The following is a 115,343-nucleotide window of genomic DNA, read 5'->3' on the forward strand; positions in this document are numbered from 1 at the left end:
AGGCTTAGTGCAGCGTGGTGGAAAAACTGGCCCACATCGTGATGGCTGGGGGATCACTTTTTATGAAGGCAAAGGTTGTCGTACTTTTAAAGATCCGCAACCGAGCTGCCAATCCAAAATTGCCGAGTTAGTTTTGCAGTATCCGATCAAAAGTTGTGCGGTGATCAGCCATATTCGTCAGGCCAACCGTGGGGGCGTGAGTCTTGAAAATACTCATCCATTTACCCGTGAGTTATGGGGACAATACTGGACATTTGCCCACAATGGCCAGCTCACTGATCACCAAGCGTTACTGACTGGTCGGCATCGTGCGGTTGGTCAAACCGACAGTGAATGGGCGTTTTGTTGGTTGCTCAATCAGATGGAACAACAATTCCCAGCCGGTCCTACGAATTGGTTAGAGATGTGGCGCTATGTGGCGCAGTGCTGTGATTCACTGCGTTCGCTAGGCGTGTTCAATATGCTGTTGTCTAATGGTGAATATGTGATGGCGTATTGTAGCAATCATCTGTACTGGATCACGCGCCGAGCGCCATTTGGCCGAGCCACATTGCTCGATGAACAGGTCGAAATCAATTTCCAAGAGGAAACTACACCGAATGATGTGGTGTCAGTGATTGCCACTCAGCCGTTAACCGGCAATGAGAGCTGGCAGCGTATGAAACCGGGGCAATTTGCGCTATTTCATTTGGGAGAGCGAATCGCCGACAATACGGATTGACTGGCCGAAGTCGCCTTAGTCGATCTGCATGCTAGGTCGATCCGCATGGCTGATGGGTGGTCAAAGCATTTGCCGTGCTAGATAAAACAAGGGTTGCACGATGGCAACCCTTGTTTGGTTTTTACTTGGCGATTATTCGCTGGCGTAGCCATGCATGCCAAGCACTTCACCATCGAGATAGGCTTTGCCTTGTTGCATGGTTAAGCGACCTTCGACAAACCATTTCACCACGAGAGGGTAGATGCGGTGCTCTTGATCTTGCACCCGAGCCGTCAGCTCTTCGACACTATCTTGCTCGAAAATCGGTACCTTGGCTTGCAAAATCACTGGGCCACCATCAAGCTGCTCAGTTACAAAATGCACACTGGTGCCATGTTCTTCATCACCGGCATGAATCGCTCGTTGATACGTATTCAAACCCGGATATTTAGGCAAAAGTGAAGGATGAATATTGATCATTCGGCCTTGGTAGTGGCGAACAAATTCACCACTTAGGATGCGCATATAACCCGCCAACACCACTAAATCAGGCGCAAACAGGTCGATTTGCGCCATCAATGTGTCATCAAAGGCATCGCGGGTTGGATAAGCTTGAGGATCAATAAAACAGGCGGCAGCGCCAGCCTGTTTGGCGCGTTCTAAACCGTAAGCTGTTGCTTTATTGGAAAACACAGCCGTTACTTTGCCACCTTGAATACTGGTTTCACAAGCATCCATGATCGCCTGTAGATTGGTTCCGTTTCCCGAAATTAAAACAACAATGCTTTTCATGATTAGTTGATCTCTACCTGCGCTTGATCGCCATGTGCGGCTGCGATTTCACCGATCACCCAAGCGTTTTCGCCTTCGGCTTGCAGTAGAGCGACGGCCGCTTGTGCTTGCGCTTTAGGCAGCGCAATGATAAGGCCAACCCCACAGTTGAAAGTGCGGTACATTTCGTGAGTGGTCACGTTACCTTTTTGTTGTAGCCATTGGAAAATCACTGGCCATTCCCAACTGTTACCATCGATCACCGCTTTGGTGCCTTCCGGCAGCACGCGAGGAATATTTTCCCAGAAGCCGCCACCAGTAATGTGTGAGATGGCGTGAATATCGTGCTCGGCGATCAGTTTGAGGCCTGATTTGATATAAATCTTAGTAGGTGCGAGTAAGTGCTCACCAATGGTTTTACCGGCGAGTAGTTCATTTTTGTCCGCTTTAGAGACTTCAAGGATCTTACGTACCAGTGAGTAGCCGTTAGAGTGTGGGCCGCTTGAGCCAACCGCGATCAATGCATCACCGATTTGTACTTTACTGCCATCGATGATCGCTTCTTTTTCCACCACGCCGACGCAAAAGCCAGCTACATCGTAATCTTCGCCTTCATACATGCCCGGCATTTCTGCGGTTTCGCCACCAATCAGGGCACAACCTGCTTGTAAACAGCCATCGGCAATCCCAGTAATCACTTCTGCGGCAGTATCGACATCCAGCTTGCCGGTCGCATAATAATCGAGGAAGAACAGCGGCTCTGCGCCTTGTACGATTAAGTCATTGACACACATGGCGACCAGATCGACACCGATGGTGTCATGTTTTTTCATATCCAGTGCGAGACGCAATTTGGTGCCTACGCCGTCTGTACCAGAGACTAAAACTGGATGTTTATATTTGGTTGGTAGCTCACATAGTGCGCCAAAACCGCCTAGGCCACCCATAACTTCAGGGCGACGGGTACGCTTCACTGCACCTTTAATTCGTTCAACGAGTGCATTACCTGCATCAATATCGACACCTGCATCTTTATAGCTGAGAGATGGATTATTACCGTTCACGGGGAAGTTCCTCGGTCTAGTTGGATATGAAAACGGCGCTATTCTACAGGGCTTAAAACAAAAAGGAAAACGTTTGCGTAAGGTTTTTATCCGGTTTTAGCATCGAAAAAAATCCATAAATCAGTGTATAATCCGCAGGTTTAAATTAATGAAGCCGGAGTTGGACATGAAAATTGTTGAAGTTAAGCACCCTCTTGTAAAACACAAACTTGGCCTGATGCGTGAAGGCGACATTAGCACTAAGCGTTTTCGCGAGCTGGCGACCGAGGTTGGCAGCCTGCTGACTTATGAAGCAACGTCTGACTTTGAAACTGAAAAAGTGACGATCGAGGGCTGGAATGGTCCCGTTGAAGTGGATCAAATCAAAGGCAAGAAAGTCACCGTAGTGCCGATTTTGCGTGCGGGCCTTGGCATGATGGATGGTGTTTTAGAACACATTCCTAGCGCGCGGATCAGCGTAGTTGGGATCTATCGTGATGAAGAGACTCTTGAGCCAGTTCCTTACTTTAATAAACTGGCTTCGAACATTGAAGAGCGTATTGCACTGGTGGTTGACCCGATGCTGGCTACTGGTGGTTCGATGATTGCCACCATTGATCTACTAAAAGAGAAAGGTTGCCAGCAGATCAAAGTGCTGGTGCTGGTCGCGGCACCAGAAGGGATTGCTGCATTAGAAAAAGCTCACCCGGATGTTGAACTGTATACCGCAGCGATTGATGAAAAGCTCAATGATAAGGGTTATATCGTACCGGGACTCGGTGACGCAGGCGATAAGATTTTTGGAACCAAGTAATCCTATCAACGGGTTGAGTTAACAATGCGCTACTGAAGCTTGGATAAGTATCGAATACAAACCAAGGGAAGCCATGGCTTCCCTTGGTTGTGTTCGTGGTGCATGACGAGTTATTTGGACTTTCTTAGGCTCAACGTGCCCCCGGTACGTGGTGCGGGTTTGGCAGGCGTGGAACTGTTGCCGCTGGCATGCGTCGTCGTTGCGCGCTCTGGACGGTGCTGCGCTTTTTTCGAGTTTGGCGCATGGCGAAATTGTTGGGCATTGTTACCGTGATAGGTTTTTGGATTGCGGCGTGCTTTTGATTCACGATTGGCATCTCGACTATCAAACAGTTTGGCGTCGGTGGCGCGTTTAATCACCTCACCATTTGAGGCGACTTGAGATGCTTCTTCAGTACCACTGGAGCCTTCACACATTGCCAGAATTTCGCTCACTTCCGTTTCGGTTAAATAGCGCCATTTTCCGTTCGGGATCCCATCTAAAGTGATGTTCATGATCCGTACCCGCCGTAGTTTAAACACCTCATAGCCTAACGCTTCACACATACGGCGAATTTGGCGGTTAAGCCCTTGGGTCAGCACGATCCGAAACGAATAAGGTGTTTCTTGGGTGACTTTACACGGCAGGGTAATGGTATCGAGGATGTTGACGCCTGCCGACATCTGCTGGATAAATTCAGCGGTGATCATCTTATCTACGCGTACCACGTACTCTTTCTCGTGGTGATTACCGGCGCGTAGAATTTTATTGACGATATCGCCATCATTGGTCAGGAAAATTAATCCATCAGAAGGTTTATCTAAGCGACCAATTGGGAAAATACGCTTACGGTGGCCAATGAAATCAACAATATTACCAGCAATATCACGCTCGGTAGTACAAGTGATCCCGGTTGGTTTATTTAATGCGATATAGATTGGGCGCTCTTTGGCTCGTAGCGGTTTGCCATCAATACAGATCTCATCTTGCTCCGTGACTTTACTGCCCACTTGTGGGGGTAAGCCATTTAGCGTCACTCGGCCTTGTTCAATCAGTTTGTCTGCTTCTCGGCGTGAGCAGTAGCCCGTTTCACTAATGAATTTGTTCAGGCGTTTTTCGGTGGGTTGCGACATACAATTTCCTCACGTTTCACAACGGATGGTGGCGCAGCATCTGCTGCACAAAATCCGCGCATTCTAGCAGCTTTAGTCGTGTAGCCAAGACGTTTCTGCTTAAGTTTAGTGTGTTATTCATGGTGGGGGCTTTTTCGGTGCGCAGTACCAGCTTGTAGCTAAATGGTGATCTGTAAGATGATTGTCCAATCCTTTGCTATTATTATGGGCTGAAAATTAAGTCGCAACCCACTAGCTTGCGCTGTAGTGCTGAACTTTTGAGCAAACGCGCTGACTTGCACAGAAAGTATAGCCATAAGGGTTGCGCTTCCAATCATAACGAGTAATATACCCAACGTTCCGGTGAATAGCGCAGCTTGGTAGCGCATCTGGTTTGGGACCAGAGGGTCGGGGGTTCGAATCCCTCTTCACCGACCATATTTAAGGCCTCAGCATTTATGCTGGGGCCTTTTTGCTTTTTGCTTTTTGCTTTTTGCTTTCCTGTATCCTGCCTGTTACCTAGAATGGTCCGTTCCTTCATCGGCACCCCCCGCTATGCATTAGAGCTATCCCATGAGATCTGTTGAGTTGGTTATTTTGCTAGTGGTGATTTTCATTTAGCCATTGCTGCTTGGCCGATACGCTCATCTGTCTAGTTATCATCATTCGCTGACGAGTAAATCAATCGCTCAATCCGGTATATCACTATATCAAATGGTGGTTCTCGCTGTGGTTGTGGAGTGAATGATGGTATTTGCATCGTGGTATCCCCATTCTTGCGTTGCGACAAAAACGTCATTTTTGCTCCAAATTAACGTTTTTGACGGAGTGCGAATGATGATAATGATCACGTTTTACTGATTTGTTCGAGCGATTTCACGCATTGTTCGGATTACTCAGTGTGATTTGGCTCACTATTTTGCGTAGGGATGAGATTTTAAAGTGTGATCTAGCTTGAGTAAAACTCGTCAAAAATGAAGTTCCGTTTTTGACGAGAATCGTATCTTATTGACAATGTTGATTTTTATTTTAATGTCAATTTGTAAAGTTTGAACAAGATCACTGGCGTAAAGGATTAATTTTGCGCTTAGAAAAAAGTACCGCTAAATATCCCTGAATTTAAGGTAAAGCCATTGGCTGATGTCGTTTTGAGATTGGGTGCAGGCAGAGCACTCATCATCATTCACTAATTTAGGGTAACTATTATGTTGAACAAGAGTCTTATCTCTCTCGCAGTTCTCGCCTCATTAAGTGGCTGTGCGCTGACTACCTCTTCACCACAAGATGTGGTCAATGCACTGGCCAACAATCTCGATGTTCGTTATCAGGTGATGGACAATCATGGCGCGGATAATGGCCTTGCTTGTCAAACTCTGGAAGCGGAGTGGGCCTCTTGTAACCAAGTTAATATGACTTTGGTCAATCGCGGTGAAGCAGTTAACTCAAAAGATTGGGCGATTTATTTCCATAGCATTCGTCTTATCCTCGATGTGGGCAACGATCAGTTCAAAATTACTCGTGTCACCGGCGACCTGCACAAACTGGAGCCGACCGAAAAATTTGCTGGCTTTGCTGCTGGTGAAACAGTGACGTTACCGCTGATTGGCGAATACTGGACACTGTTTGATACCGACTTTATGCCAGGTGCTTTTGTGACCGCACCTGATGCTGAACCAAAAGTGATTGCTTCGCTGAATACTGAAGATGTGGCGAGCTTTGTCTCTGGGCTTGAGGGCGACAATCTTAAGCGTACGCCAAGTGATAACAACGTGTTTGCTCAAGCGGCATCTCGCTTTGAAAAGAACAGTGATGTAGCGATGCAAGATGTTGCGAGCGCGCTGATCCCAACTCCACTACAAGTCAAAACCCAATCCGGCTCAGTATCGATTGCCAAAGGGATTGCGCTGCCAAGCAAAGCGTTTGATGCCGAGCAAACTAAGGCGCTCAATGCACGTGCCGAGCTGCTGGGTGTCAACCTAAAAGGAGTCTTACCGACTCAAATCGCGATCAGCCCGAAAACATTCAAAGGTGATCTGGCCAAGTCTGGTTCTTACCGTTTAGCGATCACCGACAAGCAAATTAAAGTCACCGCCTTTGACCAAGCTGGCGCGTTTTATGCCATGCAATCACTGCTTGGTTTAGTCGATATGGCCAATGCGAGCCAACTGCCTAAAGTTGAAATTGTCGATGCGCCACGCTTTGCTTACCGTGGTGTGATGGTCGATGTAGCGCGTAACTTCCATTCTAAACAAGCGATTCTTGCGACCTTAGAGCAGATGGCGGCTTACAAAATGAACAAGCTGCATCTGCATTTAACCGATGATGAAGGTTGGCGTCTTGAAATCCCTGGCTTGCCAGAGTTAACCGATATTGGTGCGCAGCGCTGTTTCGACCTGAGTGAAACCGAATGCGTGTTGCCACAGCTCGGCTCTGGTCCAACAAGCGATAACTTTGGTTCTGGCTATTTCACCAAGCAAGATTATGTGGAGATCCTGCAGTACGCTAAAGCGCGCCATATTGAAGTGATCCCAGAAATTGATATGCCAGCCCACGCTCGCGCAGCATTAGTCTCGATGGAGGCTCGCTACCAACGTTTGATGCAACAAGGCGATGAAGCGGCAGCCAATGAGTTCCGCCTGCTTGATCCGCAAGATACTTCGAATGTCACCACGGTCCAGTTTTACGATCGCATGAGCTTTATCAACCCATGTTTGGATTCATCAAAACGCTTTGTTGATAAAGTGATCACAGAAGTCGCGGCGATGCACCAAGAAGCAGGTATGCCATTGACTACTTGGCACTTCGGTGGCGATGAAGCGAAAAACATCAAACTCGGTGCCGGTTTCCAAGATTTGAATAGCCAAGAGCCAGTCAGTTGGAAAGGTAACTTGGATCTGAGCAAGCAAGATAAGCCATTTGCTCGATCACCACAGTGTCAAAACTTGATTGCCAATGGCACTGTGAGCGATTTTGGTCACTTACCAAGCTACTTTGGTGAGCAAGTGTCTAAGTTGGTGGCCGAGAAAGGCATTCCTAACTTCCAAGCTTGGCAAGATGGCTTGAAGTACAGTGAGGGTGAACAAGCGTTCGCAACGGAAACGACCCGCGTTAACTTCTGGGATGTCTTGTACTGGGGCGGCTCTGCCTCTGCGTATGAGTGGGCAGAGAAAGGTTACGATGTGATCATCTCTAACCCAGATTATGTCTACATGGATATGCCTTATGAAGTGGATCCGAAAGAGCGTGGTTACTACTGGGCAACTCGTGCGACTGATACACGTAAGATGTTTAGCTTCGCACCAGAAAACTTACCACAAAATGCAGAGACCTCACTGGATCGTGATGGCAATGGTTTCAGTGGCAAAGGCGAAGTGAAAGGTAAGCCTTTCTACGGCTTGTCAGCTCAGCTTTGGTCAGAGACGGTACGTACCGATGAGCAATATGAGTACATGGTGTTCCCACGTGTTCTTGCTGCCGCTGAGCGTGCATGGCACCGTGCTGAGTGGGAAAACAGCTATAAAGTAGGGGTTGAATACTCACAACAGACCCAACGTGTCAACCATAAAGCACTCAATGCGGATTGGAACCGTTTTGCTAACGTGATCGGTCAACGTGAGTTGGCTAAACTTGAGAAAGCAGGCATTGATTACCGCCTCCCTGTTCCGGGTGCGAAGATCGAGAACGGTCATTTGGCCATGAACGTTCAGTTCCCTGGTGTCGCGCTGCAATACTCATTGGATGGTCAAACTTGGTTGAATTATGACGCACAACAAGCGCCAGCTGTAGCGGGAGAAGTTTGGATCCGCTCGGTATCGGCAACCGGTGAGCGTACCAGCCGAGTGACTTCGCTGAAATAAGCTCAGCGAGATCGACATTTCACTTAATGGATAGTCAAAGCCTCCGCATGCGGAGGCTTTGTTTTATCGTCCAATCAAACCCTATTCTCAGCGTTGATTAATTACCTTGATGGAAGCGGTACTCAAATACTTGGCCGTGTTCATTAAAAGCGTAAACCGCATAGCTGTCTTTCTTATCACCATATTCCATGCCCGGTGAGCCCATCGGCATACCCGGTACCGCTAGCCCTTTGGCATTTTTCGGTGGGTTAGCCAAAAAGTCTTGAATATCTTGCGCCGAAATATGGCCTTCAAATACATAGCCACCGATTTCCGCGGTGTGGCAAGAAGCCAACTTGGGGGCTAAGCCAAGTTGTTGTTTGATGCCATCCATATCTTCATGGATAACTTCCTTTACGCTAAAGCCATGTTGCTGCATATGTTTCGTCCACTCGCTACAGCAGCCACAGTAAGCGGATTTATGGTTGATGACCTCGACAGCCAGCACTTGCCCTGCAAAGGTGGTAAGCAGAGCAAAGGTCAATAGTGATCGTTTCATGGGTTTCCTCATTGAGAGTGTTGATTGAAAGAGATGTGGCACCAGCGCAGGCGATTGGCATTACTGACCACGGTGATCGAGGAGAGCGCCATTGCCGCACCGGCAATCACTGGGCTCAGCAAAAATCCAAAAGTCGGGTACAGTACACCTGCCGCAATCGGAATGCCAAGCGTGTTATAAATAAAAGCACCAAATAGGTTCTGTTTCATGTTGCGCACCGTTGCCTGTGATAGCTCGATTGCACTGACCACGCTGGTGGGGGCTGAGTTGAGCAGGGTGATTTGTGCACTTTCAATCGCGACATCACTGCCACTGCCCATCGCCATGCCAATATCTGCTTGAGCGAGTGCTGGCGCATCGTTAATGCCATCACCAATCATTGCAACTTGATGCCCTTGCTGCTGCAACGCTTGAATATGCTGCGCTTTTTGGTCGGGCAGCACTTGCGCAATCACTTGAGTGATGCCGAGTTGCTGCGCGATAGCGTTGGCGACCGAGGCATGATCGCCAGTCAACATCACGGTATGGATCCCAAGTTGATTGAGCTTTTGTACCGCAAGGGCTGAGCTCGGTTTAATTGGATCGGCAATTGCCAATACGCCTTGCAATTGCCCCGCATACGCGATGGCAACCGGAGTCCAAGCTTGGGTGGCAAACTGGTGCAAATATGGTTCAGCTACCGATAAATCAATGCCTTGTTCTTGCATCAATGCTAAAGAGCCGATGAAAACGCTGTGCTGCTGGTAGATGGCGGATAGACCACGTCCACGTCGGTTGGTAAATTCCGTGACCTCAAGCGGAGCAATCTCACGCTGCTTGGCATAATCACACATTGCTTTGGCAAGAGGGTGCTCCGATTGCTGCTCAAGCGCATAGAGTAAACCAAGCAACTGCGCTTCATCCCCTTGCAGCACATGCAGTGCTTGCACGGTTGGTTTGCCTAAGGTGAGCGTGCCAGTTTTATCAAATACTACGCAATTGATGTGACTGGCGGTTTGCAGCACATTGGCATCGCGGATCAAAATCCCCATTTCGGCCGCTTTGCCGATGCCAACGGTAATCGACAGTGGCGTGGCTAAACCTAAAGCGCACGGGCAAGCGATGATCAGCACCGTGGTGGCGACCACCAGCATGTAACTGGCTTTGGGATCGGGGCCATACCAGTACCATAGCGCAGCAGACAGCAGTGCGATACACAGCACCACGGGAACAAACACCGCGGAAATTTGATCGGCCAAGCGAGCCATGGCGGGTTTGCTACTTTGGGCTTGGCGTACCATTTGAATAATCCGCGCGAGCATGGTTTGTGAGCCAATTCCGGTGGCGTGAATCACTAAGCTACCGTCTTGATTGAGCGTTCCGGCCGCGACTTGCGCGCCGATTTCTTTGAGCACTGGGATCGGCTCGCCGGTTAGCATCGATTCATCCAGATAAGAGTGGCCTGAGTAGACAACACCATCAACCGGGATTTGCTCTCCCGGTTTGATACGCAGTGCCATACCTAACTGAATATCCGCGACGGTAATTAACCGATCGCCTTGCTCGGTTACTTGTGTCGCGTGCTGAGGTTGTAAATTAAGCAAAGCTTGCAACGAGCGGTTAGTGCGGCTTTTGGCTTTGGTTTCAATGTGATGGCCCAGTGAAATTAAGCCAATGATCATGGCCGTCGCTTCAAAGTACACATGCCGTGCTGCTTCAGGAAAAACATGCGGCCAAATCACCACCAGCATGGAGTAAACCCACGCTGCACCGGTACCTAGTGCAACTAGAGTGTCCATAGTGGCTCGGCGGTGAGTGAGTGCTCGCCATGCATTGACAAAAAAGTGACGCCCAGCCGTGACTAATAGGGCGAAGCAGAGCATACCGATTCCGCCCCAAAGCCACTGATCATGGCTGTTGCGGATCATCATATTACCGCCCAAGATGCCCCACAGCATTAAAGGTGTACCCAGCGCCATACCGAGTAAGGCACTCTGCTGATGCTCTTTTTGTAACGCATCCAGTTGTGCTTGCTGCTTGGCTTGCTGTTGTGCGGGGTCATCTAAGATCTCTGCTTGGTAGCCAGCACTTTGAATGGCGTTAAGCAGTGATTGTGGATCGGACAAACTGGCTTTAACCAACGCGCTTTGCTCGGCTAGGTTAACTTGTGCACTGTGTACCCCCTTAATCGAGAGCAGCGCTTTTTCCACCGATGCGACACAACTGGCGCAGGTCATGCCTTTAATAACAAGAGAGAATGTTTGGCTGGAGGCCTCGCTTTGTTGTGTGTTCGAGGAGTTCTCAGCATCAGGCGTGTCAGTTTTTTTCTCATCAATCGAGGCTGCTGGTGCTAGTGTGGATTCTTGTTCTGCTGCTATAGCTAGATAACCCACTTCGGCCACCAGCGCTGTTAGCTGTTCTGTGGTTAAGGTGGTGACCAAAGCAAGCTGATCTTTACTGATTTGTAGCTTGGCAATGTCTGGTCGTGCGCTGAGGTGCGTGGTGAGTTTATTGACACAGCGCGCGCAGTTTAAGCCCTGTAGGCGATAAGTTTGCTCGCAGCCGGCTTGATAACCCAGTGCTTCAATGTGAGTGAGCACTTCACTTAAGCTGGTATCAGTATACAGCTCAATCGAGGTTGGGCTCAGCGCGGTGATCTCGATAGTGAGATGCTGAGCGAGGTGGCGCTGCAGTTTTTGTGCACAGCTCATGCAATGCAGGCCACGCAGTGGTAAAGCAAAGTGGTTCATAATCGCTCCTCCTAGCGGAATGTCATCAAGCATAAACCTTGCCCTTAAGGTAAGGTCAAGCCTTCCTTACCACACTTATATTGCTCAGTATGAATTTGCAAAAAATCGTGCGTAGCATCGTGTCAGCTCGGATGTTAGAATACCGCCCAAAATTTCGCAGGCTGAGCACTCAGCAAAAGAATCTCATAAAGGTAATTGAAATGACGGTTAAAACTCGTTTTGCGCCTAGTCCAACTGGGTATCTGCACGTAGGTGGTGCGCGTACAGCACTCTATTCTTGGTTGTATGCAAAAAGCCAAGGCGGCGAATTTGTGCTACGTATTGAAGATACGGACTTAGAGCGCTCAACTCAGGCGGCAGTAGATGCCATTATTGAAGGCATGACGTGGTTAGGCTTGGAATGGGATGAAGGCCCATACTACCAAACCAAACGTTTTGACCGTTACAATCAAGTGATCGATCAACTATTGGCGGAAGACAAAGCCTATCAATGCTATGCCTCAAAAGAGCTGCTGGATGAAATTCGCGCCGAGCAAGAAGCCAATAAAGAGATGCCGCGTTACGATGCGAACCATCCCAAAATCCAAGCGGTCAATGCAGCGGCTAAGCAAGGCGATCCTTGCTGTATTCGTTTCCGTAACCCGAAAGAGGGTAGCGTAGTTTTTGATGACCAAATCCGTGGCCGGATCGAAATCCGTAATGACCAACTCGATGATCTGATCATTCGTCGTACTGATGGCACGCCAACCTACAATTTCTGTGTTGTTGTAGATGATGTCGATATGGGGATCAGTCATGTAATTCGTGGTGAAGACCACATCAACAACACGCCGCGCCAAATCAATATTTACAAAGCCATGGGCGCTACCATCCCAACCTTTGCCCATTGTGCAATGATCTTGGGTGACGATGGTGCCAAATTGTCTAAGCGTCATGGCGCGGTTTCTGTCATGCAATATCGTGATGAAGGCTACCTGCCTGAAGCGCTGCTGAACTACTTAGTGCGTTTAGGGTGGGGACATGGCGACCAAGAGATTTTCTCACGTGAAGAGATGATCAACCTATTCAGCCTTGGTGCGATTTCAAAATCTGCATCAGCGTTTAACACTGACAAACTGCTGTGGTTGAATAATCACTACATCAAAACGTCAGAGCCGGAGTATGTGGCGAAACACCTTGAGTGGCATTTTGATCATCAAGGCATTAACAAGACGACTGGGCCAGCATTGGCTGAGGTGGTTAAGTTAGTGGGTGAGCGTTGCAATACCCTAGTCGAACTGGCTCAGCAATCGCGTTACTTCTACCAAGATTTTACTGAGTTTGATGCGGATGCAGCGAAGAAACATTTGCGTGGTGTCGCGAAAGAGCCATTGATGCTGGCACTGAGTAAGATTGAAGCGCTGAGCGACTGGAATACCGAAGTTCTGCACCAAGTCATTGCACAAGTGTGTGAAGAACTTGAGATTGGTATGGGTAAAATCGGTATGCCACTGCGTGTGGCAGTGACGGGCGGCGGTCAGTCACCATCGGTAGATGCCGTGATGAACCTGATCGGTCAATCGCGGGTGATTAGTCGTATCAAAATGGCGTTAGCGTATATTGAAAATCGTGAAGTAAACGCACAGTAACCATTAATCTTCTTCATAACCAGAAAGTCGCAGCATAAACTGCGGCTTTTTTGCATCTCATTATTTCGATTTAGTGTTATACACTAAAGTTAATTTGTTGTGCTTTTGTTTTTCAAAAAGATAGCAAAAACGTGACAAATTATTAACTTAATCACCTTTTGCTTTTTGTTTTATCCACTATAGTTACTTTAACAAAAAGGTTGGCTCTCAGCAGAACTAAGCTTTTTGAATGGTCGTAGCGCGGTGAATCGCGAGCGACGATAAGCATAAAGATAAAAGGGAATACTATGAAAAAGCTAGCGGCAATTATTTCAGCGACGTTATTTCTGGCCTCTTCTGCAGCAGTAGCAGAATTATATGTTGGGGGTAAAGTCGGTCAAACTTGGCTAAATGATGCATGTCTGACTGGTCAGCCTTGTGATGATGATAGTCAGATGCTAGGTGCGATTATGGGCTATCAAGCCAATCAATGGCTATCTTTAGAAGGTGGATTTGATTACTTAGGTAAATTCACTGGTGCAGGATTGAATGATAGAAAAACCAAAGCGATCACTTTGGCACCCAAATTGAGCATCCCTCTTTCAGAAAAATTTGCATTATACGGTAAACTGGGTGGTGCTTTTGTCGATTACGGCAGTAAGGATGATTACTCATACCTTGGTGCGGCAGGTTTGGAATTTAATGCCAACCACAATGTGACTTTACGTCTGGAATATCAAAATATCACCGATATCAACAATGATATAATCCGTGCGAGTGCGGAGAGTGCCACTCTTGGTATGGTGTATAAATTTGGTGCTGTTGAGCAACCTGCACCGGTGATTGAGGCGCGTCCGGCCGAACCGGCTCCTGTGGAAAAAGTTGCGGTGACCAAAACCTTTACTTTCCAACGCCTTGATAGTAGTAGTACCTTCGCCAGCGATAGCGCCGAGTTAAAACCGGATGTGATGCCAAAACTGGATAAAGTGGTTGGTTATCTCAACCAATACCCACAAGCGAAAGTTGAAGTGGTTGGTCATACTGACTCCACCGCTTCCGAAGCTTATAACCAAAAACTCTCTGAGCGTCGCGCGCAATCAGTTGCTAAGGCATTAGAAACAAAAGGGATTGAGCAATCACGGATTACCGCAAAAGGTGAAGGTGAGCTAAAACCGATCGCGACTAACAAAACCGCTGAAGGTCGTCAGCAAAACCGTCGGGTTGAGTTGGTGATCCCTGAGTTTGAATATCAAGTGACTGAATAACGTTTCACTTCATCACTGATGTTGAATCAACAAAGGCCCGAATGGGCCTTTGTTTTTCTGGCTCGGCTAGCTTCGGTTTGGCTAACCTTTGTAAGGTAACCTGTTTATTTGAGGTCAATACTGTTTAGGCGCCCCATAAACACTAACAGTTCTAAGCAGTCTTGGTGTGCTGCCAGTAGTGCTTTTTTGGTTTTGGCATAAGCGGCGAGTTTGCCATGCTTGTTGATGGAACACACTACGCTGCGAAAAACGCATCTATCTTGGTTGTCATACTCACGCCACGCTGCAATATAGCAGGCATCTCTTGCCTTTGGATCTTCAAGAGTGGGTCTGGGCTTATAGATAATTTTTGGCTCTAAGCTATGGGGTAAACGCGTCATTAAATAAGGATCTTTGAGAATTTGCCGCCAAAACTTGCCCCACATTGCTAAGCCGAGTTGATTACGCAGCACAATGGCTTTTTTCAGCCCTTTTTGTTCACCCAGCCGTATAAAACCGACCGAACGGTGTAGCACAGTGTCGTCCGGTGTATGAATATGAATTTTATAGGCAGTGTTGGCTTTGGAAATGAAACGATGACCCGTATTGGTCGATAAGTTACTTTTCGGCATGATCAATCAATATCAATGAAACTATTGATAGTAATAATAGAATCTTTTCGCTAGCACGAGAAGAAATGTGCAGCAGGAATGACCAAAGCTTGACATCCAAGCTTGTTTGTTCGGCTGCATCGCAATTAGCCATCCAGTAAAAAGTCCAGTCAGTTATGATTATCACTGGATGAGCTCGGCCGGATTAATTTGCGTGCGGCGGGTGATTAAGCATGAAGTGCCAGTTCGACACTTCATCAAATCGCTTATAGCTGTTTATGCATCACATCGCCAATTTGAATGCTGTAAGCAAGTTCAGGCTGATCAATAGTCACTTCCGCTTCATGCTCATAGACGCGAGAGACGGTTAAGCTAATCTCACTTTGAGTCACTTTATTACGCGGTAATCCTTGCTGATCAATAAAGGCACCAGTATGCCACAGGCTAAGTTTATCTCCGGTCTGCACCCCGTGGATCCGTCCGAGATCAATAGTGGCAGTGCTACCAAACTTAGCAATAATTTGCGGTAAGGTTATTTTGCAGGAAATTTCAGATTCCAGATCAAGCATGATATTGCGGCTAACACGCAGCATCATTTCACCATAGGTCGATGCCCAGAAGCGCGCACTGCGCGTATCAATTTGGCTGGTTTTAGGAAATGGCCAGCGCGCTACCTCACGGTAAGTACGGCTCATCACTTCATTACCGGTTTTGCCATCAAATACACTCAGTTGCATGGCAAACTGGCGATTGATGATGTCATCTTGCAAGGTTTTCTGCTCGATGGTGGCGGTTAAATCATTGATCACTCCACCAATAATGTATTGTGCACCGGCATCTTGAGCGATCATCTTGATCCGATCTGGCGCTTTAGGGTCAATATCGTATTGGGTGGTGCCAACGGAAACAAAACTGCGAGACTCTTGTTCTAAGCGGCGATTGATCACTTGCGCAAAATCATCGCCGACTTGATAAATTTGTCCCATTACCGCTTGTTGGGGTGAGGCGAGATCAATATTGCCGATCAGCATGGTTTTTTTGTATTGCTCAATATGGCAAGCGTTTGCCGATGGGTAAATATCAATTCGAGCACGGACATACATCACGTTTTTGATGGTTTTGCGCTCTTCTATCTGGATATAGCGCACTTCATGATTGGAGAATAAATACTCTTTACGTTCTGATTCTAAAAGCGGCATTAAATTGCTGATACTGCCAATATCTGCCCCGGCAAAATTTACCGCCTTATACAGTGCATCTTCTAATGCGTGTAAACGCGCCACCTCTTTGGAAGAGACGATGGCGGCAGAGCCTGTCACCTCATACCATGCAGCATAGGCAGGTTGTAGATAAAGGCTTAGCCAAAGCATTGAAATTATGCATAAAATATTTTTTTTCATCGTAACTTCCCAAGTGGGTATAAATTTTGCTTTTCAAATCCTAACTGATGTAGGCATTGCTGTTCTGAATAATACCGATTGAGAAAAGCAAGGAGCGTTCCAGTTTAATCGAGTGAGAGGCTGAAATGCGCGCCATAGTATATCTGGAGATGAATAAAATGAAAAAATGGCTTTCCTTAGTACCGGTAGTTTTATTAACTTCGTGTGCCTATGCCCCAGTTTATAACGGCAAAGAGCCATACAATGGTTCACAGTTTATGTTGATGGAGAGTCCACGCCATACCTTGGATTTCTTTGTTGAGAGCTTGACCGAAGATTTGATGCTCTCCAATACCAGCATCACCGCTCGTACCCCGATTGCCGTAACTTCATTTGTCGATTTACAAAATATGGATACCACCAACTGGTTGGGTAATTCGGTTTCTGAAGGGTTTATTCATCAATTTCAGCGACGTGGATTTAAAGTGGTTGATTTTAAAACCACCGGCTCGATCCAAGTGACCCAGCAAGGTGATTTTGCCTTTAGCCGCGATTGGAAAGATCTGTCCCAAGAGCAAGAAGTGCAATATGTGCTCACCGGAACCATGCTCCGACAAGAAGGAGGGGTAATGGTTAATGCGCGTGTAGTCGGGATGCAATCGCGAATTGTGGTGGCAACAGCACAAGGCTTTTTGCCGGCAGATCGGATTGGGCGAGACTTAGATACTCTCAATAGTATTCGCACTCAAGATGGTGTGTTGATCCGCTCTGATCCCACCATTACTCAACCTTATACGGTTATTCTGCGTCCATAGGAGCTGAGCAATGAAATCGAGTCTATTTCTGCTGATCGCAGTGGTGATGATGGTGGGATGCCAACCGTTGCAAACCATGCGTCCTGACGATTGGTTAAGTGCGGTTGGCTATGCCAGCATTAGTGAGCAAAAAGGTCGCAATGATGAAGAGAAACAAGTGCGAGCGATGCGTGCTTCAAAAATCGATGCATACCGTGAACTGGCAGAACAAGTATATGGCATGCGAGTCAGTGGCCGTGCTGAGTTACAAGATCAGCGGCTCGGCACTGAATTGACTGCTGGAGCAGTGGATGGGGTGATCCGTGGGGCGGAAGTGATCCGCAGTTATAAAGTCGGTGACAGCTATGTGACTGAACTGCGTCTCGACATCCGTAAGATGGATAAGATGCGCAATTATGGTGAAGTCCAACAGGTTCCAGAAAAGCGTCAAATGACCTTGTTTTAAACGGCACTCTTGCGTTAATCCCATCAAAAAAGCGGCAATGATTGCCGCTTTTGCTTTATCTGTTCTCTTGACTTACCACGCTGGATTGATCACTTTGTGGCGAGGGATATTAGGCTTTGATATTGGTGCCTAATGTTGAAATCGTGTGGGTTTTACCGGTAGCACTATAAGTCATCCCGATTTTGCCATGGCTTTGCTGCATCATATTATTCAGCTTATTAAAGCTCAGCTGTGCGCGAGCCAAAGCATCACCATTAATTTGGTTCGCTTGTTGGCAATCAAGAATAATACGGCGGATTTCACTGACCAAGTCGCTGAGATAAACATCTTCAGTCAGGCTCACGACATGTGGATGCTTAGCAATGCGTTGATCAGTTTGTTGTAATTGATTGATCAAGGTGAGTTTGTGTTTCGCGATCGATTCGATATCAGTAGAAATTCGACGGGTAATCGCAATCTTTTCCGTTTCGAGAACCACTACTAATTGCTGGGCATTTTTCAGTTGAAACTCGATTAAGTCTTTTAATACCGCCATTACCAGATTGCCTGTGAGTTACATCATCGATCATATCGTGGATCAGAAAAACGTTTATTAAAGCGTAAGGCTAAACTTTTAGGCTTAAAAATGATGCCATTTTTTAAAAGCCATTAAATGGTTTTAAAAACTGCCGAGCTCTTTTTCAAATTTGATCATGTTATCTGCCAGTTTATCTGGATCCACTACATAGGAACCATTGGCGATCGCTTCTTTGATGGCGGCAACTTTAGCGCTATCAAAACTGGGTCTAGATGCCATCTCATGGTGCATTTCACCAATCGCTTTGCTTTGTAAGCTAAGCGATACCGCATCTTGCCCACTGGCCGATGAGCGCAAGGTTGCACCGGATTGTGATGACGAGCTGCTGGCATCTGAAGAGCGCAGATTGGTACGGTTGGTCGTATTTAACGACTGTCCTGCGCGAATGTTATCAATACCTGCCATAGATGAGCCTTTTCCATAAACTTTAATATGTACCATCAGTATCGACCATAGCGGTCAGAACTTTAGCGTTTTTTCACTCAATCAGCGCCTCAATGATATGGTGCTTGTTGGTTAACGGATGTGATCCATCAAAATACCACGCTAACTTCGCCCACTGCGCTGACTTGGGCATCGATTATACGGTTAGATTTGTCGTTTTTCACTTTTATCTGTTCGCCGACCACCCCATCTGCTAGCGCCGTGCCTTTAGTTGTGATCGACATACCAGATTTTCCTGCTCGAATCACAACGCTTTCATTACGACACACAATACAAACATCATTTTGTTCAATCACATCGCCTAGGCGAATATTTTTTTTGATTTTTGCACCAATCACGTTTTCTGGATTGGAAAAACCTTGCCGCCGGAAACGCAGCAGATCTACCATACTGACAGTGACATCGGAGGCGGCAATCATTTGTCCGCGGGTCAGTGGAGTGGCGGCGATGACCAATGGAATGGTCATAGTTAAACGGACGGGCACATAAATGCGCCAATTATCGCTTTTGCATTCAACCAATACGGTGATATTAGCCGACGATCCCTTGCTTGAAGAGGCATGGGTAGTGAGTGGTTCAGCACAATCGGTTGCGAATAAGCGATCATCTAAGTTGGCAGCATTTACCACTAACTCCCCGTTAGAGGGCATATCAACGGTGTTCAACACATGATTTTCCGCCGCTTGCCTGATGGCTAACAGTTGTTCAATGGTTGCAGAATTGGCCGCTAGACTAAAGAAAAACAGTAGCAAGCCGATACAGCTATAAAATATTGCATAGAAAGCTCTACACTTAGTTATGAAATGTGAATGGATATCGATCTTCGGCAGCATTTTTGTTTCTCTAGATTCTTCATAGCTTGTAGTAGACTATCACTTTTTTTGGGTAAAGGTTTAAGATGGAGATGAGCTCATGACGGGTATTCTGGATTCTGTGAATCAGCGTACACAACTGGTCGGGCAAAACCGATTAGAACTATTAACTTTCCGTCTGAACGGTCGTCAACGTTATGGCATTAACGTTTTCAAAGTAAAAGAAGTCTTGCAATGCCCTCGATTGACCGTGATGCCTAATTTACACCGTTTGGTGAAAGGGGTGGCGCATATCCGTGGTCAAACGGTTTCGGTGATTGATCTGAGTTTGGCGATCGGTGGTCGTCCAACGGTCGATGTGGCGAAAAGTTTTGTGGTGATTGCGGAATTTAACCGTACCATCCAAGCATTCTTGGTTAGCTCAGTTGAGCGTATTATCAATATGCGTTGGGAAGCGATTTTGCCTCCGCCGGATGGTTCGGGTAAAGCTAACTATCTTACCGCGGTCACTAATATCGATAATGAGCTGGTGGAAATTATTGATGTAGAAAAGATCTTGGCGGAAATCGCGCCGGTTAATGAAGCGATGACCCAAGATATTGGCCAAGAAATCGCTGAAGTGGAACAGGAAAAACCGATCGTACGCCGGATCTTGATTGCGGATGATTCGAGTGTGGCACGTAAGCAGGTTCAGCGCGCGATAGAATCGATCGGCTTTGAAGTGATCTCCACCAAAGATGGTAAAGATGCTTACGAAAAACTGTTGGAAATGAGCAGTAATGGTCCGATCCTCAGTCAAATCTCGCTGGTCATTTCAGATATTGAAATGCCGGAAATGGATGGCTATACCTTGACCGCTGAAATTCGTCGTCATAATGAGCTGAAAGATCTCTATGTCATTTTGCACTCTTCATTGAGTGGGGTGTTCAACCAAGCTATGGTTGAGAGAGTCGGGGCTAATGCATTTATTGCGAAATTTAATCCTGATGAGCTTGGTAATGCAGTGAAAGCTGCGCTAGTTAAATAATAAAGAGAAATGAATGACCGCCATAACGATTAGCGACCAAGAGTATCGCGACTTTTGCCGATTTTTAGAATCTCAGTGCGGGATCGTGCTGGGTGACAGTAAGCAATATTTGGTACGAAGTCGTCTTAGTCCACTGGTCACCAAATTCAAGTTAGCTTCATTGTCTGATTTGCTGCGCGATGTGGTGAGTGGACGCAACCGCGACCTGCGAGTCGCGGCGGTCGATGCGATGACCACTAATGAGACCTTATGGTTTCGAGATGGCTACCCATTTACGGTATTAGCCGATAAATTGCTGCCGGAAATGGCGGCCAATAAACGACCGATCAAAATCTGGTCTGCAGCCAGTTCATCTGGCCAAGAGCCGTATTCGATGGCGATGACCATTTTGGAAGTGCAGCAAAAACGGCCGGGCTTGCTACCGAGCGTATCGATTACCGCGACCGATATTTCGACCAATATGCTGGATATGTGCCGCGCGGGTATTTATGACAATTTAGCGCTAGGGCGTGGTTTATCACCAGAGCGGCGGCGAGTCTTTTTCGAAGATACCAACGATGGCCGTATGAAGGTCAAAGATAACGTAAAACGATTGGTGAATTTCCGAGCGCAAAATTTAATGGAAAGTTATGCACTGTTGGGTAAATTTGACATTATTTTTTGCCGTAACGTACTGATTTATTTCTCGCCAGAGATGAAGTCAAAAGTACTCAATCAGATGGCGGCGAGCTTAAATCCTGGCGGTTATTTGCTACTGGGCGCTTCGGAGTCTCTGACTGGTTTGACGGATAAATTTGAGATGGTGCGCTGTAACCCCGGAATTATCTACAAGCTCAAATAATCAATCGTTAATCGCTCATTTGGCCCAGCATGCGCTGGGCTTTTTTGTATTTAAAGCCAAGCGATGAGTACGATGATCAGCAATATGACTTGGCGTTCACGGCGCGCGACTGAATGGTTCTCGCTGAGTTTGGCCTAGAGTTTGCTTGCTCATCGGAAATTATGTGGTTGGTCGGTCACCACTGATGGACATCGGTGAGCGGTTTTCCGTGAATGCTTTAAAGTTGGTACGCTAATTGCAGATAATCTGATTCATAACGGTCAGTTCTTATCGAAGAGGCAATATGGCTATTTCTTTTGGCAATGCTCTAGGCATTCACCAGCATACGGTGGGCGTGCGTGAGCGCAATTCTGAGCTAATGGCCACCAATATTGCGCAGGCCAATACGCCGGGCTTTAAAGCTAAGGGAATGGATTTCAAAAAAGCGTTGCAGGCGGCAAGCTCGGGGGCAAGTATCAACCTTAGCCGTACCGATGGTCGGCATATTCCTGCCTCTTCGACGATGAGTGGGGAAATTCTTTACCGCTTACCGACACAACCTGATACCGGTGATGGCAATACGGTCGATGTCGATTTAGAGCGTAATTTATTTATGCAAAACCAAATTCGTCATCAAGCATCATTGGATTTTCTTGGTAATAAATTCAAGAATTTAACCAAATCGATTAAGGGGGAGTAGTGAGATGAGCTTATTTAGCGTGTTTAACGTCACAGGATCTGCGATGAGTGCCGAAGCGGTACGTCTCAATACTACCTCTAGCAACCTGGCCAATGCCGATAGTATTAGCAGCTCTGCCAAAGAGACTTATAAAGCTCGCCATGCGGTATTTGGTGCCGAGCTAAGTAAAGCGGGTTTCAAGCGTGATCCTAACGTGCCGGTTAAGGTGCTGGGGATCATCGAGAGTGATAAACCGCTGGTGGCTGAATTCAATCCTGAGCATCCGTTAGCCAATGATGAAGGGTATATCTACAAGCCTAACGTCAATGTCATGGAGGAGATGGCAAACATGATTTCAGCGTCTCGCTCTTATCAAACTAACGTGCAGGTGGCCGATGCCAGTAAACAAATGCTGCTGCGTACGCTGCAGATGGGTCAATAAGGGTAAGGAGTTAACGTATGGCCGGAATCAATAATGTTGGTCAAAGCGGCTTGTCCTATATTGATCAGCTAAAAGCTCTACAAGAGCAGAAAAAATCTGATGAAACGACTGGGCAGAAAGCCCTCAAGCAAGAAGATTTTCTTTCTCTGCTAACCAAGCAGTTAGCTCAGCAAGATCCGTTTAAACCGGTTGGCAATGATCAAATGATTGCTCAGATGGCTTCGTTTGCCACGGTAGATGGGATTGGCAAGATGAACACTCAGTTTGAGAGTCTCAACTCGTCACTGACCTCTAACCAAGCGTTGCAAGCGTCATCACTGGTTGGACGTGATGTACTAGTGCCCGGTGCGGCAGGTATGAAAAGTGCTGAGGGTGGCATGGCGGCAATGGTTAAGTTGCCGCAATCTCTCGATAACTTGTTCATCCGGATTGAGAATGAAGCGGGTCAATTAGTACGCACCTTTGATGTCGGAGCCAAATCAGCTGGTGATAACCGGGTTGAATGGGATGGCAAAGATCAGAGCGGTAATCCATTGCCAAGCGGCAAATATAAAGTTAAAGCGTCGGGTTTGCTGGATGGAGCGAGTAAAGAGTTTGGTGTCTCCACCTATGCGAACGTCAACAGCGTGTTATTAGGTAAAGGCGATGGCAACGTTCTACTCAACCTCGCCGGTTTTGATGGCCCAGTTCGACTGGCTGAAGTCCTCGAAGTAGGCAAAGCGTGATAGCGCTAGCTAGATAGATAGGAGAATTACTTATGTCATATATCTCTCTTAGTGGTTTATCCGCCGCGCAGATGGATCTCAATACCACCAGTAATAACATCGCCAACGCCAACACCTTTGGTTTTAAAGAGTCGCGTGCCGAATTTGGTGATGTCTATTCCACCTCGCTGTTTACCAATGCCAAGACTACCCCTGGACAAGGTGTGCAAGCCTCCAAAGTGGCACAACAGTTTCACGAAGGCTCGAGTATTTACACCAATAATCCAATGGATTTGCGTATCTCTGGTACCGGTTTTTTTGCGGTCGCGAAAGATCGTCTAGTGCCACAGCAAAATGAATTGACCCGTAATGGCGCATTTCATCTAGACAAAAACAGTTACATGGTTACCGCCAATGATCAGTTTTTGCTCGGTTATGAAGTGAATCCAGATACTGGTGATGTGCTCTCTTATGAGACTAAACCGATCAATATTCCGCCTCAGTTTGGTAAACCCAAACAGACCTCGAATATCGAATTAGGGGCTAACTTACCGGCTAACGGCGATCTTAAAGATCCCACCCTGTTTGATCCCACCGATCCAGAAACCTATAACCGGACCACTTCATCGACGATTTATGATTCAATGGGGCAACCCTATAAGCTGACCACTTATTACTTGAAAGATATGAATCAAGCTAATACGTGGCAAACGTACTACACGGTGACCGATAAAAGCGGTGAAAAACCGATTAATATCGTCGGTGGTGATGCGACAAGCCCTAGCGGCCATGTTGGGCACACCATGCGTTTTAACAATGATGGTACGTTGGCGAGCTTAAATAATGGTCAGCCGATTGTGAGTGAACCTCTAGGCAGTGGTGAAAATCCAGTTGACTTAAATGGTGCCGATCCAACGCAAGTCTTATCGTTCAAATTGGATACCGCAACGCAATTTGCCGCGCCCTTTGAGTTGACTAAATTTGATCAAGATGGCGCAACGACTGGCTTTCTGACCAAAATTGATTTTGACGAAAATGGTAGCGTACTGGCCACCTACTCAAATGGTGTGAATACCACTTTAGGCCGTGTCGCCTTGGTGCGGGTGGCCAATGAGCAAGGACTGGACAAAAAAGGTGGCACCCAGTGGGATGCGACGCAGTTCTCTGGTGCTAAAATTTGGGGTGAATCCAACAAAGGTTCGTTTGGATCGATCAGTAATGGCTCATTAGAGCAGTCCAACATTGATATGACTCAAGAGCTGGTTGATTTGATTTCTGCCCAGCGTAACTTCCAAGCCAACTCACGCGCATTGGAAGTACATAACGGGCTACAGCAAAATATCCTACAGATCCGCTAATCGTTCTCAACCCCATTTTGCCGCGGCAAAGTGGGGTTGCCTCTTTGCCCTTATCGGGCGGCAATCGCCGCGATTGCTCTGCTCCAAACCGCTATCTTCCTGATCTATAAATTATAAATAATTGGCATGTTATTTGCTTTGTATGCTCTAACTTACGATTTGGGAGCAGATTATGGACCGCGCATTGTTTTTAGCCATGAGTGGCGCAAAGCAAAATATGCAGGCGATGCAGTTACGAGCCAACAACCTTGCTAACGTTAGCACCACCGGTTTTCGTGCCGATTTAGCACAAGCTCGCTCAATGCAAGCTTACGGTGATGGGCTCCCAACTCGTGTATTTAGCATGACAGAGCGCCCTGGGCATAACTTTGCCCAAGGCAGTGTGATCACCACTGGGCGTGATTTAGATGTGACCATTCAAGGGCAAGGCTGGATTTCAGTGCTGGATAAAACCGGTAAAGAAGGACTGACTCGCAACGGTAATTTGCGCATCGATGAAACCGGCTTATTGCTCAATGGCAATGGACATCCGGTATTAGGCGAAACTGGTGCCCCGATTTCATTACCCGTACCGCTCAACAAAGTACAAATTGGTAGCGATGGTACGATTTCAGTCCGTCCACAAGGTGCGCCAGCAGATGCAATGGAAGTGGTGGATCGGATCAAACTGGTGCGCATCAATGATCAGGCACTGTTTAAAGATATCAATGGTTTGTTTCGTGCCACCGATCCCAATACTCAATTTGAAGCCGATGCCAGCGTGAAAATTCTGACCGGTGCGCTCGAAGGTAGCAATGTCAATGCGATCGGTGAAATGACCAGCCTGATCGATTTGCAGCGTCAGTTTGAAATGCAGGTCAAGATGATGAGCACCGCAGAAGAGATGGATAAATCTTCTGATTCACTGCTTCGTACCAGCTAATTTAAGTTAGGAGCCAAAGTATGCAACCTGCACTGTGGGTCAGTAAGACCGGCTTAGATGCCCAACAAACCAATATTGCCACGATCTCCAATAACCTCGCCAACGCCTCGACCGTAGGCTTTAAAAAAGGGCGTGCGGTATTTGAAGATCTGTTTTACCAAAACATTAACCAGCCAGGCGCACAATCTTCGCAAAACACTCGTTTGCCGAGTGGTTTGATGCTTGGGGCGGGTTCTAAGGTGGTGGCAACCCAAAAGGTGCACACCCATGGTAATGCGCAAACCACATCCAACAGTTTGGACATGATGATTGAGGGCGATGGCTTTTTCCAAATCTTGATGCCGGATGGCAACATCGCTTATAGCCGCAATGGTCAGTTCACACTGGATGATGAAGGCGCGATCGTCACCTCCGGTGCCGGTTATCGTTTACAACCGGAAATCGTCATCCCAGAAGAGGCGATTTCGATCACCATTGGTAACGATGGTGAAGTTTCGGTCCGCGTACGTGGGCAGCAAGATAACCAAGTGCTTGGCCAAATTACCACGGTGGATTTTATTAACCCCGGTGGCTTAGAGCCGATTGGACAAAACCTTTATTTACCAACCGGCGCCAGTGGTGAGCCACAAGAAGGCGTGCCGGGATTAGATGGTTTGGGCGATATTCGTCAATCAATGTTGGAAACCTCCAATGTCAACGTCACCGAAGAGTTGGTCAACATGATTGAAGCGCAGCGAGTGTACGAGATGAACTCAAAAGTGATCTCAGCCGTCGATAAGATGATGAGTTTTGTTAACCAACAACTGTAATAGCTGATTGAAAGAGGCCCGCGATGAAACGTCTACTCGCTGTAAGCTTATTGATTTTGCTTTCTGGCTGCAGCTTAATTCAAGCGCCGATTGAGTCGTCTGAAACCATTCAAGGCACCACCACGGTGGATGCAGTGGAAGGCGATAAATCCGAAAGCAGCTCAGGCTTAACCGATGCACTGCGTAACCGCACCGATCCTGTCGCGGGCGATCCTGCATGGGCACCGATTTATCCCAAAGCGAAACCGGAGCACTATGCAGCCGAAACCGGATCTTTGTTTAATTTAGCCCGATCCAACAGTTTGTACGATGATTCAAAACCGCGCGGGATTGGTGACATTATTACCGTTAATTTGAATGAAAGTACCAAAGCGGCGAAAAGTGCTGATGCGGATCTGAAAAAGAAAAATGATGCATCAATGGATCCACTTGCCGTCGGTGGCAGAGATTTAACCATTGGTGATTACAATTTTTCTTATGCGCTGAAAAATGATAATAAATTTTCAGGTAGTGCAGCGGCCAATCAAAGTAACAGCATGTCTGGTTCGATTACCGTTGAAGTGATTGAAGTGCTTGCTAACGGTAACCTAGTGATCCGTGGGGAAAAATGGCTCACGTTGAACACCGGCGATGAATATATCCGCTTAAGTGGCACCATTCGTCCGGACGATATTGAATTTGATAATACGATTGCCTCTAACCGAATTTCTAACGCGCGGATCCAATATTCGGGTACCGGAACCAATCAAGATATGCAAGAACCTGGATTCTTGGCACGATTTTTTAATGTGTCTTTATAAGTCGCGCCGCTGGACGAGTTTTTTGACAGCATAATGCACGGTGAGGCCTTAGGGCCTCATTGTTGTTTTTAAGAGTAAGGTTATCCGCCATGAAAAAATATACGATTTTATTGATGTTGCTGCTGGCTACCAGCGTACAAGCGGCACGGATCAAGGATGTCGCACAGGTTGCCGGGGTACGTAACAACCAACTGGTCGGATACGGCTTGGTCACCGGTTTGCCGGGCACGGGAGAGTCCACACCCTTTACCGATCAAAGCTTTAACGCGATGCTGCAAAATTTCGGCATTCAATTGCCACCCGGTACTAAGCCTAAAACCAAAAATGTTGCCGCGGTGATTGTGACGGCCGATTTGCCAGCTTTTTCCAAACAAGGGCAAACCATTGATATCACCGTCTCCTCGATTGGCTCCGCCAAGAGTTTACGCGGTGGTACCTTGATGCAAACCTTCCTCAAAGGTTTGGATGGGCAAGTATACGCCGTGGCGCAAGGTAATTTAGTGGTCAGTGGTTTTAGTGCCTCAGGTGCGGATGGCTCTAAAATCGTCGGTAATAACCCAACCGTGGGCATGATTTCCAGTGGTGCGATTGTTGAGCGTGAAATCCCTAATCCATTTGGCCGCGGCGATTACATCACCTTTAACCTATTTGAGTCCGATTTCACAACGGCGCAGCGGTTAGCGGATGCCGTGAACCAATTTTTGGGGCCACAGATGGCTTCAGCGGTGGATGCCGCTTCGATCAAAGTGCGCGCGCCGCGTGATTTGAGCCAACGGGTGGCGTTTCTCTCCGCGATTGAGAATTTGGAATTTAATCCCGCCGAGAGTGCGGCGAAAATTATCGTTAACTCACGCACCGGCACCATAGTGGTTGGGCAAAATGTGCGCCTTAAGTCGGCTGCGGTGACCCACGGTGGTATGACCGTGGCGATTAAAGAAAATCTTAATGTGAGTCAGCCCAATGCCTTGGCAGGTGGCCAGACGGTAGTGGTGCCAAATACTGAAATCGAAGTCACCGAAAAACAAGGTAAAATGTTTAAGCTTGAGCCGGGACTGACACTGGATGATCTAGTCCGTGCAGTCAATGAAGTCGGCGCAGCTCCTTCCGATTTAATGGCGATTTTACAAGCGTTAAAGCAAGCCGGTGCGATTGAAGGTCAGTTGATCATTATTTAAGGATCCCATCATGATTAATAATTCCAATGATATTGGCTTTATTCACGATATCGCGAGTCTGGATAAATTACGCCAACAGGCGGTGAATGGCGATCAAGCCGCTGAGCAATCGGCGTTAACGGCGGCAGCTCGCCAGTTTGAATCCATTTTCACTTCGATGATGCTGAAATCAATGCGTGAAGCGAACAGCGATTTTAAATCGGATCTGTTCGGTAGCCAGAATGAAGATTTGTATCAGCAAATGCTTGATGAGCAGATGGCAAGCGAGCTGAGTTCATCTGGCTCACTGGGCTTGGCTGATATGATTGTCGCTCAGCTCTCGGCAGGGCAAAGCGCGAGCGCTCAACGCGGTGAAGATGGCTTTCAGCAAGCCATGCGTCGTGTGGAGCACGCCCGGCAAACCGCCAGTGCCGCGCGTGATGAGCTGCAGGTGGCGCAGGTTGATCGATTGGATAAAACGCAAGTTGCCGAATTAAGCCCCAGCGATAGTCGCCAGTCATTTGTGACTAAACTGAAACCTTATGCCGATAAAGCGGCTCGGGTGCTTGGGGTGGATTCTTCGCTACTGATTGCGCAAGCGGCATTAGAAACCGGCTGGGGGCAAAAAATGGTCAAAAACGCCCGCGGTAATAGCAATAATCTGTTTAACATCAAGGCCGATCGTAGTTGGCAAGGTGATAAAGTCGCTACGCAAACCTTGGAATATCACAATCAGATCCCAGTGATGGAGAAAGCGGCTTTTCGCTCTTATCCCAGTTTGGATGCCAGCTTTAATGACTATGTGCGTTTTCTGGAAAGTAACCCACGTTACAGCCAAGCGCTGGCTCATGGCGGCAATAATGAGCGTTTTATTCACGGTATTCATCGTGCAGGCTATGCGACCGATCCTCAATATGCCGATAAAGTACTGCGTGTTAAAGCTCAAATCGATGATATGGATTTGCTATAACTCGCCGGTCGGAACGGTTTCGGCGGCGCTGCTTTATTATCCTTCCCTTCTCAATCACCACTAGTGGTGGTGATTGTTCCCCAGCTTTAAAACATTTCCATGCTGTGCTGATGCCCATCGCTTATTTAGGGTTGATTTTAAACATAAGCTACTATTTTTATTAGATTAAATCCCACGTTGTTAAACTGGCATACATATTGCTAATACTGTTTAGATTCAGTGATTTTTACTGATTAATATCGGTTTTCGGGGGCAGTATGGCGTCTGATCTTCTGAATGTGGGTACGCAAAGCGTACTGACCGCTCAGAGACAACTCAATACCACAGGTCATAACATTTCTAATGTTAATACAGAGGGTTACAGCCGTCAGTCTGTACTCCAAGGGACCAATATGCCCCGCCAATATGGCGGTGAAACTTATGGTATGGGCGTACATGTGGAAAATGTTCGCCGCTCATGGGATCAGTTTGCCGTTAAAGAGCTGAACATGGCCTCGACCAACCATGCCTTCAAAAGCGATACTCAGCAAAACTTAGATATGTTATCGAATTTGTTATCATCGGTGGCATCGAAAAAAATTCCTGAAAACCTCAATGAATGGTTTGATTCGGTAAAAAGCTTGGCCGATTCCCCGAATGATTTGGGCAGCCGTAAAGTGGTATTGGAAAAAGCGCGGCTGATTTCGCAAAACCTGAATGACTTTCATGAAACGGTTCGTCAGCAAAAAGACATCACCAACAAAGGATTAGAAGTGGGCGTTGAGCGGATCAACCAGCTTGCTCTCGAAATTCGTGATTTACAGCGTTTAATGATGCGTGTTCCCGGTCCACATAACGATCTGATGGATAAGCATGAAAAAATGGTCGCCGAGTTGTCGCAATACACCAAAGTGACCGTGACGCCAAGAAAACAGGGTGAAGGTTTTAATATTCATATCGGCAATGGGCATACCCTAGTTTCTGGTACTGAAGCGAGCCAACTGAAAGTCATTGATGGTTTTCCGGACACTCAACAGCATCGTTTAGCCATGGTGGAAGGGCAGGCGCTCAAACCGATTTCAGCGCGTGATATCGGCGGCAAAATGGAAGCCATTTTGGAGATGCGTGATGAGCACATTCCTTATCTGATGGACGAAATCGGTCGATTAGCACTCTCATTTTCCTATGAAGTGAACAGCATACAAGCTCAAGGCTTGGATTTGCGCGGCAACATTGGTGAGCCTCTATTTAGTGGAGTTAACTCAGAGATCAGTGCTCGAGCTCGGGTGGTGACCAGCAGTGACTCGCGTGCCGACATGGCGGTGTTTATCGAGGATGTTAGCCAACTGAAAGGCGGCGAATACTCAATGCAATATAACGGTAGCGACTTTGTCGTGACCTTGCCTTCCGGTGAACAAACGGTATTGCCGCTGGTCAAAGACAGCCTATATCTTGATGGCTTGCGGGTTGAAGTGCGTAATCCTCCGCAAATTGGCGAGCGAATTTTAGTGCGTCCAACCCGCGATGGCGCGGCGGCCATTCGCTTAGCGACCGAAGATGCGACAAAAATTGCCGCCCAAAGCTTTGCGGCATCGACCACCTTTGCCCACGGCAAAGCACAGTTTAATATTCTGCAGAGCGGTGAGATGCGCGAATTTGAGGTAATTGTTTCACCGACCGGTGATCAGTTTGCGGTTACCGACACCAAAGGCAATCTTTTATTGCAGCCACAACCTTATCCACCGACTGAGCCAGTAACGCTGCTGGGTACTACCTTTGAGTTGACCGCAGGCGCTTTGCCCAATGATAAATTCACTGCCAACCTAGTTCCATCGGAAGGTGATAACGGCAACTTGCGCAAAATGTACAATATTCAAACCGCGAAGCGGATGAATGATCACGAATCGACCATTATCGATCTGTACCATAACCTCAATACGGATGTGGGGCTAAAATTGGCTACCATGACCCGTTTAACCGATGTGGCAAATTTAGAAAAAGAGGCGGCACAATCGCGTATCGCTTCTATTTCCGGGGTTAATCTTGATGAAGAAGCGGCCAATATGATGAAGTTTCAGCAAGCCTATATGGCGTCATCACGCATCATTCAGGCTTCCAATGACACCTTTAACACCATTTTGGCATTGCGATAGGGGGCTAGGTACATGTTGAATCGGATCTCTAGCTTTCACAACTATCAAGCGGTTCAGAACGATATTCGTCGTCAGGAATCGAAAGTTTTCAATAATCAGGCGCAATTGGCCTCGGGCAAGAAACTGCTTTCAGCCAGTGATAATCCGCTGGCAACCCATTACATCCAAAATGTCGGTCAGCAAGAAGAGCAGTTACGTCAGTATCTAGATGCTATCGTGCTAGTGCGTAACCGCTTAGAGCATCAAGAGGTGATTATCTCCAATACTGAAGAGTTTACCGACTCGGCTAAGCGTAACGTGATGGAGATGATTAATGGTTCATTATCACCCGAAGATCGTGTGGCACGCGCGCGAGTGTTACAGGAAATGGCCAATAATTTTCTAAACTTAGCCAATGTACAGGATGAATCGGGTAACTATATTTTTGCCGGAACCAAACCGAAAAATCAGCCCTTTTTCCGTGATAATCAAGGTAACGTCAGTTACACCGGTGATGATTATCAGCGCAAAATGAAGATCTCCAATAGCTTGGAAATTCCGTTTAACAATCCAGGCAGTCACGTATTTATGGAGATCCCCAATCCCTTTGGCAGCTATCAACCCAATTATGCTTTGCAAGAGGGATCCGAGCTGCTGTTAGAGCGTGCGATTAACCGTGATCCTGCTGACAGCTCAGTGTACCAAGTCACTTTCGTCGAGATGGCGCAAGGTCAACACGGTTATCAATTAGAGCGTGATGGCAGCGTGGTGCAAGCGGGTGAATTTGATCCGCAACATGGTATTCAGTTTGAAGATCTCCATATTCAGTTTAAAGGGCAGATCACCAAAGGCGACAGCATTGCGCTGAATCCGCGCAGCACTTTTAGCGTGTTTGATACGTTTCGTGATGCAATCCGTTATGCCAAGGGTTCGGTTTCGGATGCCTCCAATACCGCTCAATTGCATCAAGTAGTTGAAGAGTTTCATACCGCGTTTATTCATCTGAATAAAACCAGAACCGATCTCGGCGCTCGACTCAGTACGCTGGATATTCAGGCTGAGCAACATGAAGATTTTAAAATTAGCCTCGCTAAATCGAAAAGCGCATTTGAAGATTTAGATTATGCCCATGCCGTGATTGACTTTAATCAGAATTCACGAGCGTTGGAGGCTTCGCAAAAAGCATTTGGTAAAACCAAAGATCTCACCTTGTTTAATTATATCTAACACCGTTTAACGGTCGCTAACCTTCAATGCCTTATGTGCTTTAGCCATATGTGCGAAGTGAGTGAAGTTAAAGCAGTGCAGTAAAAAAACAGTGAAGTGAAAAAGTGGCGCGAAAACGGCTTTGTCATCAGCCTGATGAAAAGTTGCTTGGGCCAATCAAAGCGGCAAGTGAGCGGCAAAAAAGTGTTTCCAGAAGGATAAGTGGCTGATTTAAGGTGGTTGCTTAAATCGGTGCTTATGTTTAACTAATTGAAATTTAATTATTTTTGTCTGAAATATTGATTGGTTAAAAAGTTGGCACACTAATTGAATAAGATACAGCAGTTGTTGTAACCGGTTTTTAAATCCGCCGTTAGGCAGATTTGGCAAGTTATTTACGGTCAGTGCTTCCAAGAGAGACCCAAGCTGACCGCTTCGCAAATGAGCTTGCGAACTCGATAGGAGAGCAAACTATGACCATTAACGTAAATACCAACGTGTCGGCAATGACCGCACAACGTTACCTGACGAAAGCGACTGGAGATCTCAATACCTCCATGGAACGTCTATCATCCGGTAATCGTATTAACAGTGCCAAAGATGACGCGGCAGGCTTACAGATTTCAAACCGTTTAACGGCGCAATCTCGTGGCTTGGATGTGGCAATGCGTAACGCCAACGATGGTATTTCGATTGCTCAAACCGCAGAAGGTGCGATGAATGAATCGACCAGTATTTTGCAACGTATTCGTGACTTAGCATTGCAGTCAGCCAATGGCACCAACTCCGCTTCTGAGCGTCAAGCGCTCAATGAGGAGTCGACTGCACTGCAGGATGAGTTAAACCGTATCGCTGAAACGACCTCATTCGGTGGTCGTAAATTGCTGAATGGCTCGTTTGGCGAGGCTTCTTTCCAAATCGGTTCTAGCTCAGGTGAAGCGATCATTATGGGACTGAGCAGTGTACGTGCGGATGATTTCCGCATGGGCGGCCAGACCTTTATCGCCGAGCAAGCTAAAACCAAAGAGTGGGGCGTGCCGACCGATCTTTTCGATCTCAAGTTTGAGTTTACCAAGAAAGATGGTGAGGTCGTGGCGTTGGACATCATCGCCAAAGAGGGCGATGACATTGAAGAATTGGCGACGTATATCAATGGCCAAACAGATTTGATCAAAGCCTCGGTTGATCAAGATGGCAAATTACAACTTTTTGTGGCCGAGCCCAATATTGAAGGTGATTTGACCATTTCTGGTGGTTTAGCCACTGAACTCGGTCTCAATGGTGGCCCTGGTACTAATGTTACCGTGCAAAATATTGATATTACTACCGTCGGTGGTTCACAAAATGCGGTGGGCATTATCGATGCAGCGCTGAAATATGTCGATTCACAGCGTGCGGATCTCGGTGCCAAGCAGAACCGACTCAGTCACAGTATCAGTAACTTATCCAATATTCAGGAGAATGTGGAAGCTTCGAAAAGTCGGATTAAAGATACCGATTTTGCTAAGGAGACCACGCAACTGACTAAATCTCAAATTCTGCAACAGGCGGGAACCTCGATTCTGGCCCAAGCAAAACAGTTGCCAAACTCTGCCATTTCGTTATTGCAGTAGTTTTGAGGACCTTCATTAATCAGCTCAGACGTGGGTATATAATGAAGGGACTTTGGCAAGGCATGGTTATGCGACGTTAGCTGAGCTCTCTCACTTACTGCTCAATTCGCGTAACATAATTATGTCCCCTTAATGGTTAGCCTAGATGTGTTCATTTCTCTTGATCTCCACATTGGCGATGGCGACCAGCAAATAGCCCCCGTTCTCTCAAAGGAAAGGGGCTTTTTCTTTTCGGTTTTTCACGCACTGCCCACCACTGATCTTACTCTGTCCCCTGATTTTCCTTACCCTCGGCCATTTGGTGTAAAACTTGAGCTTTTTTGGATGAGATCTATCCAATTTGAGGCTTGCCTCTCAGATTGAATGAATATCAACTGATTTACGCTCAAAATTTATCTTTTTACTAAAGGATTGATTTCGCTAGTCGCTAATAGAAGTAACTTTGAGAGAACTGCTTGGTTTACCGAGACGTCGGAAACCGTTTGGGAGTTCCGCTATGCCGGAAAATCAACAGGAGATATTACTATGGCTGTGAATGTAAACACCAATGTGTCAGCGATGACAGCTCAACGCTACTTGAGCAGTGCAACTAACGCACAACAGGCGTCGATGGAACGTCTATCATCAGGATACAAAATTAACAGCGCCAAAGATGATGCTGCTGGGATGCAGATCTCTAACCGTTTGAATGTACAAAGCCGAGGCTTAGATGTTGCTGTGCGTAACGCCAACGATGGTATTTCGATGGCGCAAACCGCAGAAGGTGCGATGAATGAGACCACCAATATTCTGCAACGTATGCGTGATCTCTCTTTGCAATCAGCCAATGGTTCGAACTCAAAATCAGAGCGTGTCGCGATTCAAGAAGAAGTGACTGCACTGAATGATGAGCTGAACCGGATTGCGGAAACCACCTCTTTTGGCGGTAATAAACTGCTCAATGGCTCTTTTGCTACTAAATCTTTCCAGATTGGTGCGGATAGCGGCGAAGCGGTAATGCTCAATATCAAAGATATGCGCAGCGATAACACCTTGATGGGTGGTAAAGCTTATGAAGCAGCCAATGGCAAAGAGAAAAGCTGGGGAGTTGAAGAGGGTAAAAATGAGCTTGCCATTACTCTGACCGATAAACGTGAAGGTGAGAAGACTATCACTATCACCGCTAAACAAGGCGATGATATTGAAGAGCTGGCGACGTATATCAACGGTCAAACTGATATGATCAAAGCATCAGTGGATGAAGCGGGTAAATTACAATTATTCACTGATAACAACAAAATTGACGGTGAGGTCACCTTTGGCGGTACCCTAGCCGCTGAATTAGAGATTGGTGCAGCGAAAGATTTGACTGTCAATACGCTTGATGTGACCACTGTCGGTGGTGCGCAAGAGAGTGTGGCGGTGGTTGATGCGGCGTTGAAATACGTTGATAGCCATCGAGCGGAATTGGGTGCTTTCCAAAACCGTTTCGGACATGCGATCAATAACTTAGATAACATTAACGAAAATGTGAATGCTTCTAAGAGCCGGATCAAAGATACCGATTTTGCCAAAGAAACGACAGCACTGACGAAATCACAAATTCTTTCTCAAGCATCCAGTTCAGTACTGGCTCAAGCGAAGCAAGCACCCAACTCAGCACTAGCACTGTTAGGCTAATTTGAGTGGTGGTAACTTTGATAGCAAAAAACCCAGCATTGGCTGGGTTTTTTATTGGCATAATCTTTGTAATCTATCTTTTTACTCTTTACTGCGATTGATGCTAAGCCAATAATCTGCAGCCAAGAGAGCTAGCAAAGAGGGAGCTACTCAGACGCCATTAATCAAGCGCTATCAACCCTCAAGGCGCAAGCACTAAAGAATATAAAGTGCAGATAAAACAAAACCTAGCCGAAGCTAGGTTTTGTTTATATGGTGCGGAAGAAGAGACTTGAACTCTTACACCTTGCGGCGCCAGAACCTAAATCTGGTGCGTCTACCAATTTCGCCACTTCCGCAAATTTTAGTGATAATCCGATTGCTCGTATCATCGAAATAATGGCAGGTCTACCTGGATTCGAACCAGGGGATGGCGGCATCAAAAGCCGCTGCCTTACCGCTTGGCGATAGACCTGCAGAGTTGAATACATTTGGTGCGGAAGGAGGGACTTGAACCCTCACGTCCTAGGGACACTAACACCTGAAGCTAGCGCGTCTACCAATTCCGCCACCACCGCGTTAAATGCATCAAATTTTAAATGGTGGCTACGACGGGATTTGAACCTGTGACCCCATCATTATGAGTGATGTGCTCTAACCAGCTGAGCTACGTAGCCACTCTTAATCTTTTCAGATTGTTATATGGTGCGGAAGAAGAGACTTGAACTCTTACACCTTGCGGCGCCAGAACCTAAATCTGGTGCGTCTACCAATTTCGCCACTTCCGCAAATTTTTAGTGATAACCCGATTGCTCGTATTATCGAAATAATGGCAGGTCTACCTGGATTCGAACCAGGGAATGGCGGCATCAAAAGCCGCTGCCTTACCGCTTGGCGATAGACCTGCAGTGATGATTCACATCATCGTAATATGGTGCGGAAGAAGAGACTTGAACTCTTACACCTTGCGGCGCCAGAACCTAAATCTGGTGCGTCTACCAATTTCGCCACTTCCGCAAATTTTAGTGATAATCCGATTGCTCGCATCATCGAAATAATGGCAGGTCTACCTGGATTCGAACCAGGGAATGGCGGCATCAAAAGCCGCTGCCTTACCGCTTGGCGATAGACCTGCAGAGTTGAATACATTTGGTGCGGAAGGAGGGACTTGAACCCTCACGTCCTAGGGACACTAACACCTGAAGCTAGCGCGTCTACCAATTCCGCCACCACCGCGTTAAATGCATCAAATTTTAAATGGTGGCTACGACGGGATTTGAACCTGTGACCCCATCATTATGAGTGATGTGCTCTAACCAGCTGAGCTACGTAGCCATCTTTTCGAGCGAGAGACTATAATACAATCCCGCTCTGACTTCCAATGGTTTTTACCAACTTGAAAGTTAAATAAAAATGGCAGGTCTACCTGGATTCGAACCAGGGAATGGCGGCATCAAAAGCCGCTGCCTTACCGCTTGGCGATAGACCTGCAGTGATGATTAATATCATCAAATATGGTGCGGAAGAAGAGACTTGAACTCTTACACCTTGCGGCGCCAGAACCTAAATCTGGTGCGTCTACCAATTTCGCCACTTCCGCAAACTTGTTTCAACTTGATGCCTTTGGTGCGGAAGGAGGGACTTGAACCCTCACGTCCTAAGGACACTAACACCTGAAGCTAGCGCGTCTACCAATTCCGCCACCACCGCGTGTTCAAAGCATCAAATTGTCAAAATTTGGTGGCTACGACGGGATTCGAACCTGTGACCCCATCATTATGAGTGATGTGCTCTAACCAGCTGAGCTACGTAGCCTAATTTTCTCTCGCTGAGAAGGTTTTGCCTTATCGCTGAGAACGGAGCGCATTATGCGGATCTGACCTCGGAGCGTCAACAGTTTTTTTGAATAAATTCTTTGAAATTAACCGTTCGAGTTTTTTTTAAACAAAGAGGCGTGTTTATGATCAAAAACCATCAGCAAAACAACCAATTCATTACGCTGGATAGATCACAAAGATCATTTTTTATAGCGTATAAACAGCAAAAGCCAACACTTAGGTTGGCTTTTGCTTGAGCATTGCGTGAAATTTAAACGTTGAAGCGGAAGTGGATTACATCGCCATCTTTGACAATGTACTCTTTACCTTCCAAACGCCATTTCCCAGCCTCTTTGGCACCCGACTCACCGCTAAATTGGATGTAGTCATCATAACCAATCACTTCGGCACGGATAAAGCCACGCTCAAAATCGGTGTGGATTTTTCCTGCCGCTTGTGGCGCGGTCGCTCCAACCGGGATGGTCCATGCGCGTACTTCTTTAACACCCGCGGTGAAGTAGGTTTGCAGATTCAGTAAATCATAACCAGAGCGGATCACGCGGTTTAAGCCCGGCTCTTCAATGCCAAGATCGGCCAAAAACTCATCGCGTTCTTCTTCTTCCAGCTCAGACAGCTCAGCTTCGATAGCCGCGCACACCGCCACCACCGAAGAACCTTCTTGGGTGGCAAACTCGACCACGGCATCTAAGTAAGGGTTATTCTCAAAGCCATCTTCATTGACGTTAGCAATGTACATGGTTGGTTTGAGGGTGAGCAGATTGAGGTAACCGATCGCTTGCAGCTCTTCTTTGCTCAGTGCCACTGAGCGAGCCGATTCGCCTTCGCTGAGAACCGGTTGCAGTTTTTCTAATACGGTGAGTTCAAATTTGGCCTCTTTGTCGCCACCTTTTGCGCGTTTCGCTTGACGTAAAATCGCGCGATCACAGCTATCTAAGTCGGCCAATGCCAGTTCAAGATTGATCACGGCAATGTCTTCCAGTGGTGATACTTTACCAGCCACATGGATGATGTTTTCGTTTTCAAAGCAGCGTACAACGTGACCAATCGCATCGGTTTCGCGGATGTTTGCCAAAAATTTGTTGCCTAAGCCTTCCCCTTTTGATGCGCCCGCAACCAGACCGGCGATGTCAACAAACTCCATGGTTGTTGGCAAAATGCGTTCTGGTTTAACGATTGTGGCTAATGCATCTAGGCGAAGATCCGGCACCGGAACAACACCGGTGTTTGGTTCGATAGTACAAAACGGAAAGTTAGCCGCTTCGATGCCCGCTTTGGTCAGCGCATTAAAAAGAGTTGATTTACCTACGTTTGGCAAACCGACGATGCCACATTTAAAACCCATGACTGTAACCTTATTCAGCTTTGAAAGTGTGTAAACGATTTTGTGCTTTGGTGATGCCATCCTTCAATAGGATTTCGAGGCAGCGAACCGATTCGTCGACCGCCGCTTCAAGGCACTCCTGCTCTTTGGCGGGGGCTTTGCCTAACACATAACCTGCTACTTTATCTTTGTGTCCCGGATGACCAATGCCAAGCCGCAGACGATAGAATTCTTTGTTGTTGCCTAATTTGCTTATGGTGTCTTTGAGCCCGTTATGGCCACCATGTCCACCACCTTGCTTAAATTTAGCCACTCCTGGTGGCAAATCGAGCTCATCGTGGGCAACCATGATCTCTTCTGGTTTAATTTGATAAAAATTGGCCAGTGCCGCAATCGCTTTACCGGAGAGATTCATAAAGGTGGTCGGAATTAATACTCGTAATTCTTGCCCATTAATCAACATCCGCCCGGTCAGGCCAAAAAATTTCGCCTCATGCTTTAGGGTGACGTGATGAGCACGAGTGAGTTGTTCAACAACCCAAGCCCCCGCATTATGACGCGTTTTGGCGTATTCCGGCCCAGGATTGGCTAGTCCGACAAGCAGTTTGATTGGTTGACTCAAGGCTAAGATCTCTTCGGAAACTCAAAAGCGCAGTATGATAGCACACATCTTATTCAAGGTGCGAGTGAGCGTCTGTGGCAATAAAAAAGCGCTTCATCATCGATGAAACGCTTTCAGAGATTCAATCAATCGAATATAGACTATCAACGACCAGGCTTACCGAGCGTGGCTTAGCTAAACATGGCTGAGATAGACTCTTCGTTGCTGATGCGACGAATCGCTTCAGCCAGCATGCTTGATAGAGTCAGTTGCGTGACTTTACCGGTTGCTGCCATCTCTTTCGAGAGGGTGATAGAGTCGGTGACAATCACTTGATCCAATACTGAGTTTTTGATGTTTTTCGCAGCGTTACCTGAGAATACGGCGTGAGTTGCGTAAGCAAATACGCGTTTAGCACCACGCTCTTTCAGCGCTTCAGCGGCTTTACACAATGTGCCGCCAGTGTCGATCATGTCATCGACAATCACACAGTCACGGCCTTCAACATCACCGATAAGGTTCATCACTTCAGAAACGTTGGCACGTGGACGACGCTTATCAACGATCGCAATATCGATATCACCCAACGCTTTGGCCGTTGCACGCGCACGCACGACGCCACCTAAATCAGGTGAGACCACCACGGGATCTTCTAGATTACGTGCTTTCATATCTTCTAGCAGCACAGGTGTTCCGAAGATGTTATCAACCGGAACATCGAAGAAACCTTGGATCTGTTCAGCGTGAAGGTCAATGGTCAGCACGCGGTCAACACCAACGTTAGACAGAAAATCAGCCACGACTTTAGCGGTGATAGGCACACGCGCCGAGCGCACTCGACGGTCTTGGCGAGCATAACCAAAGTAAGGAATAACTGCCGTAATACGGCCTGCAGAAGCACGGCGCATTGCGTCAATCATAACCACCAGTTCCATTAGGTTGTCATTGGTTGGGGCACAGGTGGATTGAATGATAAATACATCGCTACCACGCACATTTTCATTGATTTGTACTGCCACTTCACCATCCGAGAAGCGGGAAACAGTAGCATCACCAAGCGAAATGTACAGACGATCTGCAATACGTTGGGCTAGTTCGGGTATAGCGTTACCAGCAAATAGCTTCATATCAGGCACGGTGGAAACCTCAGGGTTGCGTCCAGTTTTTAGTAAGGTCGGATTTTGGCTGATTGGTAATCAGCCAACGTCTTTATCAGCGGTGAAACATTGCGCCCTTCGGCGACAAACGCTAAGACGTGGTCAGATAATTGAGCGAAGACGGCCTGCGCATCTTTCCTGCTCGAAAACTCAGCAAAAACGCAAGATCCCGTCCCAGTCAATCTTGACGGCGCGTATTGTAGCAGCCATGAAAGTTGCTGATCAACCTCGGGGTACAGTGATCGGACAATTTTTTCGCAATCGTTTTCGTAAGGGGTGGTAAGAAGGCTTGCCAGATCACGCTTTGGGGTATCTCTCGTCAGCTGTGGATGGCTAAAAATATCTTTGGTCGCGATGCTGACTGGCGGGCGTACCACTAAATACCATTGCTCTGCTGGTGTGGCCGGGGTTAATTGTTCGCCCACGCCTTCGGCAAAAGCGGCAAATCCACGGGTAAAGACTGGCACATCCGCGCCTAAGGTTAAACCGATCTCGGCCAGTTGTTGGTCGCTAAGTCCGGTTTGCCACAGGTAGTTAAGCGCAACTAAAGTGGTCGCTGCGTTGGAAGATCCGCCACCGATCCCGCCGCCCATGGGTAACACTTTATGCAGTTTAATCTCTGCGCCGTAAGCGGATTGGCTATAGTCTTTGAGCGCGATTGCCGCTTGATAAATCAGATTATCTTGTAACGCGACGTCGGCGAGAGCCGGCGAGAGGGTGATATTCCCGCTGCGGTTGGCGGTAATGGTCAGCTCATCACCGTAATCGAGAAACTGAAACAAGGTCTGCAGATCGTGGTAGCCATTAGCACGGCGACCGGTGATATACAAAAACAGATTAAGTTTAGCCGGCGAAGGCCACACAGTGGTACCGTGGATCATGGGTGCAGTGTCCATTGTGAAATTGCGAGTTGAATCGAAGTGTTGTTTTGCTGGAGTTTGAGCCGATCAGGCAGTAACAACTGCTGATTTTGCCATTCAATCGTCTGATAACGTTGATATTCGACTTGCCATTGTGCAGTGGCGGTAAACTTACTCAACTGGGCAAGGGTGTTATGTGAATTAAGCTGATAAGCGCTGGCTTGGGTTGGCAAACCTAACAGCCAATCTTCCAACTGCGCCACTGGAATATCCAACCCGGTTAAACGTTGGATCAGGCTTTGCGCATCTTGGTCGCGGTAGGTTTGATCATCATAGGTATCGACTTGTGCGCCTTGCTCATTAACGTGTAAATTCAGCACGGTTTGACCAAGGAAATTGGTTAAACGTAGTGAAAGTTGCTGTGGGCTTTTTTGCCATTGAAAATTGAATGACTGGCGCTGATCTGGGGCGATATAACCGAGTTTTCCGGTCAGTTGATAGGCTTGAATGTCCTGTAAGACTAATTGGTGGGTCTGCCATTCAACATTAACGGGCTGCGATGGGGAAGTGGCACAACCGGCCAAAACCAGCAGACTGACCCATCCGAGAATCATATGGCGTATGAGAGAATGCATAGGGCGTTTTTTATCCCAAAAGACAATGAAAACGCGCTCACTATAGCATTGTTCTCGCCAACTGCGGAAAACAAATCCGGTCTGCCCTTTCAATCAAAGAGGGCATCAAGTAAAATTCGCTGTCTAAACCTTCACCCTATCTCGGAACACGCTATAGATGTCTTTGCTTGCCATTGGAATCAATCACAATACGGCGTCGGTAGAATTGCGAGAAAAAGTGGCATTCGGGCCAGAAAAACTCTGTTTGGCGCTGCAGCAACTCGCCAGCTATTCCTACGTAACCGGAGCGGTGATCCTCTCGACCTGTAATCGTACTGAAATTTATTGTGATGTGCGGGCGACAGGTAAACAGAAAGTGATTGAGTGGTTATCTCACTTCCACCAAATCAGTCTGGATGAGTTTAAACCGAGTCTGTATATCCATGAAGAACAAGCAGCAATTCGCCATTTGATGCGCGTGGCGTGTGGGCTGGATTCATTGGTGCTCGGTGAGCCGCAAATATTAGGCCAAGTAAAGCAAGCCTATGCGCAAGCCAGAGACGAACATGCGGTGAGCCCGGCTATCGAAAAGCTGTTCCAAAAAACCTTTTCCGTGGCCAAACGGGTACGTACAGAAACCGAAATTGGTGGCAGTGCGGTATCGGTGGCTTACGCCGCATGTACCTTGGCAAAACACATTTTTGAATCGCTGGCACAGGCTACTGTATTGTTGGTTGGTGCGGGCGAAACCATTGAGTTGGTAGCCAAACATTTGGCGAGTCACCATTGCAAACGGATGATCGTCGCCAACCGTACTCGTGAGCGAGCGATGAGTTTCGCTCAGCAGTTTGACGCTCAAGTCATCGCACTCAATGAGATCCCTGCTTATCTTGCGCAAGCCGATATTGTGATCAGTTCCACCGCAAGCCCACTGCCGATTATTGGTAAAGGTATGGTGGAAAGCGCGCTCAAAGCGCGCCGCTATCAGCCCATGCTATTGGTGGATATCGCCGTCCCGCGTGATATTGAACCGCAGGTTGGTCAGCTTAATGATGCTTATCTCTATTCAGTCGATGATCTGCAATCGATTGTTGAGAGCAACATCGAGCAGCGCAAGGTGGAAGCCATTGCTGCCGAGGCGATGGTTAGTCAAGAAAGTGCGACCTTTATGGGTTGGATGCGCTCATTACAGGCGGTGGATAGTATCCGAGATTACCGTCAGCAGGCTAATCAAGCGCGTGAAGAGCTGGTGAGTAAAAGCCTACAAGCGCTGGCGGCGGGAGGCGATCCCGAAAAATTGCTTATAGAATTAAGCAACAAACTGACCAACAAACTAATTCACACCCCGACCCGCGCCTTACAACTGGCGGCGGAGCAAGGGGAACCGGCTAAATTGGCCGTGATCAGACAAAGTTTAGGTCTTGACGATCTAAATTAAATCTCAACTTAGAGTTTAAAGAAGCAATTATGAAAGCGTCGATTTTAAGCAAGCTGGAATCCCTTGTTGAACGCTACGAAGAGGTGCAACACCTCCTCGGCGACCCAGCAGTTATTGGTGATCAAAATAAATTCCGTGCTCTTTCCAAAGAGTATTCACAACTGGAAGAGATCACCCAGTGTTTCCAAGCTTACCAACAAGCGAAAGATGACTTGCTGGCGGCCGAAGAGATGGCACAGGAAGATGACGCCGAAATGCGTGAAATGGCGCAAGAGGAAATCAAAGCGGCTAAAGCAGCCATTGAACGCCTCACTGATGAGCTGCAAATTTTGCTGTTGCCGAAAGATCCAAACGATGATCGCAACTGTTTCTTGGAAATCCGCGCTGGGGCCGGTGGTGATGAAGCGGGTATTTTTGCTGGCGATCTATTCCGCATGTACAGCCGTTTTGCCGAGAAAAAAGGCTGGCGTATCGAAGTGATGTCATCCAGTGAGGCTGAGCACGGTGGTTATAAAGAGATGATTGCCAAGGTCAATGGTGATGGTGCATACGGTACGCTGAAGTTTGAATCTGGCGGTCATCGTGTGCAACGGGTACCGGCCACCGAAGCGCAAGGGCGTATTCACACATCGGCTTGTACGGTCGCGATCATGCCTGAAATTCCTGAAGCAGAAATTCCAGAAATCAAAGCCAGCGATCTGAAAATCGATACATTCCGCTCCTCGGGCGCGGGTGGTCAGCACGTTAACACCACCGATTCGGCTATCCGTATCACTCACTTACCGACTGGTATTGTGGTTGAGTGTCAGGATGAGCGTTCGCAGCATAAGAACAAAGCTAAAGCGATGTCAGTGTTGGCGGCGCGGATTGCCCAAGCGGAAGAGTCGAAACGTGCGGCGCAAATTTCAGATACGCGACGTAACCTGCTCGGCTCTGGTGATCGCAGTGACCGGATCCGCACCTATAACTACCCACAAGGCCGGGTTTCTGATCACCGGATTAACTTGACCGTGTATCGCTTAACCGAAGTGATGGAAGGCGATCTGCAATCACTGATTGAACCGGTGATCCATGAACATCAAGCCGATCAGCTCGCGGCACTGGCGGATCAAAACTAATCCATGTCAGTCACGATTGAAGCGGCATTAAAAGCGGCCAGCGAGCAACTGCAACACAGCGGCAGTGATTCGCCAGCGCTTGATGCCGCGGTGTTACTTTGCCATGTATTGGCTAAGCCGCGCTCTTATTTGCTGACTTGGCCAGATAAACTGTTGGATCAAGCCACGCTGGCCGCTTGGCAAAATCTGCTCGCGCGTCGGATAGCTGGCGAGCCGGTGGCTTATATTCTTGGTGAGCGCGAGTTTTGGTCGCTGCCATTCAAAGTCTCTCCCGCCACGCTGATCCCACGTCCTGATACTGAACGCTTGGTCGAATTAGCGCTGGAGAAAGCGGCGTTAATTGACGGAGAACTGCTTGATTTAGGTACAGGAACTGGCGCGATTGCGCTGGCCTTGGCATCCGAATTACCAACGCGGCGAGTCACGGGCATCGATTTACGTCCGGAAGCGGCGGAGTTAGCTCAGGAGAACGCGACTCGCTTGGCGCTCGGCAATACGCAGTTTTTGCAAGGCAGTTGGTTTAGTCCGCTAGTTTATGGTACGAAGTTTGCTTTAATTGTTTCCAACCCGCCCTATATTGACCCACACGATCCACATTTAGATCAGGGGGATGTCCGGTTTGAGCCGAAAAGCGCGTTAGTCGCGGCTGAAAATGGTTTGGCGGATATTCGCTATATCAGTACCCATGCGCCTGATTTTTTACTCGATGGTGGCTGGTTGCTGTTTGAGCATGGCTATGATCAAGGGGCGGCAGTACGCACTATGTTGCATCAGTTGGGTTATCAAAACATTACCACTGAGCAAGATTATGCGGGTAATGATCGAGTGACACTCGGGCAATTCATCACGGGATGTGCATCATGTACGAAGGATTAAAACATTTTCATCTATTGACGATTGGCGTGAGCGCCATGCTGTTATCGATTCGCTATGTGTTGATGATGCTCGACTCAGTGCATCTTGAGCGTAAGTTTTTCAAAATTTTTCCCCATGTCAACGATACGTTATTGCTGTTATCGGGGATTGCTCTGGTCATGATCACTGGCTTTATTCCTTTTACCGATGCTGCGCCGTGGATGACCGAGAAATTCACCTGTGTATTGGCTTATATCGCGTTAGGCTTCTTTGCGCTTAAGCTCGGTCGCAACAAACTGCTGCGCAGTTTTGCCTTTTTTGGCGCATTAGGTTGGTTGGCGATGGCTGGTAAAATTGCGGTCGCCAAAGCTCCTCTTCTGTTTAGTTAAGGTAAGGGCTGGCTCATGCAGAACTGGTGTGATGAAGATTTTGATGCGCTGGAATTAGTTGAGGGTGCATTGGTACTTAATCAAGCAATTAATCCTGATACCCAAGTGGCATGGGCGCAGGGCGAGTTAACTCGCTTATTAAAGGAAGCGCAATTAGCGCTGAGCGATGAACATGATCCGCAAGCGCGTTTTACACGCTTTCTACACCTGTTCTACCATCAGTGGGGTTTTAGCGGTGATAGTGAAGCGTATTTTGATTCACGTAATGCTTTTATCGATCAGGTTCTAAAGCGTCGCAAAGGGATTCCGGTCAGTCTTGGCGCATTGCTACTCTATATCGGGCGTAAACTTGGCTTTCCACTGCACAGCATTAATTTTCCGACCCAATTTCTGTTGGCGCTGGATTGGCCGGGAGAAGCGCCGATCTATCTCAATCCGTTTAATGGTGAACGGGTCAGTCAACATACTTTGCAAGCTTGGCTGGTTGGTCAGCAAGGCCCGCTGGCCAAGCTCAACTCATCCCATCTACCGCGGGTGGATAACCCGAGTATTATTGGCCGCTGGTTGGCGCTGATCAAAAGTGCTTTACTGCGCGAAGAACACTATACTCTGGCGTTAAGATGCACCAATTTGGCGCTTACTTTTGTGCCCGATGACCCTTATGAAATCCGTGATCGTGGTTTTATCTATCAACAGTTAGCTTGTCACCAAATTGCGATGGCGGATTACCAATATTTTATTGAACATTGCCCGCACGATCCGGCGAGTGAACTGTTAAAAAAACAAGTCAATTTGCTCAGTCACGGCAGACCAGTGACGCTGCATTAACCTAATAAGAGAGATTAAGATGGAACACAAAATTGTCCATGTCGGTGATATTCCGGTAGCGAATAATCTGCCATTTACCCTATTTGCGGGCATGAACGTATTGGAATCGCGTGATTTGGCGATGCAAATTTGTGAATACTACGTAAAAGTGACTGAAAAACTCGGCATTCCTTACGTGTTCAAAGCCTCATTTGATAAAGCCAACCGCAGCTCAGTGCACTCATATCGTGGTCCGGGTCTTGAGCAAGGCATGAAAATTTTCCAAGAGTTGAAGCAAACTTTTGGGGTGAAAATCATTACCGATGTGCATACCGCAGAACAAGCTCAACCGGTTTCCAAAGTGGTGGATGTGATCCAATTGCCGGCATTTCTGGCGCGTCAAACCGATCTGGTGGAAGCGATGGCTAAAACCGGTGCCGTGATCAATGTTAAAAAACCACAATTTATGAGCCCAGGTCAAGTCGGCAATATCGTTGAGAAATTTGCCGAATGTGGCAATGACAAGGTGATTTTGTGTGAACGCGGCTCTTGCCATGGTTACGACAATCTGGTGGTGGACATGCTCGGGTTTGGCGTGATGAAGCAAGCATCTAACGGTAGCCCGATTATTTTCGATGTCACTCACTCACTGCAAATGCGTGATCCTTCAGGAGCGGCATCCGGTGGCCGTCGTCAGCAAACTGTCGAACTAGCCAAAGCGGGTTTAGCAACGGGCATTGCCGGTCTGTTTATTGAAGCGCATCCGAACCCAGACCAAGCGAGATGTGATGGTCCATCAGCGCTGCCACTGGATAAGCTTGAACCGTTCTTAGCGCAAATGAAAGCACTGGATGATCTGATCAAAAGCTTCGGGAACATCGATATCCGCTAAGCGGACGTTTTTCGCTCTAGCATCGATTTAAGGCCACCGACAGGTGGCCTTTTTCATTGTGCTGTTCGTCGGTCGTGTTTTGAACCGATGCTAGTCTGAGCCGATTGCTGGCCGCTATTGGGGCTTTTAAGTGATCTGAGCGACATAAATATGCAATTAAGCTGTCGCATTACTTATGTTATTTTAGACTCAAACGAGTTTTAATCGTGTGATCCGCCGCGTGTAGGATGTTAGCTCGCGGCGATACGATTGCTCATCTGCACTTTTTAGCCGTGGTTTTTTCCGATCAAAGGTATGACAATGCAATTAAAGCCTATTCTAAAATCTTTACTCAGCGTCGCGATCGTCGCCTCTTTGGCCGGGTGTGTCACTCAGCCAACACATCAGTGGCAAGCCGACCAAACTTACCGATTGACCATTTTACACACCAACGATCACCATGGCCGTTTTTGGCAGAATCAATATGGTGAATATGGCATGGCGGCTCGTAAAACACTGATTGATCAGTTACGGGCCGAGATTGAAGCGCAGGGCGGTAGTGTGTTGTTGCTCTCGGGGGGCGATATCAATACTGGCGTGCCAGAGTCTGATCTGCAAGATGCAGAGCCTGATTTCAAAGGCATGAGCAAAATTGGTTACGATGCGATGGCGCTCGGCAATCATGAGTTTGATAACCCACTCGAAGTGCTGTTTAAGCAGCAACAATGGGCCAATTTCCCGATGCTGTCAGCCAATATTTATGATAAAGCCTCCGGCAAGCGCCTGTTTGAACCGTACCATATCTTTGATAAGCAAGGGATCAAGATTGCTGTTATCGGGCTGACCACCGAAGATACGGCAAAAATTGGCAATCCTGAATTTATCGCTGGTATTGATTTTCGCGATCCCAAACCAGAAGCGAAACAAGTGATCGCTGAGCTAAAGAAAAAAGAGAAGCCGGATCTGATCATAGCGGTTACCCATATGGGGCACTACCAAAATGGCGAGCATGGAGTGAATGCGCCGGGTGATGTGGCTTTAGCCCGTTATCTGCCTGCAGGTGAGCTTGATATGATTGTCGGTGGCCACTCACAAGAACCGGTGTGTATGGAAGGGCCGAATCTGATCACCAAGAACTTTAAGCCGGGCGATCAATGTAAGCCGGATTTCCAAAATGGCACGTACATCGTACAAGCTTACGAATGGGGTAAATACGTGGGCCGTGCCGATTATGAGTTCCGTAATGGTGAGCTGAACATGGTCAGCTATGATCTGATCCCTGTGAACTTAAAAAATAAAGTTGACGTTAATGGTCAAACACAGCACGTATTTGCCACTACGGAAATTCAGCAAGATGCCGAGCTATTGGAATTTCTGCGCCCTTATCAGGAAAAAGGTCAACAGCAACTGGGGGTAAAAATTGCCGACAGCAATGGTAAGTTGGAAGGTGATCGACATGTCGTGCGCTTTCAGCAAACCAATTTAGGGCGAATGATTGCGCTTGCCCATATGCAGCGTGCCAAAGCGGATTTCGGTATTATGAACTCGGGTGGTGTGCGTGATTCGATCCCCGCCGGTGATATCACTTATAAAGATGTGTTGAAAGTGCAGCCGTTTGGCAACATCGTGAGCTATGTGGATATGAATGGTCAGGAAGTGCTGGATTATCTGAACGTGGTGGCGACTAAGCCGGTTGATTCGGGAGCCTATGCTCAGTTTGCTGGGATCGCGTTGACAGTGGCCGATGGTAAAGTCACCAATGTGCAAATCGCTGGTAAACCGCTGCGCCTAGATCAAACTTACCGTTTCACGCTACCCAGTTTTAATGCGGCAGGCGGTGATGGTTATCCAAAAATTTCCGATCATCCCGGGTATGTGAATACTGGGTTTGTCGATGCGGAAGTCTTGAAAGATTTCCTTGAAGCCCAGAGCCCGATTGACATCAAACGTTTCGCTCCAGCCGGTGAAATTGTTTATCGTTAATAAGATTTGACTGTGTGGGTTGAATTGCGTTTACTGACAAGCGGTGTAAAACACCGCTTTTTTGTTTTCCATTTCAATATGGAAGCGAGCTTTATCTGCCCAACCAGTAGGGTGAGTCAATGAGGATACGCGATTTATGACGCCTGCGATTAATCTTGCCAAGAAAAATAAAATCTCTCATATCATTCATCAATATCAACATGATCCGAACCACACCAGTTATGGCTTAGAGGCTGCGCAGGCACTTGGTCAAGATCCTAAACAAGTGTTTAAAACCTTACTGTTTTGCCTTAATGGTGAAGAGAAAAATCTCGCGGTGGCGATTATTCCAGTTGATTTAAAACTGAATTTAAAATTAGCCGCCAAAGCGGCACACGCCAAAAAAGCGGAGATGGCCAAGCCGGAGATTGCAGAGAAAACCACCGGTTATGTGGTGGGTGGGATCAGTCCACTTGGTCAAAAAAAATTATTGCCAACGTTTATTCACCAGAGCGCAGCATGCCAAGCGACCATTTGTGTCAGTGCCGGTAAACGCGGCTTAGAAATTGAGTTATCTCCCCAAGATTTGGCACGTTTAACGCGTGGTCAGTTTGCCGAATTGTGCCAAGCGGATATTTAGCCGCGCTAAATAAAAACGGCCTTGATCAAGGCCGTTGCTTTACTATCGCGAGATGAATGATGCTGCGAGATTATCATGTCGTTGAGAGATTAATCTCGCGCTTCTTGTTCCATTTGCGCATTGTCCACGACGTGGTTTTCACCTAAGTCTTTTGGCAGAATGAGGTTGAGCGCAATCGCAACGATACCGCACAAGCTCACCCCTTGTAGGCTGAAATCACCAACACCAAATGCCATGCCGCCGATACCAAACACTAAGGTTACCGCGACAATCACTAAATTGCGTGATTTGTGCAGATCTACTTGATTTTTGATCAGCGTATTCAAACCTACCGTGGCAATCGAACCAAACAGCAAGATCATAATACCGCCCATCACCGGCACTGGAATGGTTTGCAGCAATGCGCCGAGTTTACCCACCAACGCGAGGATAATGGCGGTGATGGCTGCCCAAGTCATGATCGCCGGATTAAATGCGCGGGTTAGCATAACGGCACCAGTCACCTCACTGTAGGTGGTGTTTGGTGGCGCGCCAAGCATAGTCGCGGCCATGGTGGCTACTCCGTCACCAGCAATCGTGCGGTGTAAGCCTGGCTTTTTCAGATAATCTTTGTTGGTCACGTTAGAAATAGCCAACATATCGCCCACATGTTCAACCGCAGGAGCAATCGCGACTGGGATCATAAATAGAATGGCGTTGATGTTAAATTCAGGAAAGGTAAAGTTTGGTAACGCCAGCCAAGCTGCTTGTTCGACCGCTGTAAAATCGACCACGCCCATCACCAGTGACAACGCATAGCCGCTAATAATGCCCGCCAAGATTGGCACCAGCTTGAAAAAGCCCTTGGCGAACACGCTAAAGACAACCGTGACTAACAGCGAGAGACACGAGATCCACAGTGCCGCTTGTGGGTCGATGAGTTGTAGAGCGCCATCCCCTGTTTTACCAAGCGCCATATTGACCGCTGCCGGCGCTAGCCCTAAACCAATCACCATTATGACTGGGCCAACCACCACTGGTGGTAGCAGTTTATGGATGATGGCAACGCCACGTAATTTGATGACACAACCGAGGAAGATATATACCGCACCGGCTGCCATCAAACCCCCCATGGTTGCTGGGATCCCCCAAGTTTGGATACCGAACATGATTGGGGCAATAAAAGCAAATGAGGAGGCGAGGAAGATAGGAACTGAGCGGCGGGTAATGAATTGGAAAAGCAGTGTTCCGAAACCAGCACCGAACAGTGCGACATTGGGATCTAATCCCGTCAGCAATGGAACCAGAACCAACGCTCCAAATGCAACAAACAGCATTTGCGCGCCTTGGATGGCATTTTTCATCGTATTTTCCCTGATGCAAATAAAAATTCGCGCGATCTTACCATTTCTGCAATCGATTGCGAGCGCGGTGAGATCAAAAAATGCCAGAATTATTGGTTGCTATTGGATAATGACCTAGATCGCGTCGCACCAATTCAAATACGGAACGCTAGTCTGTCTGCCTTGCTGAACGAGGGATAGTTGCTTATCATCGTCATTCAGTAAACAGAATGTAGGTATAGTATGCGCTATTTAGTTGTGTTGATGCTGGGATTGCTGACCTTTCCCGCCCTCGCACTCACTCAAGTCAACTTGTATCAAACCGAAGTAGTGCTGGATCCGCAACAAAGCGATGCTGATGCTGCCGCACGTGTCCGTGCCATGCAAGAGGTGATTGTGCGCGCGACCGGTAGTCAAGCGGCTCTCACCAATGAGGCGGTGCAAAAAGCACTGCGCCAAAGCAATCAGTACATTACCCAGTTCAGCACTCTGCAGCAGGGCTCACAGCCTGTGATGCGCTTACAATTCAGTGCGCCACATATTCGTGCCTTGCTCACCCAAGCGCAACTGCCTTTTTGGCCCGAAAATCGCAGTAACTTGTTAGTTTGGCTGGTTGAAGAGGCAAACTATGATCGCACGATTGCTTGGGAGCACTCTGATACTCAATGGCTAAACCAGATCAAAGCACGTGCGCGGGCGCGTGGCTTACCTTTGACCGTTCCGGTCGGTGATTTTGATGATGTGACTGGGGTACAAGTGGCGGATTTGTGGGGCGGTTTTGTCAATCCAATCAGTGTCGCCAGTCAGCGCTACCCAACCGATGCGGTATTGGTCATACGTGCTCAAGGTGCGGATTTACGTTGGAGTTTGTTTGATCAATCAGCCCGTTCGATGCTGCAGCAACCGACCTCCCCTTTGACTGGTCAGGCATCCGGCGCGCAAGCTGCCAGTGATATGATTGATCAAATCAGTGATTACTACGCGCGTAAAAGTGCTGTCGTGGTGAGCAGTGAATCTTCTCAGTTTGTGCTTGCGCAGTTTAGCCCGCTCAATAGTGGGGTGGATTTCTTTACGGTCGAGAATAAACTTAAGCGGTTAAGTTCGGTCGCGTCATTAGAGATTTTAAATATTCAGGGCGCTCAAGTGACGTTTAAAGTGCATTTGCTAACCAGTGCACAAGAGTTTAGTAATGAAGTGCTCAGAATGGGGCAAACAGTATTGCTCGATACACCAGCTGCCGAGTTTTCCTCTCCATCCCCCGCTGAATATAGCGCTGGTGAGATTGCTGGCGAGGTGCCGAGCAATCAAGCGGATTCGCTGCCCGTGCAGCCTGAGCTGCCATCATCTCAACCGGTGACGCTGTATTTTACTTGGCAAGGCTAAGTCATTTAGCGATATGTGATGGATAAAATAGCGCCCAATTAAGGCGCTATTTTTATGTGCTAATTTGATCTCATTTGGGCGATGACGATGGCTAAGCGCCGCGTTTTGGGTTGCCCATAGGTAAAAAGATCATCGTTGGTCAAAAGGGGCGTTTTTTACGTTTTCAAATGGAACCCGCCACGTCGCTTATTGCTGAGTATTTACAGAATTTCCAGCACTTGCTCGGGTGGACGACCGAGACGTGCCTGACCACGACATACCACAATTGGCCGTTCGAGGAGTTTTGGGTGCTGCGCCAATGCGGCAAACAGTGCGTCATCACTTAGTTGGTGATCACCTAACTGGAGCTCGTGATACAAATCGTCTTTGCAGCGCATCATGCCACGGACTTCACTCAAGCCTAGCTGTTGGTAGAGTTGCTTGAGTTCTGGTATTGAAGGTGATTGCTGTAAATAGTCGATCACTTGCGGGGTGATCCCTTGCTGAGTCAATAGCGCTAAAGTTTCGCGACTTTTCGAGCATTTCGGATTGTGGTAAATCACGACTGACATTCTTTCTCCTTAACTGATTTTATTATTGGAGTGATAAAAAGCGTTCACGCTGCACCATCAACTGATCTATTCGTGCATCATAACGGGCTTGAGCTAAGCTGCCGAGTTCAACCAGTTGACTGGCCTGAGTGTAAAACTGAATGGCTTTGTTCCAGTTGGCTTGCAGTGCCATGATTTCGGCGCGTGCGGCAAGCTCTTCCGCACTATTGCCTAAGCGGTTATTGGCCTCTGACAGGAGTTGCCATCCATTAAGATCATTGGGGTGGTCGTGACTATAGCGCTGCAAGATGCGAATGGCATCGGCAAACTTATCCTGTTTGAGCAGTACATTGGCATAGTTTATGGTCAACACTGGGTTGTTGGGCGTTTGTTTGAGCGCAGTTTCTAATCGACTTTGCGCTTTGGTCGCTTGTTGAGTATCAAGATACAAATCGCTGATCGCATCGAGGTAAAAAGGGTTGTCTGGCTGCTGGCTGACCAATTGGCTAAGCAGCGGCTCCGCTTGATCGAATTGTTTTAAATCGAGATACACTAAAGCCTTACCATATTGAATGGCTGGCTGCAGGTTTGGGTTGATTTTTTTCTCATTACGGGCAAACCAATCTAAAGCGGCATCGGCATCAATCCCGGCATAACGGGCGATAATCCGCGCACGCGCTAACTGATAGTCGAGATCCGGAGTCCAACGAAGTGGCGGATATTGCCGTGCACGTTCCCGACTATCGGTGATGCGATCTTCGGGGAGTGGGTGAGTGAGCAGCATTGGCGGTGGTTTACTGGCATAACGGTATTCATCGGCGAGACGACCAAAGAATTGCGGCATTGCATTAGCATCGAATCCCGCTTTGGCTAAGGTCGCAATACCAAATCGATCTGCTTCTTTTTCATTATTGCGCGTGTAGTTAATCTGGCCTTGAATGCTGCCGGCCATAGTGGCATTGATGGCGGCAATGCCAACTTCTGGAGCGGCAATCGCTAATAGTAACGAGCCTGCCAGTGCGGCAATGGTTGCAGGAGAGCGGCGTGCTTGTTCTTCCATACTGCGCGCCAAATGACGTTGTGTTACGTGAGCGATTTCGTGCGCCATCACCGAGGCGAGTTCACTTTCACTCTGGGCATGTAAAAACAGCCCTGAATGCAGCGCGACATACCCGCCAAAGAAGGCAAAGGCGTTGATATTGCGATCGCGGATCATAAAGAACGTAAATGGTGTTTTAACATCATTGGCATTGGCGACCAAACGGTGGCCTAAATTATCGATGTATTGATTAAGTAACGGATCATTAATCACCGGTTGGCTATTACGCAGCATGCGCATATAGGCATCACCATAAATCAGCTCTTGATCGATAGTTAAGGTTGCTCCGGCGACGGTGCCGATATCCGGCAACTCGATGCTTTCTGTTTGAGCCAAGGTAAAGCATGAATGAGCGGCAATGCACAAGCATAATACGGTGCGGGTCGGGAACAATTTCATGATAGCGGTGCATACTCCGAATGTATTTGCCAGTAAGACATAATGGATGCCAATTGGTTGCGAGATCCGGCGCTAGTGCCGTGAATTTCCTGTTAAAATCTGTTAGCTATCAACGGCAATAGGTGTAACCCTGAACGAAAGCCGATACAATGTGTCACCTATATTAAGGATTAAGCGCCAGAATGGAACCGATTCTTCTCGATTTGCGTCAGCAACGTTGCCCGATAGCTTTGTTGTTAGCCAAGCGAGCCACCGCGGCACTCTTGCCCAATCAATCATTAACTATTTTGATTGCCGATCCCGCCTCATTACACGATATTGAACAATATATGGCTCAGTTGCCTGTTCACTGCCAGCGTACCCCACATCGCGAGTATGATTCGCTGATGGTTAGCCAGGAGATTTGTTTGAATGTTTGAAATGATCAGTCGTTGGTATAAGCGACGTTTCTCTGATCCGCATGCGGCCAGTTTAGTCGCGATTTTGCTATTTGGTTTTATTATCATCTATTTTTTCGGACATTTGATTGCGCCTTTGTTAGTAGCGATTGTGCTGGCTTATTTGTTGGAGTGGCCGGTCCATCAACTGCATCGCTTACGTATTCCGCGCACGCTGGCGGTGATTTTGGTGATCACCGTGTTTACTGGCTTGATGATTTTGGCGCTGTTTGGTCTAGCACCGACGATTTGGAAGCAGGTCGGTAACTTAATTAATGATGTACCGAATATGTATAACGGTACCCAGCAGTTCATCACCAGTTTACCTGAACGCTTTCCTGAATTGGCTCATTTGGAAATTATTGAGCCGGTGATCAGTAATGCGAAAAATAAAGTGCTCGGCATGGGTGAGAGTGTGTTGAAAGGCTCACTGGCCTCGTTGATCAGTTTAGCTACGCTAGCGGTTTATTTGATTTTGGTGCCTTTATTGGTGTTTTTCTTGCTCAAAGATAAACAACAAATGTTGCATATGGCGAGCGGTATTTTGCCGCGTAATCGCAAGCTGGCGACCAAAGTATGGGAGGAGATGAACCAACAAATCTCTAACTATATTCGCGGTAAGGTACTGGAAATCGTGATCGTCGGTACGGTCAGTTATATCACTTTCGCGATATTAGATTTACGTTACGCCGTGCTGCTGGCGGTCGCGGTTGGGCTTTCAGTATTAATCCCTTATATCGGTGCGGCGGCGGTAACGGTACCGGTGGCGATTGTGGCTTTGTTTCAATGGGGACTGACGCCACCTTTTTATACTCTGCTGATTGCTTACAGCATCATCCAAGTGTTGGATGGCAACATATTAGTACCAGTACTCTTTTCGGAAGCGGTTAACCTGCACCCGGTAGCGATTATTGTGGCGGTGTTAGTGTTTGGTGGATTATGGGGCTTTTGGGGGGTGTTTTTTGCTATTCCATTAGCCACGTTGGTCAAAGCAGTGTGGAAAGCGTTACCTAGTGTCGATGACGATCACGAACTTACCCCTTAATGGCCGTGTTAAGGCCAAATTATGTGTTGTTAAGCCTCACTTGTGTGAGGCTTTTTGCATCCAATGTGATCGCAGCTAGTGGCAAGAAAAAGTTAAAGTTATACTCTTGCTCAACGATATAGTTGATATGTTCCCCCTATTTTGCTGCACACAACGCGCGGTATATCTGGAGTTAGGTATGAAATTTAGTCATAAAATTGTCGCAGCGTCCTCGTTGTTGCTGCTAATCGTGCTCTCTTTGCTTTCTTTTCAGCAACAAATCACGGTGCGCAGCCAAGTAGAGTCTTTCGTTAATAGCAGTTTAATCGAGCTGGTGGAAGGGGTGAAAAATACCATCGAAGCGGATTTGAACAGCAAAAAAACCTTGGCGCAGACCACGACCGAAGTGGTTGCACTCGATCCTGATAACCGTGAATTCGTGCGTCAAGTGTTAGAAACCCCAAAACTTAAACAGAGCTATATCACGGTCGGAGTAGGTTATGACAGCGATGGGGCGGTAGTTGAAAACGATGATGCGTGGGAAGTGGAAGCGGATTATGAACCACGCACTCGGCCGTGGTATCTCGATGCCAAGCAGCAGCGTAAACTGGTGGTAACCGAGCCGTATGTGGATGCCACAACTCGGCAAACGATTATCTCAATCGGTGCACCATTGATCGATCAACGTCAATTCAAAGGGGCAATTTTCTTTGATGTGGAATTAACGGAGCTGGCCGATTTAGTCAATTCGGTGAATCTGTTTGATGCGGGCTATCTGTTTATTGTCACCAAAGACGGCAGCACAATTGCTCACCCGCAAACCCATTTCAATGGTGAGTCGTTCAATCGTTATTTGCCCGGCGTGAAGATCCAGCCAGGCATGCAGACCATTAAACATGATGGAAAAACTTATCTGGTCAATTTCACGCTTATTCCTGAAGAGAATTGGTATATTGGCGCGGTGATTGATGAGTCGATCGCATTCGCGACCTTAACCGAACTGCGCAATAGTTCGATTATTTATACCTTAATTGGTGTGGTGATCAGTATCTTGGGACTCGGAATGCTGATCAAAATCTTGATGAAGCCACTTGGGGTACTCAATCTGGCTATTCAAGATGTAGCTTCAGGCCAAGGCGATTTAACCCAGCGCCTAGATACCGATACCGATCAAGAATTTGCTCAACTGGCCAGTGGTTTCAATACCTTTACCCAAACCTTGCAGGGACAAATTCAGCAACTCAAAGCGATTGGGGTTGAAATCATGCACGGTACTGAACAAACCGTGGCGGGTGCTCAGGAGTCGGCCCATGCGGTAACTCAACAGTTGCAAGAATTAGAGCAGTTAGCCACTGCCATGCATGAGATGGCGGTGACTGCTACTGAAGTGGCCAATAATGCACAAGGTGCTGCCACTGCGGCTAATGAAGCAGATCAAGCCTCGCTAGAGGGCAGTCAAGTGGTAGGCGAGACTACTCGTTCAATTGATACCTTGTCCGCACGTATCGAACAAGCGGTGGAAGAAGTTAAAGGGCTGGAAGTCGCGACGAGCAATATCGAAACCATTTTAAAAGTGATTAACGATATCGCCGATCAAACTAACTTATTGGCGCTCAATGCGGCCATTGAAGCGGCGCGTGCCGGAGAGTCTGGACGTGGTTTTGCGGTGGTGGCCGATGAAGTTCGTACCCTGGCGCAGCGTACCCAGCAATCGACCACTGAAATTCGAAGCATGATTGAACAGCTACAATCGGGGGCTAATGCCGTTTCCGTGGCGATGAATGAAAGCAAATACACCGCCGATGATGCAGTGCAGAAAGCGCAACATGCCAACCAGTCATTGCAAAATATTCGTAGTGCGATTCAGCGTATCAGCGATATGAATATGCAAATTGCTTCTGCAGCAGAAGAGCAGAGTCTGGTGGCGGAAGAGATCAATAGTAATACTGTGAAAATTAAAGATTTATCGACCAAAGTTGCTGACGCGGCGGCGGCCTCAAGTATTGCGATGGAAGTACAGACTGAAAATGTGCGTGAACAAGATCGTTTATTGAATAAGTTTATTGTCTAGTTGTTACAACAACTGAGTATTTTGCATAGCATAAGGCCAGTCATTGACTGGCCTTAAATATATCCAAGCTGTGCTAAGTGAATCAGGCACTGAAGATTAGGCTTGATTGAGATAATCGAGCACCACTTGATGATGATTGGTGGTTTTGAATTTATCAAACACTTGTTCAATCACTCCTTGTTGGTCGATCAAAAAACTGACTCGATGCAGGCCATCAAATAATTTGCCCATGAATTTTTTTTCGCCCCACACGCCAAACTGTTCAGCCACGTGATGATGCTCATCAGACAGTAGTGTGAAGTTGAGTTGATCACGTTCGATAAATTTCGCCAGCCGTGGTACCGGGTCGATACTCACACCGAGTACCACCACGTGATGAGCTTGCAGTTCGGCTTGAATATCACGTAAGCCTTGGGCTTGTACGGTACAGCCAGGTGTCATCGCTCTTGGGTAAAAATACAGCAACACTTTTTTGCCGGCAAAATCAGTCAAAGAGACGGGGTGACCATGTTGATCGGGTAAACAAAACATTGGAGCTGGGGTACCAATCGTGAGCGTATTCATAGTTATTCCTTTGATTACTGACTGTTTTTTATAAAGTTTAGCGAGCCTTGCACATTCAGTTCGCGGCACAGTGCAGCAAACTCTTCTTGCAACTGCATGAGATTGCAGCCTGAGTCGACGCGAGCGCTGAGCGCGATATGGAATTGATCTTGTTCACTATCCAATTTGGTTTTGTTGATGGTTTGCGCACTGAGTGATGCCATGCCAATTTGGCGCTGGGCAAAGAATTGCGTGAATTGTTCGGTCAGGCCGAGCTGGTCATCAGATTCCACATACACTTCCACAGTATAGGCATGAGTTTGCTGATCATGCGGAGAAGTTCGCTTGGTCATGGTGATCAGATCATGCTGCTGACCAAGCACCGGCAGTGTGGTTTCGACTCGCGTAATCGTGCTTGGCGCTCCAGAGATCAACATCAATAGGGTAAATTCTTTACCAAACAGAGCGATACGACTGTCGATGATATTACAACCGGCTTGGGTAACCAGCCGAACCACTTCATTACAAATACCGGGGCGGTCGGTGCCGACAGCGGTGATCACTAGATGCTGAATCATATTGTCACTATTGAGATGATTTTCTCGGCATGTTAACACAGTTAAACCAGAGAAAAAGCGTGATCCAAGCGGTTTTTCTGCGTGCTTAAACGAGAAATTATCCCACTTGGCGAGGCTCTGATAAACGGGCCACCCAACAGGCCATCACTGTCATAGCGCGGCTTTATTGGGGGCATCTTAGCAATATTGATCGACATGATGATTTAAGCCCATTTCTCCGCTTGTATTTTTTCAGCCCCATGCATTACCATGCAGAGAGGATAAGATTAGGGAGATAGACATGTTTTCAGGAAGTATCGTTGCGTTAATAACGCCATTCACTCCAGGCGGTGAGGTTGATTATATCAGCCTGAAAAAATTGGTCGATTTTCATGTTGCGGCGGGAACAGATGCAATTGTTTCTGTCGGCACCACAGGTGAATCGGCCACATTGACCGTTGAAGAGCACGTCAAGGTTGTGGCAAAAACGGTAGAGTTTGCTGAAGGTCGTCTGCCTATCATTGCCGGTACCGGTGCCAATGCCACTCATGAAGCGGTTACTTTCAGTCGCTTGCTGAATAATACCGGTATTGCTGGTTATCTGAGTGTCACACCTTATTATAATAAGCCGACTCAGCAAGGCTTATTTTTGCACTATAACGCGATTGCTCAAGAGACCGATATTCCGGTGATTTTATACAATGTGCCGGGACGTACTGCGGTGGATATGCAGCCTGAAACTGTGGCTCGTTTATCTGAAATCAACAATATTGTGGCACTGAAAGATGCGACCGGAGATTTAAGTCGGGTCGCCAAACACCGTGCGCTGTGTAAAGAGGGCTTTGTGCTGCTCAGCGGTGATGATGCAACCGGTCTTGAGTTCGTCAAATTAGGTGGCCAAGGTGTCATTTCGGTGACCAATAATATCGCGGCCGCTGACATGGCCAATATGCTGCATTTGGCTTTGGCTGGAAAGTTTGCTGAAGCGGAAATTATCAATCAACGTTTGATGACGCTGCATAAAAATTTGTTTATCGAATCGAGTCCGATCCCTGTGAAATGGGCCGCGCATAAGATGGGATTGATCGCAAATGGTGATCTGCGTCTTCCTTTGACCGAATTGTCTGAACCTGCTCGCCCAATCATTGCCCAAGCACTGTCTGAAGCCTGTCTTTATTAAAATGCTATCGATTACTATGCCGGGGGAGTGATTACCCCGGTCATTTTTAGGAGTTTCAATGAAGTTTTCTCGCCAGCTAGTTGTTGGTTCACTGGCTGTTTTGGTATTAACTGCCTGCTCCAACAGCGCAACCCAGCGTCGCCAAGCCAAAAACGATTTCGACTACCTCGAAACCACGCCATTGAAGCCTTGGGTATTACCGCAAGGTGCCACGCCACAGTTTTATCCCAATTATGACCTTCCTGAAGGGGAGTTCCACGGTGGTGTCGGCGATGTGGTGGATATTCGTCCTCCTCAGCAGGTATTAGAATTGATCCCCGGTGCGCGAGCCGAGCGTCAAAATGGCGAAGTAACCTTATGGATGCTGCGTAAAGAGGAAGCGCAAAAAGTGTGGGATACCGCACTGGGTATGATTGCACAACGCGAGATTCCGTTGCGTCAGCAAACCCCGACTCAGCTTGAAACCGATTGGGTTGAATGGGTGGCTGAAGATGAAGATGTGACGATTGGTAGCCGCTATTTAATCTCAATGCGAGAGGCGAACAACCGCTATGGCTTTAATATTTCGCTGATTGATTGGCGTGAAAATGGTCAGGTGCAAACGGTGACGACGACCAACAAAGAGCGCTACAACGCCTTTATGACCAATTTGGTAACCACACGTTATGATGCGGACGTCCGAGCCGAGGCCGCGCGCCGAGCTCAACAACTGGTTAAACAAATTCCGATCACTATGGGCGCCGATCGTAGTGGTCTGCCGGTGATTATTGCACGTACTTCTTATGACGTGTTATGGCCACGATTGCCGGATTTGCTGCCGAAAATGGGCTTTACTATTGAAGAGCGTAACCAATCACAAGGCACGATCAAAGCGAAATACGCGGCGCCGGGTGACGCATTCTGGCAACAGGTTGGTGTGCAGCCGATTGAACTCAAATCGGGCATTTATACGTTGTTAGTGGGTGATTTAGGTAACCGTACTTCAATTAACGTGACCGATGCGACCGGTAAACCGGTCAATGAAGCGCTACTTAAAGATATGGTGCCGGTGCTGGCAGCCGTGGCCGATCATCAGTAGCCTACCTAATGTGGTGACACCAGATTCAGATCGATAATATTAAGGGATGCATTGGCATCCCTTTGTTGTGTTATCCCCTTGCTATTTGAAGCTGCCGCGGTGTTGGCTACGTTCCTTCACCTCAATCACATCGTTTGCCTATGCTCATCGGGATTCATTCACTGGCCGTTTACCTGCAATTCCAAGTTGTTTGGGTATAGGTGATTGCGTTTATGATTTATCTTGTGGCTTTGGTGATTGGTCGGCCTGTTTGACCTTTGCGTCAGCCGCTTCAGCAGGATGGCGCAGCTGATCGAGTTCATTCAGGCGATCGAGTTGGCTTTTCTTATTCATTTGCCCCCATTTCATATTGGCGGTGTATTTGAGTGCGGCAATATTGCCGATCATGACCGCAACCACAATCAGCGAAATTACCCAAGGGTTAAACAGTATCTCCATCTTATACCTCACAAATATTAGTGATAAAGCGCAGATAAATCTCTGGCAGCATGGCATGAATGGTGGTTTTACCTTCAATCGCTGCGCTGGCAAGTTGGGCTTGCAATAAGGGCTCACTGAATTCGCTTAAGCATTGCTGAGCCGTGGCGCGATGACTGATATGCCATGGCTCAAAGCCCACACCTTGCCCATTTTGATAGGGGAAGAAAAAGCCAAATTGGCTGAGGTGGCTGGTTAACCATTGCCAAAATTGGCTTTGATGACCGGTTAAATATTCCCATGGTTCAAGTAACAAACGAGTATTGCTTGGTAGGGCATCTCGGTCATACACATCAAAGTCGGTACCCCAATGGTGACGGCTTGCCCCCGGTAGAGCTGACCAGTGCAATATGGCCAGTACTTTGTCCGCTTCACTGATCGCACTCACATTCAATGGTTGGCTTTGTTGATCTAAGATCGGTCTTTGGCCGGTCATTTTTTGATCCCAAATTGCCAGTTGCTGTTCAAATGAGCGAAAGCCACTGGCGATACACAGATTAAAGCCTGCTTGCGCCGCTGCTTGCTTGAGCGCCAGCAAATCGGCGCTCACTTGTGAATGAACAAGAAAGGCTTTTTGTCCGATCATCACCGAGACTAAATGGCTATCGGTTTGTCCGGTCAATTGCTCTGGTGTCATAGTCAGTCCAAAAGCAGGGTTAAGATTTTTTGGTACATATCGGTCAGTTTTTCTAGATCGGCGACTCGCACACATTCGTTAACTTTGTGAATGGTGGCATTGACAGGGCCGAGTTCGACCACTTGAGCGCCCATTTGGGCGATAAAACGTCCATCAGAGGTACCACCAGTAGTCAGTAAAGCCGGCGCTTGATGATTCACCTGTTCAACGGCGGACACCACTGCAGCTAGCAGTTCGCCGGTTTCAGTGAGAAAAGGTTGGCCACTGAGTGTCCAGTTAAGATCGTAATCCAAACCATGTTTATCGAGAATGTGCTGGACACGGTGTTGGATATCATGATCGGTCAGCTCGGTACTGAATCGGAAGTTAAACTGCACTGAAAATTCACCCGGGATCACATTGGAAGCCCCAGTACCTGCATGCAAATTAGGGATTTGAAAGCTGGTCGGGGGGAAATAGCGATTTCCCGCATCCCACTCGGTCGCCGCCAATTCTGCCAGTGCGGGGAGCGCATGATGGATCGGGTTATTAGCCAGATGTGGATAAGCAACATGGCCTTGTGTCCCTTTGACTTTTAAATCGCCAGTGATAGAACCGCGGCGTCCATTTTTGACCACATCACCGACTTGTTCGGTACTGGATGGCTCGCCGACGATACACATATCAATCCATTCATTACGTGCCTGCAGCGTTTCTACTACTCGCACGGTACCGTTGATGAAAGGGCCTTCCTCATCCGAGGTGATCAAAAAGCCGATAGAGCCTTGGTGATCCGGGTGCTCCGCAATAAAGCGTTCAACCGCAACAATCATACACGCCAGTGAGCCTTTCATATCGGCTGCGCCACGGCCATATAACATGCCATCGATCACCGTTGGCACAAAAGGTGGGGTGTTCCACTGTTCAATTGGGCCTGCTGGTACGACATCGGTATGACCGGCGAAGACAAATAATGGCGCTTGTGTCCCGCGGCGTGCCCAAAAATTGGTGGTATCCGCAAACACCATGCTTTCAATCGTAAATCCAAGCGCGCTTAAACGCTCAATCATTACGGCTTGGCATCCAGCATCGACAGGGGTGATGGATTGGCGGCTGATAAGGTCTGTGGCTAAAGCCAGTACAGGGCTATCGGTCATCCTTGAAATTCCTTGTATTAAGCAAAAAGTGCGCGGTACTGCGCATCGCTAAAACCAAGATGATATTGATCTTGATAGTGTAAAATCGGACGTTTGATCATCGCCGGTAACTCGACTAACAGGTCGATGACATTTTCGGTATCTAAGCTGGCTTTTTGTGCATCACTGAGTTGGCGAAAAGTGGTACCGCGTTTATTGAGCACCTGCTGCCAGCCCAGTTGCTGACAAAACTCAGTGACTAACTGGTGGTCAATCCCTTGTTTACGATAGTCATGGAATTGGTAGGCAATTCCTTGTTGTTCTAGCCAGTTGCGCGCTTTTTTTATCGTGTCACAGTTAGTAATCCCGTACAGCGTGGTCGTCATATTGATCCTTAGATGAGTTCTGATTGAAGTGCTGAATCGGTGGCTTAGTCAAGCTTAGCTTGCTGATCACCTTGATTATTGTTGATTCAATCCTAACAGGAAGGGGCGACAGAGACAAAAGTGTGAGGGGAATATTTCACGCTTGAAAAAAATAACTGGCTCAGCAAATCGATTGGCAAGTTATTGATCAAACGCAACACATGGCATGCTAAAACGGAAATAATGAGTACAGCATACTTTAGGAGGTATCAATGGAACTGAGTCCTGTCTTTGCAAGACGCTTATATTTAGCGCTGTTAGTGGAAAGTATTGAGCGCCCTAACGTCCCCAAACTGATTGAAAAAACCGGTTGGCCGCGGCGTACTATTCAAGATGTGATCAAAGCGATGCCTGGGATTGGCATTGAATTGAATTTTGTGCAAGATGGCCGCCGACATAACGATGGCTATTATCAACTCTCAGATTGGGGACCTTTTGATAGCCAATGGGTTACCCAGCGTAAGCAAGCGATTGCAACCAGTTTGGGTTTTTGCGCTTAAATCAGCATGATGGGCTTGTTTTCTGTTTTTGCCGATCGATCGCTGCGAGGCTGTTGTGCATCAGTAATGCAATTTAAGCCGCTTGATTAAGCGGCTTAAACTTAGCAGATTATGGCTCACCAGCGATCGGTTGGCAGCGGTAGAGGCTACCTAGCATGGTGACTGAAGTTTGAAAATAATTGGTATAATCTAATGTGATGGTGTCACCACCATGGGCCAGCGCTTGGTTTTTCAACTGATTGATCGCCCCTTGGATCAGTACATTATTCGGATAAATCCAAGAGTTAAACCAAAACCCTTCACTACCCGTGGCATCGCCTAGCCATTGGCATTGACTGGCATCAAAGCCCGCATCAGTACGGATCTGAATTTGCTCCGCGCCATCAGACAGTGAATGGATTGGTGAGCTGCACCCCAATAGTAGGCTGCTGGCCACGCTCAGCATAGCAATACGTATCATTGAAATACTCCTTTCAAAATAGAAATCCCAAAAAAATCAGCCAACTGAAGGCGAGCAGTGTCCAAGCTAAGCGAGCATTGTTAAACCAATGATTCTGCGCAGAGGGCAAAGGCAATTCGCTCATCAAGGGTAAAGTCTGTGTGGCATTGATGTGGCTGGTTTTGACATTCAGTGCTTTTTTACGCGCCTTATCGGCTTGGCGCTGCTTCTCTTTGTGCTGCTTTTTATACAGTGCAATTCCTTTTTCGATCCCTTGCGCGATAAGCTTAGTCTGCTCTTTGGTTTGACCCGGGCGCTGAGTCGCTTTGCTGATTTTCAGCGCTTCTTGTTGCGTTTGTGGTGAGGGAAGCGGGCTGTGGTTTTTCATTATTAACTCAAATTAAAAAGCATGGGCGTAAGACTAGCACGTGCTAGCTCAGTAAAAAATGACGTGTTAGCACAATTAGCAGTGGTCATTTTAATCTATTGCGCTAGAGTGGCAAACTTGTGTTGAGTCGCTAGAGATTACTGTGCGTTATTCTATAGAACAGTATGATAGTCAAGGTTTTTTAAAAGCCCCATTGTGGTTATGGTTAGGATGGTTGTGGCTAAATCGAGCTTGGGTGATCTTGGTGATGGCCGGGGTTAGTCGTGAGCATGGCTCACGCTTACTAGAGCGGGTTTATCCTGACCACGGATTGTTGTACACCGGGTTAGCGATGAGCTTACCGGTGTTGGGTTTGATGTGGTTAATCACCCTGCGTCATGTGCAGCGGCCACGAATTAACCAAATCATCGCCCAAGGCCGCTTGATTACTTTATTGGTCGTCGTCGGCCAATTTGTGCAAGCCGCGTGGCAGGTTTATTTACAGCAAGGCGCTTTCCATTGGGCTAATGCCCTGACTTTACTGCTGCTACTGTGGTTTGGCATCTATTTGCTACGCAGCCGTCAGGTCGCAGATAGCTTAGCCATTTCGAAATTGGATAAGGCGTGATCGCCGTCAACGCCTTGATGTTACATTGGATTACACTGCGCAATACCAAAAAAAGAAGGACTCATTATGTTTAAGTCACAGACCGCAATTTTGCCTGAAGCTGGCCCATTTGCGTTGTATACCTTGATCAAAGTTCGGCAAAATGTTGCTCAGGTTTTATCGGCGCTACAGGCGTTGCCACAATTAGTAGCCGAGATAAATCAGCAACAGCCGGGCGCTGAATTGGCCATATCGATTGCGTTCAGCCAATCGTTCTGGCAGCACTTTGAGCTCGCGCCACCGCCAGAATTGATCACTTTTGCTGAATTGGGCACAGGCGAAATACATGCGCCAAGTAGCGAGGTTGATATACTGATCCACTGCCACTCAACCCGTCACGATTTATTGTTCTTCGCGCTACGCAAAGGGATCAGCGAAATTGCTGAGGATATTGAAATCATTGATGAAACCTACGGTTTTCGCTATTTAGATGCCCGAGACATGACGGGCTTTATCGATGGCACCGAAAATCCACAAGCCGAACAGCGTGCACAAGTCGCATTGGTGGCTGAGGGAGAATTTGCTGGCGGCAGTTATGTGCTAGTACAACGTTTTGTGCATAATTTGCCGGCGTGGAACCGACTTAACTTAGCGGCACAGGAAAAAGTGATTGGTCGAACTAAGGCCGATTCGGTTGAGCTTGAGCAGGTTCCTGCCGCTTCACATGTCGGCCGTGTCGATATTAAACAGCAAGGCAAAGGGCTCAAAATCGTTCGCCACAGTTTGCCTTATGGCAGCGTTAGTGGTGAGCATGGCTTACTGTTTATGGCTTATTGTCATACGTTGCATAATTTACACACTATGCTGGAAAGTATGTATGGTGTTACCGATGGCAAAACCGACCAACTACTGCGTTTCACCAAAGCCGTGACCGGTGCGTATTTGTTTGCTCCCTCGTCAGCTATGCTGCAAGCGCTGACCTTAAAGCAGTCGTAAATTAGGCGACATCGCTTAGCGAATTGGTTAAAGCCGAGCCCTGTGCTCGGTTTTTTTTATTAAAGAACCCGCGCTATTGCCCGATAACTCCATTGGTCAGTGATGAAATCCATTCCAGCTAACAGGCTGGGGAGCGATGGCGTAATTTACGGTTAGCAAGCCCTTCGTCCACCGGATAAAAATCTTGAGTCATAAAATGCGTTTTTTGTGCATTTTATGTGTTTGATGAGTAATTTATCGCCAAACAGACTTTTTTCTAAAAAAATTGAAAAATTTTACTAAAGGATTCAAAAATCACGCCGTTATAAAAGGTAACTTTAAGAGAACTACTTTGGTTTTCCGAGACGTCGGAAACCGGATCCATCGGAAAATCAATTGGAGAAATCACCATGGCAGTAAATGTAAATACCAACGTCTCAGCAATGACCGCTCAACGTTATTTGAACAGTGCAACTAGCGCACAACAAACATCGATGGAGCGTCTATCTTCAGGCTTTAAAATCAACAGTGCTAAAGATGATGCGGCTGGCCTGCAAATTTCTAACCGCTTGAATGTACAAAGTCGCGGTCTAGATGTGGCGGTGCGTAACGCCAATGATGGTATTTCGATTGCTCAAACGGCAGAAGGTGCGATGAATGAAACCACCAACATTCTGCAACGTATGCGTGATTTGTCACTGCAATCGGCTAATGGTTCAAACTCAAAATCTGAGCGTGTGGCGATTCAAGAAGAGATCACCGCGCTGAATGATGAACTGAACCGTGTGGCTGAAACGACCTCATTTGGTGGTAATAAACTGCTTAATGGCACTTTCGCAACCAAATCATTCCAAATTGGTGCGGATAATGGTGAAGCCGTGATGCTGACCCTAAAAGATATGCGCAGTGATAATACTGCAATGGGTGGCACTGGTTATGTTGCAACAGAGCAAAAAGACAAAAACTGGAAAGTTGAAGCGGGAGCTAACGATATCACTTTCACACTGAAAGATGTGGATGGTAACGATCAAAATATCACCATTAACGCCAAAGAAGGCGATGACATTGAAGAAGTCGCAACTTACATCAATGGTCAAACTGACTTAGTCAAAGCGTCAGTTAACGAGAATGGTCAACTGCAGATTTTCGCAGGCAATAATAAAGTGAGCGGTGATGTGGCTTTCTCTGGTGGTTTGGCCGATGAATTGAATATGCAAGCCGGTAAAGCGGAAACCGTTGATACCATCAATGTGACCACTGTTGGTGGTGCACAACAATCGGTGGCGATTATTGACTCGGCACTGAAGTATGTTGATAGCCACCGTGCAGAGCTCGGTGCATTCCAAAACCGCTTCAGTCATGCGATCAGCAACTTGGATAACATTAACGAAAACGTTAATGCATCGAAGAGTCGTATCAAAGACACGGATTTTGCGAAAGAGACGACTGCACTCACCAAATCACAAATTCTGTCGCAAGCGTCAAGCTCTATCTTGGCTCAGGCCAAACAAGCACCGAATGCGGCACTAAGCCTACTGGGTTAATCCCCATCAACGTCACAAAATCCAGCTGCGGCTGGATTTTTTTTGCATTAAATTTCATTAACTCAGCTCCAGCTTCACAAAAAAGCCGGTTATTTTATTTTTTCTGCAAAAAGCCCAAGATTTTTCTAAAGGATAAGAATTTCTCGCCGTTACAAGAGACGAGAGAAATGGGGTAAACCGACGTGAGGTGAGAGACACCGAGGTTTACCAACTTATTCGCCTAAGGAGATCAATATGGCAATTAATGTGAACACCAACGTGTCGGCGATGACCGCGCAGCGCTATTTAAATGGTGCGGTTGATGGTATGCAAAAATCAATGGAGCGTTTGTCGTCTGGCTACAAAATCAACAGTGCCCGCGACGATGCTGCTGGTCTGCAAATTTCTAACCGTTTGACATCGCAAAGCCGTGGTTTGGATATGGCAGTGAAAAATGCCAACGATGGTATTTCTATCGCCCAAACCGCGGAAGGGGCGATGAACGAAACCACCAATATCTTGCAACGGATGCGTGATCTGGCGCTGCAATCATCTAATGGATCCAACTCTTCTTCTGAACGTACCGCGATTCAGGAAGAGGTGTCGGCGTTGAATGATGAATTAAATCGAATTGCTGAAACCACTTCGTTCGGTGGCAATCGACTGCTGAACGGTTCATTTGGCAGCAAATCATTCCAAATCGGTGCTGATTCCGGTGAGGCGGTGATGCTGAGCATGGGCAATATGCGTTCAGATACCGAAGCGATGGGTGGCAAAAGCTATGTGGCGCAAGAAGGTAAAGCGGCTGATTGGCGAGTTGATGCGGCTACCGACTTAACGTTGAGTTACACCGATAAGCAAGGTGAAGCGCGTGAGGTGACCATTAATGCTAAACAGGGTGATGATTTAGAAGAGCTGGCAACTTATATCAACGGCCAATCGGACGATGTAAAAGCATCCGTCGGTGAAGGTGGTAAGTTACAGTTGTTTGCTTCGTCACAAAAAGTGGCGGGTGAGGTGACGATTGGCGGCGGACTTGGCGCAGAAATCGATTTTGCCGCTGGCCGTGATGTCACGGTGGCTAAGATCAACGTTTCAACCGTGGCCGGTTCGCAAGAGGCGGTAGCCGTATTGGATGGTGCTTTGAAGGCGGTGGATAGCCAACGTGCTTCATTAGGGGCATTCCAAAATCGTTTTAGTCATGCAATTAGCAATTTAGAGAACGTTAACGAGAACGTTAATGCTTCGCGTAGCCGGATCCGTGATACTGATTATGCCCGTGAAACCACGGCGATGACCAAATCACAAATCTTGCAACAAGCCAGTATGTCTGTGCTGGCACAAGCTAAACAGTCGCCATCTGCTGCTCTAAGTTTACTTGGGTAAACCCGTTAAAGGGCTCAAGCGAGTCAGTCACGGGCGATGAACCGTGACTGATAAGGTAGAAAGGAGAGTGCTATGGAAATACCATCCTACACATCGACCATTCAGCCTTACGTTTTGCAAAGTGGCACTAAAATTGCTTCAGAAATCGATAATGCAACTCGTGTTTCGTTTTCAGGGGAGAATAACCGTTCGGTTTCGCGTACAGATAAACCATCTGAACATCTTTCTGAGCAGGTCAAGGCAAGACAACAACAATCGGTTGAGGCAAGGCAGCAAGCAAAGCAGCGCCAGCGTCTCGATGAGGAGCAACTTGCCAAAGTAGTGGATCAAATGAACGATTTTGTGAAATCCATTAATAAAAGCCTGTCTTTCAGATTGGATCAAGAATCCGGACGCGAGGTGGTTACCATCTACGAAGCTTCGACGGGTGATATCATTCGTCAAATCCCTGAAGAAGAGATGTTGGAAGTATTGCGTCGCCTTGCCCGTGAGCAGGATCATCGATCTGGCTTATTGATGGCGAAGGTGTAACACGGTTTTGAGGTGATTGAATGAGTTTAGGCCCGATGGGGATGAATACTGGCTTTGACATCAATGGTGTCGTCAGCAAAATTGTGAATGCGGAGCGGGTACCTAAACAGCAACGCATTGATAATGAGCGGGCGAACATTGATACCAGTATTAGTGCCTATGGTCGACTCAGAGAGTCGCTGGATACGATGAAAAATCTGATGACCCAATTTCGTCAGGAGAAAGCTTTTGCGGCACGCAAAGTGGATACCAGTGATGAAAAAGTCATCTCCGCGACCGCCACCACGGAAGCGATTGCTGGAAACTATTCCGTCGATGTGCTGCAGCTTGCTCAAAGCCATAAAATTGCCTCTGAAGTCTTAGACAAAGACGCAAAGTTTGGTCCGGGCAAGCTGCATCTTTCATTGGGGCGCAGGAATTTTACTTTTGATGTGCCGGCCAATGCCAAATTGGTCGATATTGTGCGTGGCATTAATGGTGAAAAATCCAATCCAGGGGTGCGAGCCTCCATCATTAATGATGTGCAAGGGCCGCGGCTGATTGTTGCCTCCCACCTTTCCGGTAAAGATCACCGAGTGCAGATGTCAGCGGAAGCTGAGCTTGGTAATCCACTCAAACAACTCGAATACAAATCGCTCGAACAGCGGGTGCTTGATCTTGAACAGGCCCGAGCTCAAGCGCAGCAATTGATCACACCATTGACTCCTGAACAGCAAAAAATCGCAGCGACAGTGGCCGAAAAAATCGGCGCGGCGGCGCGTTTAGTGGATCAAGAAGTGGCGCAAGAAATTCGCTCGGCGGCACAAACTGCCCAAAATAGTGCCGCAAACGATGTGACCAATCCAGCCGAACTGACCGATAGCGCACTGAAAACAGTCGCGAGTGCGGCCAGTGAGGCAAAAAAATACCTTAGACCAGAAGAGCGAATTCCGGGCTGGAGCGAAACCGCTTCAGGAACTTTGCTCGACTCTTATTGGGAGCCCGAAGCGGAGTTGGATGCGAGTGGACAACAAAAAGCCGCCAATATACCCGGTTGGAGTAATACCGCTTCAGGAACCTTGCTGGATTCTTACCTGACACCGCAAGAAGCGCAGCAAAAACTCGATCAAAAATTAGCCAAGCAACAGGCGCAAATGGAAGCGGCACTGAGCAGTGGCAAAATGAGCCCAGAAGAGGCCAAAGCACAAGCTCGCAGTCAACTGAGTGCCCAAGAGCGTGACTATATTGAACAAGTTGAGCAAGCACAAACCGCACTTGTTGCCGCGCAAGCTGCTTTTGACGGTTATGGTGGCATGCTTGAGGTGCAAGCGGCACAAGACTCGATGGTGGTGCTCGATGGCATCGCGACGTTATCGAGTAATAACAATATTATTGAAAATGCCATCGAAGGGGTGAACCTAACCCTCAAAGGTAAGACTGATCCCAATCAAGCTCCACCTGAGATTGGGATTGAATACGATCGCGATCGGGTACGCAACGATATTGAACAGTTTGTCGCGGCTTATAACCAGTTTTTTCAAATCAGCAAAGCATTATCTGGCGTCGATCCACAAACAGGACAAGCCGGTCCATTGGCCGGAGATAGTATTGTGCGCAGCGCCGATTCGCGCTTAAAAAACGTATTCTCATCCAGCATTGAGCAGGCCCCTGAACACCTAAAATCGCTGACTGAATTTGGTATTACCACCACTCGGCAAGGTGGGCTAGAAATCAACTATACGATGCTGGATCGGCAACTGAATAATAACTTTAACACGCTGGGGGATTTTTTTGGCGGCAATCAAGGCTTTGCCAAACGCGTTGAAGATGCGATTGCCAGCATGACCGGCGTGACGGGCTCCATTCGCACACGTGAAAAAAGTTTGACCGAACAAACTTACCGATTAGGCGATAACCAGCGCTCGTTGGATCGCCATATGGATAGTTTAGAGAAACGCACCCATGCCAAATTTAGCGCCATGCAAGATGCTACCAGCAAAATGCAGTCACAGTTGGCTGGCATGATGGGGGCATTAGGTGGCTAAACCATGGCAACGCGCGGTACTGATCCCGCGAGGAAGTGATTAAGATGCAAACACAACTGCAATGTTTAAGTGATCTTGATCAACAAATTACCACTCTGCTGGCTGAAGATGAGATTGATGCTGAAGATATTTTGCAACTGGTCGATAACAGAGAACAACTGTTGCACAGCTTGTTAAGCGATTTAGCCGAGCACCCTGAATGGGCGCAATCAGATTTGTGGCGTCAAGCGATTGATAACACCCAACAACTTGTTGAACGGATGCAGTCAAAAACGGTGGCAATCGGCCAAGTGCTGTATCATTATCGGCGCGGTAAGAAATCGGTTCAGCAATACAAAAAGTTTTTATAAGAGGAAGACTATGCGTGGTTCTTTACAGGCGTACAAAAAAGTATCAGTGGATAGCCAACTCAGTGCGGCCTCTCCGCATAAAATTGTCCAGATGTTGATGGCTGGAGCGATTGAGCGCCTGATCCAAGGTAAAGCGGCCATGCAGCAAGGCAACATTCCGGTCAAAGGTGAACGTTTAGGTAAAGCGCTCGATATTATCATCAGTTTGCGCAGTTGTTTGTCGATGGAAGATGGTGGGGATATTGCCAAAAACCTCGATCAACTGTATGACTTTATGGTTAACCAAATTACTCAAGCCAATCATAAAAATGATCCACAGTTATTAGATGATGTGATTGAGATTATCCGCGAAATAAAATCGGCGTGGGATCAAATTCCAGCTGAATTTCATAATTTAACGGCAGCCGATGTGGGCATCTGATTTCTATTACAGAAACTTTTAACACACATCACACCAAGCAAATGCTTGGTTGCCTTATTTGCTGATTTAAATAGAATAGAAGCCACTAACTAGCCAAGTGGCTTTTTTTGTTGCTAAAGTTCACCAATTGTTCATCGTTTGTTCAGTATTTATAACAAAAATCAATCACCTGAAAATGATGACAAAAAGTGTAACCACAACTTTTTATCATAAAGGCAAATAATCTCACCTATGCAGAGTGTAGCGAAACTACTTGTAATTGAGGACGATGCCAAGATCCGGCTAATCCTCAGTGTTATTTTAGAGTTTGTAGGAGAGCAGTGTGAGATCATTGAGTCTACGCAAATCGATCAAGTCAATTGGTCAACCGTGTGGGCCGGATGTATTTTAGGCTCGTTGCGTGAACAAAAGCTGTCTGAAGCATTAATTCACTCTTTGAGTAAAGCCAACCATATTCCACTACTGCTGGCCAACAAACAGCCTTATTCATTAGACGAGTTTCCCCATTATGTGGGTGAATTAGAGTTTCCGCTCAATTACCCACAGTTAAGTGAAGCGCTGCGTCACTGTAAAGAATTTCTCGGGCGTAAAGGCGTGCAAGTCTTGGCCTGCGCACGTAACAACACACTATTTCGTAGCCTAGTCGGGCAAAGTAGTGGTATTCAAGATGTTCGTCACCTGATTGAACAAGTTTCCAGCACCGAAGCGAATGTGATGATTTTGGGCGACTCTGGCACCGGTAAAGAGGTGGTCGCGCGTAATATTCATTATCACTCAGGACGCCGTAATGGTCCTTTTGTGCCGATCAATTGTGGAGCGATCCCGGCTGATTTGCTAGAAAGTGAGCTATTTGGTCACGAGAAAGGCGCCTTTACGGGGGCGATTACCGCTCGCAAAGGTCGTTTTGAGTTGGCTGAAGGTGGCACGCTGTTTTTGGATGAGATCGGCGATATGCCGATGAGCATGCAAGTCAAGTTGCTGCGCGTGTTGCAAGAGCGCTGCTTTGAACGTGTCGGTGGTAACAGCACGATTAAAGCTAATGTGCGAGTGATTGCCGCCACTCACCGCAATTTGGAAGCCATGATCGAAGATCAGAAATTTCGCGAAGATCTCTACTACCGTCTCAACGTGTTCCCAATTGAAATGCCAGCATTGCGCGATCGGATTGATGATATTCCCTTGCTGCTGCAAGAATTAATGGCGCGTATGGAAGCGGAAGGTGCGCAGCCGATCTGCTTTACACCAAGAGCGATTCATTCACTGATGGAACACGATTGGCCGGGTAATGTGCGTGAATTAGCCAACTTGGTTGAGCGGATGATGATCCTGTATCCCAATAGTTTAGTGGATGTTAACCATCTACCGACCAAATATCGTTACAGTGATATTCCCCAATTTCAGCCTGAGTCAAACCGCTTTAGTTCGGTGGAAGAGCAAGAGCGCGATGCGTTATGTGACTTGTTTGCGGAAGATTTCAATTTTGATCCGGCATACGAATTCACGGCAGAGCTTGATTTGCCTCAAGCGCTACCACCGGAAGGGGTTAACCTTAAAGAGCTGCTTGCCGATCTAGAAGTCAACCTGATCAACCAAGCGCTTGAAGTGCAAGGTGGCGTCGTCGCCCGAGCGGCCGATCTGTTGGGGATGCGTCGCACGACTTTGGTGGAAAAAATGCGCAAATATAATATGCAGCGCTAAAAAGCATCTTGTTAATCTGTTTTTAATTTTAACATGTTGATTATTAAGCTTAATGGCTTGGCGTGGCTCTTGCTTGTCAAGCCATTATTGTCTTTAAAGGATGGAGAGTGAATGATGAGCCCAATGCTAGAGCAGCACTCCCATTTGGACTCGCTGGAAGATCAAGTTGAGCGCTATAAACAAGTGCTCGATGTGATGCCTGCTGGGGTGATTTTGCTTGATACTCAAGGTATCGTGCGCGAGGCCAACCCTGAAGCGCAGCGTTTGCTGGACATCTCACTGGTGGGCGAAAAATGGTACAGCGTGATCCAAGTGGCGTTTGCGCCGCGCGAAGATGATGGACATGAAATCTCGCTACGTAATGGACGCAAGGTGCGCTTGGCGATTTCAGCCTCGGCGACCGGCCAGCTTATTTTGATCACTGACCTCACAGAAACCCGCTTATTACAGTCGCGGATCAGTGATTTACAACGCCTATCTTCATTGGGACATATGGTCGCATCATTGGCTCATCAAGTGCGCACGCCACTGTCGAGTGCCATGTTGTATGCGGCTAATCTTGCTGCGCCAAATCTTGCTCCTGCAACTCGCGAGCGTTTTCAAAGTAAACTGGTCGATCGATTGCACGATCTTGAAAAGCAAGTGAATGATATGCTGCTGTTTGCGAAAGGCGGTGATAATAAAGTGGTTGCGCCTTTTTCGATTGGTGATCTGGCTGCAGAATTTATGCCGATGGTCGAAAGCGCCTTGAAAAATAGCCACATCGATTATGGTCAAGAAGTGGAAGGTGAAGAGATTACCCTGCTTGGAAATGCCAACGCTTTAGCCTCCGCATTGAGTAATTTAGTGCTGAATGCGCTACAAATGGCAGGTAAAAACGCACAAATTGATGTGTTTTTTCGGCCAGTGCAGGGCGAATTGAAGATTTCAGTACAAGATAATGGCCCTGGAGTGCCCGAAGCATTACAGCGCAAAATTATGGAACCCTTTTTCACCACTCGCTCACAAGGGACAGGCCTTGGCTTAGCGGTCGTGCAAATGGTATGCCGTGCCCATGGTGGGCGATTAGAACTGATCTCTAAAGAGGGAGAAGGTGCGTGTTTTACCATGTGCATCCCTCTTGAGCGTCAACCAATGGATAGCTCAAATTCAGTGACTGGAGAGTGAAGATGGCTCAAAGCAAAGTCTTAATCGTAGAAGATGATGAAGGTCTACGCGAAGCATTGATCGATACCTTAGCTTTAGCCGGATACGAGTGGCTAGAAGCAGATTGTGCAGAAGAGGCGCTGCTTAAACTCAAAGCAAACAGCGTCGATATAGTGGTGTCTGATGTGCAAATGGCTGGTATGGGCGGGCTGGCACTATTACGTAGCATCAAACAGCATTGGCCGAATTTACCCGTGTTGTTAATGACCGCTTACGCCAATATTGAAGATGCGGTTGCAGCGATGAAAGATGGCGCGATTGACTACATGGCCAAACCGTTTGCCCCAGAAGTGCTGCTTAATATGGTCAGCCGCTACGCGCCAGTCAAATCCGATGATAATGGTGATGCGGTGGTGGCTGATCCGCAAAGCCTAAAATTGCTGGCATTAGCGGATAAAGTGGCGAAAACCGATGCGAACGTGATGATTTTAGGGCCGAGTGGTTCGGGGAAAGAGGTGATGTCGCGTTATATTCACAACGCTTCACCGCGCAGAGAAGGGCCATTTGTGGCGATCAACTGCGCAGCCATCCCTGAAAATATGCTTGAAGCAACGCTGTTTGGTTATGAGAAAGGCGCTTTTACCGGTGCGGTGCAAGCTTGTCCAGGCAAGTTTGAGCAGGCGCAAGGCGGAACCATTTTGCTCGATGAGATCAGTGAAATGGATTTGAACCTACAAGCCAAGCTACTGCGCGTACTGCAAGAGCGTGAAGTGGAACGCTTAGGTAGCCGTAAAAGCATTAAGCTCGATGTACGAGTGCTCGCCACCAGTAACCGTGACCTTAAGCAGTATGTGCAAGCGCAGCGTTTTCGCGAGGATTTATACTATCGCCTCAATGTGTTTCCAATCACTTGGCCGGCCTTGCAGCAACGGAAGGGTGACATTGAACCTCTGGCGAACCATTTAGTGGAACGCCACTGCAAAAAGTTAGGACTGCCAGTGCCCAGTATCGCTCCAGCGGCGCTGAATAAACTCCTCAATTACCCGTGGCCAGGTAATGTTCGTGAACTGGATAACGTCGTGCAGCGCGCACTGATTTTAAGTGAGAATGGTCACATTGGTAGTGAGCACATTCTACTCGAAGGGGTGGACTGGCATGATGCGAGCAGTCTGCAACAAGCGGTCGCTGGTGAAGCGATGCCAGCACCTGAGATTAAACCGCTAGCCGAGCCGCAGCGCGATCAAGCTTGGGCCTCGGAAACCCATCAGCCAAGCTCTTTAGCCACGGCAAGCCCGTTCACTGCAAGTACCTCTGCTGCGGGTTCGCTGACTTCCAGTGCCGGTTTAGGCGGCGAGCTGCGCGATCAAGAGTTTGCCATTATCCTTGATACCTTGGCCGAATGTCAGGGGCGGCGTAAGGAGATGGCGGAAAAATTGGGCATTAGCCCACGCACTTTGCGCTATAAACTGGCGAAGATGCGTGATGCTGGAATTGATATTCCAGGCTAAGAGCATGGCATATAAATTGCTGATGAGAGTGAGCGATACGATTTTTGAGTCAAACAATTGACATCAGAGGTAGCAATGAGACTTGATGGATTAAACAGTGAAATGCGCGCGATGATGTTTGAGGCGACCAATACTCAACCCAGCGCAACTGGTCAGAAAATTGGCGCAGACTTTGGCGCGATGCTGACTAACGCGATCAACAACGTTAATGGCCTACAGCAAACCTCTAGCGATTTGCAGATGCGCTTTGATCGTGGTGATGAAGGGATTTCACTTTCCGATGTGATGATCGCACGTAACAAGTCGAGTGTGGCTTTCGAAGCCACCATTCAAGTACGTAACAAATTGGTTGATGCGTATAAAGAACTGATGAACATGCCAGTATAATTTGGGTAGCAGACTGTGGCCGATGATAAACAAACTACCGATATCGCATTGACCACCAGTGGTGATCAAGCTTTATTGGCCAGTTCAGAGCTTGCGCTCGATACACAAAATCCAGACCTTAACGAAAAAAGCAGCAAACTGGACTTTACTGTTGGCGATCTGGATTTATTGCGCCAAGTGGTGTTGGTGCTGTCTATTTCGATCTGTGTTGCGCTGATTGTGATGCTGTTCTTCTGGGTGCGTGAGCCAGAAATGCGCCCACTGGGGGCTTACGAGACCGAAGAACTGATCCCAGTGCTTGATTATCTCGACCAGCAGAAACAACAATACAAACTCGATGGCAACACCATTTCGGTGCCAGCGAGTGATTACAACAGCCTTAAGCTGGCGATGCTGCGTGCGGGGTTAAATCAACAGCGTCAAGCGGGTGATGAAATCTTGATGCAGGATATGGGCTTTGGGGTTTCGCAGCGCTTAGAGCAAGAGCGTTTAAAACTGAGCCGTGAGCGGCAATTGGCTAAAGCCATTGAAGAGATGCGCCAAGTCAATAAAGCGCGTGTATTACTTGCCCTGCCAAAACAGAGTGTGTTTGTACGCCATAATCAAGAAGCGTCAGCCTCAGTTTTTCTCACCTTGCGCACTGGCACTAACCTCAAACAGCAGGAAGTGGATGCGGTGGTTGATATGGTGGCGAGTGCGGTACCGGGCATGAGACCGAGCCGTGTTACGGTGACCGATCAACATGGTCGTTTGCTCAGTTCCGGTTCGCAAGACCCCGTATCGGCGGCGCGCCGTAAAGAGCAAGAGTTAGAACAGCAGCAAGAAGAGACGCTGCGTGGCAAAATCGACTCCGTCTTAATTCCGATCCTTGGCTTGGGTAATTACACCGCTCAAGTGGATATTAAACTGGATTTCACCGCTGTAGAGCAGACCCGTAAAGTGTTTGATCCCAATACACCAGCGACGCGCAGTGAATATACCCTAGAAGATTACAATAATGGCAGCGTGATTGCCGGGGTGCCAGGTGCGTTGAGTAACCAGCCGCCCGCGGATGCTTCAATCCCACAAGATGTGGCACAGATGAAAGATGGTTCGGTGCTTGGTCAAGGTTCGGTGCATAAAGAAGCGACCCGTAACTATGAGTTGGATACTACCATTAGCCATGAGCGTAAACAGTCGGGTGTGGTGAATCGGCAGACCATCGCAGTGGCGGTAAAAAGTCGCTCAAGTATCAATCCGGAAACGGGGGAAGTGACTTATACCCCGTTGAGTGAAGCGGATCTTCATTCTATTCGTCAGATTTTAATCGGTACGGTGGGTTTTAGTGAAAGTCGTGGTGACTTGTTGAACGTACTGAGCATGCCGTTTGCCGAGCCAGAAATCGAACAAATCGCCGATATTCCAATTTGGGAACACCCGAACTTCAATGACTGGATCCGTTGGTTAGCTAGCGCATTAGTGATCATCATTGTGGTGCTGGTATTGGTGCGCCCAGCGATGAAGAAACTCATCAACCCGACCGCGGATTCCGATGACGCCATGTATGGCCCAGATGGTATGCCGATTGGGATGGATGGTGAAACCAGTTTAATCGGTAGTGAAATTGAGAATGGTGAGCTGTTTGAATTTGGTTCAGGCATTGATTTACCGAATCTTCACAAAGATGAGGACGTACTGAAAGCGGTACGTGCATTGGTGGCAAACGAGCCGGAGCTTGCGGCTCAAGTAGTGAAGAACTGGATGCAAAATGGCTAAAGATAATCCAAATGGTGGTGAAGTTATCGAATCCACGATTGATATCAGTGAAATTCCCGGCGAAGAGAAAGCGGCAATTTTGTTGTTAAGCCTAAACGAAGCGGATGCGGCTGGCATTATTCGTCACCTTGAACCCAAACAGGTACAGCGGGTGGGGAGTGCGATGGCGCGCGCTAAAGATTTAAGCCAAAGCAAAGTTTCAGCGGTGCATCGTGCCTTTTTAGAAGATATTCAGAAATACACCAATATTGGGATGGGTAGTGAAGACTTCCTACGCAATGCGTTGGTAGCGGCACTCGGAGCGGATAAAGCCAATAACTTAGTCGATCAAATCTTACTCGGCACCGGCTCGAAAGGTTTGGATTCACTCAAATGGATGGATCCACGCCAAGTGGCGAGCATTATTGTTAATGAACACCCACAGATCCAAACCATTGTTTTATCCTACCTTGACCCAGATCAATCGGCAGAAATTTTGGCCCAGTTCTCTGAGCGTGACCGACTGGATCTGTTGATGCGGATTGCCAACTTGGAAGAGGTGCAACCTTCGGCACTGGCTGAGTTGAATGAAATCATGGAGAAACAGTTTGCAGGTCAAGCGGGGGCACAAGCGGCCAAAATTGGCGGCTTGAAAGCAGCGGCAGAGATCATGAACTATCTCGATAATAATATCGAAAGTGTGTTGATGGATCAGCTGCGTGACCAAGATGAAGATTTGGCAACCCAGATCCAAGACTTGATGTTTGTATTTGAAAACTTGGTTGAAGTTGACGATCAAGGGATTCAAAAATTGCTGCGTGATGTACCGCAGGATGTACTGCAAAAAGCGCTCAAAGGTGCTGATGATACCTTGCGTGACAAGATCTTTAAGAACATGTCGAAACGTGCCGCTGAGTTGATGAAAGATGATCTTGAAGCGATGCCGCCGATTAAAGTCTCGGATGTCGAAACCGCGCAAAAAGAGATTTTGGCAATTGCACGCCGCATGGCTGATAACGGTGAATTGATTCTGGGCGGTGGTGCCGACGAATTCTTGTAATCAATCCAGGCCTGATTCGGCCTTGATTGAGCGATAAGTTTTGAATGAGTTTGCATGAGCTTGCACAGGTTGCATAATTGAGGACCACAATGTCTGGTGAAAGAAAGCGTGGGTTTATTCGCCCGGGTATCGACGATAATGCGGTCACCGCGCAAAAATGGGGACTACCGGATTACGGCTCCGCCACTGAACCCGCGGCCAAACCGACCGCTTTTAATTACGATCCCGGCTGGATGCCTGATTTTTCCGCTACAGAGCCGGAAGTCGAGCTGGAATTAACTGCGCAAGAAATCGAGCAAATTCGCTTAGCTGCCCAGCAAGAAGGGTTTGCACAAGGGCAAGCAGAAGGCTATCAACAAGGTTTTGAGCAAGGTAAAACCGAAGGCTGGCAAGCGGGACATGACGAAGGGCAGCCACAAGGCTACCAATTCGGTATGGAAGAGGGGCAAGCGCAGATCCAACAACATGTGCAAACCTTTATCGCTCTGGCCAATCAATTTGCTCAGCCACTGGATTTGCTCAATGCGCAAGTGGAAAAGCAGTTGGTGAATATGGTGTTAGCACTGGTCAAAGAAGTCGTGCATGTTGAAGTGCAGACTAATCCGCAAGTGATCTTAGATACACTGAAAGCCTCGGTTGAAGCCTTACCGATCGCTGGCCATGCCATTACCCTTAAACTCAATCCGGAAGATGTTGAGATCATTCGCCAAGCCTATGGTGAGCAGGAGATTGCCACTCGCCACTGGACACTACTGAGTGAGCCCGCGTTAAGTCGTGGCGATGTACAAATTGATGCTGGAGAATCGAGCGTGAGCTATCGTCTGGAAGAGCGGATCCGCAGCGTATTGCACAGTTTTTGTGGCATCAATCGCCACCATCCGGGAGAGTAAGCGATGTTGGCGTTAGCCGAGCGTCTTGCCCAATACAAGGTGACAGGCCATACCACCCGACCAATGGCTTCTGGCAAGTTGGTGCGCGTTGTGGGGCTGACTCTGGAGGCGACAGGCTGCAAAGCCCCAGTTGGCAGCTTGTGCAAAGTCGAAACCATGAATGGAGAGGTCGAAGCAGAAGTGGTCGGCTTTTCTGGCAACAACCTGTTTTTGATGCCCAGCGAGCAAATCATTGGGGTGCTGCCAGGAGCTAAAGTCACGCCTATCACGGCCGAATCAGGATTGCCGGTTGGCATGGAACTGCTGGGACGAGTGATTGATGGCGTCGGTAATCCTCTTGATGGACTCGGTCCTATCTACACCGATCAGCGCGCTTCATTGAATGGTGTACCGCTCAATCCGCTGGCACGTAAACCGATCAGTGAACCGTTAGATGTGGGGATTAAAGCGGTCAATGGCCTCTTAACGGTAGGTAAAGGTCAGCGAATTGGTCTATTTGCCGGTTCAGGGGTCGGTAAATCGGTCACGCTCGGTATGATGACGCGTGGCACGACTGCACAAGTGGTGGTGGTTGGGCTGATCGGTGAGCGGGGACGCGAAGTTAAAGAGTTTATCGAAGAGATCCTCGGTGTCGATGGTCGTCAGCGTTCCGTTGTGGTGGCTGCGCCTGCCGATGCTTCACCCTTGATGCGTTTAAAAGGCTGCCAAACAGCGTTAACCATTGCTGAATATTTTCGTGATCAAGGCTTAGATGTTTTGTTGCTGATGGATTCGTTAACCCGCTTTGCCCAAGCACAGCGTGAAATTGCTCTCTCGGTTGGTGAGCCGCCAGCCACCAAAGGTTATCCCCCCTCGGTATTTGCTAAACTTCCTGCTTTGGTGGAGCGGGCGGGTAATGGTGGCCCCCAACAAGGTTCGATCACCGCCTTTTTTACCGTGTTAACCGAAGGTGATGATTTGCAAGATCCGATTGCCGATGCTTCGCGAGCGATTCTGGATGGTCACATCGTATTATCACGAGAGATGGCCGATGCGGGCCATTATCCGGCGATTGATGTGGAAAAATCGGTCAGCCGAGTGATGCCACAGATCACCACCGATGAACATATGTTGATGTCTAAGGCGGTGAGGCAGATCCTTTCGGTATGTCGTAAGAATCAAGATTTAGTCTCGATTGGTGCCTATAAACCCGGTACTGATAAAGCGATTGATGCGGCCTTCACGCTCAAACCTAAACTCGATCAATACCTGCAACAGGCAATGAAAGAAACGGTACCCTATGAGATGTGCGTTAATATGCTACGCCATGTGTTGAGCAGCTAAAGGGAAGTGCTAAATGGATAACGCATTAGATTTTCTGCTCGAACAGATCCAAGAACAAGAAGATCAAGCGGTGCTGGCACTGAGTAAAGCGCGCAGCGAGCTGGAGAGCTATTACCAGCAACTGCGACAGATAGAGCAGTATCGCTTAGAATATTGTCAGCAGTTGGTGGCACGTGGTCAATCTGGGCTAACCGCCAGTCAATATGGTCACTTAAATCGCTTTCTCACTCAGCTTGATGAAACGCTGGCCAAACAAAGAAGTGCTGAACAGCACTTTCAGCTACAGGTTGAAAATAGCCAACAACACTGGATGAGCCTGCGTCAAAAGCGTAAATCTTACCAATGGTTGATTGAGAAAAAACAAGTAGAACGCCAGCAATTACAAGCCAAACGCGAGCAAAATCAGATGGATGAATTTTCCACGCTGATATTTAATCGGCGTCGTCTCACCTTATAGGTCGTCTCTCCTTACCGTTTGCTGCTCGGCTTACCAAGGTTCGCTGCTATCGTGATTCAGTGTTTTTGGTTTATCTGGCGTGTTTTTTGCTTGGTTTTTTGTAACCACGACCGATAGGTCAATCATGAGCGATGAGTTGATAGCCTGGGATTGCACGGATGGCCAGCTTGGCCAATACCTAAACTCATATCCCACTGTGCGAGTAGCGAATATGAATGTAAACCTCACCCCATCGTCTGAAGCGAATAAAGCCAGCTCTGTAGCGCAAAGCACCGCAACGGGTATCGAGGCGCAAGATAACCAATCTAACACAGGTTTTTTTGCCCAGTTACATAGTCTGATTTTTGGTGCTAAAGCGGCAGATCGAGACGACACAGAGCAAATTGCAGCCAGCGCGCAGCAACTGGCCAATCGGCTTTCAGCAACCGAGCACTCGGCTGTTGATGAACAGATCGAAGATGCCGAACAAACGGTAGGCGAGCTATCGTCGACGACAGACGACCTCGCTTTGCTCGATAGCGAGGTGTTTGCCGATCCGGCTTTTGATAGCCAAGCCGCGCCTGATAGCGATGAGCGCCGTGCATTAACCTCTGATGTACTAGAGCGAAAAGCTGCACAAGCGATCAGCGAGGGGGATCAGTTGCTTGGTCGTTTGCAACAAGCCAATCAAGTGTTGAATACTCAGCACGGCAAAAGCTTGCCGACGGCTGAGATGGCAGAGATTGAGTCCGATAATAGGCTTTCATTATTTGAAGCAGAAGAAGCCGCGGGGGCGCTAGACTCTTTTGCTTCGTTGGTCGCGCCATCGGCGATAATCGGTACCGAGCAAGCTCAACCCACAGTTGCGCATATGATGGCGGATGGAGCAAACGAACCGGACTCTGGCTTAGGCAGTGCTGAGTTTGCGCCAGCAATAAATGCGCTGTCCACTCCACCCTCTGAGGTCAGTGAGTTAGGTCTGGCGGCAATTCCTTGGCGAACGGCTGTACTTGAGGATCCTGTTCACAGCAAAGGATTTACTGCGGATCGGCTGGCTCCGCAATCGACAGGACAATCGGCTACCGCCGTCGTTAGTAGTGGTTTATCACCGCATCTTGCCACTAATGATGCTATCGACATGTTGGGTGTGGCGGCGCCCACGGCCTCTTCGCTGCTAAGTGCTCAGGCAAACTTGAATCCAGAATCATTAATGGCCGACTCAGCACTGCTCGCCAGTTTCGCTAGCCGCGGGGTGACAGAGCCTATGCGCTCAATCACCGCTGAGTCTGGGCAAGAGGGGCTGGCTGAACAAATCGCCGCCGCCGCAGGCTTGAGTGGACCAACCGCAACTTCGCCGCGCGCTGAGTCAAGCGTAGCCGTGAATCCTGCTAGCGCATTGCATTTGCATAAAGATCTGGCCGCAGAACAGATGGCAGAACGGGTGCAAATGATGCTATCGAAGAATTTGAAAAATATCGATATTCGTCTTGATCCACCAGAAATGGGCCGTTTGCAGATCCGACTCAATATGCAAGGAGATGGCGCGAATGTTCACTTTACGGTAGCCAATTCCCAAGCGCGAGATCTGTTAGAGCAAACCTTGCCAAGGCTGCGCGAAATGCTGGCTCAGCAAGGCGTGCAATTAGGTGAAAGCTCAGTACAGCAGCAAAGTACAGGACAGCAACAAAATTGGCAGCAAAGCACAGAATTTGCGCAAACTAGCCGCCATGAACCATGGCATAGCGAAGAAAAGGTTGATACCGACATCAAACTTGATTTGAATGTGGCAACAAAGCGTGATGGAATTAGTTATTACGCTTAAACTTATACAAAATTAACCACATACAGAGGTCATTATGGCAGAACAAGATCTGGCAACCACCGCCCCGAAGGGCAAGAGTAAACTGCTGCTGATGATTATTGCTGGCGTGGTATTGCTGCTCGGTGTGGCTGGCGCGGCATTTTTTATGCTGGGTTCAGAAGATAAAACCACGGCAGGAGATTCGCAAAGCGGGCAATCGGCTGCCAACCAAATCGCGCCAGTCGCTTATGTTAATATTGCGCAACCCTTTGTGTTTAATGTCACCGGTGATAGTCGTGATCGCATGGTGCAGATTAAGGTGCAATTGATGGTGCGTGGTGGTGAAAATGAGAATTTAGCCCGTTACCACTCTCCTCTGATCGAAAGCTCTTTGTTGGCGACCTTTGCTTCGGCAACGGTTGAGCAGTTGCGTACTCCTAATGGCCGAATTGAACTGCGTGATAAAGCGACGGAAGACATTAAAGCGGCACTCAATATGGCCGTCGGCAAGCCAGTGATTGAAAAAGTGCTGTTTACCGACTTTGTAATGCAATAGGTGACATGTGACTGATTTATTAAGCCAAGACGAGATTGATGCACTACTGCACGGTGTGGATAGTGTGGATGAGGAAGAAGAGGAGTTACCCCAATCGGGTTCCAGTGCTACCAGCTTCGATTTTTCTTCCCAAGATCGTATCGTTCGTGGGCGAATGCCAACGCTGGAGCTTATCAATGAACGTTTTGCACGCCACTTACGCATCAGTCTGTTTAATATGTTGCGAAAAACGGCTGAGGTATCAATTAACGGCGTACAAATGATGAAATTTGGTGAATACCAAAATACTTTGTACGTTCCAACCAGTTTGAACATGGTGCGTTTTCGTCCATTAAAAGGCACCGCCTTGGTCACCATGGAAGCCCGCTTAGTGTTTATTTTGGTGGAAAACTTCTTTGGTGGTGATGGTCGCTACCATGCGCGTATTGAAGGGCGTGAATTTACCCCGACAGAACGCCGCGTGATCCAGTTACTGCTCAAAATCGTGTTTGCTGACTATAAAGAAGCGTGGTCGCCAGTGATGGGGGTCGAGTTCGAATACCTCGATTCTGAAGTGAACCCGAGTATGGCGAATATTGTCAGCCCGACCGAAGTGATCGTGGTGAGCTCATTCCACGTTGAAGTGGATGGTGGCGGTGGTGATTTCCACATGGTGATGCCTTACTCGATGGTAGAGCCGATCCGCGAACTGCTCGATGCGGGTGTGCAGTCGGATAAGATGGAAACTGACGTGCGTTGGAGCACGGCGCTGCGTGAAGAGATCATGGATGTGCCGGTCAATTTTCGCGTCAATTTGCTCGAAATGGATATTGCCCTGCGCGATCTGATGGAGCTGCAAGTAGGGGATGTGATCCCGGTTAAAATGCCAGAGCACGCAGTGATGTTTGTCGAAGAGCTGCCGACCTACCGTGTTAAAATGGGCCGTTCCGGTGAAAAACTGGCGGTACAAGTGTCCGAAAAAATCAAACGGCCGGATGTGGTGAAAACCGATCTGGCATTTTTAGGTAAAGATATTATGGCCGAGTTTGAAAACGCAGAACAAGATGGGTTTGAGTAAGTCACTCCCCGTTATTCGTTCGCGGTAACTTGGTCATTTGCAGAGTAGTGCTGTCGTTCAGCACATCATGATCAGAACAATAGGTAGTTGAAGATGGGAAAAAGTGAAGATGAAAGACTCGCCGAAGAGTGGGCTGCGGCACTAGGGGAAGATCCGAATGCGCCGGATATTGATATCGATGAAATATTGGCCGCACCACTGGAAGAGCTAAAAAACACTGCGCCTGCATTTTCTGAGGATGAGCGGCGTAAACTGGATACCATCATGGATATTCCAGTTACCATTTCAATGGAAGTTGGCCGTTCTAAAATCAGTATTCGTAATTTATTGCAGCTTAACCAAGGCTCGGTGGTGGAGTTGGATCGGATTGCCGGTGAATCACTGGATGTGATGGTAAATGGTACCCTGATTGCGCATGGTGAAGTGGTCGTGGTCAACGACAAATTTGGGATCCGTTTAACTGACGTGATCAGCCAAACTGAACGTATCAAGAAATTGAGATAACCGATGCGAAAATGGGCAACTCTGCTGGTTATCCCGATCCCAGCTCTGGCGGCACCTAGCAGCCAACTCGATTTAGCGACCACTTTGGGGTCGCTGTTGTTGGTGATAGGGCTGATCTTATTTTTGGCCTGGTTGCTAAAACGGATGCGAGTTCCGGTGTTTGGCCAATCCAATGGTTTAAGTGTGGTTAAACAGTTACCGGTTGGCACCAAAGAGCGGGTAATGATTATTCAAGCCGGGGAGCAACAGTATTTAATTGGCGTGACCAGCCAATCGATCCAATTGCTCGCCCAACTTGAGCAGCCGTTGCCGCAAGAGGTACAGCCCAGCAGCCCGTTTTCCAACCAATTGATGCAGTTACTAAAAAAACATGAAACAGACGCAAAAAGTTAATTTCACCACTTGGTTGATCGCTGGCTTATCGACTTGGCTGCTGTCGAGTTTACTCGGGTTTACTGCGCTGGCTTTTGCCGAAGAGCCGCTGGCCACCAGCATACCATCAACTGCCGCTGGCGCTTCATCGGTCACGGTTACCGCACTGGAAAGAGAGCAAGGGAACGCCAGAACCATGGCATTAGGCAGTCGCAGTGGTGGCGGTGGGATCCCCGCTTTTACTATGACCAGCAATCCTGATGGTAGTGAAGATTACTCGATCAATCTGCAAATTTTAGCGCTGATGACCATGCTCGGCTTCTTGCCGGCGATGGTCATTTTAATGACCTCATTTACGCGGATCGTGGTGGTGATGTCGATTCTGCGTCAAGCGATGGGTTTACAACAGACCCCCTCCAATCAAGTGATTATCGGTATTGCGCTGTTTTTAACCTTCTTCATTATGGCTCCGGTGTTTAACCAAATTAATCAACAAGCGGTGCAGCCCTATCTGGATGAGCAGATCTCTGCCCGCCAAGCCTTTGATGTCGCCCAGCAGCCACTGAAAGCCTTTATGCTCAAACAGACTCGGGTGAATGATTTGGAAACCTTCGTTGCCATGTCGGGATCACAAGTGACCGAGCCGGAGCAAGTTTCGATGGCGGTGCTCATTCCGGCTTTTATCACCTCTGAGCTGAAAACCGCGTTTCAAATCGGCTTTATGCTGTTTTTACCATTTTTAATCATCGATTTGGTGGTAGCTTCGGTGTTGATGGCGATGGGTATGATGATGCTGTCGCCGATGATTGTCTCATTACCGTTTAAATTGATGTTATTCGTGTTGGTGGATGGTTGGAATCTGATCTTATCGACCTTAGCCAGCAGCTTTGCCTTATGATGGAAACGACAATATGACCCCAGAGATATTTGTCGAACTGTTTCGCGAAGCACTATGGATGGTGCTGGTCATGGTGTGTGCCATCATCATACCGAGCTTGATGATTGGCCTCGTGGTGGCGATTTTTCAAGCGGCGACCTCGATTAACGAGCAGACGCTGAGCTTTTTACCGCGTCTGATCATCACGCTATTAGCCTTGATGTTCTTTGGGCATTGGATGACCCAAATGCTGATGGATTTTTTCTACAGCATGGTTGAGCGCCTGCCGCAGATTCTGTACTAGGAGCACTTATGGAGTACCCAGCCAGTGTCGTGCTCGATTTCATTGCCAACTATTTTTGGCCCTATACGCGTATTGCTGCCATGTTGATGGTGATGTCGGTGACTGGTGCGCGTTTTGTTCCTGCCCGTGTGCGCCTCTATCTTGGCTTAGCTTTGACGCTGGCGGTGATGCCCGCCATTCCTGCCGTCCCTGCCGATATCGCGTTGCTGTCGCTGCGCGGTTTTATGATCACCTTTGAACAGGTGGTAATTGGCATGGCGATGGGCATGGTGACTCAATTTTTAGTGCAATCTTTTGTGATGCTTGGTCAAATCTTGGGGATGCAATCGAGCCTTGGTTTTGCCTCGATGGTCGATCCTGCCAACGGTCAAAATACGCCGGTATTGGGGCAGATGTTTATGCTGCTCACCACCTTATTTTTTCTCGTCACTGATGGTCATTTAAAAATGATCCAATTAGTGGTGTTTAGCTTTAAAAGCTTGCCGATTGGCAGTGGCTCATTGACCGCGGTTGATTATCGCGAGCTGGCACTGTGGCTCGGCATCATGTTTAAAGCCGCATTGGCCATGTCACTTTCTGGCATCATTGCCTTGCTCACCGTCAACCTTTCCTTTGGTGTGATGACTCGTGCCGCACCGCAGCTGAACATTTTTTCGCTCGGTTTTTCATTTGCATTACTGGTCGGCTTATTGCTGTGTTGGTACATCCTCAATGGTTTGTACACCCATTACGAAATTTATTGGCAAGAGGCGGAAGAGCAGATTTGTCGCCTGATCCGCTTGAGCTGCTAGGGGGCTGATATGGCAGAATCGGATGGACAAGAAAGGACAGAAGCGGCCACCCCCCGAAGGTTGCAGCAGGCCAAGGAAAAAGGCCAAGTTGCGCGATCGAAAGAGTTGGCTTCTGTCTCAGTATTAGTGATTGGCGCGTTATCACTGATGTGGTTTGGTGAAACGCTGGCTCATGGACTGATGGCCGCGATGCAGCGTCTGTTTGCCTTGAGTCGTGAGGAAATTTTTGATGTAGGCAAACTATTCGATATCGTGGCCGGTGTCTTGATCGGTTTGTTGTGGCCATTGTTGCTGATTTTGATCACCTTGTTTGTTGCCGCCTTGCTTGGCGCAGCAGGCGTCGGCGGGGTCAGCTTTTCCGCAGAAGCTGCGATGCCCAAACTGTCGAAAATCAATCCACTCAGTGGGTTGAAGCGAATGTTTGGTTTAAAAAGTTGGGTCGAGCTGATCAAATCAATCCTCAAAGTGCTGCTGGTGGCGGGGATGGCCTTTTATCTGATTGAGTCATCCAAAACCGATCTGTTTCAACTCAGTTTTGATGTTTATCCGCAAAACATTTTTCACGCGCTCGATATTTTACTTAACTTTATTTTGCTGATCAGTTGCTCACTGCTGGTAGTTGTGGCGATTGATATTCCTTTTCAGATTTGGCAGCACAGCGAACAACTGAAAATGACCAAGCAAGAAGTGAAAGATGAGTACAAAGATACTGAAGGTAAACCGGAAGTGAAAGGGCGGATCCGTATGCTGCAACGTGAAGCTGCGCAGCGGCGTATGATGGCCGCCTTGCCACAGGCCGACGTGATCATCACCAACCCAGATCACTTTTCCGTGGCATTACGCTATAAGCAAAATACTGACAAAGCCCCAGTAGTGATTGCCAAAGGGGTAGATCATATGGCGCTGAAAATTCGTGAAATTGCCCGCGAATACGATATTACCATTGTACCTGCGCCCCCTTTGGCGCGAGCGCTGTATCATACCACCGAGCTAGAGCAGCAGATCCCCGATGGTTTATTCGTGGCAGTGGCGCAAGTATTAGCTTTTGTGTTCCAGTTAAAACAGTACCGCCGTAAAGGGGGACAACGACCCAAACTCAACCCAGATAGCATGCCGATCCCAACGGATATGCGCTATTAAAACTAGCACAGTGTCAAACTCGGCTTAGCTTGGATTATTTTTCGGGAATCGAGAGCAGCACTAACAACGCACCGCCACCACCAAATTCGAGTGGAGCTTGGTGGAATGCTAACACTTCTGGGTGCTGGGCCAACCACAGTGGTACATTTTGCTTTAAGATGTGTTTGCCTATCCCATGTTGCACACAGGCACAATGCACGTTGTTTTTTAAGCAGTAGCTGATCATCGCGCCTAATTCGCGTTTGGCTTCTTGCTGAGTCATGCCGTGCATATCCAAAAACACATCTGGCACGTACACTCCACGGCGCAACCTTTTCACTTCATATTTCGAAACATCACTGCGCGCATAGCGTGTAGGTCCTTCATCACTCAAATGTGGCATAAATTGATCGGAGAAATAGAAATCGTTGTCGCAAGCTTCCCGTTCGCTACGCTGGATTTCTTTTTGCTTGGGATTTCTGTTTGGAGCGTGGAATATGGTATCCTGACGCAACTTTTTTACGCCCTGTACTTCGTCACGAAACAGTGAGAAATCGTCGTCAACATTCTCGTTATCGCGAGCATTGTGGGCTATGTTCTGCTGGTGTTTATTCATTGGTGGGACGTATTTGGGTTACTGTAAATTGATGACGCAGTATTGTAGCGCTTTTTGGAGGCAATTTTGGATAAGATTTTCGTTGAGGAGGCGGTTGCAGAACTGCATACCTTGCAAGACATGATTCGTTGGACGGTGAGTCGTTTTAACGCCGCTAACCTATTTTATGGTCAAGGCACAGATAACGCTTGGGATGAAGCGGTACAACTGATTTTGCCAACGCTCTATCTACCGATTGATGTGCCTCCGCATGTTTTGAATTCTCGCCTAACTAATAGTGAGCGTTTACGTGTGGTTGAGCGGGTGATCCGCCGGATTAATGAACGTACTCCTGTCGCCTATCTGACCAATAAAGCCTGGTTCTGCGGGCTGGAGTTTTTCGTTGATCAACGCGTACTGGTGCCGCGCTCGCCGATCGGTGAGTTGATCCAAAACCGCTTTGAACCTTGGTTGAGCGAAGAGCCAACCCGGATTATGGATTTGTGTACCGGTAGTGGTTGTATTGCGATTGCCTGTGCCAACGCATTTCCTGACGCGGAAGTGGATGCGATTGATATTTCGCTGGATGCGCTACAAGTTGCCGAGCAAAACATTCAAGATCATGGTTTAGAGCAGCAAGTTTTCCCGATCCGTTCTGATCTGTTCCGAGACTTACCGGTCGAGCCGTATGATCTGATCGTGACCAATCCTCCTTATGTCGATCAGGAAGATATGGATAGCCTGCCTAGCGAATTTCGTCATGAGCCAGAATTGGGTCTTGCAGCAGGTAGCGATGGCTTGAAGCTGGCGCGTCGGATCTTGGCCAATGCACCAGCCTATTTAAAAGAGAATGGGATTTTAGTGTGCGAAGTGGGTAACTCTATGGTGCATATGATGGAGCAGTATCCCCATATCCCATTTACTTGGTTAGAGTTTGAAAATGGTGGCCACGGGGTGTTCTTGTTAACTCGTGAGCAACTGATTGACTGTGCCGCGGATTTTGCACTGTATAAAGATTAAGCATCAATATTCAGTCTAAATATTGATGAGCTCCTCTTAGCGCCGACTGAACCGTCGGCGTTTTTATTGGCTGCCAGTCGTAGCTGGGGGCGCTTGAGATCTAAGTCGGGTGACAGAATCGAGCGCAATCTGATGATGTTTAACACTTTACATCATTGAGCATAAACGCCACTATGAAGCCACTAACCATCGTTAATCAGTGAAAGTTAATTTTACTGAACATTGAGGAAATCATGGCAGGAAACAGTATCGGACAACATTTCCGAGTCACCACCTTCGGAGAAAGTCACGGTATCGCACTGGGATGTATTGTGGATGGCTGCCCACCAGGGCTCGCTCTCTGCGAAGCGGATTTACAAGTCGATCTCGATCGTCGTCGCCCGGGTACATCACGTTATACCACTCAGCGGCGCGAACCGGATCAAGTCAAAATTCTTTCTGGCGTCTTTGCTGGTCACACCACGGGTACATCGATTGGACTGTTGATCGAAAATACTGACCAACGCTCGCAAGATTATTCAGAGATTAAAGATAAGTTTCGCCCCGGACATGCGGACTACACTTACCAGCAAAAATATGGTACGCGAGATTATCGCGGTGGTGGCCGTTCATCGGCACGTGAAACCGCAATGCGTGTCGCAGCCGGCGCGATTGCCAAAAAATATCTGCAGCAAGAATTTGGTATTCAAGTGCGGGCTTATTTGTCACAGATGGGTGAGATTGCGATAGATAAAGTCGATTGGGACCAGATTGAACACAACGATTTTTTCTGCCCAGATGCTGATAAAGTCGCGGCATTTGATGCACTGATCCGTGATTTGAAAAAACAGGGCGATTCGATTGGTGCCAAAGTTCAAGTGGTGGCGACCGGGGTTCCGGTTGGACTAGGCGAACCCGTATTTGATCGCTTGGATGCGGATATTGCCCATGCACTGATGAGCATTAATGCGGTGAAAGGGGTAGAAATCGGTGATGGTTTTGCTGTGGTGCAGCAAAAAGGTAGCCAACATCGTGATCCGCTGACCCCGCAAGGATTTCGCTCTAACCATGCCGGTGGCATTTTAGGCGGCATTTCCAGTGGGCAGAATATTGTGGCGAGCATCGCGCTCAAACCGACCTCAAGTATTACCATTCCGGGTGAGACGATTGATCTGCACGGAGCCGCAACCGAGCTTATTACTAAAGGGCGTCATGATCCTTGTGTGGGGATCCGTGCCGTTCCGATTGCTGAAGCGATGTTAGCGATTGTGTTGATGGATCACCTGCTGCGTCATCGTGGTCAGAATCAAGGGGTAGTAACCACCACTCCGAAAGTCTAGCTTTATTTTTAGAGCTTAGCCGCTGATAGCACAACGCCCTCGATGGAGGGCGTTGTTATTTTTACAATCCGCGACTAGTGAAGCGAGTTTTCCGCTTCTAAGTGGAATGAGGGGAGACGCCATTTAAAGCGTACTGCGGCCATGCGTAATGTGTAGCCGACCACCAGAGTGGCGATGGTACTGGGCACATCACTCACTCCCAATTCTAGCAAGGTGAGATAGAGTCCAGAGGCGATTAATGCAATTGAAGCATACAGCTCTTCATGCAATACCAGTGGTGGTTGGCGGCAAATCAAATCGCGTAATAGCCCGCCAAATACACCGGTGACCACCGCCGAAACGAGGCAGATACCAGGATGTAGCCCCATTCCCATCGCGACTTGAGTTCCGATGATCGAAAACACGATTAAGCCTAACGCATCGAGGCGAATGAATAAGCCTTTTAGCTTGATCACCCAGCGATAGATCCCTGTGGTGAGTATGCCCGCCACACAAGTGATCGCCAGATATTCAGGATGTTTAACCCAACCTAATGGGTAGTGACCCAGCAGAATATCGCGCACCGTACCACCGCCAATGGCGGTCGCACTCGCGACTAACATCACGCCAAACCAGTCCATTTTACGCCTCCCAGCACTGAGTGCGCCGGTCATGGCTTCTGCCGTAATTCCAATCACATACAAAACGCTAAGTAGCATGCGCCTTACCTTATTTCGTGCCAGGGGCTCAGATTAATGCTTATCAACTAGCTGGATAAATTGACTTGTTCACTGTTATTGCAAGCAGTTTTGAGATAGAAAAATTAAGGCAAAATTTTAGAGAATCACTAAGCAAATAAATAATGATTTTTTATAAGGTTGAAACTATTTGGATTAGAAAAAATAATGCTCAAAGTTAAGGTCTGCTGAGCGTTTTTTGGTCAGTCGAGCGAAGATCTTGCTTAACACTTTACCCGTCAATAAAAAATCGCCAGAATGCACAGCGTCATCCATTGCGACCCTGTGCCATGAATCATAACTATCAAGACTTAATTGAGATTTTCAACCAGACTTTTTTCGAGTCTTATCAGACTAAATTAGAGTTGGGTGGCGATGAGCCGATCTACCTGCCTGCGGATCAGCAGGTGAATTATCACCGGATCATTTTTGCACGAGGCTTTTACGCTTCGGCATTGCATGAAATTGCCCATTGGTGTGTGGCAGGCCCTGAGCGGCGTTTATTGGAAGATTTTGGCTACTGGTATGAACCTGATGGACGTAGTGCGCAAGTCCAGGCTGAATTTGAACGAGTAGAAATTCGTCCGCAAGCTTATGAATGGATTTTGGCACAGAGTGCTGGTTTTCGGTTTACCGTGAGTTGTGACAACCTCAATGGTGATTTTGAACCGGATCGTTTGGCATTTATGAGCAAAGTTCACACTCAAGTGCTCAATATTCTTGAACAAGGTTTACCACTACGCGTCAAAATGCTGGCTGAGGCATTGCAAGCTTTTTACCGCACTCCCGCTTTACAGGCTGAGCAGTTTATTATTCGATAACTGTTTGGTTTAAAATGCTACTGTGTAGCGGATTGATTAATCCCCGTTACCCACCACTAGCCTAATAATGAGACATCATGATTATTGAATTTGAAGAAAAACTGCTGGCTCTGATTGATGCACAAGTTGCTCATGCATCGAATGATGAACTGTTTGCGGGTGGCTATTTGCGTGGACACATACCACTGTCCGCAGCGCAGTGTGAAGAAGAGGGCATCGAGGATCTGGATGTCTTCAAACGGCAAATTGAACAGAGTATTGCCGCCGCTCGCTCGGAGCTTAGCCCGCTCGATCGGGTGATAGTGACTGAGCTTTGGCAGCAGCTTGCTCGCCAAGTATTCGCCAATCAATATCCCCTTACTACTTGAAGTTGCAGCGGTGTTGGTGACGTTCGCTCACCCCAATCACATAGTTTGTTTGGCTCTGATTTAAGGTTGTTCAATTTTTTTGAACAACTAAGTGAAAAAATTGAGATTGCTGGCTATAGGTTTGCAGACTACTCTTTATTCAACACGGATCAGGGGATACCTCAATGAAAATTATCGCTTTTGGTGCAAGCAGCAGTTCTACTTCGATTAACCAAGCGCTGGCTACTTTTGCCGCCAGTCTGATTGATGGCGCACAAGTACAAGTGTTGCATATCAATGATTACGCTGTACCTATGTTTAGTGAAGATTTGGAAAAGGAACTGGGTCATGCGGCAGGTGCGCAAGCCTTTTTAGATGATTTAGCACAAGCCGATGCCTATGTTATCTCGTTTGCTGAGCACAATGGACATCATCCAGCCGCCTATAAAAACCTGTTTGATTGGGCGACCCGTATTAATCGTGCGATGTTTGCTGACAAGCCGGCGGTGTACTTAGCCACCTCACCAGGTCCTGGTGGTGCAAAATCGGTGCTCGCCGCGGCAACCGCTGCAGCCCCTTTCTTTGGTGGTAATGTGAAAGCTTCCGTTTCTGTGCCGAGTTTCTATGACAACTTCGATGTTGAGCAAGGGGTGATCACCAATCCTGCGATAGTTGCTGAGCTGAAAGCGGCGGTGGCTAAGCTTTCTGCCTAAAAACGGCCTATTAACGCTGAAATGAATAAAGCCTCGCAGTGCGAGGCTTTTTTGATCGACTTTTGATGGTTTGACTCTTGGATACACTCTTCCTACCTGAAGCTGCAGCGGTGTTGGCGACGTTCGTTCACCCCAATTACATAGTTTGTCTATGCTCATGGGGACTCACTCACTTGCCGCCTACCTGCAACTCCAAGTGGTTTGGGTACAGCTCGATTAAGCTTTCTGAGTCAGTGCTTTTCCTTTACGCAGTTTACGTACCCACATCCGACATGGGTGTAACTGTTCTAACAGATCAACACTTAGTGGCAGAGGATCGCCACATATTTGTGAGGCGAGCAGCTCAGCCATCAGCGGTGCGCTACTTAAACCGCGTGAGCCAAGTCCAGCAAAAGCATAAAGCTGAGGATAGAGTGCAATCGGCTCCGCTTCTGGTTGCTGTGCTAACTCTCGGTATTGCTCGGTAATTTTTGTCAGTTCACCGATATTGCCAACCAAAGGCAGATGATCGCGACTCACACAGCGCACGCCTTGGCGTGATTGATTACCGCTAACATCCACTTCCAATGGCCAAGTTTGCTCAGCTAAGCAGTGGATCAGTTTTTGCGCATTTTCCTGTTGTGCTTGCGCATCAAACGTTAGCGTTAGATTTTGTCGATCATAACTTGCGCCAATGCAGTGCTGACCATTTTGCTGGCTGACTGGCGTCATATAGCCATCATAACAGAGCACGCTGTTGATTTTGCTGAGCGTATCGGTGGTTGGAATATGGCTGACCTGACCTTTAACTTTGCCGAGTGGTAAGTCGGCGGTTTGTGCCACACAGTCAAATTGATGACCACTGGCAATCACTACGGATTGATGTTGCATCACTTTATCGCCACTGTGCAGTTGCCATTGCTGTGTTTCAGGCAGCCAAGTTAGGGCATCAATCGGAGTGTGATAATGGGCGCTGAGCTTACCGGCTTGCACTAACGTATTGAGCAGTCCTTGGGTGAGTTCTGCCGGACAGAGCCAGCCGCCAAGCGGATAATGTACACTGGCTTGATCCACTGGCACGCCGACTTGTTGGTTGGTTTGCTCGGCGGATAAACCATGAACTAATGGTTCTGGGAAATCTCCCTTAAGCATACTGGTGAGTTTTTCGGTGGCTTTTTGATCCCACATTAATTGGGTCACTCCGCACCAAGCATGGTCAAAGCTTATCTGCTCTGCTGCTTGCTCAATAAATTGACGGGCAAACAGGAAGGCGGGAGCAAATACGCGTGAGACCGAGCTGTGATCGCCACTGAGCAGTGGATAGACCGCGCCTTGTCGGTTACCCGATGCGCCTTGCGCAGGTTTTTCATCGGCACAGTAAAGTGTAACGGCAATACCACGTCTGGCTAGGGTAGTCGCTAAGGTCGCACTGGCGATGCCGCCGCCAATGATGGCGACTTCTTGTAGACCTTGCGTGGCGGCAAATCGAAATTCTGGCGCGATATTGGTGTAGGGCAGTTTCTCGCGCAGACGGCCGGCCAGCATCTCCCGCTTGGTGCCAAAACCTTTGATCTTTTGCATGGCAAAACCCGCTTCGATTAAGCCGCGGCGGACAAATCCGGCTGCGGTGAAGGTGGCGCAGCTACAGCCATTTTTCGCCAGTTTCGCCATACTTTCAAACAGGCCTTGATTCCACATTTCTGGGTTTTTGCTTGGCGCAAAACCGTCGAGGAACCATGCATCGACCAAACCTTGTTCTTGGGTTGCCACTTTCGGCAGACAGTCTTTAATATCGCCAAACCACAGATCGAGCGTGATCAGTCCGTCATCTAACACAATCCGCTGACACTCAGGAATGGCTAATGGGTAGTGCTGATGCAGCTTTTGTGCGAATGGTGCCAGCTCAGGCCATGCTTGATGGGCTTGGATTAAGTCGTTTTTACTCAGCGGGTATTTTTCAAAACTAATAAAATGCAGTTGTTTGAGCTTAGCGCTGGGATTGCAGTGCCGAAATGCGACAAAAGCTTGCCAAACTGCCAGAAAATTCAGCCCAGTACCAAAACCAGTTTCCGCAATCACAAAGCGAGTTTGGTCATCATGGTGCCATCTTTGTGGTAGATGATTCTGCTCAAGGAACACATAACGTGTCTCGGCTAACCCATTGACGTTAGAGAAATAGACATCGTCAAATTGATCGGAGACTGGGGTTCCGGCTTCGTTCCAGCCAAGCTGGGCGTGAGAAATGGATGACATAGTGAACAAATTTTATTAAATCAAGCTGAATATGGGCTGAGATTGTACGAATTAATGGGAAAGCTGACCACTTCTGTTATTCTTCTTCGCTATTATCTAGCCAAATTTATACAATAGGAATGTTACATGAAACGAGTCGTCATCACCGGTATGGGTATTATTTCGAGTATCGGTAACAACGTCGAAGAAGTTTTAGCCTCACTAAAAGCTGGTAAGTCAGGCATTACTGCCTCTGAACAGTTTAAAGAGCATGGCTTGCGTTCACAGGTATGGGGGGATTTAAAAATTAACCCACAAGAGCATATTGATCGTAAGCAAATGCGTTTTATGGGTGATGCGGCTGCGTATGCATACCTATCTCTTGAGCAAGCGATTGCGGATGCGGGTCTGACTGCTGAGCAAGTTTCCAATGATCGTACTGGTATTGTTGCTGGCTCAGGTGGCGCATCGTCTGAAAACCAAATGATCGCGGTGGATACGCAGCGTGAAAAAGGCGTTAAGCGTGTTGGACCTTACATGGTGCCTCGTACCATGTCTTCTACCGTTTCTGCATGTTTGGCAACACCATTTAAAATTCGCGGTGTGAACTACTCAATCAGTTCTGCTTGTGCCACTTCTGCTCACTGTATTGGTCATGCGGTTGAACTGATCCAACTGGGTAAGCAAGACATCGTATTTGCCGGTGGCGGTGAAGAGCTGTACTGGTCACAAACCATGATGTTTGATGCGATGGGTGCGCTGTCGACCAAATACAACGAAACCCCAGAAAAAGCCTCGCGGACTTACGATGCGGATCGCGATGGTTTTGTGATCTCTGGTGGCGGCGGTATGGTGGTCGTGGAAGAGTTGGAACACGCGTTGGCACGTGGTGCCACCATCTACGGTGAAATCGTTGGTTATGGTGCGACATCAGATGGCTACGATATGGTGGCTCCATCGGGTGAAGGTGCGGTGCGTTGTATGAAAATGGCAATGCAAGATGTTGATAAAATTGACTATATCAACACTCACGGCACCTCTACACCAGTGGGTGATGTGAAAGAGCTCGGTGCCATCCAACAAGTGTTTGCTGGTAACAGTCCTGCTATTTCAGCCACCAAAGCGATGACTGGTCACGCATTGGGCGCAGCAGGGGTACATGAAGCGATTTACTCAACTCTGATGTTGCATCACAGTTTTATTGCGCCAAGCATCAACATTGATACCTTGGATGAAGCGGCACACGGTCTCGATATTGTGACGGAAATGCGTGAGCAAGCGCTGACCACTGTGATGTCGAATAGCTTTGGTTTTGGTGGCACGAATGCAACCTTGGTGATCAAAAAGTACCAAGGCTAAGTGCCCAATCCAACCTAGTTTCCAGAACAGATTAGTCTCACTAATCGCAACAGACGCAGACTTTGTTCCATGGAAAGCGGAACAAAATCCTTAGGTTCTGGATGTTTACCCGGTGGCTTAGGCCTCCGGGTATTTTTATTCTCGACAGCCTCCACGCTTTTCTGCACAATGCCCGCAACTTTGACTGCCGCAAATTCCGACGATGAAAATTCTAATTGATGAGAACATGCCTTACGCCGAAGCACTGTTTAGTCAGCTTGGTGAAGTGATTTTAAAACCGGGTCGTAGCTTAACGGCCGATGATTTGATTGATGTAGATGCCTTAATGATTCGCTCGGTCACTAAAGTGAATCAGGCGCTGCTAGCCAAAGCCAATCGCTTGAAGTTTGTTGGCAGTGCGACGGCGGGGATGGATCATGTTGACCAAGCGTTACTGGCCGAACGTGATATTTTGTTTACCGCGGCACCTGGCTGTAACAAGGTTGGGGTGGCGGAATATGTGTTTAGCGTACTGATGGTGCTGGCACAGCAGCAAGGTTTTTCTATTTTTGATAAAACGGTTGGCATTGTGGGAGCCGGGCAAGTGGGCAGTTATTTAGCGCACTGCTTGTCTGCCATTGGGATCAAGGTCCTGCTCAATGATCCCCCAAAACAAGCACAAGGCGATCCGCGCAGCTTTACTGAGCTGGATGCCTTACTCGAACAAGCGGATGTGATCACTTTACACACGCCCATTACACGCGAAGGTGAATGGCCGACCCAGCATTTGATTAATCAGCCGATCTTACAAAACTTACGCAGTGATCAAATTTTGATTAATGCGGCGCGTGGCCCTGTGGTCGATAACGCAGCGCTTAAAGCGCGTTTGCAGCAAGGTGATGGTTTTACCGCGGTGTTAGACGTGTTTGAATTTGAACCGCAAGTGGATATGGAATTGCTGCCCCTGTTGGCATTTGCTACCCCGCATATTGCCGGCTATGGTCTGGAAGGTAAGGCGCGTGGTACCACCATGATTTTCAACAGCTATTGTGCGTTTCTTGGCCGAACACTGCATGCGGATCCAGCCAGTTTATTGCCTCGCGCTCCTGTGCCTAAGGTCTATCTCGATCGGGCATGGAATGAAGTAACGCTGCATACGCTGACTCAAATTATTTATGATGTGCGCCAAGATGACGCACTGTTTCGCCGCGAGATCCATCAACCCGGAGCGTTTGACTTAATCCGCAAACACTATTGGGATCGACGTGAATACAGCGCGGTGACATTAACCGGAGGTGCTGAGTGTGATTTGGCTCCTTTGGCTAAACTCGGTTTTCAAGTAGAGGTATGTGATGAGCCAACAATTTAATGTTGCCATTTTTGGCGCAACGGGCGCCGTAGGCGAAACGATGTTGCAAGTGTTGCAGGAACGTGAGTTTCCTGTCGCGGAACTTTTCTTGCTGGCCAGTGAGCGCAGTGAAGGTAAAACCTATCGCTTTAACGGTAAGACAGTGCAAGTGCAAAATGTCGAAACCTTTGATTGGTCACAAGTGCATATCGCGCTATTTTCGGCCGGTGGCGAACTATCGGCACATTGGGCTCCGATTGCGGCTGAAGCGGGCGTGGTGGTGATCGATAACACCTCACATTTCCGTTATGACTATGATATTCCTCTTGTGGTGCCGGAAGTGAATCCAGAAGCGATTGCTGAGTTTCGTAACCGCAATATTATTGCCAACCCGAACTGCTCCACCATTCAGATGTTAGTCGCGCTAAAGCCGATTTACGATGCGGTTGGCATTGAGCGGATTAACGTGACCACTTATCAATCGGTTTCTGGTGCAGGTAAAGCGGGGATTGATGAGCTGGCGGGACAAACGGCCAAGCTACTTAATGGTTATCCTGCAGAAACCAATGCCTTTAGCCAACAGATCGCATTCAACTGTATTCCACAAATCGATCAATTTATGGATAACGGTTACACCAAAGAAGAGATGAAGATGGTATGGGAAACCCAGAAAATCTTCAATGATCCGTCAATCATGGTTAACCCAACGTGTGTACGAGTACCGGTGTTTTACGGCCATGCGGAAGCGGTGCATGTAGAAACCGGCTCGCCGATTGATGCAGAGCAAGTGCTCGATCTGCTTGAACAAACCGCTGGCATTGAAGTGTTCCGTGGCGCCGATTTCCCAACCCAAGTGCGTGATGCGGGCGGAAGAGATGATGTTTTGGTTGGCCGAGTACGTAATGACATCAGCCATCATAGCGGAATTAACTTGTGGGTAGTGGCCGATAACGTGCGTAAAGGTGCTGCCACCAATGCAGTACAAATTGCTGAGCTGTTAGTGCGCGATTATTTGTAAACGACCTTGATGAGCACTCATTTATAACAAAACCCACCGGCTGGTGGGTTTTGCTTTATCTGGTTCTCGCCATCTAAACCAAGCTTGGTTTAGCGATTTATTTCGCTGGGCGATGGGCGTTAGGGTTGTCTTTGCAGTTGCCTTGACTACCGCACTTACCGTACAGATACAGACTGTGGTTGGTCAATTGCACATTGTATTTTGCCGCGATCTCTTTTTGGCGCTGTTCAATCACATCATCCGAAAACTCGATCACCTCACCGCAGTCCAGACACACTAAGTGGTCGTGGTGATGTTGAGATGAGAGTTCAAACACCGACTTACCACCTTCGAAGTGGTGGCGGGTTACAATGCCGGCATCATCAAATTGGTTCAGAACTCGGTACACGGTGGCAAGACCAATCTCTTCGCCAAGATCAATCAACTTTTTGTACAGTTCTTCAGCACTAATATGTTGGCATTCTGGTTGTTGTAACACTTCTAAAATTTTAAGCCGTGGAAGGGTAATTTTAAGACCCGCATCCTTTAGCGCTTGATTGTTGTCTGACATATACTTTCCTGTTGATGTTCTGCCGTGATAAATCGCTGCTACATGAGGTTAATCGTTGTCAAATCCACGTCAACTGTCGAATCGGTGAACATTTCTCACTGGCTATTTAGCTGCATCTCAATTCGTTGGGGATAACAGAAATTGATGTTGAACTGCATTATAGGTGAGTCGCCGTGAACAATAAACCACGAACTTCAAGCGGTTAATTGGAAGCCTGTACCTTCGTGGCAACACATTGGAACAGGATACGGATTTCACGGTTTGCTGTTTCTCCAGTATGGTGGCAATGGTTATCCACATTATTTCGCAATAGTGAGTTATAACGGTGGTTGCTTTAGCTGCAGTCTAGGCTACTCAAGGTATGAAGAAAATACTCTTGAGACGTTATCTCGCGAATAGTGTGAAGTCGCTACGGAACTGTAGAGCACTTTTAGTGGCTTTGCTGATGAGAGATTGGATGGTTTAGGCGTAGAGTCTGGATTAATAAAAACATCCCCTAGCAAAAGCAGGGGATGTTAGGTTTATGCTGCCATCAAACTTAGTCTTCCAGTTCAGCCAAGCACATCTCTTGATAAACTTGGTTTACCCATTGGGTGACACGTTGTTCGGTGAGTTCTGGTTGGCGGTCTTCATCGATACACAGGCCAATAAAGTGGTTTTCATCGGCGAGAGCTTTAGAGGCTTCGAATTCATAACCTTCGATTGGCCAGTGACCGACGATGGTTGCGCCTTTGGCTTGCACGATATCACGTACACTTCCCATCGCATCGCAGAAATACTCTGCGTAATCTTCTTGGTCGCCACAACCAAAAATTGCAACAAGTTTGGTTGAAAAATCAATGGCTTCTAACTCAGGAAAAAAATCATCCCAGTCACACTGAGCTTCACCGTAATACCAAGTCGGAATGCCTAATAACAGCAAGTCGAAGTTGTTAATATCTTCTTTGCTGCTTTTAGCAATATCTTGTACGTGAACCAGTTTTTTACCGAGTTGTTTTTGAATCATCTTTGCAATCGCTTCGGTGTTGCCGGTGTCGCTGCCAAAGAAGATACCTACACTTGCCATAGAATCATTACCTTTAGATTGTTAAAGAGTCGAGAGGCTTGGTTGAGCTTAACCTAGTCCACCGCCTTCCCAAGTCAATTGAATTATGCCTTTGGCGACAAAGCCTGCGCACCCTAAAAAGAGCACTAACCATACGATACGACGTCCTAATAAGGGAACATTGGCTTGTTTCAACACATCTTTAATCGCCATTCCGATCAGGAAAAACAGCGAAGCAAACAACAGATCGAGTCCAATTGCCTCTAATGTGTTGATATCGTCGTAAAGCATGCACATTCCTTGATGCCAAATTACTTGCGCGCACTATACCACTGTTAGTCGACAAAGTTAATCGGCGTAGTGTTTCTCAATTCACTTCGTAGCGGCGTGCGGTCAATCGATAAATTTGCGGATCGTGCGCAGTACCTCGTTTGGTTTTTCTGCGTGTAACCAGTGACCGGTATTAGCGATCACATGCGCTTTGGCTTGGCTAAACTGTGCTTGTACTATCGGTTGGTGTTGCGCAGTCAAGTAATCAGAATCTGCCCCTTTAATAAATAAAGTAGGAATGGGACAAGGGGCGATCGTCTGCCAGCCTAAAATGTCGGCATAGTGCTTTTTTAACGCCGCGACATTGAAGCGCCAAGTCATCACGTTTTGCTCTGCTTGCAAAGATTTGCCAAGAAACTGTCGAACGCCCTCTTGCTCAATGTGCTGGGCAAGCAGTGACATCACTTCACTGCGCGAAGTAGGTTTTTGTGCCAACACCGCCTCCAGCGCAGCGAACACCTGATCGTGACGGTGCTGGTGGTAGGCGACGGGTGACATGTCTAATACCACCAGTTGTCGAATTTTTTGCCGAGCAAGCTCGGCGAGTTTCATTGCGACTTTACCACCCATTGAGTGGCCAATCACAGTCACTGCCGTGAGGTTAAGATGTTCAAGTAATTGGTTCACATCGTGTGCCATCAAAGGATAATTATGTGCATCACTATGGAACGACTGTCCATGGTTACGCAGATCCAGACTCAGGACTTGATGATCTCGTTTGAGATCACGAGCCAGTAAGCCAAGGTTGTCCATGCTGCCAAATAGGCCGTGGATCAAAACAACGGTATTACCGCTGCCTTCAAGTTTGTAATTAAGAAGTGCTGACATTTTATCTTATTAGTGATTGGTTTAACGTAGAGTCTCAGTCAAGATCTCGCTATAATCCGCAAAAGTTTAAACATAGAGATTGTGAAAAGCGAATGAAAACAATTGAGGTTGATGAGGATCTATACCGTTACATTGCCAGTCAAACGATGCATATTGGTGAAAGTGCTTCCGATATTTTGCGTCGTCTACTCAATGCTGACAGTGGTGAGTGGGTTGTTGCGCCGATGGCTGAGCCGAAAGGATTAGTGGTGAGCAAAGATGCCGCGTTAGAGACCAAAATTGATAGCGTAAAAGCGATGCGTTCGCTACTGATTTCCGATGAGTTTGCTAGCCTGAAAAATGCGATCGATCGCTTTATGTTAGTGTTGTCGACCCTATACCGCATCGACGCTATTAGCTTTTCAGCCGCGACGATGGTTAAAGGTCGTAAGCGGGTTTATTTTGCCGATAATCAACAGACGTTATTGGCGAGTGGCCAAACGACTAAGCCTAAGTCGATTCCTAACACGCCATTTTGGGTGATCACCAACAACAACACCAGCCGTAAGCAACAGATGGTAGAACAGGTGATGGTGCGGATGGGGTTCCCAAGTGACATTATTGAGAAAGTTACTCATTCGATTTAATTTTTGCTAATCACAGCCAAAAATTCTGATTTAAGCCTCATAATGCGTAGCGCGATGCCGTTATATTATGGGGTTTTATTTTAGACAAAATTTAAACAAAGGATGTCACTATGGCGATGCACCCTCGTGCTGGACAAAAGGCGCGACAAGAGGATCTGCACAATATCCCTGCGCTAGTTGCAAATTATTACTTACTCCAGCCAGAAGCTGGCAATCTGGCGCATAAAGTCGAATTTGGTACCTCGGGGCACCGTGGTACGTCAGATAAAACTACGTTTAATGAACAGCATATTTTAGCGATTGCCCAAGCGGTAGCCGATGTGCGCCGTGCACAAGGGGTGACCGGGCCGATCTTTATTGGTAAAGACACGCATGCGTTGTCAGAGCCTGCGTTTAGTAGTGTCTTGGAAGTGCTGATTGCCAATGGTATTGAAGTCATCGTGCAACAACATAACGGCTACACCCCGACACCGGGGATTTCCCATGCGATCTTAACTTACAATCGTAAGCATACTGCGCAAGCCGACGGTATTGTGATCACGCCATCGCACAATCCACCACAAGACGGTGGCATTAAATATAACCCACCCCATGGCGGCCCAGCGGAAGGTGAATTAACCCAAGCGATTGAAGATGGTGCTAACGCTTATATCAGTGCCAATCTTAGTGGGGTCAAACGTATGCCGTTGGCTTTGGCATTACAATCGCCACTGTTTAAGCAAATCGATTTGGTTAAACCGTATGTTGATGATTTGGTCAATGTGATCGATATGGCGGCGATTCAACAGGCCAAGCTAAAAATCGGGGTTGATCCTCTTGGTGGCAGTGGTATCGATTATTGGCGTCAAATTGCGCAAGCCTATCAGTTGGATATTACTTTGGTCAGCGAAGCGATCGACCCAAGTTTCCAATTTATGTCACTGGATAAAGATGGTGCAATCCGTATGGACTGCTCTTCGCCCTATGCGATGGCGGGCTTATTGGCGTTGAAAGATGAGTACGATTTAGCGTTTGGTAATGATCCAGACTACGATCGCCACGGTATCGTTACGCCTAAAGGCTTGATGAATCCCAACCATTTCTTAGCAGTGTGCATCGATTATTTGTATCGTCACCGTCAAGGATGGGCAGAGCATGTCGCGGTTGGTAAAACATTAGTTTCCAGTGCCATGATTGATAAAGTGGTAGCCGATCTTGGTCGTGAATTGTGTGAAGTGCCGGTTGGCTTCAAATGGTTTGTTGATGGCTTGTACTCTGGGCGTTTTGGCTTTGGTGGTGAAGAAAGTGCGGGAGCTTCTTTCCTACGCCAAGATGGTACACCTTGGTCGACCGATAAAGATGGCATCTTGTTATGCCTATTAGCGGCAGAAATCACGGCGATTACCGGCAAAAATCCACAGCAATATTACGATGAGCTAGCGGCCAAACATGGTGAATCTCATTACAGCCGTTTGCAAGCGGTGGCCAATGGGCCGCAGAAGAATGTACTGAAAAAACTCTCACCAGAGAAGGTGGCAGCGCAAACATTAGCCGGTGATCCAATCACCGCTCGTTTAACGCATGCACCGGGCAACGGCGCAGCGATTGGCGGTTTGAAAGTGACCACCGATTATGGCTGGTTTGCCGCCCGCCCTTCTGGTACCGAAGATATTTACAAGATTTATTGTGAGAGCTTTAAAGGGCCTGAGCACTTAAAGCAAATCGAATCTGAAGCGCAGCAGATTGTGAACCAAGTGTTTAAAGACGCGGGTTTATAACCGAGCTGTGAGGATGAAAATAAGGGGCGCTGACATCGCCCCTTTGTCTTTTATATCGCTTAATAATTTGTATGATACAGCAAGCCTAAACGTGGATGGCCTTGAGATATTCCACTCTGCTGCTCAATGGATTACAAGATGAACAATTTACAGCTAGAAGCTTTGCTAAATGAGACATTGTCACCACAGTTAATCAAAGATTACTGTCCTAATGGTTTGCAAATTGAAGGTAAAACTCAGGTGCAACGGATTGTTACCGGAGTGACGGCCAGCTTGGCTTTAATCGAGGCGGCGATCGAGAACAATGCCGATGCGTTGTTAGTCCATCACGGTTATTTTTGGAAAAATGAACCGGAGGCTATCCGCGGTATGAAAGGCCGCCGCATCCGTACCCTAATTCAAAATGAGCTCAACTTGTATGCATACCATCTGCCTTTAGATATCCATCCACAACTGGGCAATAATGCACAATTAGCCCAGCGCTTAGGAATTTGTGTCGAAGGTGGTTTGGAAGGGCATCCGCAATCGGTGGCGATGTTTGGTCGCTTAGCTTCCCCATTGACTGCACAACAACTTGCACAGCGAATTGAACAAACTCTTAATCGAGCACCGTTGCACATTGCTCCTGAGCAAGCGGATAAGTTAATTGAAACGATCGGTTGGTGTACCGGTGGTGGACAAGATTACATTGAGTTGGCGGCTAGTCGTGGCCTCGATGCGTTTATCTCCGGAGAGATCTCGGAGCGTACCACTTATGCGGCACGTGAACAGTCGATTCACTATTTCTCAGCGGGTCATCATGCTACCGAACGTTACGGAATTAAAGCGTTAGGGGAATGGTTGGCACAACATCACGGACTCGATGTTACCTTTATTGATATTGATAATCCGGTGTAGTGCACAGCATGCTCACCACCTTAGGTGGTGATTTAAGGATGGCAATATCAACTAGAGCGAGATGACCTCGCTCTAGTTGTATATCAGTGGTGTGATGGATCACCGATTAGGATCACGAATGGCGTTCATGCAGGGGTAGGAAATCACGCAATTGTTGACCTGTGTACAACTGACGTGGGCGACCGATGCGATTGTCTGGATCGCTGTGCATCTCATTCCAGTGCGCAATCCAACCTATGGTCCGTGACATAGCAAAGATCACGGTAAACATTGAGATAGGAATACCGATCGCTTTAAGAATAATACCGGAGTAAAAATCGACATTCGGGTAGAGTTTTTTGTCGATAAAATAGCTGTCAGATAGGGCAATACGCTCCAATTCCAAGGCGACATCCAGCAGTGGATCTTGAATATTCAACTCTTTGAGCACTTCATGACACGCTTCGCGCATGACCGTCGCGCGTGGGTCATAATTTTTATAGACCCGATGACCAAAGCCCATCAAACGGAAAGGATCATCCTTATCTTTCGCACGTCGGACATACTCCGGAATTTTATCGACTGAGCCGATCTCTTCCAGCATACGTAAACATGCCTCATTCGCGCCACCGTGAGCTGGCCCCCACAGAGAAGCAATTCCTGCAGCGATACAGGCAAATGGATTCGCCCCCGATGACCCCGCCAAACGTACGGTAGAAGTAGAGGCATTTTGCTCATGGTCGGCGTGCAAAGTAAAAATCTTATCCATGGCACGCGCGACGATGGGGTTAACCTCATACTCCTCACAAGGGGTCGCAAACATCATATGTAAAAAGTTTTCTGCGTAACTCAAATCATTACGTGGATAGATAAACGGCTGACCGACTGAATATTTGTAACACATTGCGGCCAAGGTTGGCATTTTTGACAGCAGACGATAAGCCGCGATTTCTCGGTGAGTATCATTATTGTTGTCAAGAGAATCGTGATAAAACGCCGCTAACGCACCAACCACACCACACATTACCGCCATTGGGTGTGCATCACGGCGGAAGCCGTGGAAAAAGCTGGCGATCTGTTCGTGCACCATAGTGTGGCGAGTTACGATTTTTTTGAATTCTTCATATTGCTTGCGATTGGGCGCCTCACCGTACAGAAGGATGTAGCACACTTCTAAGTAGTCCGCGTTATTGGCGAGCTGATCGATCGGGTAACCACGATGCAATAAAATACCTTTATTGCCATCGATGTAGGTAATTTGAGACTCACAAGATGCAGTGGCAAGAAAGCCTGGGTCAAAAGTAAAGTAACCGTTGGCGCCTAAGGTGCGAACGTCGATGACTTGTGGGCCAAGAGAACCATCCATTATCGGCAATTCGATTGGCGCTTTACCTTCAATGTGCAGGGTCGCTTTCTGATCCGCCATAACCATCTCCTTTGTTTGTTAATTTAATCCGTCCAGGATCTTTGTGTGTGATTCTTGTACGTCTGATCTCAGGCAAAGTCAATGCTTGTCCTCTGATGTGTGCAGTCACTTTGATTTTTTACCGTGCTAAAGTTAAAAATATGTTCCATGTGGCAGAACTTGTTAACTCAACCGTACTAAAATGTTGCAGCCTAGGTTTGGCAAATAAATTTACTGATACGCCTATAAATTCAAGGGAATAGAGATATGTTATGCTGATATTTCAACCTTGAATGAAATAGTTAAATGGCCGTTACCTTGAGAATTTACTGGTTGATGTGTTGTTTAAATGTTAATCAGTGTGTTGTTATTTGAGATTGACAGACCAAGCTTGATTATCGACATAACACAGTTTTACGATCGCTCTATCGAATATTAAGCCTTTATCGATGGCTGGGTGGCAAGCTTTTAAAACAGAGCAACGTTTATCGGATCTTGATGATAAATTTAGCGTTTTTCGTTGCCACGGTATTATGAATTGTGTCAGTGTTTGCCTTAAAGGTTTGAATCCAATCCAAGCGATGAGAGATATGCAGTTTTAATCCATCCATCGTGCGGCTTAAATTGAAGATTGCAGGCGTTAGCGTCTGCTTTGTATAGCTCGGCGCAGACCGTAGCAAACGTGAAAACAACTGATTAAGGGAAAAAAATGCACAATAGCGTGATGAAGGCATGGCTCGAGTCTTCACATTTGGCTGGCGCTAATGCAACTTATGTAGAAGATCTCTACGAATTGTATCTCAGTGATCCCGATCTGGTGAGTAATGAGTGGAAACGTGTGTTTGAGGAGTTGCCTGTGCACTCCAGCAATGTGGTGGAACAACCACACTCACGGGTTCGCGACTACTTCCGACGGCTCGCGCAAGAGAGCAAGCATTACAGTGCCCAAGTGAGTGATCCTGAAGTCGATGCAAAACAAGTTAAAGTTTTACAGCTTATCAATGCATACCGCTTTCGCGGCCATGAAGCCGCGCAATTGGATCCGCTCGGTTTATGGCAGCGTCCTGACATCGCAGAACTCAATCCACTATTTCATTCTTTAACCCAAGAAGATTTACAAGCCACTTTCAATGTCGGCTCTTTTGCTATCGGCCAGGAGACCATGCAACTGCAAGAGATCCACCAATCGTTGCAAAAAATCTATTGTGGTGCGGTGGGGGCTGAGTACATGCATATCACCGATACGGAGCAGAAGCGTTGGATCCAGCAACGTTTGGAGCCAGTGGTTGGTAGCCCAGTCTTTACCCAGCAAGAAAAGCAAACTTTCCTTGAAGAGCTCACCGCCGCGGAAGGCCTTGAGCGCTATCTTGGTGCGAAGTTTCCAGGTGCCAAACGTTTCTCTTTAGAAGGGGGGGACGCTTTAGTGCCAATGACCAAAGAGCTGATCCGCCAGGCAGGTGCAAGTGGCATGCGAGAAGTGGTGATTGGCATGGCACACCGTGGTCGTTTAAACATGCTGGTGAACGTGCTGGGTAAAAAACCACAAGATCTGTTTGATGAATTTGCAGGCAAGCATGCCGAAGGATGGGGCACTGGGGATGTTAAATACCATCAGGGTTTCTCGGCAGATTTTGCGACGCCAGGTGGCGATGTTCATTTAGTTTTAGCGTTTAACCCGTCCCATTTAGAAATTGTAAATCCAGTGGTGATGGGTTCGGTACGTGCCCGGCAAGATCGCTTAGGCGACCAAGATGGCAGTAAAGTCTTGCCGATCACCATTCACGGTGACTCTGCGATTGCCGGGCAAGGCGTGGTGGCCGAAACCTTCAATATGTCGCAAGCGCGCGGTTTCTGTGTCGGCGGTACGGTACGGATTGTGATCAACAATCAAGTTGGTTTTACCACTTCTAATCCACGCGATACGCGTTCGACTATGTACTGTACCGATATTGCCAAAATGGTTCAGGCTCCCATTTTTCACGTTAATTCAGACGATCCTGAAGCGGTCGCTTTCGTCACCCGCTTAGCCTTGGATTATCGTAATCAATTTAAGCGCGATGTGGTCATCGATCTGGTATGTTATCGTCGTCACGGTCATAACGAAGCGGATGAGCCGAATGCCACGCAGCCGCTGATGTACCAAAAAATCAAAAAACATCCCACCCCACGTAAATTGTATGCTGATGTGTTGACCGAGCGTGGTGAGTGCTCGCTCGAAACCGCTACACAACTGGTCAACGAATACCGTGATGCGTTAGATCGCGGTGAAGTGGTGGTCAAAGAGTGGCGGCCCATGGCGATGCATTCGGTGGATTGGTCGCCATACCTTGGCCATGATTGGACAACGTCATGGCAGAACGCATTTGCGATGACACGATTGCAAGATCTCGGTCGCCGAGTATGCCAATATCCAGGCAGCCATGCTCTGCATAGTCGAGTTGAAAAAATCTATCAAGACCGCTTAGCGATGATGACTGGCGAAAAGATGTTGGATTGGGGCATGGCGGAAACCCTAGCTTACGCGACGTTACTGGATGAAGGAAAACGCATCCGCATTTCTGGGCAAGATTCCGGTCGTGGAACCTTTTTCCATCGCCATGCCGTGCTACACAACCAAAATGATGCCAGTACTTATATTCCATTGACGCAAATCCATGCTGGCCAAGGTCCGTTTGAAGTGTATGACTCGGTGCTATCCGAAGAAGCGGTATTGGCATTTGAGTATGGTTATGCAACGGCTGAACCCAGTGGTTTAACCGTATGGGAAGCCCAGTTTGGTGACTTTGCCAATGGGGCGCAGGTGGTGATCGATCAGTTCATTTCGTCAGGTGAACAAAAATGGGGGCGTTTATGCGGCCTAACCATGTTGTTACCACATGGCTATGAAGGCCAAGGCCCTGAACACTCTTCAGCACGTTTAGAGCGCTATTTGCAATTATGTGCCGAGCAAAACATGCAGGTGGTGGTGCCATCTACCCCCGCGCAGGTATACCACATGCTGCGCCGCCAAGTGGTGCGCCCAATGCGTCGGCCACTGGTAGTGATGTCGCCTAAGTCTTTGCTGCGTCATCCATTATGTGTGTCCAGTGTACAAGAGCTAACCGATGGCACGTTCCAGCCAGCGATTGCTGAAATCGATCATTTAGAGGCGACGCAAGTCAAGCGGGTAGTATTTTGTTCTGGTAAGGTTTACTACGACTTACTTGAGCAGCGTCGAGCCAATCAGCAGCAAGATGTCGCGTTAGTGCGTATTGAGCAGCTCTATCCTTTCCCACTGGACGATGTACAAGCGGCGATTGCCGATTACCCGAATGTATTGGATTACGTCTGGTGTCAAGAAGAGCCTCAAAACCAAGGGGCTTGGTACAGTAGCCAGCACAATTTCCGCGCAGCGATTCCTGCTGGTGCCGAGCTGAAATACGCTGGTCGTCCTGCTTCAGCATCGACCGCGGTTGGCTATATGTCACTGCATATGAAACAACAAAAAGCGTTGCTTGAAGACGCGCTAAACTTAGCCTAAGAACGAGAAGTATAAGGAAGAGACGATTATGACCATTGAAATTCTGGTTCCAGATTTGCCTGAATCCGTCGCAGATGCCACGGTGGCGACTTGGCATAAACAGCCGGGCGATTTCGTTGCGCGTGACGAAGTGATTGTGGATATTGAGACGGACAAAGTGGTACTGGAAGTTCCGGCTCCTGAGGCCGGAGTGTTGGAGGTAATTCTAGAGCCAGAAGGGGCGACAGTATTGTCAAAACAGCTATTGGCCCGCTTGAAGCTGAGTGCGATTGCCGGTGAGCCGACTCAAGATTCGCCAGATGCGACCCAACCGTCACCCGATAAACGCCATAAAGCGACGCTGAGTGAGGAAAGTAGTGATGCGCTCAGCCCAACCGCCCGCCGTTTGTTGGCTGAGCATAATTTACTCGCTGATCAAGTCAAAGGCTCTGGGGTCGGTGGTCGTATTACCCGGGAAGATATTCAAGCCCATTTGGCAGCGACCCCGGCACCGGCTGTGATAGTGGCACCTGCTACCATGGTGGTGGCAGAGTCTCACGCTGGCCGTACCGAGAAGCGTGTACCCATGACCCGGCTGCGTAAGCGGATTGCCGAGCGCTTGTTAGAAGCGAAAAATAGCACTGCGATGCTGACAACGTTTAACGAAGTCAACATGAAGCCGATCATGGAGATGCGCCAGCAATATCAAGATGTATTTGAAAAGCGCCATGGGATCCGGCTCGGTTTTATGTCGTTCTTTGTTAAAGCGGTCACTGAAGCGCTCAAGCGCTATCCTGAGGTGAATGCGTCTCTAGATGGTGAAGATATTGTCTATCACAACTATTTTGATGTCAGTATTGCCGTATCGACACCGCGTGGCCTTGTTACCCCAGTGCTGAAAGATTGCGATAGCTTGAGCTTGGCGCAAATTGAAAAAGGTATCAAAGGGTTATCTGAAAAAGGCCGCGATGGTAAGCTAACAGTTGAAGAGCTGACGGGCGGTAACTTTACCATCACTAATGGTGGTGTGTTTGGTTCGCTGATGTCGACACCCATTATCAATCCACCGCAGGCCGCGATTTTAGGCATGCACAAAATCCAAGATCGCGTGATGGTCGTGGATGGTAAAATGGAAATCTTACCGATGATGTATCTCGCTCTGTCTTACGATCACCGCTTAATTGATGGTCGAGAATCGGTGGGTTTCTTGGTAACGATTAAAGCACTGCTCGAAGATCCTGCTCGCCTGTTGCTGGACGTTTAAGGGGCGTGAATGTCCGTGGTTGAGTGAGATTTTGGTCAGGCATGTAGCATGTCTGACCTGATATCGGCTTAATGTTGACCGCTTGCTCAAATGGCTTAGCCACCTTACAGTTCAGTCACCGTGAACGCTATGGAAGATAATCAATAAATGGAACAACACAATGAATTTGCATGAATATCAAGCTAAACAGCTGTTTGCAGAATTCGGTTTACCGGTACCGGAAGGCTACGCTTGTGATACGCCACAAGAAGCGTTTGAAGCCGCTGGACGCATTAGCAGCGTTAAGAAAGTCGTAAAATGTCAAGTTCACGCCGGTGGACGTGGTAAAGCGGGTGGCGTGGAATTACATGACAGCAAAGAAGGGGTAAAAGCGTTTGCGCAGAAGTGGTTAGGTAATCATTTAGTCACTTATCAAACCGACGCTCAAGGTCAACCAGTGTCGAAAATTTTGGTGGAAGAAGCCTCTCACATTGCTAAAGAACTCTATTTAGGGGCGGTAGTGGATCGCTCAACACGTCGCATTGTTTTTATGGCTTCGACCGAAGGTGGCGTG

Annotated in this window: 111 protein-coding genes and 15 tRNA genes (2 of these 126 running past the window's edge); 78 read left to right on the top strand and 48 right to left on the bottom strand. The window is 47.7% G+C overall.

Translation table 11 applies throughout. The features are described from left to right. Positions 1–721 carry the 3' portion of a class II glutamine amidotransferase gene (locus OOK74_RS03255; RefSeq protein WP_274722140.1) on the top strand. 59 nt of this gene lie to the left of the window's left edge, so 721 of the gene's 780 nt are visible here — the last part of the coding sequence; its start codon lies off the left edge, out of view; it ends in the stop codon at positions 719–721. A gap of 132 nt (positions 722–853) precedes the next feature. Here OOK74_RS03255 and purN read toward each other — a convergent pair whose 3' ends face one another. Continuing rightward, positions 854–1,492 (bottom strand): phosphoribosylglycinamide formyltransferase, encoded by a 639-nt coding sequence (gene purN, locus OOK74_RS03260; RefSeq protein WP_274722141.1) that lies wholly within the window; start codon positions 1,490–1,492, stop codon positions 854–856. Between the two features lie 2 nt (positions 1,493–1,494). Continuing rightward, positions 1,495–2,535 (bottom strand): phosphoribosylformylglycinamidine cyclo-ligase, encoded by a 1,041-nt coding sequence (gene purM, locus OOK74_RS03265; RefSeq protein ID WP_166013456.1) that lies wholly within the window; start codon positions 2,533–2,535, stop codon positions 1,495–1,497. A 166-nt stretch (positions 2,536–2,701) separates the two neighbouring features. Here purM and upp point away from each other — a divergent pair, with 166 nt between their 5' ends. Continuing rightward, positions 2,702–3,328 (top strand): uracil phosphoribosyltransferase, encoded by a 627-nt coding sequence (gene upp / locus OOK74_RS03270; protein WP_166013455.1) that lies wholly within the window; start codon positions 2,702–2,704, stop codon positions 3,326–3,328. A 110-nt stretch (positions 3,329–3,438) separates the two neighbouring features. Here upp and rluF read toward each other — a convergent pair whose 3' ends face one another. Next, positions 3,439–4,440, bottom strand: a complete 1,002-nt coding sequence (rluF, locus tag OOK74_RS03275; RefSeq protein WP_278183122.1) for a 23S rRNA pseudouridine(2604) synthase RluF — start codon at positions 4,438–4,440, stop codon at positions 3,439–3,441. Between the two features lie 340 nt (positions 4,441–4,780). Here rluF and OOK74_RS03280 point away from each other — a divergent pair. Together OOK74_RS03280 and OOK74_RS03285 are read left to right on the top strand one after the other, a co-directional pair. Then, positions 4,781–4,857 (top strand) — tRNA-Pro (locus OOK74_RS03280). A 767-nt stretch (positions 4,858–5,624) separates the two neighbouring features. Next, positions 5,625–8,276, top strand: a complete 2,652-nt coding sequence (locus OOK74_RS03285) for a beta-N-acetylhexosaminidase (protein ID WP_278183123.1) — start codon at positions 5,625–5,627, stop codon at positions 8,274–8,276. A gap of 97 nt (positions 8,277–8,373) precedes the next feature. On the opposite strand, the gene OOK74_RS03290 is transcribed toward OOK74_RS03285, so the two are convergent. Then, positions 8,374–8,814 (bottom strand): DUF411 domain-containing protein, encoded by a 441-nt coding sequence (locus tag OOK74_RS03290; RefSeq protein ID WP_278183124.1) that lies wholly within the window; start codon positions 8,812–8,814, stop codon positions 8,374–8,376. Positions 8,815–8,822: 8 nt separating this feature from the next. Beyond that, the gene (locus OOK74_RS03295) at positions 8,823–11,543 is read right to left on the bottom strand and encodes a heavy metal translocating P-type ATPase (RefSeq protein WP_274722145.1); all 2,721 of its coding nucleotides are present in this window, start codon (positions 11,541–11,543) and stop codon (positions 8,823–8,825) included. A 200-nt stretch (positions 11,544–11,743) separates the two neighbouring features. Between OOK74_RS03295 and gltX the strand changes: the two genes are divergently transcribed. Both gltX and OOK74_RS03305 read left to right on the top strand, forming a co-directional pair. Then, complete coding sequence (gene gltX, locus OOK74_RS03300) at positions 11,744–13,171, top strand: glutamate--tRNA ligase (RefSeq protein WP_274722146.1); 1,428 nt, start codon at positions 11,744–11,746, stop codon at positions 13,169–13,171. Positions 13,172–13,458: 287 nt separating this feature from the next. After that, complete coding sequence (locus tag OOK74_RS03305; RefSeq protein WP_274722147.1) at positions 13,459–14,415, top strand: OmpA family protein; 957 nt, start codon at positions 13,459–13,461, stop codon at positions 14,413–14,415. A 104-nt stretch (positions 14,416–14,519) separates the two neighbouring features. On the opposite strand, the gene OOK74_RS03310 is transcribed toward OOK74_RS03305, so the two are convergent. Together OOK74_RS03310 and OOK74_RS03315 are read right to left on the bottom strand one after the other, a co-directional pair. Beyond that, positions 14,520–15,026, bottom strand: coding sequence for a Fe3+-citrate ABC transporter substrate-binding protein (locus OOK74_RS03310; protein ID WP_274722148.1), 507 nt, complete (start codon positions 15,024–15,026; stop codon positions 14,520–14,522). Between the two features lie 245 nt (positions 15,027–15,271). Further along, the gene (locus tag OOK74_RS03315; RefSeq protein WP_274722149.1) at positions 15,272–16,405 is read right to left on the bottom strand and encodes a flagellar assembly protein FlgT; all 1,134 of its coding nucleotides are present in this window, start codon (positions 16,403–16,405) and stop codon (positions 15,272–15,274) included. Between the two features lie 158 nt (positions 16,406–16,563). On the opposite strand from OOK74_RS03315, the gene OOK74_RS03320 reads away from it, so the two are divergent. Then, positions 16,564–17,199 (top strand): FlgO family outer membrane protein, encoded by a 636-nt coding sequence (locus tag OOK74_RS03320; protein ID WP_166013447.1) that lies wholly within the window; start codon positions 16,564–16,566, stop codon positions 17,197–17,199. Between the two features lie 10 nt (positions 17,200–17,209). Then, the gene (flgP, locus tag OOK74_RS03325) at positions 17,210–17,644 is read left to right on the top strand and encodes a flagellar assembly lipoprotein FlgP (RefSeq protein WP_166013446.1); all 435 of its coding nucleotides are present in this window, start codon (positions 17,210–17,212) and stop codon (positions 17,642–17,644) included. Between the two features lie 109 nt (positions 17,645–17,753). Here the strand turns inward: flgP and OOK74_RS03330 are convergent, their stop codons facing one another. The 3 genes from OOK74_RS03330 to flgA form a co-directional block, all read right to left on the bottom strand. After that, positions 17,754–18,179, bottom strand: coding sequence for a flagella synthesis protein FlgN (locus OOK74_RS03330; protein ID WP_274722150.1), 426 nt, complete (start codon positions 18,177–18,179; stop codon positions 17,754–17,756). Between the two features lie 123 nt (positions 18,180–18,302). Then, positions 18,303–18,626, bottom strand: a complete 324-nt coding sequence (gene flgM, locus OOK74_RS03335; RefSeq protein WP_274722151.1) for a flagellar biosynthesis anti-sigma factor FlgM — start codon at positions 18,624–18,626, stop codon at positions 18,303–18,305. Positions 18,627–18,754: 128 nt separating this feature from the next. Further along, on the bottom strand, positions 18,755–19,498 hold the full coding sequence (gene flgA / locus OOK74_RS03340; RefSeq protein ID WP_274722152.1) for a flagellar basal body P-ring formation chaperone FlgA: 744 nt from the start codon (positions 19,496–19,498) through the stop codon (positions 18,755–18,757). A 79-nt stretch (positions 19,499–19,577) separates the two neighbouring features. On the opposite strand from flgA, the gene OOK74_RS03345 reads away from it, so the two are divergent. The 15 genes from OOK74_RS03345 to OOK74_RS03415 all read left to right on the top strand — a co-directional run bounded on the left by OOK74_RS03345 (position 19,578) and on the right by OOK74_RS03415 (position 35,751). Continuing rightward, the gene (locus OOK74_RS03345) at positions 19,578–20,504 is read left to right on the top strand and encodes a chemotaxis protein CheV (RefSeq protein WP_274722153.1); all 927 of its coding nucleotides are present in this window, start codon (positions 19,578–19,580) and stop codon (positions 20,502–20,504) included. Positions 20,505–20,517: 13 nt separating this feature from the next. Further along, complete coding sequence (locus OOK74_RS03350) at positions 20,518–21,345, top strand: protein-glutamate O-methyltransferase (protein WP_274722154.1); 828 nt, start codon at positions 20,518–20,520, stop codon at positions 21,343–21,345. 283 nt (positions 21,346–21,628) lie between these two features. Next, a complete protein-coding gene (gene flgB, locus OOK74_RS03355) occupies positions 21,629–22,024 on the top strand; it encodes a flagellar basal body rod protein FlgB (RefSeq protein WP_166013440.1) in 396 nt (131 codons plus the stop codon). A 4-nt stretch (positions 22,025–22,028) separates the two neighbouring features. Continuing rightward, on the top strand, positions 22,029–22,445 hold the full coding sequence (flgC, locus tag OOK74_RS03360) for a flagellar basal body rod protein FlgC (protein WP_274722155.1): 417 nt from the start codon (positions 22,029–22,031) through the stop codon (positions 22,443–22,445). Between the two features lie 17 nt (positions 22,446–22,462). Beyond that, a complete protein-coding gene (gene flgD, locus OOK74_RS03365) occupies positions 22,463–23,170 on the top strand; it encodes a flagellar hook assembly protein FlgD (RefSeq protein ID WP_166013438.1) in 708 nt (235 codons plus the stop codon). A gap of 32 nt (positions 23,171–23,202) precedes the next feature. Next, a complete protein-coding gene (flgE, locus tag OOK74_RS03370) occupies positions 23,203–24,507 on the top strand; it encodes a flagellar hook protein FlgE (RefSeq protein WP_274722156.1) in 1,305 nt (434 codons plus the stop codon). Positions 24,508–24,679: 172 nt separating this feature from the next. Next, complete coding sequence (gene flgF, locus OOK74_RS03375) at positions 24,680–25,429, top strand: flagellar basal-body rod protein FlgF (RefSeq protein WP_274722157.1); 750 nt, start codon at positions 24,680–24,682, stop codon at positions 25,427–25,429. Between the two features lie 20 nt (positions 25,430–25,449). Continuing rightward, entirely contained in the window at positions 25,450–26,238 is a 789-nt protein-coding gene (gene flgG / locus OOK74_RS03380; protein ID WP_166013435.1) for a flagellar basal-body rod protein FlgG, read from the top strand. Positions 26,239–26,261: 23 nt separating this feature from the next. Next, complete coding sequence (gene flgH, locus OOK74_RS03385; RefSeq protein ID WP_166013434.1) at positions 26,262–27,038, top strand: flagellar basal body L-ring protein FlgH; 777 nt, start codon at positions 26,262–26,264, stop codon at positions 27,036–27,038. Between the two features lie 89 nt (positions 27,039–27,127). Continuing rightward, positions 27,128–28,213, top strand: a complete 1,086-nt coding sequence (locus tag OOK74_RS03390) for a flagellar basal body P-ring protein FlgI (RefSeq protein WP_274722158.1) — start codon at positions 27,128–27,130, stop codon at positions 28,211–28,213. A gap of 10 nt (positions 28,214–28,223) precedes the next feature. Beyond that, positions 28,224–29,162 (top strand): flagellar assembly peptidoglycan hydrolase FlgJ, encoded by a 939-nt coding sequence (gene flgJ, locus OOK74_RS03395; RefSeq protein WP_274722159.1) that lies wholly within the window; start codon positions 28,224–28,226, stop codon positions 29,160–29,162. A gap of 257 nt (positions 29,163–29,419) precedes the next feature. Then, positions 29,420–31,294 (top strand): flagellar hook-associated protein FlgK, encoded by a 1,875-nt coding sequence (flgK, locus tag OOK74_RS03400; RefSeq protein WP_274722160.1) that lies wholly within the window; start codon positions 29,420–29,422, stop codon positions 31,292–31,294. Positions 31,295–31,306: 12 nt separating this feature from the next. Beyond that, positions 31,307–32,500, top strand: a complete 1,194-nt coding sequence (flgL, locus tag OOK74_RS03405) for a flagellar hook-associated protein FlgL (protein WP_274722161.1) — start codon at positions 31,307–31,309, stop codon at positions 32,498–32,500. 452 nt (positions 32,501–32,952) lie between these two features. Continuing rightward, the gene (locus OOK74_RS03410; RefSeq protein ID WP_274722162.1) at positions 32,953–34,092 is read left to right on the top strand and encodes a flagellin; all 1,140 of its coding nucleotides are present in this window, start codon (positions 32,953–32,955) and stop codon (positions 34,090–34,092) included. Between the two features lie 525 nt (positions 34,093–34,617). Beyond that, a complete protein-coding gene (locus OOK74_RS03415) occupies positions 34,618–35,751 on the top strand; it encodes a flagellin (protein WP_274722163.1) in 1,134 nt (377 codons plus the stop codon). A 253-nt stretch (positions 35,752–36,004) separates the two neighbouring features. Here OOK74_RS03415 and OOK74_RS03420 read toward each other — a convergent pair. The 19 genes from OOK74_RS03420 to lolB form a co-directional block, all read right to left on the bottom strand. Next, positions 36,005–36,089 (bottom strand) — tRNA-Leu (locus OOK74_RS03420). A gap of 41 nt (positions 36,090–36,130) precedes the next feature. Then, positions 36,131–36,205, bottom strand: a tRNA-Gln gene (locus tag OOK74_RS03425). Between the two features lie 17 nt (positions 36,206–36,222). Beyond that, positions 36,223–36,308: transfer RNA gene (locus OOK74_RS03430), tRNA-Leu, on the bottom strand. 22 nt (positions 36,309–36,330) lie between these two features. Further along, positions 36,331–36,407, bottom strand: a tRNA-Met gene (locus tag OOK74_RS03435). Positions 36,408–36,433: 26 nt separating this feature from the next. Next, positions 36,434–36,518: transfer RNA gene (locus tag OOK74_RS03440), tRNA-Leu, on the bottom strand. Positions 36,519–36,560: 42 nt separating this feature from the next. After that, a tRNA-Gln gene (locus OOK74_RS03445) sits at positions 36,561–36,635 on the bottom strand. 27 nt (positions 36,636–36,662) lie between these two features. Next, positions 36,663–36,747 (bottom strand) — tRNA-Leu (locus tag OOK74_RS03450). Positions 36,748–36,788: 41 nt separating this feature from the next. After that, positions 36,789–36,863 (bottom strand) — tRNA-Gln (locus tag OOK74_RS03455). Between the two features lie 17 nt (positions 36,864–36,880). Further along, a tRNA-Leu gene (locus OOK74_RS03460) sits at positions 36,881–36,966 on the bottom strand. Between the two features lie 22 nt (positions 36,967–36,988). Then, positions 36,989–37,065 (bottom strand) — tRNA-Met (locus tag OOK74_RS03465). A gap of 79 nt (positions 37,066–37,144) precedes the next feature. Continuing rightward, positions 37,145–37,219, bottom strand: a tRNA-Gln gene (locus tag OOK74_RS03470). A 26-nt stretch (positions 37,220–37,245) separates the two neighbouring features. Further along, positions 37,246–37,330: transfer RNA gene (locus OOK74_RS03475), tRNA-Leu, on the bottom strand. A gap of 24 nt (positions 37,331–37,354) precedes the next feature. Then, a tRNA-Leu gene (locus OOK74_RS03480) sits at positions 37,355–37,440 on the bottom strand. 28 nt (positions 37,441–37,468) lie between these two features. Continuing rightward, positions 37,469–37,545, bottom strand: a tRNA-Met gene (locus tag OOK74_RS03485). Positions 37,546–37,818: 273 nt separating this feature from the next. Next, positions 37,819–38,910 carry a redox-regulated ATPase YchF gene (ychF, locus tag OOK74_RS03490; protein WP_274722164.1) on the bottom strand — a complete coding sequence of 364 codons (1,092 nt, stop codon included), beginning with the start codon at positions 38,908–38,910 and terminating at the stop codon, positions 37,819–37,821. A gap of 10 nt (positions 38,911–38,920) precedes the next feature. Next, positions 38,921–39,511: an aminoacyl-tRNA hydrolase gene (gene pth, locus OOK74_RS03495; protein WP_274722165.1), complete on the bottom strand. Its 591-nt coding sequence runs from the start codon at positions 39,509–39,511 to the stop codon at positions 38,921–38,923. A 170-nt stretch (positions 39,512–39,681) separates the two neighbouring features. Then, entirely contained in the window at positions 39,682–40,626 is a 945-nt protein-coding gene (locus OOK74_RS03500; protein WP_166013425.1) for a ribose-phosphate pyrophosphokinase, read from the bottom strand. A gap of 29 nt (positions 40,627–40,655) precedes the next feature. After that, on the bottom strand, positions 40,656–41,528 hold the full coding sequence (gene ispE / locus OOK74_RS03505; protein ID WP_274722330.1) for a 4-(cytidine 5'-diphospho)-2-C-methyl-D-erythritol kinase: 873 nt from the start codon (positions 41,526–41,528) through the stop codon (positions 40,656–40,658). After that, entirely contained in the window at positions 41,525–42,142 is a 618-nt protein-coding gene (lolB, locus tag OOK74_RS03510; protein WP_274722166.1) for a lipoprotein insertase outer membrane protein LolB, read from the bottom strand. Before lolB ends, ispE begins: the two co-directional genes overlap by 4 nt. Positions 42,143–42,299: 157 nt before the next feature. On the opposite strand from lolB, the gene hemA reads away from it, so the two are divergent. From hemA to ybaK, 8 genes are all read left to right on the top strand, one after another. After that, on the top strand, positions 42,300–43,559 hold the full coding sequence (gene hemA, locus OOK74_RS03515) for a glutamyl-tRNA reductase (protein WP_274722167.1): 1,260 nt from the start codon (positions 42,300–42,302) through the stop codon (positions 43,557–43,559). 29 nt (positions 43,560–43,588) lie between these two features. Then, complete coding sequence (gene prfA, locus OOK74_RS03520) at positions 43,589–44,677, top strand: peptide chain release factor 1 (RefSeq protein WP_166013422.1); 1,089 nt, start codon at positions 43,589–43,591, stop codon at positions 44,675–44,677. 3 nt (positions 44,678–44,680) lie between these two features. Beyond that, positions 44,681–45,553, top strand: coding sequence for a peptide chain release factor N(5)-glutamine methyltransferase (gene prmC, locus OOK74_RS03525; RefSeq protein ID WP_274722168.1), 873 nt, complete (start codon positions 44,681–44,683; stop codon positions 45,551–45,553). Then, positions 45,538–45,921, top strand: a complete 384-nt coding sequence (locus OOK74_RS03530; RefSeq protein WP_274722169.1) for a SirB2 family protein — start codon at positions 45,538–45,540, stop codon at positions 45,919–45,921. The genes prmC and OOK74_RS03530 overlap by 16 nt, the downstream gene beginning before the upstream one ends. 15 nt (positions 45,922–45,936) lie before the next feature. Continuing rightward, entirely contained in the window at positions 45,937–46,749 is an 813-nt protein-coding gene (locus OOK74_RS03535; RefSeq protein ID WP_274722170.1) for a SirB1 family protein, read from the top strand. A gap of 19 nt (positions 46,750–46,768) precedes the next feature. After that, positions 46,769–47,620 carry a 3-deoxy-8-phosphooctulonate synthase gene (gene kdsA / locus OOK74_RS03540; RefSeq protein ID WP_274722171.1) on the top strand — a complete coding sequence of 284 codons (852 nt, stop codon included), beginning with the start codon at positions 46,769–46,771 and terminating at the stop codon, positions 47,618–47,620. Positions 47,621–47,920: 300 nt separating this feature from the next. Continuing rightward, positions 47,921–49,582 (top strand): bifunctional UDP-sugar hydrolase/5'-nucleotidase UshA, encoded by a 1,662-nt coding sequence (ushA, locus tag OOK74_RS03545; protein WP_274722172.1) that lies wholly within the window; start codon positions 47,921–47,923, stop codon positions 49,580–49,582. A gap of 136 nt (positions 49,583–49,718) precedes the next feature. Beyond that, positions 49,719–50,201 (top strand): Cys-tRNA(Pro) deacylase, encoded by a 483-nt coding sequence (gene ybaK / locus OOK74_RS03550; RefSeq protein WP_274722173.1) that lies wholly within the window; start codon positions 49,719–49,721, stop codon positions 50,199–50,201. Between the two features lie 89 nt (positions 50,202–50,290). Here ybaK and OOK74_RS03555 read toward each other — a convergent pair whose 3' ends face one another. Continuing rightward, the gene (locus tag OOK74_RS03555; protein ID WP_278183125.1) at positions 50,291–51,544 is read right to left on the bottom strand and encodes a uracil-xanthine permease family protein; all 1,254 of its coding nucleotides are present in this window, start codon (positions 51,542–51,544) and stop codon (positions 50,291–50,293) included. A 222-nt stretch (positions 51,545–51,766) separates the two neighbouring features. On the opposite strand from OOK74_RS03555, the gene OOK74_RS03560 reads away from it, so the two are divergent. Then, positions 51,767–52,906, top strand: coding sequence for a DUF2066 domain-containing protein (locus OOK74_RS03560; protein WP_278183126.1), 1,140 nt, complete (start codon positions 51,767–51,769; stop codon positions 52,904–52,906). Between the two features lie 200 nt (positions 52,907–53,106). Here the strand turns inward: OOK74_RS03560 and arsC are convergent, their stop codons facing one another. Both arsC and bepA read right to left on the bottom strand, forming a co-directional pair. Continuing rightward, positions 53,107–53,457, bottom strand: a complete 351-nt coding sequence (arsC, locus tag OOK74_RS03565; protein WP_274722176.1) for an arsenate reductase (glutaredoxin) — start codon at positions 53,455–53,457, stop codon at positions 53,107–53,109. 22 nt (positions 53,458–53,479) lie between these two features. Continuing rightward, positions 53,480–54,934 carry a beta-barrel assembly-enhancing protease gene (bepA, locus tag OOK74_RS03570; RefSeq protein WP_274722177.1) on the bottom strand — a complete coding sequence of 485 codons (1,455 nt, stop codon included), beginning with the start codon at positions 54,932–54,934 and terminating at the stop codon, positions 53,480–53,482. Positions 54,935–55,116: 182 nt separating this feature from the next. Here bepA and OOK74_RS03575 point away from each other — a divergent pair, with 182 nt between their 5' ends. The 3 genes from OOK74_RS03575 (at position 55,117) to OOK74_RS03585 (ending at position 58,466) form a co-directional block, all read left to right on the top strand. Further along, the gene (locus tag OOK74_RS03575) at positions 55,117–55,353 is read left to right on the top strand and encodes a sulfurtransferase TusA family protein (RefSeq protein WP_274722178.1); all 237 of its coding nucleotides are present in this window, start codon (positions 55,117–55,119) and stop codon (positions 55,351–55,353) included. Then, entirely contained in the window at positions 55,346–56,416 is a 1,071-nt protein-coding gene (locus OOK74_RS03580) for an AI-2E family transporter (RefSeq protein ID WP_274722179.1), read from the top strand. Before OOK74_RS03575 ends, OOK74_RS03580 begins: the two co-directional genes overlap by 8 nt. A 178-nt stretch (positions 56,417–56,594) precedes the next feature. After that, positions 56,595–58,466: a methyl-accepting chemotaxis protein gene (locus tag OOK74_RS03585; RefSeq protein ID WP_274722180.1), complete on the top strand. Its 1,872-nt coding sequence runs from the start codon at positions 56,595–56,597 to the stop codon at positions 58,464–58,466. A gap of 96 nt (positions 58,467–58,562) precedes the next feature. On the opposite strand, the gene bcp is transcribed toward OOK74_RS03585, so the two are convergent. Both bcp and OOK74_RS03595 read right to left on the bottom strand, forming a co-directional pair. After that, positions 58,563–59,030 carry a thioredoxin-dependent thiol peroxidase gene (gene bcp, locus OOK74_RS03590; protein WP_274722181.1) on the bottom strand — a complete coding sequence of 156 codons (468 nt, stop codon included), beginning with the start codon at positions 59,028–59,030 and terminating at the stop codon, positions 58,563–58,565. 14 nt (positions 59,031–59,044) lie between these two features. Further along, positions 59,045–59,587: a glycine cleavage system transcriptional repressor gene (locus OOK74_RS03595; protein WP_274722182.1), complete on the bottom strand. Its 543-nt coding sequence runs from the start codon at positions 59,585–59,587 to the stop codon at positions 59,045–59,047. 280 nt (positions 59,588–59,867) lie between these two features. On the opposite strand from OOK74_RS03595, the gene dapA reads away from it, so the two are divergent. Next, positions 59,868–60,746: a 4-hydroxy-tetrahydrodipicolinate synthase gene (dapA, locus tag OOK74_RS03600; RefSeq protein ID WP_274722183.1), complete on the top strand. Its 879-nt coding sequence runs from the start codon at positions 59,868–59,870 to the stop codon at positions 60,744–60,746. 58 nt (positions 60,747–60,804) lie between these two features. Further along, positions 60,805–61,824, top strand: coding sequence for an outer membrane protein assembly factor BamC (gene bamC / locus OOK74_RS03605; RefSeq protein ID WP_274722184.1), 1,020 nt, complete (start codon positions 60,805–60,807; stop codon positions 61,822–61,824). Positions 61,825–62,034: 210 nt separating this feature from the next. Here the strand turns inward: bamC and OOK74_RS03610 are convergent, their stop codons facing one another. Genes OOK74_RS03610 through OOK74_RS03625 form a run of 4 tightly spaced genes read right to left on the bottom strand, consistent with a single transcriptional unit; the run spans position 62,035 to position 64,439 of the window. Further along, the gene (locus tag OOK74_RS03610; protein ID WP_274722185.1) at positions 62,035–62,262 is read right to left on the bottom strand and encodes a DUF2897 family protein; all 228 of its coding nucleotides are present in this window, start codon (positions 62,260–62,262) and stop codon (positions 62,035–62,037) included. Position 62,263: 1 nt separating this feature from the next. Further along, positions 62,264–62,938, bottom strand: coding sequence for a M15 family metallopeptidase (locus OOK74_RS03615; RefSeq protein ID WP_274722186.1), 675 nt, complete (start codon positions 62,936–62,938; stop codon positions 62,264–62,266). A gap of 2 nt (positions 62,939–62,940) precedes the next feature. After that, a complete protein-coding gene (gene dapE / locus OOK74_RS03620; protein WP_274722187.1) occupies positions 62,941–64,074 on the bottom strand; it encodes a succinyl-diaminopimelate desuccinylase in 1,134 nt (377 codons plus the stop codon). 17 nt (positions 64,075–64,091) lie between these two features. Next, positions 64,092–64,439: an ArsC family reductase gene (locus OOK74_RS03625; RefSeq protein WP_274722188.1), complete on the bottom strand. Its 348-nt coding sequence runs from the start codon at positions 64,437–64,439 to the stop codon at positions 64,092–64,094. A 251-nt stretch (positions 64,440–64,690) separates the two neighbouring features. On the opposite strand from OOK74_RS03625, the gene OOK74_RS03630 reads away from it, so the two are divergent. Then, a complete protein-coding gene (locus tag OOK74_RS03630; RefSeq protein WP_166013401.1) occupies positions 64,691–64,978 on the top strand; it encodes a winged helix-turn-helix domain-containing protein in 288 nt (95 codons plus the stop codon). Between the two features lie 109 nt (positions 64,979–65,087). Here OOK74_RS03630 and OOK74_RS03635 read toward each other — a convergent pair whose 3' ends face one another. Together OOK74_RS03635 and OOK74_RS03640 are read right to left on the bottom strand one after the other, a co-directional pair. After that, on the bottom strand, positions 65,088–65,438 hold the full coding sequence (locus OOK74_RS03635) for a DUF4156 domain-containing protein (RefSeq protein ID WP_274722189.1): 351 nt from the start codon (positions 65,436–65,438) through the stop codon (positions 65,088–65,090). Positions 65,439–65,451: 13 nt separating this feature from the next. After that, complete coding sequence (locus OOK74_RS03640) at positions 65,452–65,805, bottom strand: DUF2956 domain-containing protein (protein ID WP_274722190.1); 354 nt, start codon at positions 65,803–65,805, stop codon at positions 65,452–65,454. 142 nt (positions 65,806–65,947) lie between these two features. Between OOK74_RS03640 and OOK74_RS03645 the strand changes: the two genes are divergently transcribed. From OOK74_RS03645 to flhB, 26 genes are all read left to right on the top strand, one after another. Continuing rightward, positions 65,948–66,412: a DUF2919 domain-containing protein gene (locus OOK74_RS03645; RefSeq protein WP_274722191.1), complete on the top strand. Its 465-nt coding sequence runs from the start codon at positions 65,948–65,950 to the stop codon at positions 66,410–66,412. Between the two features lie 66 nt (positions 66,413–66,478). Next, positions 66,479–67,387 (top strand): Dyp-type peroxidase, encoded by a 909-nt coding sequence (locus OOK74_RS03650; RefSeq protein WP_274722192.1) that lies wholly within the window; start codon positions 66,479–66,481, stop codon positions 67,385–67,387. A 389-nt stretch (positions 67,388–67,776) separates the two neighbouring features. After that, positions 67,777–68,910, top strand: coding sequence for a flagellin (locus tag OOK74_RS03655; protein WP_274722193.1), 1,134 nt, complete (start codon positions 67,777–67,779; stop codon positions 68,908–68,910). 234 nt (positions 68,911–69,144) lie between these two features. After that, positions 69,145–70,275, top strand: coding sequence for a flagellin (locus tag OOK74_RS03660; protein ID WP_274722194.1), 1,131 nt, complete (start codon positions 69,145–69,147; stop codon positions 70,273–70,275). A 72-nt stretch (positions 70,276–70,347) separates the two neighbouring features. Continuing rightward, positions 70,348–70,806, top strand: a complete 459-nt coding sequence (gene flaG / locus OOK74_RS03665) for a flagellar protein FlaG (protein ID WP_274722195.1) — start codon at positions 70,348–70,350, stop codon at positions 70,804–70,806. A gap of 20 nt (positions 70,807–70,826) precedes the next feature. Beyond that, on the top strand, positions 70,827–72,830 hold the full coding sequence (fliD, locus tag OOK74_RS03670) for a flagellar filament capping protein FliD (RefSeq protein ID WP_274722196.1): 2,004 nt from the start codon (positions 70,827–70,829) through the stop codon (positions 72,828–72,830). Between the two features lie 44 nt (positions 72,831–72,874). Beyond that, positions 72,875–73,180 carry a flagellar protein FliT gene (gene fliT / locus OOK74_RS03675; protein ID WP_274722197.1) on the top strand — a complete coding sequence of 102 codons (306 nt, stop codon included), beginning with the start codon at positions 72,875–72,877 and terminating at the stop codon, positions 73,178–73,180. Positions 73,181–73,190: 10 nt separating this feature from the next. Further along, on the top strand, positions 73,191–73,601 hold the full coding sequence (gene fliS, locus OOK74_RS03680) for a flagellar export chaperone FliS (protein ID WP_166013391.1): 411 nt from the start codon (positions 73,191–73,193) through the stop codon (positions 73,599–73,601). A gap of 231 nt (positions 73,602–73,832) precedes the next feature. After that, positions 73,833–75,299 (top strand): sigma-54 dependent transcriptional regulator, encoded by a 1,467-nt coding sequence (locus OOK74_RS03685; RefSeq protein WP_274722198.1) that lies wholly within the window; start codon positions 73,833–73,835, stop codon positions 75,297–75,299. 111 nt (positions 75,300–75,410) lie between these two features. Beyond that, positions 75,411–76,466 carry a sensor histidine kinase gene (locus tag OOK74_RS03690; RefSeq protein ID WP_274722199.1) on the top strand — a complete coding sequence of 352 codons (1,056 nt, stop codon included), beginning with the start codon at positions 75,411–75,413 and terminating at the stop codon, positions 76,464–76,466. Between the two features lie 2 nt (positions 76,467–76,468). Next, entirely contained in the window at positions 76,469–77,953 is a 1,485-nt protein-coding gene (locus OOK74_RS03695) for a sigma-54-dependent transcriptional regulator (RefSeq protein ID WP_274722200.1), read from the top strand. Positions 77,954–78,028: 75 nt separating this feature from the next. Then, positions 78,029–78,340, top strand: coding sequence for a flagellar hook-basal body complex protein FliE (gene fliE / locus OOK74_RS03700; RefSeq protein ID WP_166013387.1), 312 nt, complete (start codon positions 78,029–78,031; stop codon positions 78,338–78,340). 15 nt (positions 78,341–78,355) lie between these two features. Next, positions 78,356–80,095: a flagellar basal-body MS-ring/collar protein FliF gene (gene fliF, locus OOK74_RS03705; RefSeq protein WP_274722201.1), complete on the top strand. Its 1,740-nt coding sequence runs from the start codon at positions 78,356–78,358 to the stop codon at positions 80,093–80,095. After that, positions 80,088–81,134, top strand: coding sequence for a flagellar motor switch protein FliG (gene fliG, locus OOK74_RS03710; protein WP_278183127.1), 1,047 nt, complete (start codon positions 80,088–80,090; stop codon positions 81,132–81,134). Before fliF ends, fliG begins: the two co-directional genes overlap by 8 nt. An 89-nt stretch (positions 81,135–81,223) precedes the next feature. Beyond that, on the top strand, positions 81,224–82,024 hold the full coding sequence (gene fliH, locus OOK74_RS03715) for a flagellar assembly protein FliH (protein WP_278183128.1): 801 nt from the start codon (positions 81,224–81,226) through the stop codon (positions 82,022–82,024). Positions 82,025–82,027: 3 nt separating this feature from the next. Next, complete coding sequence (gene fliI, locus OOK74_RS03720) at positions 82,028–83,347, top strand: flagellar protein export ATPase FliI (RefSeq protein ID WP_166013383.1); 1,320 nt, start codon at positions 82,028–82,030, stop codon at positions 83,345–83,347. Positions 83,348–83,360: 13 nt separating this feature from the next. Then, the gene (fliJ, locus tag OOK74_RS03725) at positions 83,361–83,804 is read left to right on the top strand and encodes a flagellar export protein FliJ (RefSeq protein WP_278183129.1); all 444 of its coding nucleotides are present in this window, start codon (positions 83,361–83,363) and stop codon (positions 83,802–83,804) included. A gap of 211 nt (positions 83,805–84,015) precedes the next feature. Then, positions 84,016–85,605: a flagellar hook-length control protein FliK gene (locus tag OOK74_RS03730; RefSeq protein ID WP_278183130.1), complete on the top strand. Its 1,590-nt coding sequence runs from the start codon at positions 84,016–84,018 to the stop codon at positions 85,603–85,605. 34 nt (positions 85,606–85,639) lie between these two features. Then, positions 85,640–86,140 (top strand): flagellar basal body-associated protein FliL, encoded by a 501-nt coding sequence (gene fliL / locus OOK74_RS03735; protein WP_274722206.1) that lies wholly within the window; start codon positions 85,640–85,642, stop codon positions 86,138–86,140. Between the two features lie 7 nt (positions 86,141–86,147). Beyond that, the gene (gene fliM, locus OOK74_RS03740; RefSeq protein ID WP_274722207.1) at positions 86,148–87,197 is read left to right on the top strand and encodes a flagellar motor switch protein FliM; all 1,050 of its coding nucleotides are present in this window, start codon (positions 86,148–86,150) and stop codon (positions 87,195–87,197) included. Positions 87,198–87,290: 93 nt separating this feature from the next. After that, positions 87,291–87,701 (top strand): flagellar motor switch protein FliN, encoded by a 411-nt coding sequence (gene fliN / locus OOK74_RS03745; protein ID WP_166013378.1) that lies wholly within the window; start codon positions 87,291–87,293, stop codon positions 87,699–87,701. A 3-nt stretch (positions 87,702–87,704) separates the two neighbouring features. After that, on the top strand, positions 87,705–88,094 hold the full coding sequence (gene fliO / locus OOK74_RS03750) for a flagellar biosynthetic protein FliO (protein WP_277206806.1): 390 nt from the start codon (positions 87,705–87,707) through the stop codon (positions 88,092–88,094). Next, positions 88,072–88,971, top strand: a complete 900-nt coding sequence (gene fliP / locus OOK74_RS03755) for a flagellar type III secretion system pore protein FliP (protein ID WP_278183131.1) — start codon at positions 88,072–88,074, stop codon at positions 88,969–88,971. The genes fliO and fliP overlap by 23 nt, the downstream gene beginning before the upstream one ends. Before the next feature lie 13 nt (positions 88,972–88,984). Then, positions 88,985–89,254 (top strand): flagellar biosynthesis protein FliQ, encoded by a 270-nt coding sequence (gene fliQ / locus OOK74_RS03760; RefSeq protein WP_166013375.1) that lies wholly within the window; start codon positions 88,985–88,987, stop codon positions 89,252–89,254. An 8-nt stretch (positions 89,255–89,262) separates the two neighbouring features. Then, positions 89,263–90,045: a flagellar biosynthetic protein FliR gene (gene fliR / locus OOK74_RS03765; RefSeq protein WP_166013374.1), complete on the top strand. Its 783-nt coding sequence runs from the start codon at positions 89,263–89,265 to the stop codon at positions 90,043–90,045. 9 nt (positions 90,046–90,054) lie between these two features. Beyond that, complete coding sequence (gene flhB, locus OOK74_RS03770) at positions 90,055–91,185, top strand: flagellar biosynthesis protein FlhB (RefSeq protein ID WP_278183132.1); 1,131 nt, start codon at positions 90,055–90,057, stop codon at positions 91,183–91,185. A 34-nt stretch (positions 91,186–91,219) separates the two neighbouring features. Here flhB and smrB read toward each other — a convergent pair whose 3' ends face one another. Next, positions 91,220–91,780 (bottom strand): endonuclease SmrB, encoded by a 561-nt coding sequence (gene smrB / locus OOK74_RS03775; RefSeq protein ID WP_166013372.1) that lies wholly within the window; start codon positions 91,778–91,780, stop codon positions 91,220–91,222. Positions 91,781–91,846: 66 nt separating this feature from the next. Here smrB and prmB point away from each other — a divergent pair, with 66 nt between their 5' ends. Together prmB and aroC are read left to right on the top strand one after the other, a co-directional pair. Next, positions 91,847–92,779, top strand: coding sequence for a 50S ribosomal protein L3 N(5)-glutamine methyltransferase (gene prmB / locus OOK74_RS03780; protein WP_274722212.1), 933 nt, complete (start codon positions 91,847–91,849; stop codon positions 92,777–92,779). A 233-nt stretch (positions 92,780–93,012) separates the two neighbouring features. Then, positions 93,013–94,098 carry a chorismate synthase gene (aroC, locus tag OOK74_RS03785; protein WP_278183133.1) on the top strand — a complete coding sequence of 362 codons (1,086 nt, stop codon included), beginning with the start codon at positions 93,013–93,015 and terminating at the stop codon, positions 94,096–94,098. A 74-nt stretch (positions 94,099–94,172) separates the two neighbouring features. Here the strand turns inward: aroC and OOK74_RS03790 are convergent, their stop codons facing one another. Then, positions 94,173–94,796, bottom strand: coding sequence for a trimeric intracellular cation channel family protein (locus OOK74_RS03790; RefSeq protein ID WP_278183134.1), 624 nt, complete (start codon positions 94,794–94,796; stop codon positions 94,173–94,175). 308 nt (positions 94,797–95,104) lie between these two features. Between OOK74_RS03790 and OOK74_RS03795 the strand changes: the two genes are divergently transcribed. The 3 genes from OOK74_RS03795 to OOK74_RS03805 all read left to right on the top strand — a co-directional run bounded on the left by OOK74_RS03795 (position 95,105) and on the right by OOK74_RS03805 (position 96,695). After that, positions 95,105–95,635, top strand: a complete 531-nt coding sequence (locus OOK74_RS03795; RefSeq protein WP_278183135.1) for an elongation factor P hydroxylase — start codon at positions 95,105–95,107, stop codon at positions 95,633–95,635. 77 nt (positions 95,636–95,712) lie between these two features. Further along, positions 95,713–96,003 (top strand): YfcL family protein, encoded by a 291-nt coding sequence (locus tag OOK74_RS03800; RefSeq protein WP_278183136.1) that lies wholly within the window; start codon positions 95,713–95,715, stop codon positions 96,001–96,003. A gap of 164 nt (positions 96,004–96,167) precedes the next feature. Then, entirely contained in the window at positions 96,168–96,695 is a 528-nt protein-coding gene (locus OOK74_RS03805; RefSeq protein ID WP_278183137.1) for an NADPH-dependent FMN reductase, read from the top strand. 216 nt (positions 96,696–96,911) lie between these two features. Here the strand turns inward: OOK74_RS03805 and mnmC are convergent, their stop codons facing one another. Further along, complete coding sequence (gene mnmC, locus OOK74_RS03810) at positions 96,912–98,927, bottom strand: bifunctional tRNA (5-methylaminomethyl-2-thiouridine)(34)-methyltransferase MnmC2/FAD-dependent 5-carboxymethylaminomethyl-2-thiouridine(34) oxidoreductase MnmC1 (protein WP_278183138.1); 2,016 nt, start codon at positions 98,925–98,927, stop codon at positions 96,912–96,914. A 126-nt stretch (positions 98,928–99,053) separates the two neighbouring features. Here mnmC and fabB point away from each other — a divergent pair, with 126 nt between their 5' ends. The 3 genes from fabB (at position 99,054) to OOK74_RS03825 (ending at position 102,610) form a co-directional block, all read left to right on the top strand. Beyond that, on the top strand, positions 99,054–100,265 hold the full coding sequence (fabB, locus tag OOK74_RS03815; RefSeq protein ID WP_166013364.1) for a beta-ketoacyl-ACP synthase I: 1,212 nt from the start codon (positions 99,054–99,056) through the stop codon (positions 100,263–100,265). Positions 100,266–100,467: 202 nt separating this feature from the next. After that, a complete protein-coding gene (locus OOK74_RS03820; RefSeq protein WP_278183139.1) occupies positions 100,468–101,613 on the top strand; it encodes a 4-phosphoerythronate dehydrogenase in 1,146 nt (381 codons plus the stop codon). Continuing rightward, positions 101,597–102,610, top strand: a complete 1,014-nt coding sequence (locus OOK74_RS03825; protein ID WP_274722220.1) for an aspartate-semialdehyde dehydrogenase — start codon at positions 101,597–101,599, stop codon at positions 102,608–102,610. Before OOK74_RS03820 ends, OOK74_RS03825 begins: the two co-directional genes overlap by 17 nt. 97 nt (positions 102,611–102,707) lie before the next feature. Here the strand turns inward: OOK74_RS03825 and fcrX are convergent, their stop codons facing one another. The 4 genes from fcrX to OOK74_RS03845 form a co-directional block, all read right to left on the bottom strand. After that, entirely contained in the window at positions 102,708–103,160 is a 453-nt protein-coding gene (gene fcrX, locus OOK74_RS03830) for a ferric iron uptake transcriptional regulator FcrX (RefSeq protein ID WP_274722221.1), read from the bottom strand. Between the two features lie 538 nt (positions 103,161–103,698). Then, positions 103,699–104,226 (bottom strand): flavodoxin FldA, encoded by a 528-nt coding sequence (fldA, locus tag OOK74_RS03835; RefSeq protein ID WP_274722222.1) that lies wholly within the window; start codon positions 104,224–104,226, stop codon positions 103,699–103,701. 48 nt (positions 104,227–104,274) lie between these two features. Then, positions 104,275–104,496, bottom strand: a complete 222-nt coding sequence (locus OOK74_RS03840) for a DUF2788 domain-containing protein (protein WP_166013359.1) — start codon at positions 104,494–104,496, stop codon at positions 104,275–104,277. Between the two features lie 102 nt (positions 104,497–104,598). Continuing rightward, the gene (locus tag OOK74_RS03845; RefSeq protein ID WP_274722223.1) at positions 104,599–105,363 is read right to left on the bottom strand and encodes an alpha/beta fold hydrolase; all 765 of its coding nucleotides are present in this window, start codon (positions 105,361–105,363) and stop codon (positions 104,599–104,601) included. A 92-nt stretch (positions 105,364–105,455) separates the two neighbouring features. Between OOK74_RS03845 and seqA the strand changes: the two genes are divergently transcribed. The 3 genes from seqA (at position 105,456) to OOK74_RS03860 (ending at position 108,643) form a co-directional block, all read left to right on the top strand. Then, positions 105,456–105,989, top strand: coding sequence for a replication initiation negative regulator SeqA (seqA, locus tag OOK74_RS03850; RefSeq protein ID WP_274722224.1), 534 nt, complete (start codon positions 105,456–105,458; stop codon positions 105,987–105,989). A gap of 110 nt (positions 105,990–106,099) precedes the next feature. Continuing rightward, on the top strand, positions 106,100–107,746 hold the full coding sequence (pgm, locus tag OOK74_RS03855; protein WP_274722225.1) for a phosphoglucomutase (alpha-D-glucose-1,6-bisphosphate-dependent): 1,647 nt from the start codon (positions 106,100–106,102) through the stop codon (positions 107,744–107,746). 138 nt (positions 107,747–107,884) lie between these two features. Next, positions 107,885–108,643, top strand: a complete 759-nt coding sequence (locus OOK74_RS03860; RefSeq protein ID WP_278183140.1) for a Nif3-like dinuclear metal center hexameric protein — start codon at positions 107,885–107,887, stop codon at positions 108,641–108,643. Between the two features lie 112 nt (positions 108,644–108,755). On the opposite strand, the gene OOK74_RS03865 is transcribed toward OOK74_RS03860, so the two are convergent. Next, a complete protein-coding gene (locus tag OOK74_RS03865) occupies positions 108,756–110,048 on the bottom strand; it encodes a citrate synthase (protein ID WP_166013354.1) in 1,293 nt (430 codons plus the stop codon). A gap of 688 nt (positions 110,049–110,736) precedes the next feature. On the opposite strand from OOK74_RS03865, the gene sucA reads away from it, so the two are divergent. The 3 genes from sucA to sucC all read left to right on the top strand — a co-directional run. Then, positions 110,737–113,547, top strand: a complete 2,811-nt coding sequence (gene sucA / locus OOK74_RS03870; RefSeq protein ID WP_278183141.1) for a 2-oxoglutarate dehydrogenase E1 component — start codon at positions 110,737–110,739, stop codon at positions 113,545–113,547. Positions 113,548–113,575: 28 nt separating this feature from the next. Continuing rightward, entirely contained in the window at positions 113,576–114,790 is a 1,215-nt protein-coding gene (odhB, locus tag OOK74_RS03875) for a 2-oxoglutarate dehydrogenase complex dihydrolipoyllysine-residue succinyltransferase (protein ID WP_278183142.1), read from the top strand. Between the two features lie 160 nt (positions 114,791–114,950). Continuing rightward, positions 114,951–115,343, top strand: partial view of an ADP-forming succinate--CoA ligase subunit beta gene (sucC, locus tag OOK74_RS03880; protein ID WP_278183143.1) — the start only. Its footprint extends 774 nt past the window's final position; the window shows 393 of its 1,167 coding nt (coding positions 1–393); the start codon lies at positions 114,951–114,953; the stop codon falls past the right edge of the window.

The sequence above is a fragment of the Vibrio misgurnus genome (assembly GCF_029635775.1).
Taxonomy (GTDB): Bacteria; Pseudomonadota; Gammaproteobacteria; order Enterobacterales; family Vibrionaceae; genus Vibrio; species Vibrio chanodichtyis.

Bases quoted from the DNA above. Each gene is read 5' to 3' on its own strand.
- purN (WP_274722141.1), bottom strand. From the start codon at position 1,492: ATGAAAAGCATTGTTGTTTTAATTTCGGGAAACGGAACCAATCTACAG.
- upp (WP_166013455.1), top strand. From the start codon at position 2,702: ATGAAAATTGTTGAAGTTAAGCACCCTCTTGTAAAACACAAACTTGGC.
- rluF (WP_278183122.1), bottom strand. From the start codon at position 4,440: ATGTCGCAACCCACCGAAAAACGCCTGAACAAATTCATTAGTGAAACG.
- OOK74_RS03285 (WP_278183123.1), top strand. From the start codon at position 5,625: ATGTTGAACAAGAGTCTTATCTCTCTCGCAGTTCTCGCCTCATTAAGT.
- OOK74_RS03290 (WP_278183124.1), bottom strand. From the start codon at position 8,814: ATGAAACGATCACTATTGACCTTTGCTCTGCTTACCACCTTTGCAGGG.
- OOK74_RS03295 (WP_274722145.1), bottom strand. From the start codon at position 11,543: ATGAACCACTTTGCTTTACCACTGCGTGGCCTGCATTGCATGAGCTGT.
- gltX (WP_274722146.1), top strand. From the start codon at position 11,744: ATGACGGTTAAAACTCGTTTTGCGCCTAGTCCAACTGGGTATCTGCAC.
- OOK74_RS03305 (WP_274722147.1), top strand. From the start codon at position 13,459: ATGAAAAAGCTAGCGGCAATTATTTCAGCGACGTTATTTCTGGCCTCT.
- OOK74_RS03310 (WP_274722148.1), bottom strand. From the start codon at position 15,026: ATGCCGAAAAGTAACTTATCGACCAATACGGGTCATCGTTTCATTTCC.
- OOK74_RS03315 (WP_274722149.1), bottom strand. From the start codon at position 16,405: ATGAAAAAAAATATTTTATGCATAATTTCAATGCTTTGGCTAAGCCTT.
- OOK74_RS03320 (WP_166013447.1), top strand. From the start codon at position 16,564: ATGAAAAAATGGCTTTCCTTAGTACCGGTAGTTTTATTAACTTCGTGT.
- flgP (WP_166013446.1), top strand. From the start codon at position 17,210: ATGAAATCGAGTCTATTTCTGCTGATCGCAGTGGTGATGATGGTGGGA.
- OOK74_RS03330 (WP_274722150.1), bottom strand. From the start codon at position 18,179: ATGGCGGTATTAAAAGACTTAATCGAGTTTCAACTGAAAAATGCCCAG.
- flgM (WP_274722151.1), bottom strand. From the start codon at position 18,626: ATGGCAGGTATTGATAACATTCGCGCAGGACAGTCGTTAAATACGACC.
- flgA (WP_274722152.1), bottom strand. From the start codon at position 19,498: ATGCTGCCGAAGATCGATATCCATTCACATTTCATAACTAAGTGTAGA.
- OOK74_RS03345 (WP_274722153.1), top strand. From the start codon at position 19,578: ATGACGGGTATTCTGGATTCTGTGAATCAGCGTACACAACTGGTCGGG.
- OOK74_RS03350 (WP_274722154.1), top strand. From the start codon at position 20,518: ATGACCGCCATAACGATTAGCGACCAAGAGTATCGCGACTTTTGCCGA.
- flgB (WP_166013440.1), top strand. From the start codon at position 21,629: ATGGCTATTTCTTTTGGCAATGCTCTAGGCATTCACCAGCATACGGTG.
- flgC (WP_274722155.1), top strand. From the start codon at position 22,029: ATGAGCTTATTTAGCGTGTTTAACGTCACAGGATCTGCGATGAGTGCC.
- flgD (WP_166013438.1), top strand. From the start codon at position 22,463: ATGGCCGGAATCAATAATGTTGGTCAAAGCGGCTTGTCCTATATTGAT.
- flgE (WP_274722156.1), top strand. From the start codon at position 23,203: ATGTCATATATCTCTCTTAGTGGTTTATCCGCCGCGCAGATGGATCTC.
- flgF (WP_274722157.1), top strand. From the start codon at position 24,680: ATGGACCGCGCATTGTTTTTAGCCATGAGTGGCGCAAAGCAAAATATG.
- flgG (WP_166013435.1), top strand. From the start codon at position 25,450: ATGCAACCTGCACTGTGGGTCAGTAAGACCGGCTTAGATGCCCAACAA.
- flgH (WP_166013434.1), top strand. From the start codon at position 26,262: ATGAAACGTCTACTCGCTGTAAGCTTATTGATTTTGCTTTCTGGCTGC.
- OOK74_RS03390 (WP_274722158.1), top strand. From the start codon at position 27,128: ATGAAAAAATATACGATTTTATTGATGTTGCTGCTGGCTACCAGCGTA.
- flgJ (WP_274722159.1), top strand. From the start codon at position 28,224: ATGATTAATAATTCCAATGATATTGGCTTTATTCACGATATCGCGAGT.
- flgK (WP_274722160.1), top strand. From the start codon at position 29,420: ATGGCGTCTGATCTTCTGAATGTGGGTACGCAAAGCGTACTGACCGCT.
- flgL (WP_274722161.1), top strand. From the start codon at position 31,307: ATGTTGAATCGGATCTCTAGCTTTCACAACTATCAAGCGGTTCAGAAC.
- OOK74_RS03410 (WP_274722162.1), top strand. From the start codon at position 32,953: ATGACCATTAACGTAAATACCAACGTGTCGGCAATGACCGCACAACGT.
- OOK74_RS03415 (WP_274722163.1), top strand. From the start codon at position 34,618: ATGGCTGTGAATGTAAACACCAATGTGTCAGCGATGACAGCTCAACGC.
- ychF (WP_274722164.1), bottom strand. From the start codon at position 38,910: ATGGGTTTTAAATGTGGCATCGTCGGTTTGCCAAACGTAGGTAAATCA.
- ispE (WP_274722330.1), bottom strand. From the start codon at position 41,528: ATGATCCACGGTACCACTGTGTGGCCTTCGCCGGCTAAACTTAATCTG.
- lolB (WP_274722166.1), bottom strand. From the start codon at position 42,142: ATGCATTCTCTCATACGCCATATGATTCTCGGATGGGTCAGTCTGCTG.
- hemA (WP_274722167.1), top strand. From the start codon at position 42,300: ATGTCTTTGCTTGCCATTGGAATCAATCACAATACGGCGTCGGTAGAA.
- prfA (WP_166013422.1), top strand. From the start codon at position 43,589: ATGAAAGCGTCGATTTTAAGCAAGCTGGAATCCCTTGTTGAACGCTAC.
- prmC (WP_274722168.1), top strand. From the start codon at position 44,681: ATGTCAGTCACGATTGAAGCGGCATTAAAAGCGGCCAGCGAGCAACTG.
- OOK74_RS03530 (WP_274722169.1), top strand. From the start codon at position 45,538: ATGTACGAAGGATTAAAACATTTTCATCTATTGACGATTGGCGTGAGC.
- OOK74_RS03535 (WP_274722170.1), top strand. From the start codon at position 45,937: ATGCAGAACTGGTGTGATGAAGATTTTGATGCGCTGGAATTAGTTGAG.
- kdsA (WP_274722171.1), top strand. From the start codon at position 46,769: ATGGAACACAAAATTGTCCATGTCGGTGATATTCCGGTAGCGAATAAT.
- ushA (WP_274722172.1), top strand. From the start codon at position 47,921: ATGCAATTAAAGCCTATTCTAAAATCTTTACTCAGCGTCGCGATCGTC.
- ybaK (WP_274722173.1), top strand. From the start codon at position 49,719: ATGACGCCTGCGATTAATCTTGCCAAGAAAAATAAAATCTCTCATATC.
- OOK74_RS03555 (WP_278183125.1), bottom strand. From the start codon at position 51,544: ATGAAAAATGCCATCCAAGGCGCGCAAATGCTGTTTGTTGCATTTGGA.
- OOK74_RS03560 (WP_278183126.1), top strand. From the start codon at position 51,767: ATGCGCTATTTAGTTGTGTTGATGCTGGGATTGCTGACCTTTCCCGCC.
- arsC (WP_274722176.1), bottom strand. From the start codon at position 53,457: ATGTCAGTCGTGATTTACCACAATCCGAAATGCTCGAAAAGTCGCGAA.
- bepA (WP_274722177.1), bottom strand. From the start codon at position 54,934: ATGAAATTGTTCCCGACCCGCACCGTATTATGCTTGTGCATTGCCGCT.
- OOK74_RS03575 (WP_274722178.1), top strand. From the start codon at position 55,117: ATGGAACCGATTCTTCTCGATTTGCGTCAGCAACGTTGCCCGATAGCT.
- OOK74_RS03580 (WP_274722179.1), top strand. From the start codon at position 55,346: ATGTTTGAAATGATCAGTCGTTGGTATAAGCGACGTTTCTCTGATCCG.
- OOK74_RS03585 (WP_274722180.1), top strand. From the start codon at position 56,595: ATGAAATTTAGTCATAAAATTGTCGCAGCGTCCTCGTTGTTGCTGCTA.
- bcp (WP_274722181.1), bottom strand. From the start codon at position 59,030: ATGAATACGCTCACGATTGGTACCCCAGCTCCAATGTTTTGTTTACCC.
- OOK74_RS03595 (WP_274722182.1), bottom strand. From the start codon at position 59,587: ATGATTCAGCATCTAGTGATCACCGCTGTCGGCACCGACCGCCCCGGT.
- dapA (WP_274722183.1), top strand. From the start codon at position 59,868: ATGTTTTCAGGAAGTATCGTTGCGTTAATAACGCCATTCACTCCAGGC.
- bamC (WP_274722184.1), top strand. From the start codon at position 60,805: ATGAAGTTTTCTCGCCAGCTAGTTGTTGGTTCACTGGCTGTTTTGGTA.
- OOK74_RS03610 (WP_274722185.1), bottom strand. From the start codon at position 62,262: ATGGAGATACTGTTTAACCCTTGGGTAATTTCGCTGATTGTGGTTGCG.
- OOK74_RS03615 (WP_274722186.1), bottom strand. From the start codon at position 62,938: ATGACACCAGAGCAATTGACCGGACAAACCGATAGCCATTTAGTCTCG.
- dapE (WP_274722187.1), bottom strand. From the start codon at position 64,074: ATGACCGATAGCCCTGTACTGGCTTTAGCCACAGACCTTATCAGCCGC.
- OOK74_RS03625 (WP_274722188.1), bottom strand. From the start codon at position 64,439: ATGACGACCACGCTGTACGGGATTACTAACTGTGACACGATAAAAAAA.
- OOK74_RS03630 (WP_166013401.1), top strand. From the start codon at position 64,691: ATGGAACTGAGTCCTGTCTTTGCAAGACGCTTATATTTAGCGCTGTTA.
- OOK74_RS03635 (WP_274722189.1), bottom strand. From the start codon at position 65,438: ATGATACGTATTGCTATGCTGAGCGTGGCCAGCAGCCTACTATTGGGG.
- OOK74_RS03640 (WP_274722190.1), bottom strand. From the start codon at position 65,805: ATGAAAAACCACAGCCCGCTTCCCTCACCACAAACGCAACAAGAAGCG.
- OOK74_RS03650 (WP_274722192.1), top strand. From the start codon at position 66,479: ATGTTTAAGTCACAGACCGCAATTTTGCCTGAAGCTGGCCCATTTGCG.
- OOK74_RS03655 (WP_274722193.1), top strand. From the start codon at position 67,777: ATGGCAGTAAATGTAAATACCAACGTCTCAGCAATGACCGCTCAACGT.
- OOK74_RS03660 (WP_274722194.1), top strand. From the start codon at position 69,145: ATGGCAATTAATGTGAACACCAACGTGTCGGCGATGACCGCGCAGCGC.
- flaG (WP_274722195.1), top strand. From the start codon at position 70,348: ATGGAAATACCATCCTACACATCGACCATTCAGCCTTACGTTTTGCAA.
- fliD (WP_274722196.1), top strand. From the start codon at position 70,827: ATGAGTTTAGGCCCGATGGGGATGAATACTGGCTTTGACATCAATGGT.
- fliT (WP_274722197.1), top strand. From the start codon at position 72,875: ATGCAAACACAACTGCAATGTTTAAGTGATCTTGATCAACAAATTACC.
- fliS (WP_166013391.1), top strand. From the start codon at position 73,191: ATGCGTGGTTCTTTACAGGCGTACAAAAAAGTATCAGTGGATAGCCAA.
- OOK74_RS03685 (WP_274722198.1), top strand. From the start codon at position 73,833: ATGCAGAGTGTAGCGAAACTACTTGTAATTGAGGACGATGCCAAGATC.
- OOK74_RS03690 (WP_274722199.1), top strand. From the start codon at position 75,411: ATGATGAGCCCAATGCTAGAGCAGCACTCCCATTTGGACTCGCTGGAA.
- OOK74_RS03695 (WP_274722200.1), top strand. From the start codon at position 76,469: ATGGCTCAAAGCAAAGTCTTAATCGTAGAAGATGATGAAGGTCTACGC.
- fliE (WP_166013387.1), top strand. From the start codon at position 78,029: ATGAGACTTGATGGATTAAACAGTGAAATGCGCGCGATGATGTTTGAG.
- fliG (WP_278183127.1), top strand. From the start codon at position 80,088: ATGGCTAAAGATAATCCAAATGGTGGTGAAGTTATCGAATCCACGATT.
- fliH (WP_278183128.1), top strand. From the start codon at position 81,224: ATGTCTGGTGAAAGAAAGCGTGGGTTTATTCGCCCGGGTATCGACGAT.
- fliI (WP_166013383.1), top strand. From the start codon at position 82,028: ATGTTGGCGTTAGCCGAGCGTCTTGCCCAATACAAGGTGACAGGCCAT.
- fliJ (WP_278183129.1), top strand. From the start codon at position 83,361: ATGGATAACGCATTAGATTTTCTGCTCGAACAGATCCAAGAACAAGAA.
- OOK74_RS03730 (WP_278183130.1), top strand. From the start codon at position 84,016: ATGAATGTAAACCTCACCCCATCGTCTGAAGCGAATAAAGCCAGCTCT.
- fliL (WP_274722206.1), top strand. From the start codon at position 85,640: ATGGCAGAACAAGATCTGGCAACCACCGCCCCGAAGGGCAAGAGTAAA.
- fliN (WP_166013378.1), top strand. From the start codon at position 87,291: ATGGGAAAAAGTGAAGATGAAAGACTCGCCGAAGAGTGGGCTGCGGCA.
- fliO (WP_277206806.1), top strand. From the start codon at position 87,705: ATGCGAAAATGGGCAACTCTGCTGGTTATCCCGATCCCAGCTCTGGCG.
- fliP (WP_278183131.1), top strand. From the start codon at position 88,072: ATGAAACAGACGCAAAAAGTTAATTTCACCACTTGGTTGATCGCTGGC.
- fliQ (WP_166013375.1), top strand. From the start codon at position 88,985: ATGACCCCAGAGATATTTGTCGAACTGTTTCGCGAAGCACTATGGATG.
- fliR (WP_166013374.1), top strand. From the start codon at position 89,263: ATGGAGTACCCAGCCAGTGTCGTGCTCGATTTCATTGCCAACTATTTT.
- flhB (WP_278183132.1), top strand. From the start codon at position 90,055: ATGGCAGAATCGGATGGACAAGAAAGGACAGAAGCGGCCACCCCCCGA.
- smrB (WP_166013372.1), bottom strand. From the start codon at position 91,780: ATGAATAAACACCAGCAGAACATAGCCCACAATGCTCGCGATAACGAG.
- aroC (WP_278183133.1), top strand. From the start codon at position 93,013: ATGGCAGGAAACAGTATCGGACAACATTTCCGAGTCACCACCTTCGGA.
- OOK74_RS03790 (WP_278183134.1), bottom strand. From the start codon at position 94,796: ATGCTACTTAGCGTTTTGTATGTGATTGGAATTACGGCAGAAGCCATG.
- OOK74_RS03795 (WP_278183135.1), top strand. From the start codon at position 95,105: ATGAATCATAACTATCAAGACTTAATTGAGATTTTCAACCAGACTTTT.
- OOK74_RS03800 (WP_278183136.1), top strand. From the start codon at position 95,713: ATGATTATTGAATTTGAAGAAAAACTGCTGGCTCTGATTGATGCACAA.
- OOK74_RS03805 (WP_278183137.1), top strand. From the start codon at position 96,168: ATGAAAATTATCGCTTTTGGTGCAAGCAGCAGTTCTACTTCGATTAAC.
- mnmC (WP_278183138.1), bottom strand. From the start codon at position 98,927: ATGTCATCCATTTCTCACGCCCAGCTTGGCTGGAACGAAGCCGGAACC.
- fabB (WP_166013364.1), top strand. From the start codon at position 99,054: ATGAAACGAGTCGTCATCACCGGTATGGGTATTATTTCGAGTATCGGT.
- OOK74_RS03820 (WP_278183139.1), top strand. From the start codon at position 100,468: ATGAAAATTCTAATTGATGAGAACATGCCTTACGCCGAAGCACTGTTT.
- OOK74_RS03825 (WP_274722220.1), top strand. From the start codon at position 101,597: ATGAGCCAACAATTTAATGTTGCCATTTTTGGCGCAACGGGCGCCGTA.
- fcrX (WP_274722221.1), bottom strand. From the start codon at position 103,160: ATGTCAGACAACAATCAAGCGCTAAAGGATGCGGGTCTTAAAATTACC.
- fldA (WP_274722222.1), bottom strand. From the start codon at position 104,226: ATGGCAAGTGTAGGTATCTTCTTTGGCAGCGACACCGGCAACACCGAA.
- OOK74_RS03840 (WP_166013359.1), bottom strand. From the start codon at position 104,496: ATGCTTTACGACGATATCAACACATTAGAGGCAATTGGACTCGATCTG.
- OOK74_RS03845 (WP_274722223.1), bottom strand. From the start codon at position 105,363: ATGTCAGCACTTCTTAATTACAAACTTGAAGGCAGCGGTAATACCGTT.
- seqA (WP_274722224.1), top strand. From the start codon at position 105,456: ATGAAAACAATTGAGGTTGATGAGGATCTATACCGTTACATTGCCAGT.
- pgm (WP_274722225.1), top strand. From the start codon at position 106,100: ATGGCGATGCACCCTCGTGCTGGACAAAAGGCGCGACAAGAGGATCTG.
- OOK74_RS03860 (WP_278183140.1), top strand. From the start codon at position 107,885: ATGAACAATTTACAGCTAGAAGCTTTGCTAAATGAGACATTGTCACCA.
- OOK74_RS03865 (WP_166013354.1), bottom strand. From the start codon at position 110,048: ATGGCGGATCAGAAAGCGACCCTGCACATTGAAGGTAAAGCGCCAATC.
- sucA (WP_278183141.1), top strand. From the start codon at position 110,737: ATGCACAATAGCGTGATGAAGGCATGGCTCGAGTCTTCACATTTGGCT.
- odhB (WP_278183142.1), top strand. From the start codon at position 113,576: ATGACCATTGAAATTCTGGTTCCAGATTTGCCTGAATCCGTCGCAGAT.